Genomic DNA, 108062 nt, shown 5'->3' with positions numbered 1-108062 from the left:
CGGTGACCTCCTGCAGGTACTCCCCCAGGTGCGCCTCCCCCGGGAACGGCTCGGTCCCCGCATTGACCAGCTCCACCACCGACGCGTTCACGTCAGCACCGAACACCTCGTGCCCGGACCTGGCGAATTGCACCGCCAACGGCAGGCCGATCTTGCCCAGGCCCACAACCGTGATCTTCACAGGGGTTCCTTCACTCTCGGGGGGGTTACCGGCGTCGATCCTAGAGCCTGCGCCGCCGCCGGCCCCATTCCGGTGCGGAGGATGCACGGGGGTCGCGCACGTTAATGTCGCCGTGTGAACCTCGCGATCTCTGTCATCGGCACCGGCTACCTGGGCGCGGTGCACGCGGCGTGCATGGCCGACCTGGGGCACACCGTGGTCGGGGTCGACAGCGACCCGGCCAAGGTGGAGGCGCTCAACGCGGGTCGGGCGCCGTTGTTCGAGCCGGGCCTGGACGAGCTGCTCGGGCGGGTGCTGCCGACCGGGCGGTTGCGGTTCACCACCGACATCGCCGAGGTCGCCGACGCATCCGTTCACTTCGTGTGCGTGGGGACCCCGCAGATGGTCGGGGAGAACGCGGCGGACACCACCTTCGTGTATGCCGCGGTGGACGCGTTGGCGCCGCACGTCAAGGACGGTGCGCTGGTGGTGGGCAAGTCGACGGTGCCGGTGGGCACGGCGAAGAAGCTGCGCAAGAAGCTGGCCGCGCGGGTCCGCGAGGGGGTGGAGGCGCGGCTGGCGTGGAACCCCGAGTTCCTGCGGGAGGGCTTCGCGATCGAGGACACGGTGGCCCCGGACCGGTTCGTCTACGGGGTGCACCGCGAGAGCGCCGAGGCGGACGTGGCGCTGCTGGACCAGGTGTATGCCGCGCCGCTGGCGAACGGGACGCCGCGGCTGGTGATGGACTACGCCACCGCCGAGCTGGTCAAGGTGGCCGCGAACGCGTTCCTGGCCACCAAGATCTCGTTCATCAACGCCATGTCGGAGGTGTGCGAGGCCGCCGGCGGTGACGTGGTGGCCCTGGCCGAGGCGATCGGGCACGACGACCGGATCGGGCGCAAGTTCCTCGGCGCCGGCGTCGGGTTCGGCGGGGGCTGCCTGCCCAAGGACATCCGGGCGTTCATGGCCCGGGCCGGTGAGCTCGGGGCCGACCAGGCGCTGACGTTCCTGCGGGAGGTGGACCAGATCAACCTGCGCCGCCGGGCCCGGATGGTCGACCTCGCCCGCGCCGAGTGCGGCGGCACCCTGGTCGGCAAGCGGGTCGCGGTGCTCGGGGCGGCGTTCAAGCCCAACAGCGACGACGTGCGCGACTCCCCGGCCCTGGACATCGCCCAGGCCGCCCGCGCCGCAGGTGGGCGGGTCACCGTGCACGACCCCAAGGCCATCCCCAACGCGCAGCGCACCCGCCCCGACCTCGACTACGCGCACACCGTCGAGGAGGCCTGCAAGGGCGCCGACGTGGTGCTCCACCTCACCGAGTGGCAGGAGTACCGCGACCTCGACCCGGCCGCCCTGAAGACCGTGGTCGCGACCCCGGCCATCATCGACGGCCGCAACGCCCTCGACGCCGACGCCTGGCGCGCCGCGGGCTGGACCTACCGCGCCCTCGGCCGACCGCACGCCTGACGGCAGCGGACTTGCGTCCCTCAGCGCCGGTGTGAGGATGAGGGGATGACGCTGAAGCACCAGAACGACCCGCACCTGATCCGCCAGCTCATGGAGGATCCGGGCATCTGGGTGGTGGTCGGCCTGTCCACGAACCAGCGGCGGGCGGCATACGACGTGGCACGGTGGCTGAAGCACGAGCTCGGCAAGGGCATCATCCCCGTGCACCCCAGGGCGGAGACCGTCCACGGCGAGCAGGGCTACGCGTCGCTGGCCGAAATCCCAGACGGCACGGACATCAAGGTGGTCGACTGCTTCGTCAACTCCGAGCACGTCGGCGCCGTCGTCGACGACGCGATCGAGCACAAGGACCGGCTCCTCATCGACGCCATCTGGATGCAGCAGGGGGTCATCGACGAGGACGCCGCCGAGCGGGCCCGGCAGGCAGGGTTGGGCGTCGTGATGGACACCTGCCCCAAGACGGAGCACCCGCGGGTCCGCCACGAGGGCATGATGCGCTAGTCGCGCTCAGCGCGAGCGGCGCTCCCGCAGCGCCGCACCCTTCGCGTGCGCCTGGTCGCGCAGGGCCGCCTGGAAGGCGGTCATCGCCTCCCTCAGGCGCTCGGCCTGCGCACCGTCGCCCGCGGCGAGGATGCGGGCGGCGAGCAGCCCGGCGTTGCGGGCCCCGCCGATCGAGACCGTCGCCACGGGCACCCCCGCCGGCATCTGGACGATCGAAAGCAGGCTGTCCATGCCGTCGAGGTGCGCCAGCGGCACGGGGACGCCGATAACCGGCAGGGGCGTGACCGAGGCCAGCATGCCCGGCAGGTGGGCCGCTCCCCCGGCCCCGGCGATGAGCACCCGAAGCCCGCGGTCGGCCGCGTTCTGCCCGTAGGCGATCATCTCCTCGGGCATGCGGTGCGCCGAGACCACGTCCGCCTCGAACGGGATGTCGAACTCCGCGAGGGCGGTGGCCGCGTGCTCCATCACGGGCCAGTCGCTGTCGCTGCCCATCACGAGGCCGACGAGGGGCTGTCGCGTGGCGGCAGGCTGCACACTCATTCCGTGATCACTCCCGAGAGGTAGTCGGCGGCGTGGCCGGCCCGCTCGCGCAGGTCGTCGAGGTCGGCGCCGCTCACGTTGACGTGGCCGATCTTGCGGCCGGGTCGCACGCCCTTGCCGTAGAGGTGGACCTTGAGCCCCGGGTCGCGAGCCATGATGTGCCGGTACGCCGGGTACAGCTGGGGGTACTCCCCGCCCAGCACGTTGGCCATCACCGTGAACGGCTCCCGCGGCGCAGGCGTCCCGAGCGGCAGGTCGAGCACCGCGCGCAGGTGCTGCTCGAACTGCCCGGTCACCGCCCCGTCCATGCTCCAGTGCCCACTGTTGTGGGGGCGCATCGCCAGCTCGTTGACGACGTATGCCGGGGAGCCCGTCTCGGGGTCCCTCACCTCGAACATCTCGACGGCGAAGACACCGGTGACGCCGAGGTTCTCGGCGATGCGCAGACCCGCCTCGGTGGCCACCGCGGCCAGGTGCGGGTCGAGGTCGGGGGCCGGGGCCAGCACCTGGGTGCAGATGCCGTCGGTCTGCACGGTCTCGACCACCGGCCACGCGGCCGCCTGGTCGGAGGGGCTGCGCGCCACCAGCACGGCGAGCTCGCGGACGAAGTCGACCTTCTCCTCGAGCAGCAGCCCGTCGGCGAGCGGCCCGCTGCCGGCCTCGGCGTCGCGCACGGCGTCTGCCAGCCAGTCGCCGAGGTCGTCGACCGAGGAGACCACCCGCACACCCTTGCCGTCGTAGCCGCCGCGCGGCGTCTTGGCCACCAGCGGCCAGCCCACCTGGGCGGCGAACTCCTCGACCTCGGCGGCCGTGCGCGCCTGGGCCCACGCCGGGCAGGCGACGTCGATCTCGGTGAGGCGGTGGCGCATGGCCAGCTTGTCCTGCGCGAAGAGCAGCGCAGCAGGGCTGGGGTGCATCACGACGCCGTCCGCCTCGAGGGCGGCGAGCACCTCCGGCGGGACGTGCTCGTGGTCGAAGGTCACCACGTCGCACTCCCGCGCAAAGGCCCGCACAGCCTCGACCTCCCGGTGGTCGCCCACCGGCGAGGAGGGCACGACCTGCGCGGCGGCGGCGTCAGGGGCTTCGGCCAGCACGCTGAGCGTGATGGCGAGCTCGGCCGCCGGCGCCGCGCACATCCGCGCGAGCTGGCCGCCGCCGATGATGCCGACCACGGGGAACCCGCCGGGTGCACGCTGGGGGGAGGTCACGAGCGCGAGGATATCGGGGGCCACGACCGACGGGCGCGGCGCCTGCGCTCGTTCGCACGGCGTGGGCGGCTAGGCTCGCTGGGTGCGTGCACCCATTGCCCGGCTGGTCGACCACCTGCGCGGAACGATCCACATCCTCGTCCGCGAGGTCATCAAGTTCGGCCTGGTGGGCGCGGTGGCGTTCGTCGTCGACATCGGCCTGTTCAACCTGCTGCGCTTCGTCGGCGGCGAGGGCCCGCTCTACGACCGGCCGCTGACCGCCAAGGTCATCTCCGTCTCGGCGGCCACGCTGGTGGCCTGGCTGGGCAACCGCTACTGGACCTTCCGGCACCGGCGCCGCGCGGCGGCCGCCCACGAGCTGGCCCTCTTCGTGGTGTTCAACGTGGCGGGAATGGTCATCGCGCTGATCTGCCTCGGGTTCTCGCACTACGTGCTCGACCTGCGCTCACCGCTGGCCGACAACGTCAGCGCCAACGGCGTGGGCCTGGTGCTCGGCACACTGTTCCGCTTCTGGGCCTACCGCACCTTCGTCTTCTCCAAGGAGGAGATCCTGGAGGACACCTCGCCCCTGGCGGGGCACCCCGCCGAGCGCTGACCGCCGAGGCGGTCGAGCCGCTCAGGCGGTCGAGCAACTCAGGCGGTCGCGCCGATGAGCGCACCCTCGTCGGACTCGGAGAGGAACAGCGCGAAGATCGCCGGCTGGGCCTGGATCAGCTCGAGCCGGCCACCGTTGGACTCGGCGAGGTCGCGCGCGAGGGCGAGGCCGAGCCCGGTGCCGCCGGAGGAGACCGAGCGCTCGAAGATGTGCGGGGCGATCGTCGCGGGCACCCCGTCGCCCTGGTCGCTGACCTCGACGACCACGGAGGGGCCGCTGCGGCGGGCGTGCACGTCGACGGTGCCGCGGCCGTGGGCGAGCGAGTTCTCGAGCAGGGTCGAGAGCACCTGCGAGAGGGCGACGGGCGTGGCGTGGACGACCAGGCCGCGCTCCCCGTGCACCCGCACGCTGCGGCGGGCCTGCTCGAAGGCGGGCTGCCACTCCCGCTGCAGTGCGGCGATGACCGAGTCCAGCGACACGGTCGCCCTGCGCTCGTCGCCGCCGCGGCGGGTGCGGGCCATGAGGTCGTCGACCACGCGGGTCAGCCGCTCCACCTGGGCGATCGCGATGTTGGCCTCCTCCTGCACGACGTCGAGGTCGTCGGTGGCGGCGATCTCCTCGAGGCGCATGAGCAGGGCGGTCAGCGGCGTGCGCAGCTGGTGGGAGGCGTCGGCGGCGAAGTCGCGCTCGGCCGCCAGCGACCGGGTGAGCCGCTGCGCGCTGCGCGAGAGCACCTCGGAGACCTGGTCGAGCTCGGCGATGCCGGAGTGCAGCGGCTGGATGCGCGACTCCCCCGCCCCGAGCCGCTCGGCCCGCTCGGCGAGCAGGGTCATGGGGCGCGAGAGCCGGCGTGCCTGGCGCGTGGCCACGAGCACCCCGGCCGCGAGGGCCAGCACCGACAGGGCCAGCACGACGCCCATGAGGAGCACCGAGGTGCTGGTCGGCGTGCCCCGGTCGGCCCAGTCGCTCAGCGAGGAGGGGTCACGCGCCAGCCACCAGGTCGCCACGAAGACCGGCGCGCCGATGATGAGGATGGCCAGCGCGACGGCCAGCACCGTGGAGCGGATCAGCTGCTGGCGCATGAGGTGTGGTCAGGCCCCGTCGCCGCGCTCGAAGCGGAACCCCACGCCACGCACCGTGGCGATGTACCGCGGCTGGGCGGCGTCGTCGCCGAGCTTTCGCCTCAGCACCGAGATGTGCATGTCGAGGGTCTTCGTGGAGCCGAACCACGCCGTCTCCCAGATCTCGCGCATGAGCTGTTCGCGGGAGACCACCTTGCCCTGCTCGCGCACGAGCACCCGCAGGAGGTCGAACTCCTTGGCGGTCAGCTGCAGCTCCTCGTCCTTGAACCAGGCGCGCCGGCCCTCGGGGTCGATGCGCACGAGCTCGTTGGTCGGGGCGGCGTCGGCCGGGTTGCGCCGCAGCAGCGCCCGCACCCGGGCCAGCAGCTCGGCGAGCCGGAAGGGCTTCGTGACGTAGTCGTCGGCGCCGGCGTCGAGGCCCACCACGGTGTCGACCTCGTCGGCGCGGGCGGTGAGGATGAGCACGGGCACCGAGCGGCCCTCGGCGCGGATCCGGCGGCACACCTCGAGGCCGTCGACGTAGGGCAGCCCGAGGTCGAGCACGACGAGGTCGGGGTTCTCGGTGGCCGCGTCGAGCGCCGCGCGGCCGTCGGCTCGCACGTCGACGTCGTAGCCCTCGCGCCGCAGCGCGCGGGCCAGTGGCTCGGAGATGGCGGGGTCGTCCTCGGCCAGGAGCACTCGGGTCATGGGCTGATCGTAGGGAACCGCAGGCAAGTTCAGCGACCTGGCCACATCGGTCGGCGTTTCTCCGCGAAGGCGGCCACTCCCTCGGCCCGGTCACCGGAGAACGCGGTGGCTGCCCAGCACTCGTCCTCGATGTCGAGCCCGGCGGCCAGATCGGTGTCGAAACCGAGCCGCATGGCCTTCTTGGCGTTGCGGACGCCCACCGGCGAGTGGGAGGCGATGGTGCCCGCCAGCTCGAGGGCGCGCTCGCGCGCGGAGCCGGCGGGCACGACCTCGTCGACCACTCCGAGGTCACGGGCCTCGGCGGCGGTGAGCCGGCGGGCCGTGAAGACCATCGAGGCCGCCTTCGACCAGCCGACCCGGCGGGTGAGCAGCTGGGTGCCGCCCCCGCCGGGGATCACCCCGACGCTCACCTCGGGCAGCCCGACCGTGGCCCCCTCCCCCGCGACGACCAGGTCGCAGGAGAGCGCGATCTCGAAGCCGCCGCCGAGCGCGAAGCCGTCCACCGCGGCGACGACCGGCACCGGCAGGTCCAGCACGCCCCGGTATGCCGCCCGCGCCAGCGGGCGCTGCGCCCGCAGCTCGTCGTCGGTGAAGGAGTTGCGCTCCTTCAGGTCGGCCCCCACGCAGAAGGCGCGCTCGTGCGTGCTGCTGACGACCACCGCCCGCACCGTCTCGTCCTCGGCGAGCTCGCCGGTCGCGGCGGCCAGGGCGCGGGCCATGTCGGTGGAGACGGCGTTCATCGCCTCCGGCCGGTCGAGCACGAGCTCGGCGACGTGGCCGCCCTCGCCATGCCTCTCGAGGCGCACCAGGGGGCGGGCCCCGCTCACGCCTGCACCGCTCGTCCTGCTCGGATCACTCACGGGTGGACCTCTCTCTGGGTGGTGCGGCGTTCCCCTCGGGCACGCCGGAGCTCGCTGGGCACGACCTGGCCGATGCCCCGCAGGGTGCGGGGGCGCAGCGCCGTCATCTCGAACCCGGACAGGCTGGCCAGCGACGCGGCGAGGGCGTCGTCGACGAGGACGGTGCGCGGCGGCGCGACCGCCGTCAGGCGGCTGGCCCGGTTGACGGTGGTGCCGAAGACGTCGCCCAGGCGCGAGATCACGCTGCCGTAGGACATGCCCACGCGGACGTCGGGGAGCAGCTCGTCCTCGGTCATGGTGTCCACCAGGTCGAGCGCGATGGCGGCAGCCGAGGCGGGCCGGACCGTGACGAAGAGGATCTCGTCGCCCACGGTCTTGATGACCCGTCCGCCGTGGGCGGTCACGATGTCGGTGGCGAGCGCCTCGAACCGCTGCACCATCACCGCGAGCTGGCGTTCGGTCATCCGGCGCACGAGGGCGGTGAAGTTCACGAGGTCGGCGAACCCCACGGCGCGCGTGACGCCCTCACCGGCCTGGTCGGGATCGGCGTCGGCGAGCATGCGGGCGATCGCCGCGGCGAGGTGGCGGCGCCAGGCGTAGACCAGCAGCGGCTCGAGGTCGTCGGCCATCTCGGCCAGCTTGACCGCTGCAGACTGGGCTGCGTCGCTGTCCGGCACCGCCCGGGCGTCGGCCTCGTCGAGCGCCGCCTCGAGCTCCGGGGCGGCGAGCGCCTCGGCCATGAGCTGGGTCTGCCACACCGCGAGCCGGTCGGTGGTGCGGGCGAACGCGCGGGTCATCGCCAGTGCGGTCTGCTCGTCCAGCTGCTGCTCGCGCACGAGCCGGGCCACGGACTTCAGGGCCATGAGGTCGGCCTCGGTGAACGCGGCGTCCTCGTCCTGCACGATCGGGAAGCCCAAGGCGTGCCAGAACTTGCGGGCGCTCAGGAGCGAGACCTGCGCGCCGCGGCTGACGTCGCGGCGACCCATCGTCGCGGGGCGGCCGAGCAGGCGGGCCTCGATGTCGTCGGGGTCCGTCAGGGCCGTGGGCTCCTCGCCCGGGCGCACCAGCCGGTGGCGACCGGTCCTGCGCACCGCCGAACACCTCCTCGTGCCGAGCTCGCCAAAGCTGACCTGCGGTGCCGATCATGCCGTGTCAGCGCCTGCCGTGCCCGGTGGGGGCCCGGCGCGCCCCCACCCGATCCGCCTCAGGCGCCCCGGCCGCGCGCCTCCCGGACGTGCACCACGTCACCGGCCGCCACGGCATACTCGCCGCTCTCCCCGTGGACCACCAGCCGGCCCTCGTCGTCCACCCCGGTGGCCGGCACCCGCGAGGTGGTGCCGGTGTTGAGGTCGACCACCATGCCGATGGTGCGGCAGGCGGAGCGGTAGGCCGCACGCGCGGCCTCCAGTGCCGGCCCGCCGACCATGAGGTCGCCGTGGAGCACTGCGAGGTGGCGCAGGCACGCGACCACCAGGTCCTCCCGGCGCACGTCCGACGCGCCGCACAGCGCGAGCGAGGTCGCGTTCTCGACCGGCAGCTCGTCGCGGGACTGGCTGACGTTGACGCCGAAGCCGACGACCACCCCCGCCGGGTGCACCTCGCACAGCACCCCGCACACCTTGCGCCAGCCGTCCTCCTCGACGAGCACGTCGTTGGGCCACTTCACCCCGGCGTGCACGCCGGCGACGTCGTGGACGGCACGGGCGACGGCCAGCCCGGTGACGAGGGGCACCCAGCCGATGCCGTGCTGCGGTGCGGGGAGCAGCACCGAGACGGCGATCGAGGTGCCCGCCGGAGCCTCCCACGAGCGGCCGAGCCGGCCCCGGCCCGCGCTCTGGTGGTCGGCCACCACCACGCGCCACGGCTGGGCGAGCTCTGCAGCGGCTGCGTTGGTCGAGCCCAGCTCGGCGTGGACGTCGAGGCCGCGCCAGGGCGCCCCCGGCGTGACCAACGCCTCGTGCAATGCCTCACTGTCGAGCGGTTCGCGCATAGGGGCAAGGCTAGGCTCCCGCCATGGCCCAGAGCACCGAATCCCTCGTCACCGGGGGCACCGAGGTTCCTTCCGACATCGACGTCCACACCACGGCCGGCAAACTGGCCGACCTCAAGCGCCGGGTGGCCGAGGTCGCCCACGCCGGGTCCGAGCGAGCCGTCGAGAAGCAGCACGCCCGCGGCAAGAAGACCGCGCGCGAGCGGATCGAGCTGCTGCTCGACGAGGGCTCCTTCATCGAGATGGACAAGTACGCGCGGCACCGGTCGAACGCCTTCGGCCAGGACAAGCACCGGCCCTACGGCGACGGCGTGGTCACGGGCTACGGCACCGTCGAGGGCCGCACCGTGGCCGTGTTCGCCCAGGACTTCACGGTCTTCGGCGGGTCCCTCGGCGAGGTGTTCGGCGAGAAGATCGTCAAGGTCATGGACTTCGCCATGAAGATCGGGTGCCCGGTCATCGGCCTGAACGACTCCGGTGGCGCCCGCATCCAGGAGGGCGTCGTCTCGCTCGGCCTCTACGGCGAGATCTTCCGGCGCAACGTGCACGCCTCGGGTGTCATCCCCCAGATCTCGCTCATCATGGGCCCCTGTGCCGGCGGCGCGGTCTACTCCCCCGCCGTCACCGACTTCACCGTGATGGTCGACCAGACCTCGCACATGTTCATCACCGGCCCCGACGTCATCAAGACCGTCACCGGTGAGGTCGTCTCCTTCGAGGACCTCGGCGGCGCCCGGGCGCACAACACCAAGTCCGGTGTGGCGCACTACATGGGCAGCGACGAGGAGGACGCGATCGAGTACGTGAAGGCGCTGCTGTCCTACCTGCCGTCGAACAACCTCGAGGAGCCGCCGGCCTACGAGGTCGAGAACGACCTGGCCGTCACCGACGAGGACCGCGAGCTCGACACGCTCATCCCCGACTCGCCGAACCAGCCCTACGACATGCACACCGTCATCGAGCACGTGCTCGACGACGGTGAGTTCCTCGAGGTGCAGCCGATGTTCGCGCCCAACATCATCTGCGGTCTCGGCCGCGTCGAAGGCCGCTCGGTGGGTGTCGTCGCCAACCAGCCGATGCAGTTCGCCGGCACGCTCGACATCGACGCCTCCGAGAAGGCGGCCCGCTTCGTTCGCACCTGCGACGCGTTCAACGTCCCCGTGCTGACCTTCGTCGACGTGCCCGGCTTCCTGCCCGGCACCGACCAGGAGTGGGACGGCATCATCCGCCGCGGGGCCAAGCTCATCTACGCCTACGCCGAGGCCACCGTCCCGCTGGTCACGGTCATCACGCGCAAGGCCTACGGCGGCGCCTACGACGTCATGGGGTCCAAGCACCTCGGCGCCGACATCAACCTCGCCTGGCCGACCGCCCAGATCGCCGTCATGGGCGCCCAGGGCGCGGTCAACATCCTCTACCGCAAGCAGCTGGCCGAGGCCGCCGAACGGGGCGAGAACGTCGACGAGGCCCGCCAGCGCTTCATCACCGAGTACGAGGACACCCTCGCCAACCCGTACGTCGCTGCCGAGCGCGGCTACATCGACACCGTCATCACGCCCTCCAACACGCGGATGAACGTCACCAGGGCGCTGCGGGCGCTGCGCAACAAGCGCGAGACGCTGCCGCCGAAGAAGCATGGGAACATCCCGCTGTGAGCGGTGACGAGGACCAGGACCCGACGGCGGAGGCGTCGGCCGAGGAGCGGCGTCCGGCCCTGCGGGTCGTGCGCGGTGACGCCACGCCCGAGGAGCTCGCCGCCCTCGTCGCCGTGCTCTCCGCTGCCTCCGGTGGCGACGAGCCCGAACCGCCGAGGCCGCCCTCGCGGTGGACCTCGCGTCCACACGGTCCTCGGGGCCCGCTGCACCCGGGGCCGGGCGCCTGGCGCGCCTCCGCGTTCCCCCGCTGAACCGCCCCCCTGCCGACGGCCTGACCGCTGGCTACGACACTGATCCGGATCTGCGATCAGTGTCGTAGGGACGGCGCGGTGCCCCGCACCTCGGCCAGCGGGAGGTCGTGCTCGCGGCCCCAGGCCTCCCACTCCGCAGCGGTGCGTGTCGCGAAGACCGGGGCGAGCTCCTCGCCGGTGGGCGGCACGCCGAGCAGGTCGGTGAGCCGCGCGAGGAAGTGCGGTTCGATGCAGGCGACGGCCACGTGACCCTGCCGGGCGGCATACAGCCGGTAGGCCGGGTGACCCCCACCCAGCACCGCACCGGGAGCCGTGAGGCCGTGACGCAGTGGTGCGGCCATCGCCTCCGCGGCGTCGGAGAGGGCCACCTCGCGACGGACGCCCTCCCCACTCGTGGTTCGCGCGAGCAGCGCCGCGGCCGCCTCGGTGGCGGCGCGCTCGGCGCCGGTCAGGTCGGCGGCGAGCAGCACCGGCATCCGCGGCTCCTCCTCGGGACCCACGGTGCCCAGCAGCCCCAGGGCCGCCTGGTAGGTCAGGTCGTGACCGGGCCAGTCGTCGTCGGGCGACGGGTGCCCCACGACCGCCACCTGGCAGAGCCGGGGATGCCTGGCGTGCAGGGACTCCCAGCCGAGGTCGAGCCGCTCGAGTGCCGAGGCGCGGCTCGAGGTGAGCAGCAGGTCAGCGCCCGATAGCAGGTCCTCGAGCCGGGCGCGGTGCGCAGGGTCCTTGAGGTCGAGCCGCACCACCTGCTGCCCCGCCGAGAGCTCGGCGTACCAGCGCGGCGAGGCCGCCTCGAGCGGGTCGCCGCCGGGTGGCTCGACCTTCACGACCTCCGCCCCGAGCCCGGCGAGCCGGGCGGCGGCTGCCGGCCCGGGCACGTTCACCGCGGTCGAGACGACCCGAACGCCCTGGAGCGGGCCGCCTCCGGTCACCCTGCCTGCCTGTCGCGGGTGCGCCGGTCATAGGTGGCCTGCAGGTCGGCGTGGTCCACCGGGTTCAGCACCCTCGCCGCCAGCACGCGCTCGGCGGCGTCGAGGTCACCGGTGAAGGCGCGGAAGGCCACCCTCACGTCGATGTCGTGGTCGGGCCGCGAGAGCACCTCCACCGCGTCGCCGCAGCGCACCGTGCCGGGCTGCACGACGGACAGGTAGGCGCCGGTGTTGCCGACCTCGGTGAACCGCTTGACCCAGCCCTTCTCGCCCATGCGCGCAGCGAAGGTGCTGCACGGGATGCGGGGCCCGGCGACCTCGAGCACGACCTGGTCGCCGACGCGCCAGCGCTCCCCCACCAGTGCCGCGTCGACCTCGAGACCGACCGTGGTGAGGTTCTCGCCGAACATCCCGTCCGGCAGGTCGCGGCCCAGGCGCTCCTGCCAGGCGTCGAGCTCCTCCCGGGCGTACGCGTAGACCGCCTGGTGGTCGCCGCCGTGGTGGCGCGGGTCGCCGATGAAGTCGCCGACGACGCCGCTGCCGAGGCCGCCCTTCTTGGGACCGGGCGCCCGCACCTCCACGGCGTCGACCGGCCGTTTGCCGATGCCGGTGGGGATCGACTGCTTGACCGGGTTGGGCTCCGAGCGGCCGACGTTGAGCGAGTGGATGCGCGCCATGGGCGGCAGCGTATGCCGTGGGGGCCCGGGTATTCGGTGGGACGTGCGGGGAGCGTGGGGTACGTTCGCCCGCGTGACCACAGACGCACCCCAGACCGCACGGCCCGAGTCCGACGTCGACCGCATCGCCGACCGCTTCCTCGAGGAGTTCGTGGCGCTGAGCCCCATCACGGCCACCTACCTCGGCATCGCCGGCCACGACGAGGACCTCGACGACTTCTCACCCGAGGGCCACGAGGCCCACGCCGAGCTGCGCCGCCGGACCCTGGCCGAGCTCGACGACGTGACCCCGGTGGACGACATCGACAAGGTGACCGTCGCGGCCATGCGCGAGCGCCTCGGCCTCGCCGAGGAGACCCACCAAGCGGGCCTGGACGAGATGGCGCTCAACGTCATCGCCTCGCCGCTGCAGGAGATCCGCGGCACCTTCGACCTGATGCCGACCGCCACCGACGAGGACTGGGGCGTCATCGCCCGCCGCCTGGCCAAGGTGCCGACCGCTCTCGACCAGTGGGTGGTGAGCCTGACCTCGGCCGCGGCCAAGGGCAACATCGCACCGAAGCGCCAGGTCGAGGCCTGCGTCAAGCAGTGCGCGGACCTGACCGCCGACGACGGCTACTTCGCCAAGCTCCTCGCCGGCGCCAAGGCCGGCGACGCCGACCTCACCGACTCGGTGCGCGCCGACCTCGAGGCCTCGGTGACGGCCGCGTCCGACGCCTACCGCGCGCTCGGCGACCGGCTCCGCGACGAGCTGCTCGACCAGGCCCCGGAGTCCGACGCCTGTGGTCGCGAGCGCTACCAGCTGCTCTCGCGCGCCTTCCTCGGCGCTGTGGTCGACCTCGAGGAGACCTACCGGTGGGGCCAGGAGGAGCTCGCCCGCATCACCGCCGAGATGGAGGAGGTCGCCGAGCGGATCAAGCCCGGGGCCACCGTCAAGGAGGCCATCGCCGCGCTCGACGCGGACGCGGCCTACCAGCTGCACGGCACCGACGAGCTCAAGGCGTGGATGCAGACCAAGGCCGACGAGGCCATCGCCAACCTCGCCGGCACCCACTTCGACATCCCAGACCCGGTGCGCACCATCGAGTGCCACATCGCCCCGACCCAGACCGGCGGCATCTACTACACCGGGCCCAGCGAGGACTTCTCGCGTCCGGGCCGCATGTGGTGGTCGGTGCCGAAGGGCGTCACCGAGTTCGGCACCTGGCGCGAGCTGACGACCGTCTACCACGAGGGCGTGCCGGGCCACCACCTCCAGGTCGCCCAGACGGTGTTCCGCTCCGAGCTGCTCAACCGCTGGCGCCGCATGTTCGCCTGGACGTCGGGCCACGGCGAGGGCTGGGCGCTCTACGCCGAGCGGCTCATGGCCGACCTCGGCTACATGGACGACCCGGGCAACCGGATGGGCCTGCTCGACGGCCAGTCGCTGCGGGCGGCCCGCGTGGTGCTCGACATCGGCTTCCACTGCGGCTTCGAGGCGCCGGAGGAGGTCGGCGGCGGCGAGTGGACCTATGACAAGGCGTGGCAGTTCCTCACCGCCCACGCCAACATGGACGAGGCGTTCCTGCGCTTCGAGCTCGACCGCTACCTCGGCTGGCCCGGCCAGGCGCCGGCCTACAAGATCGGCGAACGGCTCTGGATGGAGCTGCGCGACGAGGTGCAGCGCCGCGAGGGTGACGACTTCGACATCAAGGCCTTCCACCGCCGCTCGCTCGACGTCGGCGGGGTCGGCCTCGACACCCTGCGCGAGGCCGTCCTCGGCACTCTCGACTGAGGTCCCCTCAGTCGGGAAGCTCGCTCGGCAGCACCACCGCATCCACCAGCGCGCCGTTGCGGATCACGGTGACTTCCATCCGCTGGCCGATCGCGTCGGCGAACAGGCGCTTCTGCAGCGACTGGGCATCGCCGAGCGGGGCGCCGTCCATCGCGAGGACCAGATCGCCTGCGAGCAGGCCGCTCTGGGCGGCCGGGCTCCTCTCCACGACCTCGACCACGCGCAACGCGCCGCGCTGCCCGTACCGCTCAGCCTGGGCCGGCGTCAGCCGTGCCGGGGTGCTCACCAGACCGAGGTACGCGCGCCGCACCCGCCCGTCGTGCATCAGCGCATAGATGATCCGGTGGGTCGTGGCATTGATGGGCACCGCCATGCCGAGGCCCACTCCGGCGACGGCCGTGTTGATCCCGACGACGCGCCCGCGGCTGTCGGCCAGCGCGCCGCCGGAGCTGCCGGGGTTGAGGGCAGCGTCGGTCTGGATGACGTCCTCGATCAGGCGCGCCGTCGTTCGGGTTCGCACCGGCATGCTGCGGCCCAGGGCGCTCACCACGCCCGCCGTCACCGTGCCGGAGAGGCCCATCGGGTTGCCGACGGCCACCACGAGCGAGCCGACGAGGAGCGCACCCGCGTCGCCGTACTCCGGCGGGGCCGGCACCTCACGGTCGGCGCGGATGACGGCGATGTCGGACAGCGGGTCACGGCCCACGACGTGGAAGCGGGCGACCGTGCCGTCGGCGAACTCCGCAGTGCCCGCGCTGGCATCGCCGACGACGTGGGCGTTGGTGACCAGGTGCGAATCGCCGGTCAGGACCACGGCCGACCCCGTCGACTCACCGCGGAGTGACCGGGTGCGCAGCGCAGCAACCTTCGGCGTCAGCTGCGCCGCGACGGAGGTGACGACCGCCGAGTAGGCGTCCAGCGCGGCCGACTCAGCCGCCGGGTCAGTGCTCATGGCTGTGAAACGACCGGAGGACGCGGTGGGATTCCGGGGTTCACCGAGGGCGGAACGACGGGAAGACGTCCACCGCGGCAGGGCGGACACTGGCCGTGACAGAGCACCCTGAAAGGGGGGAGAGCCCGATGCTGATCTACTCGATGAGCGTGTCGGTCGACGGCTTCATCGCCGACCGCGAGGGCGGGTCGGTCACCGAGGACATCCCGCTGACCCTGGTCGAGGCCAGGACGTTCGGCTCCCCCGTGGTCTACGAGCGGTACCGGCGCGTCCGCGACGACTCCGGCTGATACCGCCGTCAGTCGTCCATCGCCTCGATCCCGAGCTCAGCCAGCTCGGCCATGCGCTCGCGCAGGTGCTGGACCACCTCCGGCGGAGGCGGCTCCCAACCGGTGACCTCCTCGATGACCCGCAGGGGCTCGGTCGTCCGGTAGGAGCGGGTCGGGTTCCCGGGGAAGCGCTTGTCGGTGACGTTGGGGTCGTCCTCGATCGTGCCGAGGGGCTCGACCCGGAAGACCCGTCCGGGTCCCTCGCCGCGAGCGAGCTCGGCAGCCAGTGGCGCGCCCTCGCGCCTGGCCGTCAGGTAGATGTGCTTGGCCTGACGTCCCGAACCGTAGTTCGAGCGCCAGCCCGGTGTGAGCAGGTCACCCGGACGCAGGTCGGCCCTGGTCCCGTGGAAGAACGGCCCGGGGTCGTCGACCACGCGCGGCGTCGGGGGTGGGTCGCGAAGCAGGCTGTCGAGCCGTTCCATGAGGACCGCGACCCGGGTGCGCCCCTTCGGCGCCCGCGGGTAGCGGCCCAGCACGTCGAGGACGACCGGCACGGCTCGCCTGGCAGCGGCGGTGACCACGTACTCCGCGACCACCGGGTCAGCGCCGCTTGCGAGCTCGGCCGCCCGGGCGGCATGGGCGGCCGACCCCAGGATGTGGCGCACCTGCGTCGCCTTCGCCAGCGGGTGGAGGTATGCCGCCGCGGCAGCATCTCCTGCGGCTACCGCTGCGTGCCGGGCGGCTTCGGTCGCGGCGTCCCCGGCTGCACGGTGGGCGTCGGCCGCGGCAGTCCGTTGGAGGCGCGAACGGGGCGCCCCCTCGGCGAAGACGCGCGCGGCGTGGAGAGCCGCCGCCGGGCGAGGGTCCTCGGGACGATCCTTCTGGAAGAGGACCAGCGCAGGTTCGGCGCACGCCGCGGCATACCCGGCAATCGCCCGCAGCTCGTCCACCGTCAACTCGAAGTCACCCCGGCGTGTCTGCATCTCCTGGAGTTTCGCACAACACTGCTGCGTGCTTTGGGCGAAATCTGCCTTGTGCGCCTGTCCACGCCTTTACAGTTGTGCCCGCGCGGCCAGGGGGGCTGCGGCCGGCCGGCCCGTTGCCGCAGGAAGCACCGGAGACACTTTGACGGCACGGCAGCGCAACCCGCTGAGCTTCCTCGTTGCTGCAGTGATGACCATGGCCGCCATGCTCACTGGGGCAGCCGCTTCCTCGGCTGCCACCGTGGCTCCGGAGGCCCCGTGGGGCCTGCGCACGGTGGTTGGCGTCGACGGAGTGATGCTCAGCTGGACGCGCGGGTCCACGCAGACGGGCGGCACACCGACCTCGTATGTCGTTCATCGGCGGGCGAGTGGACATGACGCCGACTGGGTCGTCAGCACCTCCACGACCTCCAGCTGGGGGAGCTACGTCGACCGCGGCGCCCCCGTCGACCTCGACGTCACCTACACCGTCACTGCCCGCAACACCGCGGGGGACAGCGCCGAGTCGTCGCCCGCCACGGCGCGGGTGCCGGTCTGGGACGGGCCCTACGACCCGGACCGCGTTTCGCTCACGCTGGTCTGGGACGAGGCGGCCGGAGGTGACGAGACCGAGCGCTCCACGGTGGTCGCGAACTCCACGAGCACGCCGGCCCTGACCCAGGCGTGGGACAACGGCGTCTCCTTCTCCGCCGGCTCCTGGCGTCAGGCGCTGGTGCTGCCTCGACACGTGCAGGACGGCACGTACGCCGTCGGTGACGGAGAGGGTCAGCTGCAGCTGCGGGCGATGGCAGGAGACTTCTGCGGCAGCGGGGCCGGAGGGTCGGCACCCGGCGGCACCGCGACGGTCTCCCGGGCTGCGGCGTCCATGGACGGCTTCTACGCGTCGATCAGCGTGGATGCGACCCTCGACTGCGAGAACGGGCACCGGCTGCGCGCCGAGCTGCGCTGGCACACCCCCGATCCGACTCGGGTGCTGACCGCGCCGCGGCTGTCGGTGATGACCGCAGCTCCGGAGCAGTCGACCACCACGGACGTCGACGTGACCAACTCCGGCAGCGAGCCTGTGGTGCTGGGAACCGCCCGGCTCGTGGACGCCGCACTGTCCACGTCCGCGCCACTGACCGTGCTGGGCTCGACCTGTGAGGGCCTGACGCTGGAGCCGGGAGCCGTGTGCACCGTGACCGTCGGCTATGCGGCAGGCCCGGCCGCGTCACCCGAGGGCAACGGCGTCCTCAGCCTCTCGACCGATGTCGGCGAGTGGGAGCTGGGCGCGGTGGTCGGACAGCAGCCACCGGCCCACTCCGGGCCGCAGGCCCTGACGGGGTCCAGCTCGCCCGGGCGGGTGAACCTGTCCTGGACGGCGCCCCGGACGTTGGACTCCCGCCTCATCGCCGGCTGGCGCGTCGAGGACGTGGCCGGCGGCACTCCAGTCGTCCTGCAGACCCGCACCGAGGGCTACCTCACGGCCACCTCGCTGAGCGCGCCGAGCACCGGCACGCACGCACTGAGGCTGGTCCTGCTGACGACCGATGGGCGCGAGGTCGCCTCCGAGCCGATCCCCCTCACCATCGCCTCGCGGTGGCTGCTGGTCACCACCCCCACCGGCGTGCGTGCCCACGACGCAGACGGTGGCGTCACCAACGGTGGCACCCTGGGCACCCGTGCGACGTCGACCGATGGGATCGCCACGTCGCCGACCCGCACCTCGATCGCGGTCAGCGAGGGGCCCTACAGCGGGTACGTGAAGCTCCTCGGTCCCACCGGAACCGTGCTGCGCAGCCTGACGTACGACCCGACCTTCGCCGATGGGGAACCCGACGTCAGCCCGGACGGGTCGAAGGTGGTGTTGCTGCGCCGCGGCTACACCGGAGCGCAGACCAGGCCCTCCTCGCTGATCACGGTCCCCACCGCCGCGGGAGACCCCACGGCGGTGCCGAACTCCGTGGGGCTGTCCGACCCGATCTGGACTCCGGACGGCGCCGCGCTGGTCGCCACGGAGGACTCCGGGGCCGGGGTGGTGCGGGTCGACCCCAGGACAGGCACCCGGACAGCGGTCCCGGGAACGAAGGGCGCTGCCGCGGTCGCCGTGTCCCGCACCGGGCGGCTCGCCTACGCCCTCACCGGCTGGGGCGGCTCGGGAGAGATCCGCATCATGGGTCTCAGCGGGGGCACGTCCACCCTCGTCGGAGTCCACCCCGGTGCCACCGACCTCTCCTGGGACCCCACCGGAGCATGGCTCGCCGTCACCGGGGCGCCCTACGGCGAGACTCCGACCACGCAGCTGTTCGACCTCCGCGGGGCCCGCCCGGCACTGGTGCGGAGCCTGCCCGGGGGCTCCTCGGTGTCGTGGCTGGTCCCGCTCTCCGCCGCGCCGGCCGGCAGTGTGACCGGTGCGGCGTGGACCGCCTCGACCGCCAGTCTGTCCATAGGCGCGACCGACCCCGACGACGCCCCCGGCGGGCTCCGGCGGGAGTGCCGGCTGGACGCAGGCGCATGGTCGTCCTGCACCGCGACGTGGAAGCTCACCGGTCTCACCGCGGGACAACACACGGTCGCAGCGCGCGTCACCGACCCGAGCGGGCAGGTCTCCGCGGTCGCCCAACGGACGTGGTCTGTCGACACCCAGGCACCCACCGTCGCGCTCGGCGCGCTGCCCTCAGCCCTCACCAGCACCACGCTCAAGCTTGGGTGGACGGCCAAGGACAGCGGCGGCTCAGGCCTCAGCTCCATCGAGGTCCGCTACCGCAGCGCACCGGTCAAGGGGAAGTTCGGGGCGCTCAGCTATCCCACCTCGTGGCGTGCCCTGAAGGGCACCAGCCTGACGACCACGCTGACGGCCGGGCGGCACTACTGCTTCAGCGTCCGCGCGCGTGACACGGCAGGCAACACCGGTGCCTGGAGCGGTGAGCGCTGCACCTCCGTGACGCTCGACGACCGGGCCCTCACCGCCTCGGCAGGATGGACCAGAGGTGTGAGCAGCGCGCACGCCTACGGCACCTACTCGCGCGCCGCCGCCAGCGGGCGGTACCTCACCCGCACCTCGGTGCAGGCTCGTCGCCTCGCGATTGTGGCGACCACCTGCCCGACCTGCGGCGCCGTGGACGTCTACCACGCGGGAATCCGGCTCGGCCGCGTCAGCCTGTACTCCGCCACGACCTCCTACCGCCAGATCCGCTGGCTGCCTCTTCAGTCAGTCACCCGCACCGGCACTGTGGTGGTCCGGACGACCTCATCGAAGACGGTGGTCCTCGACGGGATCGTGGTCTGGCACTGAGGCAGCACGGTGGGGGCAAGCCCATCCACGTCGGCTCCCGTGGCTGGACGGGCTACTCGCCGGCCAGCTCGGCCACCATCGGGGCCAGCACCTCGGCGGAGTCGCAACCCCATCCGACGATGCCGCCCCACCCGGTGAGCTCCCAGGCCGTCACGCCTCTGCCCCTGCTGCCTGGGCAATGATGTCGGCCAGCTCGGCCGGCCGGCTCCACATCGGCCAGTGACCGGTCGGCAGGTCGACAAGCTCCAGCCGCCTGTGTTGGAGGACGCCGGCCAGGAACGGCATCCCCTGCTCGGCGTAGGAGCGGTACTCGGCAGCCGGGAACGCGGTGCACACGATGGTGCCCGGCACGTCGAGACGACGCTCGTCGGAGAGCCTCACGGCGTCGCGGAGGGAGGCGGCGGGTTGCGGCACGGCACGCGCACGGAAGGTGGCCAGCTGCTCCTCGCTCAGCCCCGCCATCGATCCCTGCGCGAGCTCCTCGTCGTACTGGGCTGAGAGCGGGTGCTCGCTGCCCCTCACCTCAGGGTCGATGGCATAGCCGTCCACGACCGGGGCAGTGTCGACCCAGACGACGTGGTCGACCTCGTCCACGTGCCGGTCCAGGGCGACGGTTGCGGGGACGGCTGCACCGCTGTGCGCGACCAGCACCGTGCGGGCGCCCTGCGGAGCGAGGGCGAGCGCGGCCTCGATCGCGGCGACGTGGTCCTCCAGACGCACGGAGCCGCGATCGGGATGGTCGGGCTCGAGGCCCGGCAGGGTGAGGGCGAGGGCCGTCACACCGCGCTCGCGCAGGTGGGTGACGACGTCGTCCCAGGCCCAGGCACCGAGCCAGAAGCCGGGGACGAGGACGACGTGGGCGGGTACCTCGGCGTTGGGGGTGCTGCTCATGGCGCCATTGTGCTGCCTGGCGCGAGCCCACCCGGGACAAGCCACACGCCAGTCAGAGCAGTCCGCAGGTCGACGTGGCAGGCACCCCCGCCAGGCGGGCCTCGAGGAACGCGTACTCCTCGGCGAAGTTCGGCACGACCCCACCCACGTGCGTCGGCACGGCGGTCGTCGAGAACCGCACGCTGACCCCGAGCCCGCACCAGCGCCGCGCGAGGTCGAGCCCCACGGCATACGGGATGACGTCGTCGGCCAGGGAGTGGGTGAGCAGCACCGGCACCGCTGGTCGACGCTTCCCGATCACGTTGTCGCCGAGGATCGCACGCCACGGCTCCTCGTCGAAGTAGGCGGCCAGCGGTCGACCGTCGCGGGTGAGCGACGTGGAGCGGACGAACGCGTCGTTCGGCAGCGAGTCGCCCACGCACTCCCCCCCGACCCTCCGCACGCGCTGCAGCCCCTCCTCGTTGAGGAGCGCGTCGAGGTCGACGTCGTATGCCGTGGCGAGGCCGGCGACCGCGTAGAGCGCGAAGGAGGCGTAGGGACCGCCGTCGAGCGACTCCCCCACGCCGGCGAGGTCCGCGGGAACGGCTCCCGCGACGGCGCCGACGAGGGCGAGCTCGCCGGCATACGTGGGCGCCAGCTCGGCGGCCGCTGCCGCCGCACCGCCACCCTGCGAGTAGCCGACCACGGCCGCCGGCCCCTCCGCCGGCACACCGGCGTCCGGCAGCCTGCGGGCCGCCCGCACGATGTCGAGCACGGCGGCGGCCTGCGAGCGCCGGGTCATGTAGGTGTGGACACCCGGGGTGCCGAGGCCCTCATAGTCGGTGACGGCCACGGCATACCCGCGGTTGAGCAGGCCCGAGAGGAACCCACCCTCGTACTCGCTGCCCGCGGAAAGCTGGCGCGAGGGGGCGCAGCGGTCGGCGAGGCCCTGGGTGCCCACGGCGAAGGTGACCAGGGGACGGCTGCCCGGGCCCTGCCATGGCGAGGAGGGCACGAGCACGCTGCCGGTCACCGCGATGGGCTGGCCCGTCCGGTCGGTCGAGGTGTACATCACCCGCGTCGCACGGGCCGGTGCCCTCACCGCGCGCGCCGGGTCGAGGAAGAAGTCCATCGGCTCCGCGCGCAACACGACGCCTGGCTCGGCGGGCACCGTCGCCGGGGGCTCGTAGAACGCGGGCCGGTCGTCGCTCGTCGCGGGTGGGCCATCGTCGGTCACGCCGACAGCCAGCGGGGCGGCGGTCGCAGGGCCAGCCGCTGCAGGGCCGAGGGTGCCGACCACCGCTGCTGCGGCGAGCAGCGCCGGCAGCAGGACGCGTGGGACCTGACGGGTCATGACGGGACCCCCCTCGACGGGGACGAGTACCTGCTGCGGGACGCCCCCTGCTGGACGTCCCGCAGCAGGCTGCTGATCAGCTGCCGACCGCTGCCTGCGCGTCGACGACGCCGTAGCCGTAGGCAGGCGTCCAGGTGCCTCGGCTGCCGGTGCCCGGCGTGACCGCGGTGCCGAGCAGGGCTTCCTCGACCTGGTCGACCGTGCGGCCCTGGGCGTAGAGCAGCGCGGCGACACCGGCGACGTGCGGGGTGGCCATCGAGGTGCCGGCGTAGGCGTCGTAGTCGGCCTGGCCGCACGCCGAGGAGCCGGTGCCCTTCGGGACGGTCGACCAGATGTCGTCGTCGCAGCTGGTCAGGCCGGCGCCGCCGGGTGCCGAGACGGACTTGAAGTCGGTCTTGTTCGGCAGCTCGGAGTACCACGAGTGCAGGCCGTTGCGGTCGGTGGCGCCCACGCAGATGCCCTCACTGGTGAAGGCCGGGTCGTTGCACAGGGCGGTCGAGCTGTTGCCCGCTGCAGCGACGGTGAGCACACCCTTGGAGCGGGCGTAGGCGATGGCCTCCTGCATGGCGGAGTCGAGCCCGGTGATCGCGAACGCCTGGCCGCCGGGGATCGAGCCGAGCGAGAGGTTGATGACGTCGGCGCCGTGGTCGGCGGCCCAGCGGATGCCGTCGCCGATGTCCTCGCCGGAGCCCGAGCCGTCCTCGAGCACCTTGACCGGGAGGATCTTGGTCGAGGGCGCCACGCCGACCACGCCGACACCGTTGCCACGCACGGCCGCGATGGTGCCGGCGACGTGGGTGCCGTGCTCGTCGGCGTTGTTCTGGCCGTCGGGGCCGCGGAAGTCACCGTTGCCGCAGGGGCGCTGGCCCTTGTCGCAGCCGGTGAAGGTGGCGCCCTGGAGGATCTGGCCCTGCAGGTCGGGCTGGGAGAAGTCGATGCCGGTGTCGACCACGGCCACCACGGTGCCGGTGCCCGTGCTGCTGGCCCAGGCCTGCTCGGCCTTCACCTGCTGCAGGCCCCAGAGCTTCCCGTAGAGCGGGTCGTTGGTGGCCGCCAGGGCGGTGGGTGCCGTGGACAGGACGCCGGCCAGGGCGAGCGCCCCTGCGGCGGCGGCACCGGTGAGTGCACGAGGTCGCATGGTTGAGCCTTTCGGGGGTCGTCGGTCATGCGCAGGTGAGGTCCACCCGCGCACTGCCCAACGAGGCTCCCGGCCCCAGGACACGGCATACCGGACATTTTGACCATCCCTTGACCTCCCGGGGCGCCCGCGCCGGGTGTCAGGGGCGCGCGAGGCCAGGCGCGCGGGATCAGGCGGGCGCGACCAACCGCAGGTCGCCGTACGTGCTCCGGGCCCGTTCCAGCGCGCTGACGTAGCCCGCCCGCTCATAGGCCGTGGGATCCACCCCCGCCGGCACGGCGAGCAGTCCGCGCACCTCCTCCAGCGTGGTGAAGCCCTTGCGCGACATCCACTGCGTGAGCCCGTCGAGCAGGGCCCTGACGTGCTCGACGCCGTGGCGCATCAGGGCGGAGGCGGTCATGACGGCGTCGGCGCCGGACAGCAGGTACTTCACGACGTCGTCCCACTGGTCCACCCCCGTGGTCGCGGCGAGGGAGCCGGCGACGTGGCGGCGCAGGATCGCGATCCAGGTGCGCGCCAGCCGGGCGTCGTCGGGCCGCGACAACCCCGCGAACGGCTGGACGGCCAGGGTCTCCACGTCGATGTCGGGCTGCTGGAAGCGGTTGAACAGCACCAGGCCGTCGGCACCGGCCTGGTCGAGCCGCAGCGCCACCTCTCCGGGCGAGCTGAAGTGGGGGCTCAGCTTCACGGCGACCGGGATGGACACGACGGACCGCACCCGGCGCAGGATCGCGAGGTGTGTCTCCTCGACCTCTCGCCCGGTGATGTGCGGGTCGCCGGGCACGAAGTAGACGTTGATCTCGATGGCGGCCGCGCCGGCGTCCTGCAGCGACCTGGCGAAGTCCTCCCACCCCCCGGGCGTGCTGCCGTTGAGGCTGGCGATCACCGGCACGTCCACGACGCCCGCGGACCGCTCGACGAGGTCGAGGTAGCGCTGCGGACGGCCCGGCAGGCCGCTGTAGCCGGTCGGGAAGAACGTCAGTGCCTCGCTGAACGCGTCAGCGCGTCCCTCGACGAGCTCCTCGTCGCGCTCCTGCTCCTTGCGCAGCTGCTCCTCGAACAGGGACGGCAGCACGACGGCGCCGATGCCTGCAGCAGCGAGCTTGCGAACGCCGTTGACACTGCGCGTCATCGGCGACGCCGACGCAACGATGGGGTTGGCGAGGGGCAGGCCCAGGTAGGTGGTCGAGAGGTCCATCACGAGCTCCTTCGCGCGTCGGCGGTGAACTGGCTGGCGCTGCGCGTCGCCATCTCCTCGTAGGTGGCCCAGCGCTGGTCGACCGCCTCCTGCGCCAGGGCGAGCAGCCGCTCCGCCTCCACCGGGTCGGCGTTGCGCAGCATGCGGTAGCGCAGCTCTCGGTAGATGTAGTCCTCCAGCGGGATCCGCGGCCGCGGCGAGTCGAGCATGAACGGGTTGCGACCGCCCGCGCGGGCCACGGGGTCGTAGCGCACCAGCGGCCAGTGGCCGCTCGCGACGGCCCGGTACTGCTGGTCGAGGCCGTCCTTCATCTCGATGCCGTGGGCGATGCAGTGGCTGTAGGCGATGATCAGCGACGGCCCGTCGAAGGCCTCGGCCTCCCGGAAGGCGGTGAGGGTCTGCTGCGCGTCGGCGCCCATGGCGACACGGGCGACGTAGACGTTGCCGTAGGCGATCGCCTGGAGGGCGAGGTCCTTCTTCGCCATCGTCTTCCCCGCAGCGGCGAACTTGGCGACGGCGCCGAGCGGCGTCGCCTTGGACGACTGGCCGCCGGTGTTGGAGTAGACCTCGGTGTCGAGGACGAGGACGTTCACGTCGCGCCCGCTGGCCAGCACGTGGTCGAGCCCCCCGGAGCCGATGTCGTAGGCCCACCCGTCGCCCCCCACGATCCACACGCTGCGGCGCAGCAGGTGGTCGGAGACGCTGCGCAGGTCCTCGACGGCCGGCCCCTCCAGCGAGCTCAGCCGACGGTTCAGCTCGGCGACCCGCTCGCGCTGCCCGGCCAGCTCGAACTCTCGCACCTGGGGCGCGTCGAGGATCGCGTCGGCCAGCTCGCTCCCGACCTCCCCCCGCAGCTCGGTGAGCCGCTCGCGCGCCAGCCTCGTGTGCAGGTCGGCGGCCAGGCGCAGGCCGAGGCCGAACTCGGCGTTGTCCTCGAAGAGCGAGTTCGACCAGGCCGGGCCGCGCCCCTCGGCGTTCTTCGTCCACGGCGTCGTCGGCAGGTTGCCGCCGTAGATGGAGGAGCACCCGGTGGCGTTCGCGACGGTGAGCCGCTCGCCGAACAGCTGGGTCAGCAGCTTCAGGTACGGCGTCTCCCCGCAGCCCGCGCACGCGCCGGAGAACTCGAAGAGCGGTTGGAGGAACTGGGTGCCACGCACCGTGCCGAAGTCGACGCGCGAGCGGTCGGCCGTGGGCAGCGTCTCGAAGAACGCGATGTTGGGCTGCTCGCGCTCGACCTGCTCGTCCGCCGGCGCGAGGTTGATGGCCTTGCGGCTGGCGTCGGTCACGGGGCTCACCGGGCAGGCCTCGACGCACAGCCCGCAGCCGGTGCAGTCCTCGACGTAGACCTGCAGCGCGTAACGGGTCGTCGGCAGGCCGACCGCGTCGAGCGGCATGCTCCTGAAACCCGTTGGGGCGTCGGCGAGCTCGCCCTCGTCGAAGTACTTCGAGCGGATCACGCTGTGCGGGCACACGAAGCTGCACGTGCCGCACTGGATGCAGGTGGACGGGTCCCACTCGGCGACGAGGTCCGAAATGCGGCGCTTCTCGTATGCCGTGGTGCCGCTGGGGAAGGTGCCGTCCACCGGGAGCGCGCTCACCGGCAGCTCGTCACCGCGCCCGGCCATCATGGCCGCCGTCACCTCGCGCACGAAGGCCGGGGCGGTCGGGGGCACCGGGGGCAAGGGCTCACGGACCGAGGTCGTCGCGGCGGGCACCGTCACCTCGTTCAGGGCGGCCACAGCCGCGTCCACCGCCTCCTCGTTGCGCCGGACGACCTCGCTCCCCCGCTTCCAGTACGTCCTGCGGATGGCGCCCTTGACCTGCTCGATGGCGCGCTCGCGGGGCAGCACGCCGGAGATCGCGAAGAAGCAGGTCTGGAGCACCGTGTTGGTCCGCCCCGGCAGGCCGCAGTCGCGGGCCACCTTGTCGGCGTCGATGGCGAACAGCCGCAGTCCCTTGGCGATCACCTGCTGCTGCACCGTGCGCGGAAGGGCGTCCCACACCCGCTCGGGCGGCTGGGGGGCGTTCAGGAGCAGGGTCGCGCCGTCGGCGGCCCGAGCCAGCACGTCGACCTTCTCGAGCAGGCCGAGGTGGTGGCAGCCGACGAAGCCTGCCCGGTGCACGAGGTAGGGCGCGCGCACGGGGTGGGGGCCGAACCGCAGGTGCGAGACGGTCTGGCCGCCGGACTTCTTCGAGTCGTAGACGAAGTAGCCCTGCGCGTAGATCGCCGGGTCCGCGCCGAGGATCTTGATGGTGTTCTTGTTGGCCCCGACCGTGCCGTCGGAGCCGAGGCCGAAGAAGACCGCCCGCACCGTCGCCGGGTCCTCGATGTCGAGGTCGGGGTCGTAGGTGAGGCTGCTGCCGCTGACGTCGTCGACGATGCCGACCGTGAACCGCGCGCGGGGGTCCGGCCGGCCCAGCTCCTCGAACACCCCGGCCACCATGCCCGGGGTGAACTCCTTGGACGACAGGCCGTAGCGTCCGCCGACCACCAGGGGCAGGCGTCCCCCGTCGCCGCGCTGGCTCGCCTCGGTGAGTGCGGCCACGACGTCGAGGAAGAGCGGCTCGCCCCCGGCGCCCGGCTCCTTGGTGCGGTCGAGGACGGCCACCCGCGACACGGTCGGCGGCAGTGCTGCGACGAGCTCAGCGGCCGGGAAGGGCCGGTAGAGGCGGACTTGGACGACGCCGACCCGCTCCCCTGACTCGACGAGGTGGGCCACCGTCTCGCGGGCGGTCTGGGCGCCGGAGCCCATGGCCACGACCACGCGCTCGGCCTCGGGGTGCCCGGCATACTCCACCAGCCGGTAGGCCCGGCCGCAGTGCTCGGCGAGCTCGTCCATGGCGGCCTGCACGATGGCGGGGGTGCGCGCGTAGTAGGGGTTCACCGTCTCGCGGGCCTGGAAGTAGACGTCGGGGTTCTGGGCCGTGCCGCGGATGAACGGCCGCTCGGGGGTCAGTGCCCTCGACCGGTGCCGGCGCACGAGGTCCTCCGGCACCAGGGCACGCAGCACGTCGTCACCGAGCAGCTCGATGGTGTTGAGCTCGTGCGAGGTGCGGAAGCCGTCGAAGAAGTGCACGAAGGGCACCCGCGAGCGCAGCGTCGCGGCCTGGGCCACCAGCGCGAGGTCGTGCGCCTCCTGCACCGAGGCCGACGACAGCAGGGCGAAGCCGGTCTGCCTCACGGCCATGACGTCGGAGTGGTCACCGAAGATCGAAAGTCCTTGCGCGGCAAGAGATCTCGCAGCGACATGGAAGACGGTGGAGGTGAGCTCACCCGCGATCTTGTACATGTTGGGGACCATGAGCAGCAGACCCTGCGACGCGGTGAACGTGGTGCTCAACGCTCCACCCTGCAGGGCGCCGTGCAGGGCCCCCGCCGCCCCGCCCTCGCTCTGCATCTCCATGACCATGGGCACCGAGCCCCAGACGTTGGGGCGGTCGCGGGAGGCCCACTCGTCGGCGAGCTCGGCCATCGGGGAAGACGGGGTGATCGGGTAGATCGCGCACAGCTCGTTCAACCGGTAGGCCACGCTCACGGTGGCCTCGTTGCCGTCGACCGTCACGCGCATGTCAGCTCCCCTCCGCGCTGCCCTCGGCCACCATCTCGATCGCGTGGACCGGGCACTGGCGGTAACAGGTGCCACACCCCGTGCACGCGGTGTAGTCGAACCGGTAGCGGTGTCCCTTGCCGAGCTTGATGACCGCGTCCTCGGGGCACGCACCGAGGCAGCCGTCGCACTCGAAGCAGTTGCCACAGGACAGGCAGCGGCCGGCCTCGAAGGCGACCTCGTCGGGCGAGAGTCCCTCGGTCACCTCCACGAAGGCGTGGACCCGCTCCTGCGGGTCGAGCTCATGCTGCTCCCGGCGGGTGTGGTCGCCGAAGTACCAGAGGTTGAGGGCGCCGAAGTCCGCCAACGGGTGCTTGGCCGCCGGGGTGAGCTCCTGCCCCCGCAGCCACGCGTCGATGCTGCGAGCCGCCCTCTTCCCGTGGCCGACCCCGACGGTCACCGTGCGCTCGCTCGGCACGGCGTCGCCACCGGCGAACACCCCTGCGGCACCCGTCATCAGCGTGACGGGGTCCACCCTCACGGTGTCGCCGTCGAACTCCACGTCCGGGAGCTCGTGCAGGAAGCCGGTGTCGCTCTCCTGGCCCAGCGCGAGGATCACCGTGTCGGCCGCGAGCCTCTCGAACCGGCCGGTGCCGTGCGGACGCCCGCGCTCGTCGAGCTCCTGCACCTCGACGGTCAGCGCGTGCTCGTTCATCGAGCTGATCGTGCGCAGCCAGTTGATCCGGATGCCCTCCGCCTCGGCGTCGCAGGCCTCCTCCTCGTGGGCCGGCATCTGCGCGCGCGTCCGCCGGTAGACGACCACCGTGTCCTCGGCCCCCAGCCGGCGCGCGACCCGGGCTGCGTCCATCGCCGTGTTGCCGCCGCCGTAGACCGCGACGCGTCCGGTCATCGGCCCCTGCTCGCCCGACTCGACCCCCCGGAGGAACGCGACCGCGTCGATGACCCGCCCGGCGTCCTCGTTGGGGATGTCGACCCGCTTGGACAGGTGGGCACCCACCGCCACGAAGACCGCGTCGAAGCCGCCGTCGCGCACCTCCTCGGCCAGGCTCGAGACCCGGTGCTCCTGCTCGAAGAGGACCCCCAGGGCGGCGATGCGGGCGATCTCGGCGTCGAGGACGTCCCGCGGCAGCCGGTAGGCGGGGATGCCGTACCGCATCATGCCGCCGGGGGCCGCACCGCTGTCACGCACGACGACCTCGTGCCCGAGCCGGGCGAGGTGGTAGGCCGCCGACAGCCCGCTCGGCCCGGCGCCGACCACGAGCACCCGCCGACCCGACCTCTGCTGCGGCCGCTCGAGCTGCCAGCCGCGTTCGATGGCGAGGTCGCCGAGGAAGCGCTCGACCCCGTGGATCGAGATCGCGTCGTCGAGCTCGGCCCGGTTGCAGACGCGCTCGCACGGGTGGTAGCAGACCCGGCCGTGGACCGCGGGGAACGGGTTGTCACGGGTGAGCAGCCGCCAGGCGCCCTCGTGGTCTCCTTCGCGGACACGGGCGAGCCAGCCCTGGATGTCCTCGCCGGCGGGACAGCCGGCATTGCACGGCGGAAGGAGGTCCACGTAGACGGGTCGGCGCTGACGGACGGGGCCTGCCCGCAGCCTCCCGAGGCCGAGCGGCGCCAGCGGGGTCAGGTCGCGGTCGCCCGTCGTCACAGATGCCTCCCTGCCGTGGCGGCCGGCTCGGCGACGCCACCCGTGTGAAGTCCCCCCGATCGTCGCCCGTGCCGCGCTCCCACCTCTAGGGTCCTTCGTCACCAGCGGCCGGGACCGGCCCCCCGCAGCGCGGGGTTTGCGACAATGTCGGCCGTGGACCTCGCCTTCACGCTGCTCGCGGTGGTGGCCACCGTGACGGCCGTGGCGGGGCTCTCCCGCCGGGTGGGTGTCTCCGCTCCCCTGGTCCTGATCGTCACCGGCGTCGTCGGGTCCTACCTGCCCTTCCTCCCCGAACCCCGGCTCAGCTCCGAGGTGGTGCTGGTCGGCCTGCTGCCGCCCCTGCTGTATGCCGCGGCCATCCGCACGTCGTTGGTGGACTTCCGTGACAACAAGGGGGTCATCGGGTCGCTCTCGGTGGGGCTGGTGCTCTTCACGGCCCTCGGGGTCGGCGTCGTCGTCTGGTGGCTGCTGCCGGTGCCGTTCGCTGTGGCCTTCGCCCTGGGCGCCGTCGTCGCCCCACCCGACGCCGTGGCGGCGACCGCGGTGGCGCGCCGGATCGGGCTGCCCCGGCGACTGGTCACCATCCTCGAGGGCGAGTCACTGGTCAACGACGCCACCGCCCTGGTCGCGCTGCGCACTGCCATCGCCGCGTTCACGGCGACCGCGGCCGTCAGCCTCGGCTCCGTGACCCTCGACTTCGCGTGGGCGGTGGCCGGAGGCGTCGCCCTCGGGCTCGCAGCCGCGGTCGTGGTGGGCGCGGTGCGACGTCTCGTCGACGACCCCGTCATCGACACCTCGCTGTCGTTCATGACTCCGTTCCTCGCCTACCTGCCCGCCGAGGCGCTGCACGCGTCCGGGGTGCTCGCCGTGGTGGTGGCCGGACTGCTGCTCAGCCACCGCTCGCCCATCCTGCAGAGCGCGGCCTCCCGCACCAGCGAGCGCATCAACTGGGCGACGATCCAGTTCCTGCTCGAGAACGCCGTCTTCCTCATGATCGGCCTGCAGATGCGCCGCGTCGTCTCGGGCGTCGCTGCCTCAGACCTCGGCCTCGGCCTCATCGTCGGCACCAGCGTGGCGGTCCTGCTGACCGTGATGTTGCTTCGGCCGGTCTGGGTCTTCCCGCTGTTCTGGGTGGCCCCCCGGCTCGGCGCCAGCACCGGCGACCCGGCGCCGTGGTCGCACACGGCCGTGCTGTCGTGGGCCGCCATGCGCGGGGTGGTCACGCTCGCTGCGGCGCTGGTCCTGCCCCCGCAGACGCCGCACCGCGACGTGCTCGTCTTCATCGCGATGGTCGTCACGGTCGGCACCCTGCTCGTGCAGGGCACCACGCTGCCGTGGCTGGCCAGGCGCCTCGGCGTGCGCGGGCCCGACCGCCGTGAGGACGCCCTCGCCGAGGCCACCCTGCTCCAGCAGGCGGTGGCCGCGGGGCTGCGGGCACTCGACGCCGTCCCCGAGATCGACCGTGACACGGCTGCCCGGCTGCGCCAGCGCGCGGAGGACCGCACGACGGCCGCCTGGGAGCGCCTCGGGCGCGCTCGCCCGGACGAGCAGGAAACGCCGAGCGAGGCCTACCGGCGGGCCCGTCTCCTGACCCTGGCGGCAGAGCGGGCCGAGCTGCTGCGCCTGCGGGACGCCGGCGAGGCCGACCACCAGGTGCTCAGCACGGTCATGGCCCAGCTCGACATCGAGGAGTCGGTGCTCGAGCGGCTCGAGGACCGGGCCGAGGCCGTCCGCGACATCCCCCTCCACGCGCCGGAGTCGCTGGCGGCCGCGTGCCGGCACCTCGAGCGCTACCGCCGTCCGGTCCAGCCGCTCACCCCACAGGGCTGCCCGGACTGCGAGCGCGAGGGCCTGGTGCCGGTGCACCTGCGCCTCTGCCTCGCCTGCGGCAACGTCGGATGCTGCGACTCCTCGGTGGGCCGGCACGCCGAGCGGCACTTCAAGGAGACCGGCCACCCCGTGATCCGCAGCTTCGAGCCGGGCGAGCACTGGCGCTGGTGCTACGTCGACGAGGTCCTGGGCTGATCGGAACGTGTCGGGGAGCAGCGGTCGGGCTGCCCCAGGGGCGAGCACTACAGCTGGATGCCCCGCGTCAGCGCCCCATCCACCACGAGGTTCGTGCCACTGATCCGGGACGCCCGTGGGCTGGCCAGGAACACCACGGGTGCCGCGATCTCCTCCGGAGCGCCCATGTGCCCGGTCGGGTTGAGCCCGACCGCCATCTGGAACAGCTCAGGGTTGCTGGCCTCGATGGTGGCCCAGACCCCACCCTCGAAGTACGTGTTCCCGGGCGAGACCGTGTTGGCACGGATCCCCCTCGCGGCCAGCTGCATCGCAAGTCCGTGGATGTAGCCGACGATCGCGGTCTTGGCCGTCCCGTAGGGCCCGGAGGCGAAGTCCGACTCGCGGCCGGACACGCTGGAGATGGCGATGATCGAGGCTGCGTCACTGCGTTCGAGATACGGCACGGATGCACGAACGAGCCGGACGGTGTGCATGAGATCGACGTTCAGGCTGAGCTGCCAGTTCTCCTCGGTGTCGGGGATCGCGATGGCACTGACGTTGGCGACCACCACGTCGAGCCCTCCGAACGCCTCAGCCGACTGCTCCACCCACGCCGTGAGCGCCTCACCGTCACCGACGTCGACCACTGTGCCGGAGACGCTCCCCCGGCCCCGCAGGGCGTCCTCCGTCGAGGTGACCTCCCCGGCGTCTCGCGCGCAGAACCCGACGACAGCACCCTCGTCGAGGAAGGCCTCGACGATCGCCCGACCGATGCCACGCGTCCCACCGGTGACGAGGACGCATTTGCCGCTGAGCTGCAGGTCCATGGGCTGGCCTTTCGTCGGGGGCGACCCGCCGTCGCCGGGTGGTTCAGGGAGTGCCGAGCGAGCGAGCCCGGGCGCGCAGTTCGGCGTGGATGCCGCCGAACGCGTCCGCGGCCGGAAGCAGCGCCTTGGCTGCCTTGACCACGACGCTGTAGTTGGCGTCGACGACGTTGGCGACCGGCACCTGCGCGATCTGCGAACAGAGCTGGTAGGAGTCCATCGGGTGCAGGCCGTACAGGCTGCTGACCCAGCGCACGAGCTCGGCGTTCGCGATCCGCCAGGAGTCCTCCATCGGCCGACTGGAGCCGACCGCCATCCAGTGCGTGTCGTCCTCGATCCTCGGCCACCCGGGTGCACCACCCTTGATGAGCTCGACAACCAAGGTGCTGGTCATCGCGCCCTCGACGGCCGTGCCGCAGGCCTCACCCTCTCCCTGCCGGTAGTGGCCGTCGCCGACGGAGAACATCGCGCCCTCGACGTTGACACCCAGGAACACTGTCGAGCCGGCCTTCATCTGCGGGGTGTCCATGTTGCCGCCGAAGCGGTCCGGCACCAGGGAGGAGCGCACCTCGCCACCGGCGGGGGCCACACCCACGGTTCCGAGCATCGGCTCCACCGGCAGCTCGATGCGGTGGTCGCTGTGCCGCGCCGCGAAGGCGACAGTGTTTCGGTCCCGGTCGAGCTCGTAGATCCAGGTGGTGTCCGGCAAGGGTTCCTGCAGAGTGACGACGCGGTCGGTGCTCGTCATACCTCCGAAGAACGGTATGGCGGCCGAGGCGCCCCAGTCTCGAGCCGGCTCCAAGGCGACGAGGTGGAGCACGAGGGTGTCGCCGGGCTCGGCACCCTCGACGTAGAACGGTCCGGTCTGCGGGTTGACGAACCGCAGGTCCACCCTGGCGCTGGACAGATCGTCCACGCTGCGCAGCGCACCGCCGAAGGCGTCGTCGGACCAGAGCCGCAGAGCCGTTCCCGGGACGACCCGCATCACCGGGGCGACGCCTCCGAAGGTGTAGGCGTACTCCTCACGGGTGGGCGTGTACTCCGTCACCTTCATTGTCGGAACGTACCTCAGGCCCCGCGGAGCCGTACATGGTCGCGTCTGAGGTCGGATACCCGGGTCACACCCAGCAGCGCAAGGGTGCGGGCCACGTCGTCCTGCAGGATGTCGGCAGCTCGCTGCACCCCCTGCTCTCCACCGGCCATGAGCCCGTAGAGGTAGGCCCGGCCCACGAAGGCCGCGCGAGCGCCGCATGCGACGGCGGCGACGACGTCGGCGCCGGACAGGATTCCCCCGTCGACGTAGACCTCGGCTCGGTCCCCGACTGCGTCCACCACCTCTGGCAGCACCTCCAAGGGTGTGGGTGCGCGGTCGAGCTGGCGTCCCCCGTGGTTGGAGACGATCACTGCGTCGGCGCCGGCCGCGACGACCGCGCGGGCGTCGGCGACCGTCTGGATGCCCTTGACGACGAGCGGCCCGTCCCAGGCGGACCGCAGCCATGACAGGTCGGCCATGGCCAGGGCGGGGTCGAACATCCGCCCCACGAGGTCGGCCACCGTTCCCTCGAACCGGTTGAGCGAGGCGAACTCGAGGGGGTCGGTGGTCATGAGGTCGAACCACCACCGCGGGTGTAGCGCGCCCTCCGCGAGGGTCCGCACCGACAGCGACGGCGGGAGGGTCAGGCCGTTGCGGACGTCGCGCAGCCGCGGCCCGGCCACCGGTGTGTCCACCGTGAGGATGAGGGCCTCGAAGCCCGACTCCCGGGCCCGCGCGACGAAGTCACGAGCCGGCGCACGGTCGCGCCACAGATACAGCTGGAACCATCGGCGCCCCTCCGGGGCGGCGGCCGCGAGCCGTTCGATGGAGGTCGTGCCCAGGGTCGAGAGCGCATAGGGGATGCCGGCGCGGGCCGCCACGCGCGCGACGGCCGGCTCCCCCTCGGTGTGCATCATCCGGGTGAACCCGGTGGGGGCGAACGCCAGGGGCGAGGCAGCCGGGCGCCCGAGGATCGTCGTGGACGTGTCCACGGCCGACACGTCCTGGAGCACGTGCGGTTGGAACTCCACCCGGGCATACGCCTGTCGGGAACGGCGCAGGCTGATCTCCTCGCCGGCAGCACCGTCGGTGTAGTCGAACACGGCTCGTGGCGCGCGGCGCCGGGCCAGCAGTCGCAGGTCGAGGATCGACGCTGCGCTGGCCAGCCGCCGCTCGGTGCGGTCGAGGGACACGGCGCGCGGCCGGAGCAGCGGTGCCAGCTCGGACCAGCGCGGCCAGTGTCGGGCGCTCATCCCCGAGTTGTACACGACGTCTCGCATGACCGGAACCACCCGGGCTTTGGGAAGGGCTGATCGCACCGCCAACGGCGACCCGGCGTGCCGACCCCCAGCGCCTGGCTCACCTGGCCTGGTCTCGGCACCGACGCGCCGGCGTACACGTGCGCAGAGGGGACTGAAGACCCGTGTGCCCGCCCCGCCCCGGTGACAGCCTGAGACCAGGTCTTCCCTCTGTGGGAAGGGCGATGGTCGGGAGGTGGCCAGCCATGAGTGACGTCAACAGCGAACGAGCCCGGCACGAGGCCCGCGAGTCCGTGGGCAACCGGCCGCCGCGCGAGGGCGAGAACCGGGTCGAGGCCGCCATGCGGCGCTACCTCGGCGCCGAGATGTTCGACGAGCTCCACCGCCCGGAGAAGGAGGCGGAGAAGAAGCCGCAGAAGAAGGCCGCGAAGCCGGCACCCGCGGCGGCCCCGGAGGAGCCCGAGGAGGGCACCGGCGAGAAGGCCTGACCCGGCAGCGTCGATAGGCTCGCCGCCATGAGCGAGCACCCGTACCCGGTCCACGTCGTCCTCGCCTCGGCGTCGCCTGCCCGCAAGCGGCTCCTGCACGCTGCCGGTATCGAGCCGAGCATCATGGTCAGCGGCGTGGACGAGGATGCCGCGACGGCGGCCGCCGAGCAGACCTACGGTCCCCTCGCCCCGGAGGACCTCGCCCTCGTCCTCGCGCGCGCCAAGGCCGAGGACGTTGCCTCCCAGATCGACGACGCGCTCGTCGTCGGGTGCGACTCGATCCTCGAGCTCGACGGCGACGGCCACGGCAAGCCGGCGAACGCCGAGGAGGCCGTCGCCCGCTGGCAGCGCATGCGGGGCCGCACGGGCGTGCTCCACACGGGCCACTGGGTCATCGACACCCGTGAGGACGACGGCACCGGCGCCACCTTGGGCGCCACGGCCTCCACGACGGTGCACTTCGCCGCCATCGACGACGACGAGATCCGCGCCTACGTCGAGACCGGCGAGCCGCTCCGCGTCGCCGGCTCGTTCACCCTCGACGGGCTGGGGGCGCCCTTCGTCGCCGGCATCGAGGGCGACCCCAGCAACGTCGTGGGCCTCAGCCTTCCGCTGCTGCGCGAGCTCCTCGCCGAGGTGGGCATCGCCTGGCGCACCCTGCGCGCACCGGGGATCCCCACGTGAGCCGCCGTCTCGGCGACAGGCGGCGCGCCGGCATACTCACCGCCCTGGTCGGCCTGGGCTTCGCGGCAGTGGACGCGGCGGCTCGCCCCGAGCCGGGATCGGCGCGCCCGACCACGGCGGCGCGGCTGCGCCGAGCCGGCCTCGTCGCCGCACCCTTCCTCGCCGGCGGCCACGTCATGTTCTGGCGCGGGGTGCTCCCCCGCCGCCGCTCCTGACGGGCCGCCGAGAGGAGCGGCTCAGACGGGCGGGACGTCGCGGCGCTTGGTCGCGAAGTGCCGGTCGCGGGCGCTGGCGTAGCGCAGCCGCAGCAGCAGCTCCGCACGCAGGGCGTCGGCCTCGATGATCTCGTCGAGCACCAGGTCGGAGGCGAGCCGCTCGAGGTCGACGTCCTCCTCGTACTCGCGCCGCTTCTCCTGCACGAAGGCGTCGCGGGCCTCGGCACCCTGCTCGGCCTCGACCGCCGCGATCTTGTTGGCGTAGACCGCGTTCACGGCGGCCTCGGGCCCCATGACGGCGATCCGTGCGGTCGGGAGCGCGATGGTCGCGTCGGGCGCGAACCCCGGGCCGCCCATGGCGTAGAGCCCGGCGCCGTAGGCCTTGCGGACGATGACGCAGAACTGCGGCACGGTCGCCGACGAGACGGCCGACACCATCTTGGCGCCGTGGCGGATGATGCCGCCGCGCTCGACCTCCGACCCGATCATGAAACCGGGCACGTCGGCCAGGTAGATGATCGGGATCGAGAAGGCGTCGCACAGCCAGATGAACCGGGCTGCCTTGTCGGCGCTGTCGGTGAAGAGCACCCCACCCTTGACCGACGAGTTGTTGGCGACGATGCCGACCGTCTCGCCCGCCATGCGACCGAGGCCGATGACGAGCTCGGCGGCGAACAGCGGTTTGATCTCGAAGAACGAGTCGTCGTCGAGGAGCCCGTCGATGACCTCGTGGATGTCGAAGGGCTGGCTCTCGCGCTCCGGGACGGTGTGCCGCGTCAGCGGCTGCGCCGGCTCCTCAGGGTGGTAGGACGGCAGCTCTGAGTGCCAGTTCTGCGGCAGGTACGAGAAGTAGAGCTTGGCCAGCTCGATGGCCTCGGTGTCGTCGCCCGCGAGCAGGTCACCGACGCCGGAGACGGTGCAGTGCATCCGCGCGCCGCCCATCTCCTCCAGCGAGACCTTCTCCCCCACCACCATCTCCGCCATGCGGGGGCTGCCGAGATACATCGACGCGTTGCCCTCCACCATGATGACGATGTCGGTGAACGACGGGATGTAGGCACCACCGGCGGCGCTCGGCCCGAAGAGGCAGCAGATCTGCGGCACCTTGCCCGACAGCGCCACCTGGTTGTGGAAGATGCGGCCCGCACCGCGGCGGCCCGGGAAGAGGTCCACCTGGTCGGTGATCCGCGCACCCGCGGAGTCGACGAACCAGAAGACCGGCAGCTCCTCGCGCAGCGCCATCTCGGTGGCCCGCACGATCTTCTCCACGGTGCGCGCGCCCCACGAGCCGGCCTTCACGGTCGGGTCGTTGGCGACGACGATCGCGGGCCTGCCGTCGACGGTCCCGCGCCCGGTGACGACGCCGTCGGCGGGAAGGCCGTCGGCCATCGCGTTGGCGTAGCGGCCGTCCTCGACGAAGGAGCCCTCGTCGAACAGCAGGGCGATCCGGTCGCGCACGAACAGCTTGTTCTGGGAGTCGAGCTTCGCCTTCGCCTTCTCCGGCGGCGTCGCCGACGCCCGGTATGCCGCGGCGAGCCGCTCGCGGACGTCCGTCACCTTGGCGTCCGCGCCGGAGTCCGGACCGGTGGCGAACGGGGGCTTGGAGCTCGAGGAGGTCACCGGCATACCCTCTCGCACCTCGGCGCTCACGCGGTGGGGAGGCCGAGGTTGCGGGCGATGACCATGCGCTGCACCTCGGAGGTGCCCTCGCCGATCTCGAGGATCTTGGCGTCGCGGTAGAAGCGCGCCACGGGGTACTCCTCCATGAACCCGTTGCCGCCGAAGACCTGCGTGGCGATGCGGGTCGCGGTGACCGCGGCCTCGGTGGAGTAGAGCTTGCAGATCGCGGCGGCCTGCTTGACCTCGGTCACCGAGCGGCGGCCGTGCTCGAGCTCGTCCTTGAGCCAGGCGGCCTTGTAGGTGAGCTGGCGCGAGGCCTCAACCATGACGGCGAGGTCGGCGATCTGGAACGAGACGCCCTGGTTGACGCCGATCGGCTTGCCGAACGCCTTGCGGGTCTTGGCGTACTCGGTGGTCTCCTCGAGCATCCGCTGGCTCATGCCGACCGCGAGGGCCGAGATCGCGATCCGGCCGTCGTCGAGGGTCTTGAGGAACTGCTTGAAGCCGTTGCCCTCCTGGCCGAGCAGGTTGCCCGCGGGGACGCGGCAGTTCTCGAAGGTCAGGCCGTGGGTGTCGGAGGCGTGCCAGCCGAGCTTGTCGTAGGCCGGCTCGACGGTGAACCCGGGGGTGCCGTTGGGGACCATGATCGCGCTGATCTGGGCCGAGCCGTCGTCGTTGGTGCCCGTGCGGGCGGTGACGGTGACGACCGAGGTGATGTCGGTGCCGGAGTTGGTGATGAATGCCTTGGCGCCGTTGATGACCCACTCGTCGCCGTCACGGACCGCCTTGGTGCGGGTGGCACCGGCGTCGGAGCCCGCGTCGGGCTCGGTGAGGCCGAAGCCGGCGAGCGCGCGGCCGGCCACGAGGTCGGGCAGGAAGCGCTCCTTCTGCTCCTGGCTGCCGTAGGTGAGGATCGGGTTGATGCCGAGGCCGACACCGGCCGACAGCGTGATGCCGATCGACTGGTCGACGCGACCGAGCTCCTCGATGGCGACGCAGAGCGAGGTGAAGTCGCCGTCCTCGCCCATGCCGCCGAACTCCTCCGGCACGACCAGGCCGAACAGGCCCAGCTCGCCCATCTTCGGCACCAGGTCGGAGGGGAAGTGGTGGTCGCGGTCCCACTTCGCGATGTGGGGCTCGACCTCTGCCTCGGCGAACTCCCGGACGACCTTGCGGAAGTCCTCGTGGTCCTTGCTCAGCTCGAACATCGTCGTTCCCGCTTCTGTTGATGGGGGTGGCTGTCGGTCGTGGCGGCCGGGGGTGTGGCCGGGGCCGTGCTTGACGTTGACGTAAACGTAAAGCAATATGGGCGCCATGACAACCCCGACCCGGCAGCAGGAGCGGACCTGGACGATCCGCGAGATCGCCGAGGAGTTCGGGGTCACCCACCGCACGGTGCGGCACTACGAGGACCTCGGCCTCATCTCCCCCGAGCGCCGCGGCACGACGCGGGTCTACCACCGCCGCGACCGCACGCGACTGAACCTCATCCTGCGCGGCAAGCGCCTCGGCTTCCCGCTCGAGGAGATCCGCACGATCATCGACCTCTACGACCGTCCGCGGGGCAAGACCAGCCAGCTCGAGTACGTCCTCGACCAGATCGACGAGCGCCGCGCCGACCTCGAGCAGCGGCGCCGCGACATCGAGGACGCCCTCTTCGAGCTCGGCGAGTTCGAGCGCCGCTGCCGCGATGACCTCAGCCGGCTGGGCTGACCTCCACGCCCACCAGCGCCGCGTTGCCCCGGGCGTCGACGCGCACCCGCGCGACGGCCGAGCCCGAGGCCACCGCCCTCTCGACCCCGATCGCCTTGTCCTGCGGGAGGAACCAGCTCTCGATGCCGCAGCGCAGGCGCCACTCGGCGTCGTTGCAGCGCACGTAGGGACCCGAGTCGGGCCGCGTGCGCGTCGCCTCGCCGCCGCGCCAGAGCGCACCGTCCCGCACGAGGGGCACGAACACCTCGCCCCGCTCCCCCGGCACCTCGTCGGGCCGCCAGAAGCCGCCCTCGGAGGAGCCGCTCAGGGTCGGGTAGCCGAGGTCGACATAGGCCCCGCGGAACGGGTCGACCGGGTCGACCGGCTGCACCGCCAGGAGGTACTCGTCGCCGGTCAGGCGTGCCGACAGCGGCCCCGCGACGGCTACACCGACCAGGGCCAGCTGGGCGGCGCAGGCCGCGGCCACGAGCACGACGCGGGAGGGCAGCCGGCTCATGAGACACCTCCCTCGATCGTGGCGACGAGGTGTCGACGGCCGCGGTCGACGACGAAGCCGGAGCCGACCAGCACCGCGCCGACCAGCAGGAAGAGCGTGGCCCCGGAGATGATCGGGGCGAACACCGCGAACGCCTGCACCGTCGTGAAGACGACCAGCGCACCGGTGGCGAGCACCGTGAGCCGTGTCGTGTCCCGCAGGGTGCCGAGCACGGCATACCAGCCGGCGGCGGCGAGGTAGACCGCGACGCTCACGAACGCGTGCAGGTATGCCGTGCCGGTCACCTCGCTGGCGTCCGTCACCCCGGGGTCCCACAGGACGAGCAGCAGCCCGGCCCCCAGGGCGGCCACCGGCGCGACGAGCTCCAGACGGCCCTCGCGGTCGGCCAGCAACAGGGCCGCGGCGGCCGCCACGGCTGCCACGACGAGACCCAGGGTGAGCAGGGCCGGCCAGCGGAAGTCCTCGGCGGTGACGAACGGCAGGGCTGCGGCGAACAACCCGATCAGCACGAGCAGGGCGCCGACCTCGCGCCACGGCACCGCGAACCGTGGCAGCAGGCGGCTGGAGTGCAGCACCGCCACGGACGCGGCGACCAGGCCCCCCACGAGCAGGGCCGCGACGAAGCCCATGCCGCTGTCGGTGGAGTCGGCCACGTGCCAGACGAACCACGCGGTGCTGATGGACAGGCCCACGAGCAGCGGGCTGACGGCGGCGACCGCGTAGGCGTAGAGCAGGACCCCGAGGCCCCAGATGCCGAGCAGGCGCGGCTCGTAGGCCGGCACCTGCAGGCTCTGCGCGGCCTGGAAGACGACCGCGCCGAAACTGAGAGCCGCCAGGACCCGCGCCGCGCCGACGACCGCCGAGCCACCCCATCGCGGCCGGCGCCCCGCCACGGCCTCGGCCGCGGCCGTGAGGCCCAGCCACAGCAGCACCACGAGGGTGAAGCGCAGTCCCGGGGTGAGCCGGTCGAGGTTCGCCGCGACGAGCCACAGCACACCGACGCCGAAGAAGCAGACGCCCAGGCCGAGCAGCAGGCGGACCAGCGAAAAACGCCGCACCGCAACGTATCTCGCACGGATCGCATCGGCGGTCGGCGCCTCGAGCAGACCGAGGTCCTGCCACTGACGGAGCTCGCCCTCGAGCCAGGCGAGCTGCCCCGGCTTCACGGGCGCAGGTGCCGGCGCGGGGCCGGGAACGGGGCTGCTGGTCATCGCGTGCTCCCAGGGTCGGTGGACCGTTGGGGCACAGTGTCGGGCTGCGGCAGCCTGGCGCGCCTGAGTTCTCCTACTTATCCGCCGAACGGCTGGCAGGCGCGGCTACGCGCCGATCCGCGTGCGCACGGCATACAGCTCGGGGAAGAAGGTGAGGTCGAGCGCCCGGCGCAGGAAGTCGACGCCGGAGGACCCGCCGGTGCCGACCTTGTGGCCGATGGTGCGGGTGACGACCTGCAGGTGGCGGAAGCGCCAGTTCTGGAAGTTGTCCTCGATGTCGACGAGCTCCTCGCACGTCTCGTAGACACCCCAGTGCTCGGCGGGGTCGGCGTAGACGGCGGCGAAGACGTCGACGAGGTCCTCGTCCATCCGGTAGGGCTTGGTCACGTCGCGCTCGAGCACCGCGGCCGGGATGGCGTAGCCGCGGCGGTGCAGGTAGCGCAGGAACTCGTCGTAGAGGCTCGGCTCCGCAAGCGCCCCCGCCAGCAGCTGCTGGGCCGCCGGGTCGTGGTCGAAGACGGCCACCATGTCGCGGTTCTTGTTGCCGAGCATGAACTCGACCGCCCGGTACTGGTAGCTCTGGAAGCCGGACGAGGTCGCGAGGAACGGCCGGATCAGGGCGTACTCGCTCGGCGTGAGCGTGGCCAGCACCGACCACTGCTCGGTGAGCTGGTTCTGGATGTGCTTGACCCGAGCCAGGCGCTTCAGGGCGGGTGCGAGGTCGTCGGTCGTCAGCAGCGCGCGGGCCGAGCGCAGCTCGTGGAGCATGAGCTTGAGCCACAGCTCGGCGACCTGGTGCTGCACGATGAAGAGCAGCTCGTCGTGCTGGGGCGGCGTGCTGCGGGGGTGCTGGGCCGACAGCAACCGGTCGAGGTCGAGGTAGGACCCGTAGGACATGCTCGAGGAGAAGTCCCGCTGGATCCCCTCCTCCAGCTCGCGCTGGGACCGTGCGTCGGAGGCGTCGCTCATGGCGCACACCCTAGACGGCACGCCGCGGGGCCGGCAGGTGCGTCCCTGCCGGCCCCGCGGGCCGCCGCCTCAGCGCATTCGGGCGCGACGGCTCACGCCCAGAACGCGTCCGGGTCCGGGCCGGTGCGGTGGCCGCGGTCGAGCTTCTCGATGGCGGCCAGGTCGTCCGCGTCGAGCGAGAAGCCGAAGATGTCGAAGTTCTCGGCGATGCGGCTCGGGGTCACCGACTTGGGGATCACGACGTTGCCGAGGTCGATGTGCCAGCGCAGGATCGCCTGCGCCGGGGTGACGCCGTGCTTGGCCGCGACCTTCGCGATCGTCTCGTCCTGCAGCACGTCGCCACCCGATGCCAGCGGGCTCCACGCCTCGGTGACGACCCCGTTGGCGGCGTGGAACTCGCGCAGCTCGGTCTGCTGCAGGTAGGGGTGCAGCTCGACCTGGTTGATGGCCGGCAGCTCACCGGTCTCGTCGAGCAGCCGCTGCAGGTGCGGCACGTGGAAGTTGCAGACACCGACGGCGCGCACGCGACCCTCCTCGCGCAGGCGGAGCAGTGCCTTCCAGGTGTCGACGAAGGCGTCCTGCTTCGGGGCCGGCCAGTGGATGAGGAAGAGGTCGAGGGTGTCGAGCCCGAGGCGCTTCATCGAGGCGTCGAACGCGGTGAGGGTGGAGTCGAAGCCCTGGTCGTCGTTCCACACCTTGGTGGTGACGAAGAGCTCGTCTCGGGGCACGCCGGCCTTCGCGATGGCCTCGCCGGTGCCCTCCTCGTTGCCGTAGATCCGGGCCGTGTCGATGCTGCGGTAGCCGGTCTCGATGGCGGTCGTCACGGCGGCGACCACCTCGTCCTCGGGCACCTGCCAGACCCCGAAGCCGAGCTGCGGGATCTCGATGCTGGACGTTCCGGCGGACAGGGTGAGGTTCGGGACAGTCATGTCCCCGACTGTATGCCGCGTGGCGGCGGCGCATCTCGTGGGCCGCCTGCCGGGACGGCGGGGAACAAGACGAGAACGTGCGGTGTTGAAGGCGCCATCGAGGGGGCGGTGCCGAACCGCTGCGGAGGGACCCCGAGATGACCCGCACCACTCCCGCCGAGCCGCCGCCTCCAACGGGGACCGAGCGGCCCGAGGGCCTCGCCCGGCGACGCCCCGTCGCGACGTTCCTGCTCCTGGCACTGGGCATCGGCTGGCCTGTGCTGGCCGTCCCCGCGATCGGTGGACTGCCGTTCGAGCCGTTCCTCCTCGTCCTCGTCTACGTCGCCCTGCTCGGCTCGGCGCTGCTCGTGACCCGCTGGGCGGACGGCCCCGGCGCCGTTCGCCGGCTGCTCCGCCGGACGCTGGCCTGGCGCGTCGGCGTGGGCCGGTGGGCGGTCGTCGTGCTGGCCATGCCCGTGCTCACGCTCGCGGTCGCCGCGGTGTCGGGCACGCTGCAGGACCCGGAACGGAGCTCGCTGGCCGCCACCGGCTTCTACCTGTTCGACATCCTCGTCTTCGGCACCCTGCTCCTGAACCTCTGGGAGGAGACCGCCTGGGGCGGCTTCGTGCAGTCGCGCCTCATGGCCGGTCACGGCCTGTTCCTCGGGTCACTGCTGACGGCACCGGCGTTCGCCGCGATCCACGTGCCCCTCCTCTTCGAGCCCGGGTGGACGTGGTCGGAGGTCGCGGGCGGGCTGGCGCTGCTGTTCGGCCTCGCACCGGTCTACCGCTACCTGCTGGGCATGCACCTGCTCGACACGGGAGGCAGCGTGCTCGTCATCGCGGTCCAGCACGCGTCGTGGAACACCGCCACCCGCATGGACGAGGTCGACGGTTCGTGGCAGGCCGTCGTCGCCGTCGTCGTCCTCACCGTGGCACTGGCCGTCCATCGCCGCGTGCGCCGGTCCGGCCGTCCGACGGGGGTGGAGGCCGAGGAGGCGGCCGCGCGGACGTGGCTGGCACCCGCGGCGCAGGTCCCCGGACAGCACTGATCCGGGCGCCCACGGCATACCGCGCAGTGTTGGCGACCCCACATCCCGCGGGTGGTCCTGACGCCGCGACAAGACGCTAGGCTCCGCGCCATGGCGCCCATCAGCAAGGTTCTCATTGCCAACCGCGGCGAGATCGCCGTCCGCATCGCACGTGCCTGCAAGGACAGCGGCATCGGCTCCGTGGCGGTCTACGCCGACCCCGACCGCGACGCGCTGCACGTCAAGGTTGCCGACGAGGCCTTCGCGCTGGGCGGGTCCACCCCCGGCGACAGCTACCTCGTGCAGGAGAAGCTGCTCGACGTGGCCAAGCGCGCGGGCGCCGACGCCGTGCACCCGGGCTACGGGTTCCTCGCCGAGAACGCCTCCTTCGCCCAGGCCGTCATCGACGCCGGGCTCACCTGGATCGGCCCCTCCCCCGAGGCCATCGACAGCCTCGGCGACAAGGTCAAGGCCCGGCACATCGCCGCCAGGGCCAAGGCCCCCCTCGTGCCCGGCACCCCCGACCCGGTCGAGAGCGCCATCGAGGTCATCGACTTCGCCGAGAAGCACGGCCTGCCCGTCGCCATCAAGGCGGCCTACGGCGGTGGCGGCCGCGGCCTCAAGGTCGCCCGCACCCTGGAGGAGATCCCCGAGCTGTTCGACTCGGCGACCCGCGAGGCGGTCGCCGCGTTCGGACGCGGGGAGTGCTTCGTCGAGCGCTACCTCGACAAGCCCCGGCACGTCGAGACCCAGTGCCTGGCCGACATGCACGGCAACGTCGTCGTCGTCTCGACGCGCGACTGCTCGCTGCAGCGCCGCCACCAGAAGCTCGTCGAGGAGGCGCCTGCGCCCTTCCTCTCCGACGCGCAGAACGCCGAGCTCTACCGCGCCTCCAAGGCGATCCTCAAGGAGGCCGGCTACACCGGCGCCGGCACCTGCGAGTTCCTCGTCGGGCAGGACGGCACCATCTCCTTCCTCGAGGTCAACACCCGGCTGCAGGTCGAGCACCCCGTGACCGAGGAGGTCACGGGCATCGACCTCGTCCGCGAGCAGTTCCGCATCGCGAACGGCGAGCCCCTCGGCTACAGCGACCCCACCCCGCGGGCGCACTCGATCGAGTTCCGCATCAACGGCGAGGACGCCGGCCGCAACTTCCTTCCCGCGCCGGGCACGGTGAGCGTCTTCCAGCCGCCGTCGGGCCCGGGCGTCCGGCTCGACAGCGGCATCGTCGAGGGCGACACCATCGCCGGCGCGTTCGACTCGATGCTCGCCAAGCTCATCGTCACCGGCCACGACCGCAAGCAGGCCCTGCAGCGGGCCCGCCGGGCGCTCGCGGAGTTCACCGTCGAGGGCATGCCCACCGTGCTGCCGTTCCACCGCGCGGTGCTCGACGACGAGGCCTTCGACCCGGCCGACGCCGGCGAGCCCTTCACCGTGCACACCCGGTGGATCGAGACCGAGTGGGACAACACCATCGAGCCCTACAGCGGACCGGTGGCTGAGGCCCCCGAGGAGCAGGGCGAGCGGCAGACGGTCGTCGTCGAGGTCGGCGGCAAGCGCCTCGAGGTCGTGCTGCCCGGCGGCCTGAACCTCGGTGGTGGCGGTGGCGCGGCGGCCAAGAAGAAGGCCCCGAAGCGCTCCGGTGGCGGCAAGGCCGGCGCCGCCGTCTCGGGTGACTCCCTGACCGCCCCCATGCAGGGCACCATCGTCAAGATCGCCGTCGAGGAGGGCCAGGAGGTCGCCGAGGGCGAGCTGATCGTGGTGCTCGAGGCGATGAAGATGGAGCAGCCGATCAACGCCCACAAGTCCGGCACCATCACCGGCCTGTCGGCCGAGGTGGGCCAGACGGTGACCAACGGCGCGGTCATCGCCGACATCAAGGACTGAGCCACGCGGCACACCCGCGCAGCGCTGCGGCCCGTCACCCACCGGGGTGACGGGCCGCTCTGCGTCAGTGGTCGGGGCCGGGTTAGCGCTCCTGCAGCCCCCCGGTGTCGGGCTGGTCGCCACCGGGGGTCCCGGGAGCCGCCTGCTCCTCGCCCTGCTGGGTGGGGCCGCCCTGGGGCAGCGGCTCGCCCCCACCGCCCTGGGGAGCGCTGTTGCCGGCGTCGCTGCCGCTCTCGGGGCGCAGGTCCTCGTCCAGCGGCCCGCCGGGCTGGCCGGGCTGCTGGCCGTCACCCGGCGTCAGGGGCTCGTCGAGCGACCCCGGCCGCTGGGCGTCGTCACCGGGCAGCGGCTGCGGGTTGGGCGCGGGGACCTCGTCGGAGGACGCTTCCTGCTGCGGGAACGGACCCGGCTCGGGCACGGGGGTGGGTCCCGGCTCGGGCATGGGCGTGGGACCGGGCTCCGGCACCGGCGTGGGACCGGGCTCCGGCATCGGGGTCGGCCCGGGCTCAGGGACCGGCTTGGGACCGGGCTCGGGAAGCGGCTCCGGGATGGGCTCGCCCGGCACGGGCTGGCTGCCCTCTGGCGGCAGGCCGAGCTTGTCGCGAAGGGCGTCGCCGCCGCGGTCGACGTGCTCGGAGTACTTCCCGCCGGTTCGCTGGTCGACGACGTCCTCGACCTTCTCGATCGCGCTCGCAGCCTGCTCCGGGTTGCCCTTGACGAAGTCCTTGACCTTGTCCATGAATCCGCCGGCCATGTGTGCCTCGTTTCTGTGGGGTTCAGCCTTCGTATCGACCCTAGCGACGGGTCCCGGAGACGGCTCGCCGAGCGACCGCCGGCAGGTATGCCGTGTGCCCACCTCTGCTTGCCCACACCCCCGCGTCCCGCGTCCCACTGTCCACAGGCGGACACAACAAGGTTGACGACGGGCGCGCCAAATGCATTGGCGTGCAACGCTGTTCGACACCGCATGGGGCTCGACTCTTCACGTCCGGTTGTCGGTGCTCGCGTCTAGTGTTCTTCGCATGACAGGGGGCATGTCGTTCGCGAAGCGCCGAAAGGCACTCGAGCTGGCGAGCCGTGCCCTGGATGGCCTCGACGGCGAGCTCTGGCAGGTCCAGGGCGCTGAGCTGGGCCCGTTCCTCGCCCTGGTCGACCGGCTCGGCGCCCAGGCTGACTCTGCCCGGGTGGCGGTGGTCTGCGAGGCGGTCGAGCGCGGTGAGACCGGCGACAAGCCGGGCGCGGTGCACGCCTGGCTGCTGGAGTGGGCGCCGTCGCTGCGCACCGGGGGTTCCGCGCAGGTGGTCAAGGTGGCCGACGCCTCCCGGCAGCAGCGGTACGACCAGCTGCGGCAGGCCCTGCTCAAGGCGCGGGTGCCGGTCGGCAACGCCGCCTGCGTGGTGGACGAGTTCGAGCGGCTGCGGCACCGGTTGCACCCCGAGGCGCACGAGGACGCGATGGGGGTGCTGGTTGCCCTGGCCGAGACGGGGCGGCGGCGCGACATCCGGCGGCTGCGCCAGGACCTCGTAGCCAGGTTCGGCCACCATGGCGAGCTGCAGGCCGAGCAGGACCGGCTGCGCGAGCGCACGTCCTTGTCGCAGCCGGTCGGTGACGGCGGCGGTCTGTTCGACTACCACCTGGTCGTCGACGCCGAGGCCAAGGCGGTCATCGAGGGCGCCGTCGGGGCGCTGTCCGCACCGCGGCCGGTCGAGGGCGAGCCGGACCGGCGCCCGTCCGGGCAGCGGCGGCTGGAGGCGCTGCTCGACGTGGTGCGCCGCGGGGTGGCCTCCGCCGACGGCGTCGCGACGACACCGAAGTCGCAGCTCTTCGTCACCATGGCACTCGAGGACCTCGTGGCGCGAGCCAACGCCGGCGCCGTGGTCGGCTCGGCCGACGCCGGGTCGCTGCTCGGGCCCGAGACGGTCCGGCGCCTGGCCTGCGACGCCGGCCTGATCCCTGTGGTGCTCGGCGGCCGGGGCGAGGTCCTCGAGATGGGCCGCAGCGCCCGCTACTTCACCGAGGCCCAGGTGCGCGCGCTGTGGCTGCGCGACGGAGGCTGCTCGTTCCCCGGCTGCACCGTGCCGGCCGCCTGGTGCGACGCCCACCACCTGTGGCACTGGTGCGACGGCGGGCCGAGCGACCTCGACCACGGCGCCCTGCTCTGCGGGCGACACCACACCGTCGTGCACGCCAAGGGCTACCACGGTGAGGTCAGGGACGGGCAGGTGCACTGGGACCTCACGCCCGGCGCCTACGACCACTGGCTGGCCCAGCGCCGCGCCCGAGCCGGCGACCTGGCGGCGGGAGTCGACGCGGCGGGTGTGGATGTCGACGCGGAAGCCGCGGGTGTCGGCGCCGCGGTCGTCGGCGACGAACCTGACGAGGCCCCGGTCCGCGCGTACGACATCTGGGGCGAGCTCACCACTGACGCGGGCGACCCCGAGCTGCCGCTGTGGCGACCATGACCGCGCCCCACACCCCGCCCGACACCGGCGGGGTCACCGCCATGTCCGGACTCGGCTGAGAGCGAGGACTGACCCGACCGCGCTACTGGGGGGCGTGCAGCTGGCGGGCCGCCTCGGCCACCGACCCCGACAGCGACGGGTAGACCGTGAACGTCCCCGCCAGCTGGTCGACCGTGAGCCCGTGCTGCACGGCCAGCGTGACGGGGTAGATCAGCTCGGAGGCGCGGGGCGCGACGATCACACCACCGACCACCGTGCCGATCCCCTTGCGGGCGAACAGCTTCACGAAGCCGTCGGTGATGCCCTGCATCTTCGCCCGCGGGTTCGTGGCGAGCGGCAGCATGAGCGAGTCGGCGTCGACGAGGCCCTCGTCGACGTCCTTCTGCGAGAAGCCGACCGTGGCGATCTCCGGGTCGGTGAAGATGTTGGCCGAGACCGCCCGCAGGTTGATCGGGTGCACCGCGTCGCCGAGGGCGTGCGCCATTGCGATGCGGCCCTGCATGGCCGCGACGGAGGCCAGCGGCAGCACCCCGGTGCAGTCGCCCGCCGCGTAGATCCCGCGCACCGAGGTCCGCGAGACGCGGTCGACGGCCACGTGGCCCGAGGGCTTGAGCTGCACGCCGACCTCCTCGAGGCCGATGCCGTCGGTCTGCGGGATCGAGCCGACGGCGAGCAGGGCGTGGCTGCCCTCGACCTCGCGCCCGTCCTCGAGCCGCACCAGCACGCCGGTCTCGGTGCGCTCGACGGCAGCCATGCGCGAGCGGTCGAGCACCTCCATGCCCCGCTTGCGGAAGACCTCCTCGATCACCGTCGCGGCGTCGGCGTCCTCCCCCGGCAGCACGCGGTCGCGCGACGACACGAGCGTCACCTGCGACCCGAGCCCGAGGTAGGCCTGCGCGAGCTCGGCGCCGGTGACACCGGACCCGACCACGACGAGCTTCTCGGGGAGCTCCTTGAGGTTGTAGATCTGCTGCCACGTGAGGATCCGCTCGCCATCGGGCTGCGCCGTGGGCATCACGCGCGGCGTCGCACCGGTCGCGAGGAGGACCACGTCCGCCGCGACCTCCTCGACGCCGCCGTCCGCGAGCTCGGCCCGCACCAGCGACGGCGACACCAGGCGCCCCGTGCCCGGCAGCACCCGCACCCCGTCGGCCTCGAGGCGGCGACCGATGTCGCGACTCTGGGCTGCGGCGAGGCTCATGACGCGCCGGTTCACGGCCACGAGCTCGGCCACCGAGTCGGCGACCTCGTCGCCCTCGGTGTCCTCGAGGTGCACGCCGAGGTCGGCGGCGGTCTCGAACTGCGACATGAAGTCCGCTGTGGAGATGAGGGCCTTCGACGGCACACAGTCGGTGAGCACCGCCGCACCCCCGAGGCCGTCGCGGTCGACCACGGTGACCTTCGCGCCGAGGTGCGCTGCCACGAGGGCCGCCTCGTAGCCGCCGGGGCCACCGCCGAGGATCACGACTGAGGTCTCAGGTGCATTCACGGCCCCATCCAACCATCCGGCGGTCGTCGCGACCGTGGGTAGGCTTCCCCCCGTGATCGAGCAGAGCGGCCCCGCGTCGGGCACCCCGGACCTCAACGACCCAGCGACCGACCCGTTCGAGGTGGCCAGGGCCGCCGCGTCGGTCATCGCCGAGCGGACCGGTGCCGAGCGCCACGATGTCGCCCTCGTCCTCGGCTCCGGGTGGGGCCAGGCCGGCGACCTCATCGGCGAGACGCTCGCGACGATCGACAACGCCGACGTCCCCGGCTTCGCCAAGGCCGCCGTCGAGGGCCACACCGGCACCATGCGCTCGGTCGCCATCGGCGACACCGGGCGGCGTGCCCTCGTCTACGGCACCCGCACCCACTTCTACGAGGGCCGCGGCGTGCGGGCCGTCGTGCACGCGGTGCGCACCGCTGCGGCTGCCGGCTGCAAGGCCATCGTGCTCACCAACGGCTGTGGTGGCCTCAACCCCGCGTGGGGTCCGGGCACGACCGTGCTCATCCGCGACCACATCAACCTGACCGCCCACTCCCCCATTGAGGGCGCCAACTTCGTCGACCTCACCGACCTCTACGCGCCGCGCCTGCGCGAGGTCGCCCGCTCGATCGACCCGACTCTCGACGAGGGCGTCTACGTGCAGTTCCGTGGCCCCCACTACGAGACTCCGGCCGAGGTCCAGATGGCCAAGGTCATCGGCGGCGACCTGGTCGGCATGTCCACCACGCTCGAGGCCATCGCCGCCCGCCAGGCCGGGATGGACGTGCTCGGCATCTCGCTCGTCACGAACCTCGCCGCCGGCATCAGCGAGCAGCCGCTGTCGCACGCCGAGGTGATGGAGGCCGGCCAGGCCGCAGCCGGGCGCTGCGGCCGGCTGCTCGCCGACATCGTCGCCGCCATCTGAGAGGACGAGACCGAGATGACGTATGCCGGCAGGCACGGACGCGCCGACAACGGCGACGAGGGTGCGCAGCACCACGACGAGCTCATCGAGGCCGCGCAGGCCTGGATCGACGACGACCCCGACCACGAGACGAGGGTGGAGCTCGGGGAGGTGGTCGCCCGCGCCAAGGAGGCCGACGCCGCTGCCCTCGCCGACCTCGCCGACCGGTTCGGCGGGATGCTCGAGTTCGGCACCGCAGGGCTGCGCGGTGCCCTCGGGGCCGGGCCCAACCGGATGAACCGCGCGGTGGTGATCCGCGCGGCGGCAGGCCTCACGGCATACCTGAAGGAGCAGGACGCCGAGCCCTTCGTCGTCATCGGCTACGACGCCCGCCGCAACTCCGACGTCTTCGCCCGCGACACCGCGGCGGTGGTGGTTGGCGCCGGGGGCCGTGCGTCCGTGCTGCCGCACACCCTGCCGACTCCCGTGCTGGCCTTCGCGATCCGCCACCTCGGCGCCGACGCGGGCGTCATGGTGACCGCCAGCCACAACCCCCCGCAGGACAACGGCTACAAGGTCTACCTCGGCGACGGCAGCCAGATCGTGCCGCCCGCCGACTCCGGCATCGCCTCCCAGATCGCCCGGGTCAGGGCCGTCGCCGAGGTGCCGCTCGCCGACGACGGCTGGGAGACGCTGGACAACGAGGTGCTCGAGGCCTACGTCGACGCCACCGCGGCGATCGTCGCGCCGGACTCCTCCCGCGACGTCAGCATCGTGCACACCGCCCTGCACGGGGTCGGCAGCGAGACCGTGCTGAAGGTCTTCGAGAAGGCCGGCTTCCCCGCCCCAGCGCCCGTGGCCAGCCAGCAGCAGCCCGACGCCGCCTTCCCGACGGTGTCGTTCCCCAACCCGGAGGAGCCCGGCGCGATCGACGCGGCGCTCGAGCTGGCCCGCGAGGTGCAGCCCGACCTCGTGCTGGCCAACGACCCCGACGCCGACCGCTGCGCCGTCGCCGTGGTCGACGACGGCGCCTGGCGCATGCTGCGCGGCGACGAGGTGGGTGCGCTGCTCGGCGCCCATGTCCTGCAGCGCGGCGTCGCGAAGGATGCGGTGTTCGCGAACTCGATCGTCTCCTCGCGCCTGCTCGCCGCCATGGCGGCCAAGGCAGGCATCCGCCACGAGGAGACCCTCACCGGCTTCAAGTGGATCGCCCGCGTGCCCGGGCTGCGTTACGGCTACGAGGAGGCGCTCGGCTACTGCGTCGACCCGGCCACCGTGCGCGACAAGGACGGCGTGAGCGCGAGCCTGCTCATGGCCGAGATGGCGGCGGGGCTGAAGGCCGAGGGCCGCACCCTCCTCGACGTGCTGGACGACCTCGCCGTCGAGCACGGCGTGCACGCCACCGACGCCTTCTCCGTGCGGGTCGCCGACCTCGCCCTCATCGGCTCGGCGATGGACAGGCTGCGGGACAACCCGCCCACCGAGGTCGCCGGCACGGCGGTCGAGCGCGCCGACGACCTGTCGGCGGGCAGCGACGCCCTGCCGCCCACCGACGGCCTGCGCTACTACCTCGCCGACGGATCTCGCGTCATCGTGCGACCCTCCGGCACCGAGCCCAAGCTCAAGGTCTACCTCGAGGTCGTCGAGCCGGTGGACGGCCGCGAGTCCCTGGCGGGCGCCCGTGAGCGGGCGACGGCGCGGTTGGCCGCAATCCGCCAGGCGATGCAGGGGCTCACGGGGGTCTGACCGCACTCTGAGACACCGCTAGACTCGTTCGGTGAGTACCTCCACCGCACCGCGTGACGCGGTCGACGCGACATCCCGTGCCCGTGACCTCCTCGGCGTCTCCCGCCTGACCAACGAGTCACTGACCTCGTGGCTGCACGGCCTGCCGGGTGTCGACCAGGTCGGGTGTGAGGCCCGCGCCGCCATGCTCGGCACCCGCTCGATCAAGACGACGTCGAAGGCGTGGGCGATCGACCTGGCGATCAGCATGATCGACCTGACCACGCTGGAGGGCGCCGACACCGCCGGCAAGGTGCGGGGCCTGTGCGCGAAGGCGCTGACGCCCGACGCGACCGACATGTCCACCCCCCGCCCCGCCGCCGTGTGCGTCTACGGCGACATGGTGCCGGTCGCCCGTGAGGTGCTCGGCTCCAGCAGCGGCGTCAACATCGCGGCCGTGGCGACCGCCTTCCCGTCCGGGCGCGCGAGCATGGCCGTCAAGCTGGCCGACACCCGTGACGCCGTGGCCGCCGGGGCAGACGAGATCGACATGGTCATCGACCGCGGTGCCTTCCTCTCGGGCCGCTACCTCGACGTCTTCAACGAGATCGCCCAGGTGAAGGAGGTCTGTGGCGACGCTCGGCTGAAGGTCATCATGGAGACCGGCGAGCTGGTCACCTACGACAACGTCCGCCGCGCCTCGTGGCTCTCGATGCTCGCCGGTGGCGACTTCATCAAGACCTCCACCGGCAAGGTCTCCCCCGCCGCCACCCTGCCCGTCACCGTCATCATGCTCGAGGCCGTGCGCGACTGGCTCTCGCTGACCGGCGAGATGGTCGGCGTGAAGCCGGCCGGCGGCATCCGCACCAGCAAGGACGCCATCAAGTTCCTGGTGGCGGTGAGCGAGGTCGCCGGCGACGACTGGCTCGACCCGCACTGGTTCCGCTTCGGCGCCTCGAGCCTGCTCAACGACCTGCTGCTGCAGCGCCAGCGCATGCGCATCGGCGCCTACTCCGGTCCCGACTACGTGACCGACGACTCCCCCAGCCTGTACTGACCCCTCGCGGACCAAGGAACCCCCACCTCATGGCCAAGTTCGAATACGCACCGGCCCCGGAGTCCCGGGCCGTCGTCAACCTCAAGCCCTCCTACGGGCTCTTCATCGGTGGCGAGTTCACCGAGACCGAGGGCGGGTCGGCGTTCAAGTCGATCAGCCCGTCCAGCGAGGAGGTGCTCGCCGAGGTCACCGAGGCCTCGTCGGCCGACGTCGACCGCGCCGTCGACGCCGCTCGCCGCGCGTTCAAGGGCAGCTGGGGCCGCATGTCCGGCGCCGACCGCGGCAAGTACCTCTTCCGCATCGCCCGCATCCTGCAGGAGCGTGCCCGCGAGTTCGCCGTGCTCGAGAGCCTCGACAACGGCAAGCCGATCCGTGAGAGCCGCGACGTCGACGTGCCCCTGGCCGCGGCGCACTTCTTCTACCACGCAGGCTGGGCCGACAAGCTCGAGTACGCCTCGCTCGGCACGAACCCGCGCCCCCACGGCGTCGTCGGCCAGGTCATCCCGTGGAACTTCCCGCTGCTCATGCTGGCGTGGAAGATCGCCCCGGCCCTCGCCGCGGGCAACACCGTGGTGCTCAAGCCCGCCGAGACGACCCCGCTGACGGCGCTGCTGTTCGCCGAGGTGTGCCAGCAGGCCGACCTGCCGGCCGGCGTGGTCAACATCGTCACCGGCGCCGGCCCCACCGGCCAGGCCATCGTCGACCACCCCGGCATCGACAAGCTCGCCTTCACCGGCTCGACCGGCGTCGGCAAGATGATCGCCCGCGCCATCGCCGGCACCCGCAAGAAGGCGACGCTCGAGCTCGGCGGCAAGGCGGCGAACATCATCTTCGACGACGCCCCCATCGACCAGGCGGTCGAGGGCATCGTCAACGGCATCTTCTTCAACCAGGGCCACGTCTGCTGCGCTGGCTCGCGCCTGCTCGTGCAGGAGTCCATCGCCGAGGAGGTCGAGGCGCGCCTCAAGCGTCGCCTCTCGACCCTGCGCGTGGGCGACCCGCTCGACAAGAACACCGATGTCGGCGCCATCAACTCCAAGGCGCAGCTGCAGCGCATCACCGAGCTGACCGCCGCCGGCGAGGCCGAGGGCGCCACCCGCTGGTCACCCGAGTGCGAGCTGCCGAGCAAGGGCTTCTGGTTCCGCCCGACCGTCTTCACCGGCGTCAGCCAGACGCACCGCATCGCGCAGGAGGAGATCTTCGGCCCGGTGCTGTCGGTGCTGACCTTCCGCACCCCGCACGAGGCGGTCGCCAAGGCCAACAACACCCCCTACGGCCTCTCCGCGGGCGTGTGGACCGAGAAGGGCTCGCGCATCCTCTGGATGGCCGACCAGCTGCGCGCCGGCGTGGTGTGGGCCAACACCTTCAACAAGTTCGACCCGACCAGCCCCTTCGGCGGCTACAAGGAGTCGGGCTACGGCCGCGAGGGCGGTCGCCACGGCCTCGAGGCCTACGTCACGACGGGAGACACCAAGTGAGCCCGACCACCGGCGCCCCGAGCCGAGTCGAGATCAAGAAGACCTACAAGCTCTACATCGGGGGCAAGTTCCCCCGGTCCGAGTCGGGCCGCTCCTACGAGGTGTATGCCGGCGGCGGCACCTCCGGCGCCTTCCTCGCCAACGCGGCGCAGGGCTCCCGCAAGGACGCCCGTGACGCCGTGGTCGCCGCCCGCAAGGCGGTCGACGGCTGGGCCGGCGCCACGGCCTACAACCGCGGCCAGGTGCTGTACCGCGTCGCCGAGGTGATGGAGGGCCGCCGCGCCCAGTTCGTCGCCGAGGTCCGGGCCAGCGAGGGTGTGGGCGAGCGCCAGGCCGAGGCGCTCGTGGGCCAGGCCATCGACCGCTGGGTCTGGTACGCCGGCTGGAGCGACAAGTACGCCCAGGTGCTCGGCGGGCTCAACCCGGTGGCCGGGCCGTACTTCGACATCTCGGCCCCGGAGCCGACCGGCGTGGTGGCCGTGCTCGCCCCGCAGGCGTCGTCGCTGCTCGGGCTGGTGTCGGTGCTCGCGCCCGTGGTCGTCTCGGGCAACAGCGCGGTCGTGCTCACCAGCGAGCACCGCCCGCTGCCGGCGATCACGCTCTCCGAGGCGCTGGCCACCTCCGACGTCCCCGGTGGGGTCGTCAACATCATCACGGGCCGCACCGCCGAGGTGGCCCCCTGGCTGGCCTCGCACCGCGACGTCAACGCCATCGACCTCGCCGGCGCGGCCGGCGCCGAGGGCGTCGCGTGGGGTGACCTCGAGCTGGCCGCCGCCGAGAACCTCAAGCGCGTGGTGCGCCCCGCCGGCACCGGACCCGACGCGGTCGAGCCCGACTGGACGGCGACGCCCGACCTGTCACGGCTGAGCGCGTTCCTCGAGACCAAGACGGTCTGGCACCCCAAGGGCCGGTGACCGCCCACCTCGCCCGCGTCGTCGTGCTTGCCGGCCCCAGCGGGGCCGGCAAGTCACGGCTGGCGGGCCGCCTGAAGGACTCCCACGGCTGGCCCATCGTCCGGCTCGACGACTTCTACCGCGACGAGGACGACCCGCAGATGCCCCGCAGCGAGGAGCTCGGGATCATCGACTGGGACCACCCGGACTCCTGGAACCGCCCCGCCGCCCTCACCGCGCTCGACACCCTCGTGCGGCACGGCAGCGTCGAGACGCCCGTCTACGACATCTCGGCCAACCGGGCGGTCGACACCACGGTGGTGACCGCCCGGCCCAGCGACATCGTGCTCGCCGAGGGCATCTTCGCCGCCGAGATCATCCCCGACCTGCACCAGCTCGGCCTGCTCGCGGGAGCGTTCTGCGTGCACCACCACCGCTGGGTGACCTTCGCCCGCCGGCTCACCCGTGACCTGGCCGAGCGCCGCAAGCCACCCCTCACCCTCGTGCGCCGGGGGCTGGCCCTGGCGCGCGAGGAGCCGGCGCTCATCCGGCGCCAGGAGGCCCTGGGCGCCGAGCCCGCCCGGGCCGCCCACCTCGAGAGCCGGCTCAGCGCGCTCGCAGCCGGCGTCTCGGCCTGATCACGACATGCGCACGACGTGCTCGGGCCACCGGTCTCCGGCCCGTGTGCGCTGGTAGGTTTCGGGTGACCGCGAGGGCGGCTGGCTGAGGGGGTCAGATGACTGAGGGCATGGTGCCCGGCGGGGCCCAGGGTTCCGCGCCGGGCTGGAGTGCCCCCGGCGCCCAGCCGACGGGCACGACCGGTGACGCCGGCCACGGGCCGGTGGGCACGGCATACCCCTCCCCCGCGCCACCGGGACAGTGGGGCGTCGCCCTGCCGACCCACAAGCCGGGCATCATCGCGCTGCGCCCGCTGAGCCTCGGCGACATCGTCGAGGCGAGCTTCGCGTGCCTGCGCCGCAACCCCCGCACCTTCCTGGGCCTGGCCCTGGTGACCTCGCTGGCCGTGCTGCTCGTCATCGGCGTGCTGGGCGGGATGGGCTACCTGGTCGCCACCTCCCTCGAGAGCGGTGACGCCCTCGACCTGTTCCTGGCCCTCGGGCTGACGTCGTCGTTGGCGGCGCTGCTGTTCCTCAGCTCGGCCACGTCCATCGCGCTCTCGGGGATCCTGGCCTACCCGGTCGGCGAGGCCGTGCTGGGACGCAACGTCTCCATGGGCGAGACCTGGCGCCGTACCCGGCGCTTCCTGCCCCGCCTCGTCGGCCTCTGCGCGATCCTGGTCGTCCCGCCGACGGTGGTGTTCGGCCTGCTGCTGGCGCTCATCATCTGGGGGTTCGCCGACGGGGCCGCGGCCGCCGGCGCGCTCGGCATCGTCGCGGTGCTCTGCCTGGCGGTGACCACCACCTGGCTGGGCATCCGGCTGGCGCTGGCGACCCCCGCCCTCGTGCTCGAGGACCTAGGCGTCATCGCGTCGCTGCGCCGTTCGTGGCGCCTGACGCCGGGGCTGTTCTGGCGCACCTTCGGCATCCTCCTCGCGTCCAGCATGCTCATCGGGATCGTGCAGTACGTGCTGTCGTTCGCACTCCAGCTCGGCGGCATGGTGCTCGGTGTCGCCCTCGACTCGATGGTCAACGGGGCTGGCGCCGAGACCGTCGCCGGCCTCGTGGTGGCCGGCGCCAGCGTGCTCGGGAGCCTGCTCAGCGGCGTGCTGACGCAGCCGTTCCTGGCGGCCGTGCTGGCCCTGCTCTACACCGATGCCCGGATCCGCAAGGAGGGCTTCGACCTCGCGCTCGCCCGGGCTGCCGCCGACGCCGCCCACGTGCCCTCCCGCTGATGCCGTCCGCCGCCCTGCCCCTCCTCTCCCACCTCGCGGCGGGCCTCGACCCCGACAACGCCGAGGCGCGCCAGTGGCTCGAGGAGGAGCTGTCCCGGCCGGCCTACCGCGAGCACAACGACCCCATCGCCCGCGCCCTCGACGCCATCGAGCGGTTCATCGACGCCCTGCTCAACGCCGACCCCAGCGCAGGGGGTGCGCTGCCCGCCGGTGTGGCCGGCCTGGTCACCGCGGCGCTCGTGGCCCTGGTGCTGTTCACCCTGCGGTACGTGCGGCGGGAGGCCCGGCGGGCACCGGCCGGAGGTCCGGTGCTGCTGGGAGACGAGCGCCTCACCGCGATCGAGCTGCGTGAGCGCAGCGCTCGGGCGCTGGCCGCGGGCCGGCACTCCGACGCGGTGCTGGACGCCATGCGCGCTCTGGCCCAGGGTGGCGCCGAGCGCACCCTGCTCGACGACGCACCCTCGCTGACCGCCCACGAGGTCGGCGAGCGCCTGGCCGACCCGTTCCCCGCGCACCGGGACGAGCTGCGGTGGGCCGCCGACCTCTTCGACGCGGTCGCCTACGGGCACCACGAGGCGACCCGCCAGCAGGCTGAGCGGATCATCGCCCTCGACCGCGCGGTGGCGCGTGCCCGACCCCTCTCCCGGTCGGCTGCCGTGGCCGCCACCAGCGCCGGGGGCACGCCATGAGCCTGACCGTCTGGGACCGGCCGGAGGCCGAGCGTGCGGCCGCCGGCCAGCCGGACCCCGTCGGCACGGGCCCGCAGGCCCGGCACCGCCGCCGGGTGGTGCGGGCCGTTGTCGTCCTGGTGCTGCTCCTCGTCGTCGCGGTGCTGCTGGCCATCCGCGGCCGGGGCGGCAACGACGACCCCCTCGACCCCCGCAACGCGGGCTCGGACGGCGCCCAGGCGGTGGCCCGGGTCCTCGACGAGCGCGGCGTGCGCGTCGACGTCGCCCGCGACCGCGACGCGCTCGAGTCGCTCGACACCATCGACGCTGACACCACCGTCGTCGTGACCGAGCCCTCGGCCCTGTCCGAGGAGACCGCCACCGCCCTGTGGACGCAGGTCCGCTCGGCGCGGCGGCTCGTGCTCGTCGAGCCGAGCCGCTTCGTCCTGCAGGCGCTCAGCGTGGAGGTGTCCCCCGCGAGCGGGGGCTCCCCCACCCGGTCGCTGCGGGCCGGCTGCACGCTCGCCGGCCTCTCCGCCGCCGACACGATCACGGCCGGTGGCCCCGCCTACACGACCTCCGTCCCCGACGCCGCGCGCTGCTTCTCGTTCGAGGGTGCCTCGGCGCTGATGTCCCTGCCGGCCGGGCCCGACGCCCCCGAGGTCGTCGTGCTCGGTGCCGGAGGGGTGCTGACCAACGGCGAGGTCACCCGCTACGACAACGCAGGCGTCAGCCTCCGCCTGCTCGGGCAGGGCGACCGGCTGGTCTGGTACATCCCCTCGGTCCTCGACGTCTCGGCCGACGACACCACCCCGGAGTCGGAGCTCCCCGCCGCCCTCGGGCCGCTGACCTTCCTCGCCCTGGTCGCCGTCCTGGCCCTGATGCTCTGGCGGGGGCGACGCTTCGGCCCCCTGGTCGCCGAGCCGCTGCCGGCCGTCGTGAAGGCCATCGAGACGACCCAGAGCCGCGGCCGGCTCTACCGCAAGGCCCGCGACACCGCCCGCGCTGGCACGGTGCTGCGCGCGGCCACCACCCGGCGCCTGGCGACCTACCTCGGCCTGCCGGCCGGCACCTCGCCTGAGGTGGTGGCGCAGGCCGCAGCCTCGGCGACCGGCCGGCCGCTCGCCGAGGTGCACGCGCTGCTCGCCGGCCCACCGCCTGCGGACGAGGATGCGATGGTCACCCTCGCCGACGACCTGTCCACCTTGGAGAAGGAAGTGCACCGACCATGACGGACCACCCCCACAGCGCCGTGACCGACGCCCCGGCCGGACATGGGCAGCCCGGGCACGAGCAGAACAGCCGCGGGCAGGACGTCCGCGGCCGGTCCGAGCAGGCCCGGCGCGCGCTGCTCGCGGTGCGGGCCGAGGTCGGCAAGGCCGTCGTCGGCCAGGACGCCGCCGTCACCGGCATCCTCATCGGCCTGCTGTGCCGCGGCCACGTCCTGCTCGAGGGCGTCCCCGGCGTGGCCAAGACCCTGCTCGTGCGCAGCATCGCCGCCGCCCTGGACGTGCAGACCAAGCGCGTGCAGTTCACGCCCGACCTCATGCCGGGCGACGTGACGGGTTCTCTGGTCTACGACAACGCCACGTCGGAGTTCTCCTTCCGCGAGGGCCCGGTGTTCACGAACCTGCTGCTCGCCGACGAGATCAACCGGACGCCCCCGAAGACCCAGGCCTCGCTGCTCGAGGCGATGGAGGAGCGCCAGGTGTCCGTGGACGGCCGGCCCCGGAGGCTGCCGGTGCCCTTCATGGTCGCCGCCACCCAGAACCCGGTGGAGTACGAGGGCACCTACCCGCTGCCGGAGGCCCAGCTCGACCGCTTCCTGCTCAAGGCCGTGCTGCCACTCCCGCCGCGGGAGGACGAGGTGGCGGTCATCGCCCGGCACGCCGCCGGGTTCGACCCGCGCGACCTCGCCGGGGCGGGACTGCGCGCGGTCGCGTCGGCCGACGACCTCACCGCGGGCAGCGAGGCGGTCGCGCACGTGGAGGCCTCGCCCGAGGTGATCGGCTACATCGTCGACATCGCCCGCGCCACCCGCCACTCCCCCTCCCTCTCCCTCGGGGTCAGCCCTCGCGGCGCCACCGCCCTGCTCGCGACCAGCCGGGCCTGGGCCTGGCTCAACGGACGCGAGTTCGTGACCCCCGACGACGTGAAGGCCCTCGCCCAGGCGACGCTGGCCCACCGCCTGTCGCTGCGGCCCGAGGCCGAGCTGGAGGGCGTGGGCGTCGCCGCCGTGCTCGACAGCGCCATCGGCTCTGTGCCGGTCCCCCGCTGAGCTGCCGCCCATGATGGTGACCGGCCGCCTCGTGGTGCTCGTGCTGTGCGGCATTGTGCCGGTGCTGCTGCGCCCCGCAGCGACGACGGTCTGGCTCTGGGTGCTGGTCTGCCTGGTGGCCGTGGCCCTCGACGTCGTGCTGGCCGGCAGCACAAGAGCCCTGCACCTCGAGCGCGTGCCCTCTGCCCAGGTGCGGCTCGGCGAGGCGGGGAGCACCACGCTGCTCGCGACCAACACCGGCCGCCGCACCTTCCGCGGCTCGCTGCGTGACGCCTGGCAGCCGTCGGCCGGTGCCACCGGCAACCGCCACCGAGTGGCGATCCCGGCGGGCGAGCGCCGCGCGCTGCGCACGAGCCTCACCCCCACCCGCCGGGGTGACCGGCGGGCCGACCGGGTCACCGTGCGCCGGCTGGGTCCGCTCGGGGTCGCGGGACGGCAGCGCTGGTATGCCGTGCTCGGCCACCTGCGTGCGCTGCCCCCGTTCCACTCGCGGCGCCACCTGCCCTCCCGGCTGGCGCGCCTGCGGCAACTCGACGGCCGCTCGGCAGTGCGCGTCCGGGGCCAGGGCACCGAGTTCGACTCGCTGCGCGACTACGTCGAGGGCGACGACGTGCGCAGCATCGACTGGCGCGCCACCGCCCGGCGCCGCTCCACCGTGGTCCGCACGTGGCAGCCGGAGAAGGACCGGCACATCGTGCTCGTCCTCGACACCTCACGCACCTCGGCCGGACGCGTCGGTGACACCCCGCGCCTCGACGCCGCCATGGACGCCGCCCTCCTGCTCGGGGCCCTGGCCTCCCGCGCGGGCGACCGGGTGGACCTCATCGCCGGCGACCGCCGGGTCCACCGCAAGGTCGTCGGCTCCAGCCGCACCGCCCTGCTCTCCGACCTGGTGACCGCGATGGCCCCGCTCGAGCCGGCGCTGCTGGAGGCCGACTGGCGCCTGCTGACCTCCGAGGTGACCCGGCTCAGCCGACACCGAGGGCTGGTCGTGCTGCTCACGCCGCTCGAGCCGGCGGCGATCGAGGAGTCGCTGCTGCCGCCTCTCGGGGTGCTGGCCCAGCGGCACCGTGTGGTCGTGGCTTCGGTCTCCGACCCCGCGCTGGGCCAGATGCGCTCGGGTCGGGGCGACGCGCGCGCGGTCTACGACGCCGCTGCGGCCGAGCGCACCACGGCTTTGCGCCAGCGCACCGCTGCCGGCCTCGGTAGGCTCGGGGTCGAGGTGCTCGACGCAGATCCCGACCACCTTCCAGTGGTGCTGGCCGACCACTACCTGTCGCTGAAGAGCCGCGGCCTGCTCTGAATGGGTGTACCCCGTGTTGACCAACCGCGCACGGCAGCCGTGTTTGGACGGATGAGCCGGACGATGGCGCGTGTCATTCCGCCGCATTCGAGGCACGCGGACGGAACACTGTTGGTGCGTGCAGCCAGGCCACCTAGACGAGGCTACAAGGCCTGCTGCACTCCCACGCGGCGCCCGACGCTTCCGGCTTCCGAGAAGACGGCTACCCTCCACCAACAGAAACTTCGATCGGGGACACCATGGGATTGCTGGACAAGTTGCTCACTGCCGGGGGTGTCGCGGCGGTCGGCGCAGTAGCCACAGGGGCATACAAAACTGCCCAAGAAACGAAGCGTCGAAAGAACTCGCCACTCTGTTTCGATGAGGGAATTACTCAAAGTGAGTTCATAACAATAGTGCGGGACGCGGCAGAACGCACGCCACGGGTTCAAAATGCTGTCACTAACGGCATGAGCGTCACTCTCTATGTGAAATCCAACAGTGGCCTGTCGACATGGAAGGCGGAGATCGACTTCAACGATTACGGGCACCTCACCGGCGAGTACTGGCTGCAATCCGACAACCCCAACTCACTGATCCCCAAGTACTTCGTGAACGCAGTACGAGCGCAAATCGTGGGACGCGTCGCCAAAGGACGCTAGATCAACCAACTGAGGTTCTCGCCTGCTGCGGCGACTCAGTCGTGCGGCAAGACTGGGCCCGTCATTCCGTGGTGGGCGTTGCGAGCCGCCGGCGCGGATCGAGGACAGGGTTCGACGCTGAGTTCCAGTGCCTCATCCCGTCGGACGGGCCAAGGCCGCGGTATCCACGATGCTGCGCCCCATCACCGGACCGAGCGGATCGCGGCCAGCGACGTCAGCAGGCAGATGGGGAAGCGTGAAGTCGATGTAGCGCCGGCGGAAACTGGTCGCCCACCATGCCAACTCCGGTGCGAGCTGCTCGGTGACTTCGAGGATGTCCTCCAGAGTGACGTAGTGCAGACGGTCGGCGTGACTCTCGCTGAGGGTGGGCGACACGATGTCTCGAGCCTTCCTGACGCCCGGATCACCTGCTAGCGCGACGACCGCAAGTGATCCACGCCCGTGGCTTTGGTGCTGGTCTAGACGAGCGGCAAGCATTGTGTTCCGCCATAGCTGGTTGGCGGAGGGGCTCTGAAGCACCTCGATGTCAGCGGTCGGTGCTGCGAACCACCCTGATTCGTGGGTGACCTCGCGGTAGTGGTTGTACCGGCTTGGCTCGTAGATTTTCTGGCTGAACGGCTCGGTGTATTTGGTCTCTATTCCGCAGAACGCCGGCCCGCCCGCGGTCTCGTACAGCACCACGGCGTCGAAGGCGGTGCGATCGCCCAGTTGGCCGTTGCGGTCGGGCGGGGTCCACTCACACACGATGTCGACGATGGCGGTCGCTCTCGCGTCAAAGAGTCGCTGGAAGAGGAGCAGGAACTCATCCTCCCCGCGCATGGCGCCGAAGAGGTTGAAGCACATCGGCATGCTGGACAGCATGTTGTGAAACAAGCGCTTTGGCTCCAAGGACCCGCCCTCATCTTGGACCTGTCTACTGCGTTGTTCAGCGTGCTCATGGGCGTTCGGGTGAAGGAAGTTCAAGTCGCGCTGTTCGGAAACGGCGTCCGGATGCAGCCAACTGCCCAACTGGTCGTAGGTCATGAACCTTCCTGCGGGCGCACCGAGCTGGACCGCGCGATACCAAGACTGCAATCGCCGGTACCTGGCGGTGCGTCGTGAATCGGAGCTAGGCAACATGCCCGGCTCGTTCCAGGCGGAGTTGCTCGACGCGTCGTCGGGAACAGTCACAACCGCAGTGTGAGCGAGAAGCCATCCTCAAGGCGCCGAAACCAGGTCTTTCCGCCGCGAATCGCTTCGAGCCAACGGTCCGGAGCGGCGTCATACCGCGTGGTCGACTAACTCGTCTCGAAGCTGTTCCGCTGGCTTGGATGTGCGCTTGTAAAGTGGCGATTGGCCACAGGATTCGGCCGGCGCGACAGGATCTGAGGTGCGTGCGCATGGCAGAAGTAGTGCTGCGGGTCCGCCTCGTGAGTGGCGACCAACTCGATGTCAGGTTTGAGGATGACGGTGACGAGGACGGGGTCATCGAGCGAGTCGTCGAAACCCTTGCGGAACCCTCCGGCGTGCTTCGCACCAGCCATGGTGATCGGCTCATGGTGCTTTACGGCCGGGGTGTGGCCGCGGTCGAGGTGGCGCCGCGCGGCGCAGTCCTGTGAGCGCAGCCGAACGGTCTCGTCCGGGCCCGAGGCACCCCGCAGGCACACGTTAGGCGGTGTGCGTGGTGAAGACGCGTCATTGCGCCGCAAGCGCGCCGGCGTCGCGTGACGCGTTCGCGTCGGGTGCTTCGCGCGATCTGCGCGAGGCTTCGGGTGGGAAGTTCGGGCTTCTTACAGGAGGATCCTCTGGCACCAGCCCATTTAGACCAGGCCTCTGAGGAGCGTGACGATGGCTGAACTGACATGCCCTACGTGTGGCGGTTTGGACGTAGCGCAACTCGGCCTTGGTCGAAAGCGTCGATGTCGGACGTGTGGACGAGTTTGGATTGCGACCAACTTGCCCGAGGTGCCGACCGTTCAACGCCAACATCCCGACGGAGCTTCGTCGCGGGCAGCGTCCGGTGTTGCCGGATTGAAGAACCTCAAAGAGCTGTCTTTGGCTTCCCAAGTGCGCCGGGCATTGCAGCAGTACTTGGAGGTGGCGCTCGTGAACCATCGCGCTGATGAGGGAGACGCGTGGACGCTTCGAGCCCTTCCCTCAACGAGGGCCACGAAGCATCGCCGTCGTTTGTTCACCGTGAATGTCTCGAACATGGAGGTCCTGGTAGCGCACTTTGACCCGGTCTCCGGCCAAGACTCAGGCGGGTTCCTCGTCCTGCAGAAGTCTGGTTCGGGTCGTGCCTTCGGAGGTGCGCTCAGTGGGCGGGAACTGTATCCGGCGCCCTACGTCACAGCGGGTAGTAGCGCCGTGATTACGACGTTCGAGGACCTGGAGGACCTCCAGACCGTGCTCGCGGTGCCGGTCCTCCGGGACGCCGCACGCGGGCTTTGCGACCGTCTTCGCTCGTCGGCGCAGGTTCCCTCGCTCCAACGGCAATGGCATGTGCCGGAGTTTGTCGATTGGGTTGAGGGTCGGGAGTCGGCGCTAGAGCCCTAGCGTGGGTCATACCGCCGCGTGGCGGATCTGTGGAAACCGCTGCGGCGCTGGCCGGTTCTAGCGTCGTTAGATCAAACCCCTTGCCGCGATGGCGGCGGGCGCGGTCAGGCGAGCCCAAACCCGCCGCAGAGGTGACCCATGTCCACTACGACCCTCTTTCCGTTCGAGCCTGCGTCGATGTCGACTGCGCAACTGGCAGCCGTGTCCTACCTAGCCCGCTACAGCGGGCACACTCACGTCCTGTACACCTACCAGCTTCGCGAGTGGTTCTCCTGGTGCGAGGTTCACGGCCTCGACCCCTTGATCGGCGTGCAGCGCGCCCACATCGAGCTGTACATCCGCCAGCTCGGTGGCCGAGGGTTGATGGACTCCTCAGTGGTCACCATGATGCACGGCGTTCGCGGGTTCTTCCGCTTCGCGCACGTCGACGGTCTCATCCCCTCCGACCCAGCGGTATACGCGCGGCTGCCCAAGGTGCACCATGACGAGTCCCGCACGCAAGGACTGGATCGGCTCGAGTTGATCCGGTTCCTCCAGGTGTCCCAGACCATCACGGTTCACCACGGGGCACTGGCGTTCCTGTTGGGCATCAACGCGCTGCGCGCCTCCGAAGCGGCCGCTGTCCGCATCGAGGACTATGCCGAAACCTTGCGCGGGCATCGGGTGCTTCACCTGGTCGGCAAGGGCAACAAGCCGGCCACGATGCCCCTAACGGTCCCTGTACTCAGGGTGCTCGAGGCCTGCCGCGGCGAGCGCACCGCCGGTCCCCTCATTCTGCGACCGCTGACCGGCAACTCGATTGATCGGCGCGACGCCTACCGGATGGTCACCCGGATCGCGAAGGCTGCCGGCATACCGCGGCACATCAGTCCCCACTCGCTGCGCCATGCCGCCATCACCAACGCCTTAGACGCCGGTGTGCCGCTACGCGACGCGCAGATCCTCGCCCGGCATGCCGACCCCAGAACCACCGAGCACTACGACCGCGCCCGCGGCAACCTCGACAGGCACGGGGTGCACTTCCTCACCGCCTACGTCGCCGGGGTTTGAAGCCTTCACTCGCGCGCGGGCTTAGCGTCGGTCGCGTCTGTCGTACCTCGAAGCTTGGTACGTCGCTTCTCCCACGGTGGCTTCCGCATCCCGGCTTGCGAGGTCAGATGCCAGGACCGACACGACCCGCACAAATACGCTCCCTCGGGCCGGTCCGGCCACGTGCCCTGCTGGCCAAGGCGATGCCGCGCATCGCGAGCAGGGCTGCGGCGTGACTGGGGTACGGGATCTTCGAGCATTCCAACATGTCGACGTCCTCGACTTGTCGCACTCAGCCAGCTCGCATCCTGCCCGGTACGCGGTTCACGCCTTATAGCGATCGGCCACCGGAGGAACCTGACAGTCCCGCTTGTCGAATGGGTACCGAAATTTAGGGCGGCGGAGAGAGGGCCGGTCTCACCCTCGACGGATTTCTCTGGGCGTCAGCCGCAACTCTCAGGTGGGGAACACGCCGCCGGAGAGGTACCGGTCCCCGCGGTCACAGACCACGAAGACGATCGTCGCCCCCTCGACCTCCCGGGCCACCTGCAGGGCGGTCCAACAAGCGCCGGCCGCGGAGACACCGCCGAAGATGCCCTCCTGGCGGGCCAGCTGGCGGGCCGTCTCCTCGGCGTCGGTCTGGGTGACCTCCATGGTCCGGTCCACCGCCGACGGGTCGAAGATCTTCGGCACGTACTCCGGTGGCCAGGCGCGGATGCCGGGGATCTTCGATCCCTCCGCGGGCTGTGCCCCGACGATCTGGACGCCGGGGTTGCGCGACTTCAGGAACCGCGAGACCCCGGTGATCGTGCCGGTGGTGCCCATCGCTGACACGAAGTGCGTGATCCGCCCGCCGGTCTGGCGCCACAGCTCCGGGCCCGTCCCCTCCTCGTGGGCACGGGGATTGTCCGGGTTGCCGAACTGGTCCAGGACCCGGCCGCGGCCCTCGCGCTCCATCTGAGTCACGACGTCGCGGGCCTCTTCCATGCCGCCCTCCGCCGGGGTGAGGACCAGGTTGGCTCCGTACGCCTTCATCGTCTGGATCCGCTCGGTGGAGGCGTCCTCGGGCATCACGATGACCAGTGGGTAACCGCTGATCGCCGCCGCCATCGCCAATCCGATTCCCGTGTTGCCGGACGTGGCTTCCAGCAGGGTGTCGCCCGGGGATATCTCTCCTCGCTCCTCGGCGCCCCGGATCATGCTGATCGCCGGCCGGTCCTTCACCGAGCCGGCCGGGTTGTTCCCCTCAAGCTTGGCGAGCAGCACGTTGCCGCGGCGTTCGTTCTCCAGCCCCGGCAGACGCTGCAGACGCACGACCGGAGTGCCGCCGATGACGTCTTCCATCGTGGGGTACGGCGAAGGGTTGCTCACCGCCGGAGTCTACGGCGGTGGCCGCCGAAAACCGCAGCCGGCTGCTCGACCTCCACCCATCCACCGAGCAGGAAGAGGTCCGCGAGGACGTCGTCGGTTGAATGGGGTCCGTACACACCTGCTCGGAGGTGTCGAGTGTCGGCGGCGTGCACGCTGACGCCTCGGCCTCCGGGGCGGACACCTCGGCGCCGCCGCCGGTAAACCTACGAACGGTCGCGGGGCCGATGGTGACACCGTGAGCGACTCCCATCGTCGGGAGCGCCGCACCAAATCTGCGTCACACCGCCGCGAGCCCGGCGTGCGTTTAGAACCTGCCGAGGTGACCGCGAGCTTGCTTCACAGTCGCATCCAAGTCCAAGCCGTAGGCCCCCCGTCCGGTGGCAGCAAACGCTGTCAACCGGTCTGCGGCGCGTTCGAAGAGTCGGTCGGCTCCCGCCTGATTCCCGCGGGCCGCGTGTGTCATGGCAACACAGAGCTGAGCGAGCCCCTGCCACAAGTCTCGTTCCTCGATGGGCCCGGCCTTCCATCGCGCTTCCAGTACCTCGTGAGCCGAGAACGGGCGGCCGGCCCTCACCAGCTCCCGAGCTGTGTCGAGTGCTTCTCCGGGCGGGAGTGCCTCCTCTGACACCGGCTCGACCCCCTCAGCGCCATAGGGCAGTGGTCTGCCCAAAGCGTCGCGAGGCCTTGCCTGACGAGCGCGGCCTTCGGCGTCCCGGTCACGATCAGATCCCGTCACACGACCCAGTCTTCCAGCCGCGCGCAGCCACGCGCCGGATTCACCTGGCAGGTCTTTCCGCCGCCAGTCGACCCCGATGTCGGCGGCAGGAGCGGCCGGTGCCCGGATGCAGCGAGCCGGACCTTCAGGGGCACGTCGGGAGTGTCCGTTGGAGTCCTCGTTTGAACGGGACCGCGAAGTCGGCTGTGCTACACCACTGCCGCATCGAACTTGATCGGGCCGGCGCTCCCGGTGATGTCCTCGACGACGGCGTTGACCGCTCGACGGCGTTCGCGGTCAGCCAGTCTCGAGGCTCTGGCTGCTCCAACGTGACCGACCACTTCAGGGCAAGAACCTCTGTGGGCGCGGCCCCGGGATCAGGTAGGGGCCGCGGTCGTCACGATCCGCACCGGGCGACCCTGGGGGCGGGCGGATCCAACGGTTGCCCGCGCGACCTGATCGACGGCCCCGGAGCGCGGGTCAGCGGAGGCTGAAGGGTGGGTAGGAGTCGGTGAGGAGGAGGAATGCGTACGCTTGCACGCGCAGCGCCCACCGGCCGACCCCGACGACGTAGTCGAACAGTCCACGCGGGTAGCGACCGGTGAAGAGGATCGCGAACCACGCGATCACCACTGCCACGACGGCACCCAACCCGAGGAACAGCAGCACGACGTAGTGGGGCAGAGCCAGGAGCCACTTGACCAGAGGGAGCCATCGGTTGAGGCCCTCGCGCGCGTCGGGGTAGTCCAGGTCGAGGTGGACGGTCTGCTCGTCCTCGGTCGAGGGGTAGCGGTCGGTGAGCAACGCCAGATAGGCGCCGACGCGCGTCCCGAAGCGGTTGAACTGCAGAACGAAGTCGAACCACCAGCGCGGGTAGCGCTGCCGGAAGACGATCATCAGCGCTGTGGCGGCGAACAGCCCACCGGCGATGCCGCCACCGGTGCTCGTCGTCTTCTCGACCACCTCGCCGGACTTGTAGATGACCGTGGTCGAGGTCGCGTTGGCGCTCACCAGCGAGAGCACGATGGCTATGGGGATGATGAGGACGACGCGGAAGAGCGTGGTGACCCGGTCCAGTCGGTCGGGGTAGTCGATCTCGAGGCGTGCGGCATTTGTCTGCTGTGGCGCAACCATGACGTCCCCCTTTGGTCTACCCCCTGTGTACTCCCTGATCCGCGGCCGCGCCAGAGCCCACCCTCTGTGGCGGCGTGGGTGCGGTCATCCTCGCGGCACCAGGCCGAGTTTCAGAGGCGCGCCGGGAGCTACTACGGGGAGGCTGTCGGCGCGAGAGGGCGCCGCTCCAGTTCTACTCTTCGCTCCTTCACACCAAGGCCACGTGGCCGCTCAAAGTGCGTCACATCGCCGCGTGGAGGCACCACGTCAGCATCTATCCGGTGCCCGAGGTGGACGGGACCCTCGAGCAGGAGCGCGCGCCCTGCCGCGCCTCCAAGCGCACCCTGAAGTTCCCGCTCCGCGCGCCGGTCCCCTAGGACCTTGTCGGAGCCGTGGCGCGGGCCTTCGACGAGGAACGGACGGCTTGCACCTCCTAGTCGCCCGATCGCCGCTGGCCGGGCACCTCGACGGTGGCGGTGGACCTCACCCCGCCGACCACGAGGGTGAGGGTGGCGGTGCCGGGACGGACCGCTGTGAGGGTGTGGGTGCCCGGGTCGAACCGCACGACGCCCGCACCTCGCTCGTCGACCTGCACGCCCGTGCCCGACCATTGGGCGCTCACGGGCCAGGCGACGGGGACGATGGCGTCGCCCTGCCGGAAGGTCGGGGACAGGGAGACGCTGGACCCCACGGCCAGGGTGGCGGGCGCGGTCAGCTCGACCGCGTCGACGCCCGGGTGGGTCTCAGCCCGCAGCCAGTCAAGCCGCGCGGTGGGTGAGTCCGGCGCCGATCCGACGACGCCCTTCGCAGGATCGATCCCCAACATGGTCCAACCACGGAAGCCGCCGTCGGCGACGCTGCCGGCCGGGGTCTTGCCGGAGTTGCCGTTGACGACCGTGGAGATGCCCCGGCGCGAGGAGCCGTGGAAGACCCCGACGTGCCCGTTGACCACCGCGACGGACTTGCCGCTCTCGGTGCGGAAGCGGCCGAGGCGGTCCTCGAGTTGACGGGCCTCCTTGCGGTCGCTGAGCTGGCTGGCCTTGTCAGCAAGCGGGTCGTCGACCGGCACGTGCATCGCGACCAGGACACCGGTCACCGCCGGGTCGGTGGCGGCCTGCTGCAGCTGCTGCTCGAGGTCGGCGAGCTGGGCGATGCCGTCGTCGTTGCCGTGCAGCGTCAGCGACGAGGTGTTGAGCGTGACCAGCTGGGTCGGGCCCAGCCGAGTCGAGGTGTGCGCCGGGCCGAACACCGAGGTGTAGTTGGTGATCGGGCCGCCCATGACCTCGTGGTTGCCGGGGACGTAGGTCCACGGGACCGCGTCACCGACCTCCTCGTCGAGCACCCGCTTGGCCAGGGCGAAGTCGGCGGGGCTCGCCTCGTCGACGAAGTCGCCGTTGATGACGAGGTGGTCGGGGCGTGCCGCGACGATCTCGCGCAGGGTGCGCCGGACGTTCGCGAGCAGCTCGCTGTTGGGGTTGCGCGCGACGAACTGTCCGTCGGAGATGACCGCGATCCGCTGCGGGCGGTCCTCCACCGTGCCGTTGGTGACGATGACCGGGTCGTGCACCACGGGGTTGTCGGCTGGGCCAGCCGGGGGCGGGACGTTCGCGACGAGCCCGGAGATCGTCAGGTCCCCGCGGTACTGCGCTTCGGGGCGGATCTCGAGGAACCGGATCTTGTCGACGCGGATCGGCATGGCGGTGCCGGTCGGCACGGGGAAGGTGACCTGCTGCCACCCCTCCCACGTCACGTGGGGTCCGTCGAGGTTGCTCACGGTGCCGTCGCCGCTACGGATCTGGATGCGCGGCCACACCCCGCTGCCGTCACCCTCGATCCACAGCGTCAAGCTCAGCGGCTGTCCCGGCACGGGCAGCCCGGCCGGCGGTACGGCATACATGCCCCGGGTGGCGGTGCTCCGCGTGAAGTCGTGCTGCAGCCGCAGGCCCGGCTCTCCGCCGTGACCCTCGGCGCGGGTCAGCGTCCCGGTGGCGCGTGCGGTCTCGGCCTTCCACGCAGAGCCGTCCGCGAAGTCGGCGACGACGCGCTGGTCGAGGCCCACGAGCACCGTCGTCTCGTAGTGGTGGTCGCCGACGGCGAAGTGGACGACGCCGGAGCCCTTGGCCATGGTCGGGCGGACGACGAAGCCGTTGGCGCCGTCGGGGGCGACGTCGATCCCCGGGTCGGCGGTGACCACGGCCTCGGAGGGCTCGATGGGCGACGGGCGACCGTCGGGGTCGTAGCCGGTGAGCATGACGGTGGCGCTGGTCGAGGGGTCGGGGAAGGGCAGCACGGCCCGGTCGGCCTCGAGGTGGGCCAGCGGTCCGAGCACCGTGAGCGGCATCGCTGCCCGGCGCCCGGACGACAGGTGGAACCCGACCTGCGCGTCGCCGGCGCGAAGCCCGGTGACCGGCACCCGGTCGCCCCGCTTCTCGCCGAGGCGCACCACCGGGCCCGGGGCCGAGAAGCGACCCGGCTGCTCGACCGCGGCGTAGGTCGCGTCGAGACCGGACCCGAACAGCGTGCGGGTCTGGCCCTCGAGGACGGTGTAGGCGCCGGACCGGTTGGTGACGGGGCGCACCTGCGCTGCGGTGGCCACGCCCTGGGGGGCTGCGGAGGAGAAGAACAGCAGCGCGTTGGAGACCTCGCGCTCGTGCCCGTCCGAGGGGGTGTCGACGACGCGGGGCTCGACGGAGCCCGCGACGCGGGCGGCCATGGTCGTCGACCCACCGCCGTCGAGGTTGAGCGCCTGGTAGGCGCCTAGGCTCTTCATGAACGCCGCCAGCTCGGTGCGGCGCAGGCCGTGGCTGGCCGCCGTCTGCCCGTCGAGGGCCAGCGCTATGACGCGGCTGCCGTCGCGCGTCACGCCAATGGCCGTGCGCGAGTGGACGCCGTCGTCGGGCAGCGCCGGGTTGACCTCGCCGTCGATGACGAGCTGGTCGGAGCCGCTGAGCGCGACCTCGACCTCGTCAGGCAGACCGACCGCCACGTCGACCCGCTCGCCCACCTCGAGGGCGCCGACCACGTCGGCCCCGGCCTCCCGGCCGAGCAGCACCTGACCGCCCGCCGGGATCGCCGGTTCGCCGGCCCCGGCTCGGACGTCGGTGACGACCCCGCCCACGACGGTGGCCCGGGCGACCTTCGGGGCCAGCGCGTCGGGGCCGCCCATCGGCCGGTCGAGGGTGTGGGTGCCCCACTGCGGGGTGTAGACGCCGATGCCGTTCTTGGCGATGGCAGGGGTGTTGAAGCCGGAGAGCGGGTGCGTCGCGCCGTCGGCGGTCAGGGTGCCGCCGGCCCGGAGGGCTCCGACCATCGCCCGGCCCCCCGCGAGAGAGAACGCCGGTCGGGTGGCGGCCGGGGCGTTGACCAGCCCGGACCTGCTCTTGGCGATGCCGATGGGCGCGTTGCTGTAGTTCATGTCGAAGAAGTCACCGTTGATCCCCGCGACGGCCGAGGTCCCGGCCATCTGGCTGGTCAGGGTCCCTGCGCCCGCCACCGCGCCGGTGTTCCGCACGTCCAGGCTCAGGGTCGGCTCGGTGAGGTCGGCCGTGAGGATGTTGCCGGCGTTCCAGCCGCCGGTCTCGAGGCGCTGGAAGTTCGTCAGGCTCAGCCCCGGGGCGACCGCCTGCGTGGCGGCGGTCGCGAGCGCCTCACCCCCGGCGGTGAGGTCATAGCCGCCGGACTCCTGCGCCGAGGCCGGTATGCCGCCGGGGGCCAGTGTCACGTCGGTCGCCGGCGGCGGCGGGACGTCCGCCTGCGCGACGGGCGCCGTAGTGACGGAGGCGAAGGCGGCTGCGGCGGCGAGCGCCACGGCATACGCAAGGGCACGGCGAGATCCGGGCAGCGAGGTCACGGCACCGGTTTACCGTGCTTTAGTTACACGTTTGATGTCAAGTGAGTAAACAATTCACAAAGCCCGGATGCCGCGATGCTCCTTCGTCACCATGCCGAGGCACACCCTTGACAATATTTGTTGTCAAGAGGATGGTGGCGATATGCAGGACGTCGAGGTCATCGAGAGCGCGGAGGCGGCCGCCGCCGCGCTGGATCCGGTCCGGGCTCGGCTGCTCGGCGAGCTCGCCGTCCCGGCCTCCGCCGCCGGGCTCGCCGCCCGGGTCGGCATCGCGCGCCAGAAGGTCAACTACCACCTCAAGGCGCTCGAGGCGCACGGCCTGGTGGAGCTGTCCGGCGAGCGCAGGCACGGGGGCATCACCGAGCGGGTACTGCAGGCGTCGGCGGCGTCCTACGTCGTGTCGCCGGCGGCCCTCAGCGCGTCCGCGGCCGACCCGGACGCCAATGCCGACCACTTGTCGGCAAGCTATCTCGTCGCGCTGGCCGGTCGGCTGGTGCGCGAGGTCGGCGCCCTGGCGCGCCGGGCCGGCGCATCCGGCAAGCGCCTGCCGACGCTGACCATCGACACGCAGATCGGCTTCCGGTCGGCCGCCGACCGGGCGGCCTTCGCGGATGACCTGACCGCCGCGGTGCTCGACCTTGCCGCTCGCTACCACCACGACGACGGGCGCCCGCACCGGCTCCTCGTCGCCGCCCACCCACTTCCTGAGGAGAACCCATGAGCACCACCCCGAACGTCCCGTACCGCCTGGAGTTCAGCGTCGAGGTCCCGGGCACCCCGGAGCAGGTCTGGCAAGCCATCGCCACCGCGAAGGGCATGAGCGCCTGGTTCGCGCCGACCGAGATGGAGGAGCGCGAAGGCGGCTCCGTGCATTTCACCATGGGCCCGGAGATGGGCTCGGACGGCCAGGTCACCGCATGGGAGCCGCCGCGCCGGCTCGTCTACGAGGAGGACTGGGCCGCCCTCATGGGCAAGGACCCCGATGCGCTCAGCCCGCTGACGTCGGAGTTCCTCGTCGAGGCACAGTCCGGTGGAACCTGCATCGTGCGAGTCACCAGCAGCGGCTTCGGGACCGGCGCCGCCTGGGAGTCGGAGTTCTGGGACACCATGGGCCCCGGCTGGATGCCGTTCTTCGACAACCTGCGCCTCTATCTGTCGCACTTTCCCGGCCAGGAGGCCACATACCTGGAGGCCTCCGCCTCCCACCCCGGCGACGCGGAGGCGCTCTGGTCGACCCTGCGCGACGCGCTCGGGCTGGGCGACGAGGGCGCGACGGTCGAGGTGCGCGGCGCCACCGGCACGGTCGAGCGCGTCGGTGAACGGCAGACGCTGGTCCGGCTCACCGCGCCGGTGCCCGGAATGCTCAGCGTCTTCGCGTGGGACGAGGGCGGCGGCAAGGCGACGGCGGGCGTACGGGCGTACCTGTTCTCCGCAGACGCGGTGGACTACGTGCGGCGCGAAGAGCCGGCCTGGCAGGCCTGGCTGCAGGGAATCTCCGTCCCTGCCTGAACTTCAACCGTTACCGAGTGCGCACCCTGTCGATGCAGGTGGGTCACTCCGCCGCGTAGGGGCGCACTCGGTGACACGGCGCTCCTCCGACTCCGATGCTGCTCCCACCGGGACGTGCCGCGACGGCATACGCGCGCGGCGCCGGCAGGACACACGACGTCAACCGGCGACCGGCACCTCGGCGCCCCGGTCGGCCTCGGCGAGGTCGCCGGTCTCGCCGCGCCGGTGGGCCCACTGGCCGGCGGTGAAGACGTAGGCGAAGAACGCGGCCTCGGCCACCACCCCGATGCCCACCCGTGCCCAGGTCGGCAGGCCTGACGGCGTCACGAACGCCTCGATCAGTCCGCAGAGCAGCAGGAGCACGACCAGCCCGAGCGATGTGCCGAGCGCCGCCCGACCCTCTGCCCCCAGAGCTTGGGCGCGTGAGCGCGGCCCCGGCTCGACCCACGCCCAGAACAGCCGCAGCCCCACCCCCGCGGCGACGAACAGGCAGGTGAGCTCGAGCAGCCCGTGCGGCGAGATCAGGCCGAAGAACAGCGCGCCCCGGTCGTGCCGGATCATCATCGAGCCCACGACGGCGAGGTTGGCCATGTTGGTGACGAGCATGTAGACGACGGGTAGACCGAAGACGCCCGACGCGATGCAGAGCGCCGAGAGCCAGAAGTTGTTGGTCCACACCCGCAGGGCGAACGACGTCGCGGCGTACTCGCTGTAGTAGTTCTCGAAGTCGTTCTCCACGAGCTGGCGCACCTGCTCGGGCGAGGCGAGCGAGCTCTCGACCGACGGGTGGGCGAGCAGCCACCACCCCATCGCCACCACGAGCAGCACGTCGAGGACGAGCACGGTGATCCACCACCAGCGCATGCGGTACAGCGCGGCGGGGAAGGTCTGCCCGAAGAAGCGGCCGACGTCGGACCACGACATCGTCCTGGTGCCGGCGGACTTCGAACGGGCCTTGGCCAGCAGCATCGACAGGTACGCCACGAGGGACGGGTCCGGCGCGGTCGACCGCACGAGGGACAGGTGCGTGGCGACGCGCTGGTAGCGGTCGAGGATCTCGTCGGCCTCGGCGCCGGTCAGCCGGCGCTGCTTGGTGAGCTGCTCGAGCCGCTCCCAGTCCCCCCGGTGGGCTGCCACGTAGGCGTCCAGGTCCACGGGCTCACCCTAGTGCCCGCGAGCGGCGGGGCGTGGCGCTGTTGCCGCTGTAGGGTGTGCCGGTGAGCAGCAGCACCGTGGGGGTGGGTGCCGACGACCTGGTGACGGGCGAGGCGGTGGCGCTCGACCTGCCGCACGCCGGCCTGGGCCTGCGGATCTGCTCGGGCATCATCGACCTGGTCGTGGGCTTCGCTGCCCTGTGGGGCCTGCAGTGGGTCGCCTACGCGCTGGCCGGCTCCGGTGACGACGCCCTCGTGGCCGCCGCGATCACCGTCGCCACTATCGGCGCGATGGTCGCCATCCCCGCCACGTCCGAGACCCTCACCCGCGGCAAGACGCTGGGCCACCTCGCCCTCGGGCTGCGCACCGTGCGCGACGACGCCGGCCCGATCCAGTTCCGCCACGCGGTCACCCGGGCCATGGTCGGGGTGCTCGAGATCTACAGCTGCCTGGGCATGCCCGCCCTGATCTGCGCGGTCTTCAACCGCAGGGGCAAGCGGTTCGGCGACCTGCTCGCGGGCACCTACGTCGTCCGCGACCGGCAGCGGGTCTCGCTGCCGCCGCCACCGCACATGCCGCCCCATCTCGCCGCCTGGGCCGCCGGCGCCGACATCGCCCCGCTGCCGGACGCCCTCGCCGTGACGGTCCGCCAGTTCCTCGCCCGCACAGGGACGTTCGCGCCGGGCGTGCGCGAGGAGCTGGCCCACCGGCTGCTCGCCGAGGCCAGGCCCTACATGGCCCCCGCGCCCCCGGCCGGCAACCACCCGGAGTGGGTGCTCATGGCCCTGCTCGCCGAGCGCCGCAGCCGCGACGCCGCCCGCCTCGAGCGCGAGCACGCCCTGCGCGCGGCCGTGGTCCCCCCGGACCAACTCGCGTCGGACCACCTCGCGTCGGGGAGCCGGTAGGCGCCCCGTCAGCCGAGCAGCCTCGCGTAGCCCGGCTTGACGACCTGCTCGATGATGGCCAGCCGCTCGTCGAAGGGGATGAACGCCGACTTCATCGCGTTGATGGTCACCCAGCGCAGGTCCTCGAGCGTCCAGCCCGCCTCCCCCACCAGCAGGCCCATCTCGCGCGACATGCTGGTGCCGCTCATGAGCCGGTTGTCGGTGTTGACCGTCACCCGGAAGCGCAGCCGCTTCAGCAACGAGATCGGGTGCAGCGCAATGGAGTCCGCGGCGCCCGTCTGCACGTTGCTGCTCGGGCACATCTCCAGCGGGATGCGCATGTCACGCACGTATGCCGCGAGGCGGCCAAGGTGCACCTCGGCGGGTTCGGCGGCGATCGCCGCCGCGACGTCGTCGCCGAACGCGCGGTCGCGCACCATGATGTCGTCGACGATCCGCACGCCGTGGCCGAGCCGGTCGGCGCCGCACCACTGGATCGCCTCCCAGATGCTCGGCAGGCCGAACGCCTCGCCGGCGTGGATGGTGAAGTGGGCGTTCTCGCGGCGAAGGTACTCGAAGGCGTCGAGGTGCCGCGTGGGCGGGAACCCGGCCTCCGCCCCGGCGATGTCGAAGCCGGAGACGCCCTCGTCGCGGTAGCGGACCGCGAGCTCGGCGATCTCGGTGCTCTTGGCGGCGTGCCGCATCGCGGTCAGCAGGGCGGTGACCCGGATGGGGGTGCCCGCCTCCGCGGCGAGCCCCTCGCCCTCGCGGAAGCCCGCGTTGACGGCCTCGACGACGTCCTCGAGCTGCAGGCCGGCCTCGAGGTGCTGCTCCGGGGCGTAGCGGCTCTCGGCGTAGACGACGCCGTCCTGGGCGAGGTCGAGCACGCACTCGCGGGCCACCCGTCGCAGGCCCTCGGTGGTCTGCATGACGGCCAGCGTGTGGTCGAAGGTCTCGAGGTAGCGCACGAGCGAGCCCGAGTCGGCGCTCTCGCGGAACCACGCGCCCAGGGACTCGGCATCGGAGGCCGGCAGCGCGGCATACCCGACCTCGTCGGCGATCTCGAGGATGGTCTGGGGGCGCAGGCCGCCGTCGAGGTGGTCGTGCAGCAGCGCCTTGGGCGCGCGGTGGATCTTCTCGGCGAGGCTCAGCTCGGCCTCGGCTCCCGCCTGGTCCACGGCACCGGCGGCCACGCCCGCGTCGCCGTCCTCGCGTCGCTTGAAGATCACGCCTCGTCCTCACGGTTGACGGTCTCGGGCGAGAAGGCCGGAAGGCAGACGGCGACGTACTCCGCACCCTCGGGGCCGCAGGAGTAGCGCACCTTCTCCCCCGCCGAGGTGATGATCGACTGGCCCGCGGCGACCGTCGTCGGCCCACCCTCGTGGTCGACGACGACCTCGCCCTTGAGCACCAGGGTGATCTCGTCGAACTCCGGCGTCTGCGCGGGCTCCTCCCACCCGGGCGGCGCGACCATGTGGGCGACGGAGACAGCCTCCGTGCCGCTGTTCACCCGGCCGACGTGCTCGTTGATGATCTTCCCGCCGGGCACAGGGATGGAGGTGGGTGAGCTGATCAGACGTGGCATGGGCAAACCCTAGCCGTGAGGCACTGGCCGCACGCGGCCTGCTGCGCAGGGGCGCCTCGAAGGCAGCCCGTCTGGGTGGGGGGCCAGACTCCCCCCTGCACGACCCCTTGCAACGACCCCTTGCACGAATCGAACGGTCGTGCTTTTATGAGCGGGTGACCCAGCTCAGCAAGGGCGACAGCACCCGCGAGGCCGTGCTGCGCGAGGCGCTGGCGCAGGCCAGCCGTGTCGGGCTGCGCGGCATCACCATCGGCGGCCTCGCCGAGGCGATGGAGATGTCCAAGAGCGGCCTGTTCGCGCACTTCAGGTCCAAGGAGGGCCTGCAGGCCGCGGTCCTCGACTACGCGACCGACGCGTTCGTGCGGCTGGTCATCCACCCCGCCCTGAAGGCCCCCCGCGGCGAGCCCCGGCTCCGCATGCTCTTCGAGCGCTGGCTGGGCTGGGACGGCTTCGGGGAGTTCGCCCTCCCCGGCGGGTGCATCTTCATCGCTGTGACAACGGAGTTCGACGATGAGCCCGACGGACCGCTCCGCGACCGGATCGTGCGGATCCAGCGCGACTTCCTCGACACCATCGAGACGATCATCCGCTCCGGTGTCGGCGAGGGCCACTTCCGCGACGACGCCGACACGGACCAGGCCGCCCAGGCGGCCCAGGAGCTCTACGGCATCCTGCTCGGCCACCACTTCGCGGCCCGGCTGATGCGCGACCCCGCCGCAGCGGCCCGCGCCCACACCGCCTTCGAGCACCTGCTCGACACCCTGCGGGCCTGACCACCCTCCGCCTCCACCAGGAGCAGACATGCCGACACAGAAAAGCACGATCGATCGTTCCAATCGTTCCGAGGCGCCTGTCATCCCGGTGCCCGCCCGCGTGCGCCACACCCTGGCGTTGCTCGACCGCCTCTCCCCCGCCGCAGCGGGCGCGGTGGCCGAGCGCCTCTGGTTCCGTCGGCCGCCGGTGCCGTCCCCCGACCGCCGCAGCAGGCGTTCCCCGCGGGGCGGCGAGCCGTTCTCGGCTGCGTGGAGCGCAGGCACGGTCACCGGACGGGTCTACGGCAGCCCCGGTGCGCCCACGGCATACCTCGTGCACGGCTGGGGAGGCTGGTGGCAGCAGCTGGGCGCCCACGTCGAGCCGCTGGTCGAGGCCGGTCTGTGCGTGGTGGCCTTCGACGCCCCGAGCCACGGCGACTCCAGCCCCGGCCGCCTCGGCCCGCACTTCACCACCCTGGTCGAGTTCGCCGAGGCGCTGGCCGCGGTCGTGGCGCGGTTCGGGCGCCCGACGGCCGTCATCGCCCACTCGGCCGGCGCCGTCGGCGTCCTGCACGCCCGCGACCTCGGCGTCCTGCCCGACGCCTATGTCCTGGTCGCCCCGCCCGACTCGATGGAGCCGATGATGCGCCGGTTCAGCAGCCTGCTCGGCATGGGGCCGCGCGCCGCCCAGCGCATGGCCGAGCGGGCCGAGCGCCGGATCGGCCTGCCCCTGGGCACTTTCGACATGGTGCGAATCGCCGAGGCCCTGCCGGCCCACCCGTCACTGCTCGTGGTCCACGACCGGCACGACGTCGAGACCCCGGCGGCCGGTTCCGAGGCGCTGGCAGCGGCCTGGCCGGGCGCAGAGCTCCTCCTGACCGAGGGCCTCGGGCACCGCCGCGTCCTGTGGGAGGACGCCGTGGTCGAGAGGGTGTCCGGGTTCGTGGCCGAGGCCGCGCAGGGGCGGGTGCGAAGGCTCAGTCGACCCGCTCGATGACCAGCGGCAGCAGGTCGGGCCGGGAGCCCTCGGGGGCGATCGTGAAGGCGCCGTCGAGCACCTCGAGGGCGCGCTCGAACTTCTCGGGGGTGTCGGTGTGCAGGGTCATGAGCCGCTCCCCGGACCGGACGCTGGCCCCCGGCTTGTAGTGCATCTCGACGCCGGCCCCGGCCTGCACCGGGTCCTCCTTGCGGGCCCGCCCGGCGCCGAGCCGCCACGCGGCCACGCCCACCTTGTAGGCGTCGAGCTGGGTGAGCACACCGTCGGCCGGCACGAGCACCTCGTGCGTCTGCTTCGCCGTCGGCAGGGCGGCGTCCGGGTCACCGCCCTGGGCGCGGACCATCGCCTTCCAGACGTCCATCGCCCGGCCGTCCTTCAGCGCGTCAGCGGGGTCGACGTCGCCCCTTCCGGCGGCGGCGAGCATCTCGCGGGCGAGGGTCAGGGTCAGCTCGACGACGTCCTCGGGCCCGCCGCCGGCCAGCACCTCCACGGACTCGCGGACCTCCAGGGCGTTGCCGGCGGTGAGGCCCAGCGGCGTCTGCATGTTCGTCAGCATCGCCACGGTCTTCACGCCCGCGTCGGTGCCGAGCGCCACCATGGTCTGGGCGAGCTCGCGGGCGCTGTCGACGTCCTTCATGAAGGCGCCGCTGCCCACCTTGACGTCGAGCACCAGCGCGCCGGTGCCCTCGGCGATCTTCTTGCTCATGATCGAGGAGGCGATCAGCGGGATCGCCTCCACCGTGCCGGTCACGTCCCGCAGGGCGTAGAGCTTCTTGTCGGCGGGGGCCAGGCCGGCGCCGGCAGCGCAGATGACCGCGCCCACCTCCTCGAGCTGGCGCATCATCGCCTCGTTCGTCAGCGAGGCCTGCCAGCCGGGGATGGACTCCAGCTTGTCGAGCGTGCCGCCCGTGTGGCCGAGGCCGCGCCCCGACAGCTGCGGCACCGCCACCCCGCAGGCGGCGACGAGCGGCGCGAGCGGCAGAGTGATCTTGTCGCCGACGCCGCCGGTGGAGTGCTTGTCGGCGGTCGGCCGCGAGAGCGAGGAGAAGTCCATCCGCTCGCCGGTGTTGATCATGGCCTGCGTCCAGCGCGCGATCTCGCGGCGGTTCATCCCGTTGAGCAGGATCGCCATCGCGAGCGAGGCCATCTGCTCGTCCGCAACGACCCCGCGGGTGTAGGCGTCGATCACCCAGTCGATCTGCCCGTCGGACAGCTCGCCCCGGCCGCGCTTGGTGATGATGACGTCGACTGCATCGTATGACTCGCTCACCGGCACAGCATCCCAGATGGCCGCGCGCACCCGCGGAGGGTGGCGCAGACTTGACGGCATGCCTTCCACGCCACGGCTCGTGCTCGTCACCGGCGTCACCGGCTACATCGGTGGCCGCCTCGTCCCCGAGCTGCTCAAGGCCGGGTATGCCGTGCGCGCCCTCGCGCGCCACCCTGAGCGGCTGCGCGACCAGCCCTGGCGCGGGGCCGACGGCGTCGAGGTGGTCAAGGGCGACGCGTCCGACGCGGAGTCCCTGGCGGCCGCGATGGAGGGGGTCGACGTCGCCTACTACCTCATCCACTCGCTCGGCACGGGGCGCGACTTCGCGGCGCGCGACCGGCACACCGCACGCGTCTTCGGTGAGGCCGCCCGCAAGGCGTCCGTCTCCCGGATCGTCTACCTCGGGGGCCTGTACCCCGAGGGCGAGCGGCTCTCGGACCACCTCGCCTCCCGCAAGGAGGTCGGTGACATCCTCCTCGCCAGCGGGGTTCCCACAACCGTGCTCCAGGCCGCGGTGATCCTGGGCTCGGGATCGGCCTCGTTCGAGATGCTGCGCTACCTCACCGAGCGGCTGCCGGTGATGGTCACGCCGAAGTGGCTGGGCAGCCGGATCCAGCCGATCGCGGTGCGTGACGTCCTGCACTACCTCGTCGGCTCGGCGTCGATGCCACCGGAGGTGAACCGCGCCTTCGACATCGGCGGCCCGGACGTGCTGACCTACCGCGACATGATGCAGCGGTATGCCGCGGTGGCCGGCCTCGCGCCGCGCCGCATCATCCCGACGCCCCTGCTCAGCCCCTCGCTGTCGAGCCACTGGGTCGGGCTGGTGACCCCGGTGCCGAACAGCATCGCCCGGCCCCTGGTCGACTCCCTGGTCCACGACGTCGTCTGCGAGGAGCACGACATCGAGGCCTACGTGCCGGACCCGCCAGCAGGCCTGGCCGGTTTCGAGCGCGCCGTCGAGCTGGCCCTGGCCAAGATCCGCGACTCCGACGTGGCGACCCGGTGGTCGTCCGCGGCGACCATCGGGGCGCCGAGCGACCCGCTGCCCAGCGACCCCGACTGGTCGGGCGGTTCGCTCTACACCGACGACCGGTCCTCGGTCGTGCAGGCGAGCCCCCGGTCCCTCTGGGCGGTCATCGAGGGCATCGGCGGCGACAACGGCTGGTACTCCTGGCGGCTCGGGTGGGTCGCCCGCGGGGTCATGGACCGCCTCTTCGGCGGCCCGGGCCTGCGGCGGGGGCGGCGCCACCCCCAGGACCTCGCGGTCGGCGACGCCCTCGACTGGTGGCGGGTCGAGGAGATCGAGGACCTGCACCTGCTCCGGCTGCGGGCCGAGATGCGCCTGCCCGGCCTGGCGTGGCTCGAGCTCATCGTCGAGGAGGACGACCGGGGTCGCACCGTCTTCCGCCAGCGCGCGCTGTTCCACCCGCGCGGCCTGGCCGGCCACCTCTACTGGGCGGCCGTCTACCCCTTCCACGGCATCGTGTTCGGAGGCATGCAGCGCAACATCGCCAAGGCCGCCGAGGCGGCCGAGCGCTCAGGCGACCCCGCCCGCTGGCGCCCCTCCCGCAAGGCCTCCTGACCCGCGACTCCCCCTGCAGCAACCTCTGCTAGCAGCAGTTGCTGCCGTCAGGGCGGGTTGCTGCATACCCAGCGGGCAGCAATCTCTGCTGAGTGGGGCGGAGGTCAGTGCTGGCCGCGTGCCGCCGCGGCGTCGAGGTCGGCCGGCCCGAATGCTTGCGGCAGCACCTCGCTCATGGGCAGCACCCCCTGCGGGGTCAGCAGCAGGCACTGCGGCCCGCCGTTCTCCCACAGCAGCTGACGGCAGCGACCGCACGGCATGAGGGCCTCCCCGTCACCGCCGACGCAGGCGACGGCGACCAGCCGGCCGCCGCCGCTCGCGTGCAGGTGCGAGACCATGCCGCACTCGGCGCACAGCCCCACGCCGTAGGCCGCGTTCTCGACGTTGCAGCCTTTGACGACACGGCCGTCGTCGACGAGACCGGCCACGCCCACGGGGAACTTCGAGTAGGGCGCGTAGGCCTTGCGCATGACGGCCACCGCCTCTGCCTGGAGCGCTGCCCAGTCCACCTCGGGCTGCGCCACTAGTGGCCCTCGCCCTTGCGGTAGATCTGGCCGTCCGCGGCCGGCATACGAAGCCTCTGCGACGCGAACGCGAGCACCAGCAACGTGGTCAGGTACGGCGTCATGCCCACCAGCTCGCCGGGCACCGTCTCGGTCGTGGCGTACCACACCCCCGTCAGCACAGCGGTGACGATGGCGAGTGTGCCCTGGATCATCCGCTTGTTGCGGACGATCTGCCAGACACCGATGGCCAGCAGCACCACGGCCAGGAGCAGCAGCAGGGCATGGACGGTGGTGCCGCCGCCGCGCAGCTGGATGGCGTCGGTGTAGCCGAACAGCCCGGCACCGGCCAGCAGTCCGCCCGGACGCCAGTTGCCGAAGATCATCGCCGCGAGGCCGATGTACCCGCGGCCACCGGTCTGGCCGTCCCGGTAGACGTTGGCCGCCACGAGCGAGAGGAACCCGCCACCGAGGCCGGCGAGGCCACCGGAGATGAGCACGGCGAGGAACTTGTACCGGTAGACGTTGATGCCGAGGCTCTCGGCCGCCACGGGCGACTCGCCACAGGAGCGCAGCCGCAGGCCGAACGCCGAGCGCCACAGGATCCACGCCGTGGCGACGAACAGCAGCACGGCGATGATCGTCAGCACCGAGACGTTGGTGACGAAGCCACGGATGATGCCGGCCAGGTCGGAGATGAAGAAGATGTGCTGCTGCTCGATCTCCCCCAGCGCGTCGGAGATGCCGGGCAGCGAGACCGTGGGAAGGTTCGGCAGCGGCGGGGACTGCGTGGGGCCGCCGCCCTCCATCCCGGTGAAGAACCGCGCCGCGAGGTACTTCGCCAAGCCGGCACCGATGATGTTGAGCGCCACACCGGAGACGATGTGGTCGACGCCGAACACGACCGTGGCCACCGCGTGGATGACACCGCCGAGGATGCCACCGATGATGCCGCCGACGATGCCGGCCCAGGCGCCCCACTCGACGGCGCAGAAGGCCGCGCCCCAGGTGCCGAGGATCATCATGCCCTCGAGACCGATGTTGACCACGCCGGCCCGCTCAGACCAGAGGCCACCGAGACCGGCGAGGCCGATCGGTACGGCGAGACCGATGGCCGCCGCGATCGCACCCGAGGAGGCGATGTCGTTGGCGCCGGTGACGACGCGCAGGATCGAGACGACCAGCACCACGGCCGCCGCGTAGAGCGCGATCCGGGCCGGGCTCAGGTGCCGCCGCTTGGTGGGCGGCGCCGCCGGGGCGGTCTGGGTGCCGACAGAGAGTCCGGCGGCGCTCATGCCTTCGCTCCTTCCTCGACGGGCGCGTGGCCTCGCTGGGCTGCCAGCTCCCTGGCGACCCGAGCCTGCTCGAGTCGGATGTCAGCCCGGCGGATCAGCTCGTAGGCGATGACGACGGCGAACAGGATGACTCCCTGGATGATGTTGACGAGCTCCGGCGAGACGTCGGCCTTGATCTGCAGGCCGTTCGACTGCTGCTCGAGGTAGGCCCACAGCAGCGCGGCGAACGCGATGCCGATGGGGTTGTTGCGCCCGAGCAGCGCGATCGCGATGCCCGAGAAGCCCAGCCCCGCCTGGAAGGTCGTGCCGTAGGAGAAGTCCTGGCCGAACAGCAGCGGCATGCCGACCAGGCCGGCCACGCCACCCGAGAGCAGCATGGCGCTGATGACCATGCGCGGCACCTTCACGCCGCTGGCGACGGCGGCGGTCTCGGACATGCCGGTCGCGCGCAGGTCGTAGCCGAAGCGGGTCTTGCCGAGAACGAACCAGTAGAGGAAGCCGACGAGCGCCGCCAGCAGGATCAGCGTGTAGACCTTGTTGGTCGCGCCCGGGATGAGAGCCAGGCCCTCGAGCTTGGAGGAGTCGGGGATCTCCCTGGTGTTGGTGACGTTGCTGCCCGACCCGCTGGTGTCGCGGACCTTGCCGAGCAGCCAGCTCACCAGACCGGTCGCGATCGCGTTGAGCATGATCGTCGAGATGACCTCGGAGACGCCGCGCTTGACCTTCAGCCAGGCTGCGATGCCGGCCCACAGGCCGCCGCACAGGATGGCGATGAGGATGGCCACGATGACGTTGAGGATTCCGGGCAGCCACGCCTGGCCGGCGAAGACGGCGGCGGCGAACACCGCCACGCGGTACTGGCCGTCCACACCGATGTTGAACAGGTTCATCCGGAAGCCGATGGCGACCGCGATGGCCGAGAGGTAGAAGACGCTCGCCGCGTTGACGATGTTGACCATCTGGCGCGGCAGCGGCTTCGCGAGCAGCGTGCTCCACACGTCGCCCACCGGGTCACCGACCGCGACGAGCACGAGCGAGGTGACCACGAAGGCCACGAGGAGCGCCAGGACCGGCCCGGCGAGGGTGAGCACGATCCGCCGTGGGTTCAGCGCGGTCATCGGGTCACTCCCCCGTCGTCACTGCCGGTATGCCGGGTGGCCGGGTCACCGGTCGACGGCGTCGTGCCCTCGCCCGCCGCCCGTTCGCCGGCGCCGGTCATGGCCGCGCCGAGGTCCTCGGACGTGACCTGGTCGGGGTCGAACTCGCCCGACAGGCGGCCGCGCAGGATCACCCGGATGCTGTCGGAGAGGCCGATGAGCTCCTCGAGGTCGGCCGAGATGAGGAGCACGGCAAGGCCCTCGCGGCGAGCCTCGCGCATGAGGTCCCAGATGACGGCCTGGGCGCCCACGTCGACGCCGCGGGTGGGGTGGGCGGCGACGAGCACCTTCGGCTTGTGGCTCATCTCGCGGCCGACGATGAGCTTCTGCTGGTTTCCGCCCGAGAGCGAGCCGGCGGTCACGGTGATCGACGGCGTGCGCACGTCGTACTCCTTGACGATGCGCTCGGTGTCGGCCTTGGCCCCGGCCGCGTTGATCAGCTGGCCGCGGACGTTGGGGTCCTCGGTCTGGTGGCCGAGCATGCGGTTCTCCCAGAGGGGCGCCTGGAGGAGGAGCGCGTGGCGCTGGCGGTCCTCGGGGATGTACCCGACGCCCGCCTCGCGGATCTCGCGGGTGTTCCACGAGGAGATGTCGGTGTCGCCGAGGAAGACCAGGCCCGAGGTGGGCTCGCGCATCCCCATGATGACCTCGACGAGCTCGGCCTGGCCGTTGCCCTCGACGCCCGCGATGCCGAGCACCTCGCCCGCGTGGATGGTGAAGGAGATGCCGTCGAGCACGGGGCGACCCGTGAGGCCCTGCAGCACGAGATCCTCGACCCGCAGGACGACGCGGTCGGTGACCGTCGACTCCTCCGTGCTGGGCGAGGGGAGCTCGGAGCCGACCATGAGCTCGGCCAGCTGGCGGGCGTCGACGCTCTTGGGGTCGACGGTGTCGATGGTGGTGCCGCGACGGATCACGGTGATGCGGTCGGCGACGCTGAGCACCTCGTCGAGCTTGTGCGAGATGAAGAGGACCGTCAGGCCCTCCTTCTTGAGCTCGCGCAGGTTGTCGAAGAGCTCGTCGACCTCCTGGGGCACCAGCACGGCCGTGGGCTCGTCGAGGATGAGGGTCTTGGCACCGCGGTAGAGCACCTTGAGGATCTCGACCCGCTGGCGGTGGCCGACACCGAGGTTCTCGACCAGCTCGTCGGGGTCGATGTCGAGGCCGTAGTCGTCGGAGATCCGCCGGATCTCCGCCCGCGCCTCGTCGCCGATGCCGTGCAGCTTCTCAGCGCCGAGCACGACGTTCTCGAGCACCGTGAGGTTGTCGGCGAGCATGAAGTGCTGGAACACCATGCCGATGCCGGCCTTGATGGCATCCGAGGGCGAGTGCAGGTTCACGACCTGCCCGCCCACCTTGATGGTCCCCTCGTCCGGTCGCTGGACGCCGTAGAGGATCTTCATCAGGGTCGACTTGCCGGCGCCGTTCTCCCCCACGATCGCGTGGACCGTGCCGCGGCGCACGGAGAAGGTGATGTCCTTGTTGGCGACGACGCCGGGGAACCGCTTGGTGATTCCCTCGAGCTCGACGGCAAGGTCTGTTCCGGCCGCCGGGGGGGCTTGCGGTGCGGAGGCAGTGATGGCGCACACTCCTGGTCTGGGCCCGCTGCGGTGCGGGCGGTCGTTCTGCGGGGCACGACACGGCCCGGGTGGCACGCTACCGCGCCGCCCGGGCCGTGTCTCTCACCCTGTGTCAGGGCTTGGTGGGAACGGTGATCTTCCCGTCGATGATCTGCTGCTTGTAGTCGTCGAGCTTGGACTTGATGTCGTCGATCTTGCCACCGGTGGTGGAGTAGTCGACACCGCCGGACTTGAGGTCGAAGACCTGCACGCCCGCCTTGAACTGGCCGTCGACCTCGCTCTTGATGAAGTCGTAGACCGCGACGTCGACCTTCTTGATCATCGAGGTGATGATCACGTCCTTGACGTCGGCCGAAGCGGTGAGCGCCTGGTCGGAGTCGACACCGATGGCCATCGCGTTCGCAGCCTTGGCGGCGGTGAAGACGCCACCACCGGAGCCACCGGCGGCGTGGTAGACGACGTCGGCGCCGCTCTGGTACATGCCCTCGGAAGCGGTCTTGCCCTTCGCCGGGTCGGCGAAGCCGGAGAAGTCCGGCGGCTGGGTCAGGTAGGTCACGTCGACCTTGATGTCCTTGTTGACCGCCTTGGCGCCGGTGATGAAGCCCGCCTCGAACTTCTTGATGAGGTCGGTGTTGACACCGCCGACGAAGCCGACGTGGTTGGCCTTGGACTTCAGGGCGGCAGCCGCACCGACGAGGAAGGAGCCCTCCTGCTCGGCGAAGGTCAGGTTGCTGATGTTGTCGCCCTTGGCGTCGGTGGAGTCGACGAGCGCGAACTTCACGTCCGGGTTGGCCTTGGCGACCTTGGTCACGGCCGGCGCGTAGGCGAAGCCAACGGCCACCACGTGGGTGTAGCCGGCGTCGATGAGCTGCTGCAGGCGCTCCTCGCGAGCGGACTCCGGCTCCTTGTCGACGGCCGTGGCCTCCTTGGCCTCGATGCCGAACTCGGCCTTGGCCTTGTCGAGGCCCGCCGCGGCGGCATCGTTGAACGACTGGTCACCACGACCGCCCACGTCGTAGGCCATGCCGACCTTGATGTCGCTCTTACCTGCCGCAGACGTGGTGGCGCCGCCGCCACCGCTGGTCTCGCCAGAGTCACCACAGGCGGCAAGTGCCAGCGCCGCCGCCGACATCACCGCCGCAACCTTCATCGTGTGACGCAAGGCTGTCTCCTGTTCTAGTACTTGGGGAGGGGGCGCAGAGTGCACTCCCGCGTCAGGACAATAGCCGTCCGCACCGTGAGACCCGGGACGCCTTCGGGAAACCGTCCCGAACTGTTACGAATCCGCGACTGTCGGGCTTCCGGAGGCGGTCGCCTTGATGACGTCCGCGACCACCGCGCCCGCCAGCAGCTTGGCGCCGGCGGCCACCGAACCCTCGTCGACGACGAGGTCGCCCTGGTGCAGGTCGTAGGTCCGTCCCCCGGGCGTCCTGGTGCCGAGCCGGGCCATGGCACCCGGCACGGAGGCGAGGTACCAGGCGAAGTCCTCCCCGCCCAGCGACTGCGGCGTGGGCACGGGCTCGAGCCCCCCGCCGAGGCACGCCTGGCGCAGCACGTCGATCGCGTCGGGGTGGTTGACCACCGGCGGCACGCCGGGCACGTGCTCGAGGCGGGCCGTCACGGCATACGGGCTGACCACCGCGTGGACCACCTGCTCCAACAGCGGCCCCACGCTCTTCCACGCCTCGGCGTCGAGCATCCGCAGGGTGCCCGCGACGATGCCCGAGGACGGGATGACGTTGCTGGCGAGACCGGCGCGCACCTCGCCCCACACCAGGGCCAGGCCGGAGCGCGGGTCGAGGCGCCGTGACAGCACCGCCGGCACCTCGGTGATCACCTTGGCGAGGGCGAAGGTCAGGTCCTCGGTGAGGTGCGGGCGCGAGGTGTGGCCGCCCCGGCCGCTGAGGTGCACTGTCACCCGGTCCGAGGCCGCCGTGATCGGCCCCTCGCGCAGGCCGACCCTCCCGACGTCGAGGCTGGGGTCGCAGTGCACGGCGAACGCGGCGTCGACGCCGTCCATGCCGCCCTGCTCGAGCACGTCGATGGCCCCACCCGGGATGACCTCCTCGGCGGGCTGGAAGATCAGGCGCGCGGCGACGCCGCGCTCGCGCAGCAGCTCCTCCTGCTCGCGCAGCGCCAGCCCGGCGCCGAGCACGGCGGCGACGTGCACGTCGTGGCCGCAGGCATGGCAGACGCCGTAGTTGGTGGACGCCCAGTCCAGGTCCGTGCGCTCGCGCACGGGCAGCGCGTCGAGGTCGGCGCGCAGCGCGACCCGGTATGCCGGCTGCTCGGCACCGATGTCGGCGAGCAGGCCCGTACCGGCCAGCGGTCGGACGCGGACCCCCGCCGCGGCGAGCCGCTGGCTCACCACCATCGTGGTGCGGGTCTCCTCGCGGGAGAGCTCGGGGTGCGCGTGCAGGTCGCGTCGCAGCTCGACCAGGTCGGGCGCGAGCGCGTCGATGCTGTCGCCGACCGCGGACAGCAGGGAGTTGTCAGTCATCTCAGGGCGAACTGTACCCGCGCACGACGCACTGCCCGGCCGCCTGTTTATCGGGCGACCCGATGAACAGGCCCTTCACCCCGGGTGCCACCTCGGGTGAGGCGCACCTCTATCGGGTGACCCGATAAAGGTGCGTCCGGTCAGAAGCTGTCGCGCGGCACGTACAGGCCCCAGACGTCGCGCAGCGCGTGGCTGATCTCGCCGCCGGTCGCGCGCAGCCGCAGGGCCTCCTTCATCGGGTAGAGCACGTTGTCGGTGCCGCGCGCCGCCTCGCGCACGGCATCAAGGGCCCGCTCGACCGCCTCGTTGTCGCGGTCGGCACGCAGCGCGGCGAGCCGCTCGCACTGGTCGACCTCGATCTGGGGGTCGACGCGCAGCGGCTCGTAGGGCTCCTCCTCCTCGAGGGTGAAGCGGTTGACCCCGACGACGGTGCGTTCCTTGTGGTCGATCTCGAGGGCGATGCGGTAGGCCGAGCGCTCGATCTCCGACTTCTGGAAGCCCTGCTCGATCGCGGCGACCGCTCCCCCGCGGTCCTCGACCGCCTCGATCAGCCCGAGCGCCGCGGCCTCGAGGTCGTCGGTCATCGACTCGACGACGTAGGAGCCGGCGAACGGGTCGACCGTCTTGGTCACGTCGGTCTCGTAGGCGATCACCTGCTGGGTGCGCAGCGCCAGGCGGGCCGCCTTGGTCGTGGGCAGCGCGATGGCCTCGTCGTAGGAGTTCGTGTGCAGCGACTGCGTGCCGCCGAGCACCGCGCCGAGGCCCTGCAGCGCGACCCGGACGAGGTTCACCTCGGGCTGCTGGGCCGTCAGCTGCACCCCGGCCGTCTGGGTGTGGAACCGCAGCATCTGCGACTTGGGGTTCTTCGCGCCGAACTCCTCCTTCATGATCCGCGCCCAGATGCGGCGGGCGGCGCGGAACTTCGCCACCTCCTCCAGCAACGTGGTGCGGGCGACGAAGAAGAAGGACAGGCGCGGGGCGAAGTCGTCGACGTCGAGGCCGGCCGCGATGGCCGCGCGCACGTACTCCTTGGCGTTGGCGAGGGTGAACGCGATCTCCTGCGCGGGCGTGGCTCCGGCCTCGGCCATGTGGTAGCCGCTGATGGAGATGGTGTTCCAGCGCGGCATCTCCTTGGCGCAGTAGGCGAAGATGTCGCTGATCAGGCGCAGCGACTCCTTCGGCGGGTAGATGTAGGTGCCGCGCGCGATGTACTCCTTGAGCACGTCGTTCTGGATGGTGCCGGTCAGCTTCGTGCCGTCGATCCCCTGCTCCTCCGCGACGAGCTGGTACATCAGCAGCAGCGTCGACGCGGGCGCGTTGATGGTCATCGAGGTCGACACCTGGTCGAGCGGGAGGTCGTTGAACAGCGTGCGCATGTCGTCGATGGAGTCGACCGCGACGCCGACCTTGCCGACCTCGCCGTGGGCGATGGCCTCGTCGGAGTCGTAGCCCATCTGGGTGGGCAGGTCGAAGGCCACCGAGAGCCCACCGGTGCCGTTGTTGACGAGCTCGTGGTAGCGCTCGTTCGACTCCTTGGCCGTGCCGAATCCGGCGTACTGCCGCATCGTCCAGGGCCGGCCGGTGTACATGGACGGGTACACCCCGCGGGTGAACGGGTACGCCCCCGGGGCGCCGAGCTTCTCGTCCGGGTCGAAGCCCGCGAGCGACGCGGCGTCGTAGACGGGCTGGATGGGGAGGTTCGACTCGCTCTGCGCGGACTGTGCTTCGGCCATGGGGCGGAGCCTAGTGCCGCCGCTCGGCCGGGTCGTCGGCCCGTGGCTCATCTCACGACGGCGCCGGGACCCCCGCCGCCGCCCTGCCCAAAAGACCCCTCCGGCGCGCCACCGCCGCCGTACCGTGGACGCATGAGCGCAGTCATCGAGACGCGGGGCCTGCGCAAGACCTTCGGGGCGACCGTGGCCCTGGACTCCCTCGACCTCACCGTCGAGGAGGGCGAGGTGCACGGCTTCCTGGGGCCGAACGGCGCCGGCAAGTCGACGACCATCCGCATCCTGCTCGGTCTGCTGCGCGCCGACGGCGGCTCCGCCGCTGTGCTTGGGGCCGACCCGTGGGCCGACGCCGCGCAGCTGCACCGACGCATCGCCTACGTCCCGGGCGACGTCGCGCTGTGGCCGAACCTCACCGGCGGCGAGGTCATCGACCTGATCAGCCGGCTCCGCGGCGGGCTCAACGAACGTCGGCGCGCCGACCTGCTCGAGCGCCTCGACCTCGACCCGACGATGAAGTGCCGCGCCTACAGCAAGGGCAACCGGCAGAAGGTCGCCCTGGTGGCCGCCCTGTCGAGCGACACACCGCTCCTCCTGCTGGACGAGCCCACGGCGGGACTGGACCCGCTGATGGACCAGGTGTTCCGCACCACGCTGCGCGAGCTGAGGGCCGAGGGACGCACCGTCCTGCTCTCGAGCCACATCCTCTCCGAGGTCGAGAACCTGAGTGACCACGTCACGATCATCCGCGCCGGCAAGGCTGTCCAGACCGGCGCCCTGTCGGACATGCGCCACCTGTCGCGCACGGTCCTCGACGCCCAGGTCTCCTCCCCCGCGGGCATCAGCGACGACCTGTCGGCGATACCGGACGTCGAGGACCTGCTTGTCGAGGGCGGCCGGGTGCGCTGTTCGGTGGAACCTGCGGGACTGAGCGAGACCCTTGCGGTGCTCGGCCGGCACGGCCTGACCTCCCTCGTGAGCAGGCCTCCCTCGCTCGAGGACCTGTTCCTGCGGCACTACCAGGGCGGGCAGGAACGCACACCCCTCGCGCAGGCACAGCCATGAGCCCGTATGCCGGGCTGGGCACCATGGTGCGCCTGGCCCTGCGCCGCGACCGCGTCCTCATCCCCCTGTGGGCGGTGATCCTGCCCCTCGTGGTCGCGAGCTCCGTGGCGGCGACCGTCGACCTGTACCCCGACCTCGCAGGTCGGCGCACCGCCGCCCTGGCCGCCGACGCCTCCCCGGCGGCACGCTTCATGTACGGCCCCATCCACGACCCGTCCAGCCTCGGCGGCCTCGCCACCTGGAAGATGGGCACGATGGGAGCGGTCTTCGTGGCCTTCCTGGCCATGACGCTGGTGCGCCGGCACACCCGCACCGACGAGGAGGCCGGCCGCCTCGAGCTCGTCACCGCCGGGCTCCTCGGGAAACGGGCCACGCTGACCTCGGCCGTCACGGTGTCGGTGGCGGCGGTTCTCGTGACCGCCACCCTGACGGCGATCGGCAACACCGCGGTCGGCCTGCCGCTGGACGGCTCCGTCGCCTTCGCTGCGACCTGGGCGGTCGTCGGGATCTTCTTCACCGCCGTCACCGCCCTGGTCGCCCAGCTCACCCAGAGCTCGCGGGCGTGTGCCGGCGCGGTCTCGGCCGTCATCGGCGTGTCCTACGCGATGCGCGGGGTGGGGGACGTGTCCGGTGAGGGGTGGGGGCGGTCGCTGAGCTGGCTGTCGCCGATCGGCTGGCCGGTGGAGGTTCGGCCGTATGCCGGCGACCGGTGGTGGGTGCTGCTCATCCCGCTGCTGCTCGCCCCGCTCGTGCTGGCCGCGGCGTTCGCGTTCCAGGACCGCCGCGACCTCGGAGAGGGCATCATCCCGACGCGACCGGGGCGGGCCCGCTCCACCGGCCTGCTGTCGTCGCCGTGGGGCCTGGCCTGGCGGCTGCAGCGCTCCATGCTGGCGGGGTGGGCCGCCGGTGTGGTCTTCCTCGGCCTGGTCCTCGGCTCGATCGTCCGCAACGTCGAGGACATGGTCACACCCGAGACCCGCGAGCTCCTCGAGAAGCTGGGCGGCTCGGGGTCCCTGGTCGACATCTTCCTCAGCGTGGAGTTCTCCTTCGCCTCGCTGGCCGTCTCCTGCTACGCCATCGCTGCCATCCTGCGGCTCTCGTCCGAGGAGGCGTCCGGCCACGGCGAGGTGGTGCTGGCGACCGCGACCGCGCGCCGCACCTGGTACGCCAGCCACGTGGTGATCGCCCTCGTCGGCTCGGCCCTGCTGCTGGCGCTCATGGGTCTGGCAGCGGGGGTCGCCCTGGGCGTGCAGACCGGCGACGTCCCGGGCACCGTGAGGTCGCTCGTCGCCGCGGGCCTGGTGCAGGCACCCGCCGCGTGGGTGTCCGCGGGTCTGGCAGGCGCGCTGTTCGGCACGGCGCGACGGCTCGGGACACTGGCCTGGGCCGCCTTGGTGGTGTTCCTCCTGCTCGGCGAGTTCGGCGAGCTCTTCTCGCTGCCGCAGGCCGTCATGCGCCTGTCTCCGTTCGCGCACAGCCCGCGCGCGCCCGCCGAGGCGATCACCACGACCCCCGTGCTGGTCCTGCTGGCGCTGGCGCTGGCGCTGGTGGCGTCAGGGGCCGAGCTCTTCCGCAGACGCGGCGTGAGCTGAGCCCGCTCCGGGGAGCCCGCTCCGGGGAGCCCGCTCCGGGGAGCCCGCTCCGGGGCAGCGTCTCAGACGAGCTCGTCGAGGCCCTCCGCCTTGAGCACGTCGACGATCGCCTTGACGTCCTGGGCGCGCTGCCGGGTGGTCACCAGCACCGCGTCCGGGGTGTCGACGACCACGATGTCCTCGAGCCCGACCACGGCCACGTGCCGGCCGCCAGCGGGCACCACGATGCCGGTGGCGTCGAGGGCGCGGACGAGCCCCTCGTCACCCAGCACGCGGACCTCTCCCGTCTCGGCCGCCCGCGGCAGCAGCGTCGCCAGCGAGTGGAAGTCGCCGACGTCGTCCCAGCCGAACGAGCCCGGCACCACGGCGACCCTGCCCTCGTCGGCGGCGGGTTCGGCCACCGCGTGGTCGATGGCGATCTTCTCCAGGCCGGCCCAGCGCTCCTCGAGGAGGCTGGGGTCGGCCGCGATCTCGCGCAACCCGGAGGCAAGGGCGGGGTGCCACTTCGCCAGCAGGTCCAGCAGCACGGCCGCGCGGACGACGAACATCCCGGCGTTCCAGCGGAAGCGGCCGCTGGCGACGTACTCGGCGGCGCGCCGGGTGTTCGGCTTCTCCACGAACTGCTCGACCAGGCAGGCAGGACCGTCGCCCAGCGCCTCGCCCATCCTGATGTAGCCGAAACCGGTCGCCGGGTGGGTCGGCTCGATGCCGATCGTCACCAGGTAGCCCTCGTCGGCGACGTCGATGGCGTCCTGGACGCAGCCGCGGAAGGCCTCGGGGTCGGCGATGACGTGGTCGGCGGCGAAGGAGCCGAGGATCGCATCGGGGTCGCGGCGCTCGAGCACCGCCGCCGCCAGTCCGATCGCGGCCATCGAGTCGCGGGGCGACGGCTCGGTCATCAGCTGGTCCCCGGGCAGCGCGGGCAGCTGCTCGCGCACGGCGTCGGCGTGGGCCGCGCCCGTCACGACCACGACCCGGTCACCCACCAGCGGCTCGAGCCGGTCCCAGGTGCCCTGCAGCAGCGACCGGCCGGCGCCGGTGAGGTCGTGCAGGAACTTCGGGGACGCCGCGCGCGAGAGCGGCCACAGGCGGGTACCCGCCCCTCCTGCGGGGATCACCGCCCAGAAGCGGTCGAGGGACGCGGGGACGTGGGCTGCGCCGGACATGCGCCGAACGGTAGGGCACGCCGGCCGGGGACCCAAGCTCCCCTCGCACGGCATACCGGCGGGTAACCCGATCTGTCTCCTTTCTCACAGGACCCGCCGAGCGCTCGCACCTTTCCGACAGATAATCTGGCCGACGAACTACGGCCGCCGTCGTCCAGCTACGGACGCTGGCCGCCGCCATCACTCTTCGGCTTGAAAGGGACGCGCAGTGGCCCAGTCAGCTACCGGGACGCTCTACCGCGGACGCGAGGGCATGTGGTCGTGGGTGGCCCACCGGATCAGCGGTGTGCTCATCTTCCTCTTCCTCTTCGCGCACGTGCTCGACACCGCGCTCGTGCGGGTCTCCCCCGAGGCCTACAACGACATCATGGAGACCTACAAGAACCCGATCGTGGGTCTCGGCGAGGCCGGCCTCGTCGCAGCGGTGGTCTTCCACGCGCTCAACGGTCTGCGGATCGTGGCGGTGGACTTCTGGTCCAGGGGCCCGCGCCTCCAGCGCCAGATGTTCTGGGCCGTGGTCATCGGTTTCGTCGTGCTCTTCGCGCCCTTCGCGATCCGGCACCTGAGCATCGTCTTCTCGCACTGAAAGGGCAGCTGATGACTGCAACCACGAGCGAGCCCACCGCCCTCCCCGCGCAGAAGTCGCGCTACGCCCGACGGTCCAAGGGCCGCGGCAACTTCGAGCTCTGGTCCTGGGTGTTCATGCGCGGGTCCGGCGTCCTCCTGCTGTTCCTCGTCTTCGGCCACCTGTTCGTCAACCTGATGCTGGGCGAGGGCATCAACCAGATCGACTTCGCCTTCGTCGCCGGCAAGTGGTCCAACCCGTTCTGGCAGACCTGGGACATGCTGATGCTCTGGCTCGCCGAGCTGCACGGCTTCAACGGCGTCCGGACGATCATCAACGACTACGCGGAGAAGAACAGCACCCGCATGGTGCTCAAGACGCTGCTCGTGCTGAGCGCCCTGGTCGTGCTCGTGCTCGGCACCCTGGTGATCTTCACCTTCGACCCGTGCATCGACCCCGCCTCCACCCTCGAGCAGTGCAAGTAAGGAACGGACACTGATGCAGACGCACAAGTACGACGTCGTCATCGTGGGCGCCGGCGGCGCCGGCATGCGCGCCGCGCTGGAGTCCTCCAAGCGCACCCGCACCGCGGTGCTCACCAAGCTCTACCCCACCCGGTCCCACACCGGCGCGGCCCAGGGCGGCATGTGCGCCGCCCTCGCCAACGTCGAGGAGGACAACTGGGAGTGGCACACCTTCGACACCGTCAAGGGCGGCGACTACCTCGTCGACCAGGACGCTGCCGAGATCATGTGCCGCGAGGCGATCGACGCTGTCATCGACCTCGAGAAGATGGGCCTGCCGTTCAACCGCACCCCCGAGGGCAGGATCGACCAGCGCCGCTTCGGCGGGCACACCCGCAACCACGGCGAGGCCGCGGTGCGCCGCTCCTGCTTCGCCGCGGACCGCACCGGCCACATGATCCTGCAGACGCTCTACCAGAACTGCATCAAGCAGGGCGTGGAGTTCTACAACGAGTTCTACGTGCTCGACCTGCTCATGAGCGAGGGCCCGGACGGCGTGCAGCGCACCGCGGGCGTCGTCGCCTACGAGCTGGCGACCGGCGAGATCCACGTCTTCCAGGCCAAGTCCGTCGTGTTCGCCACCGGCGGCACGGGCAAGGTCTTCAAGACCACCTCCAACGCGCACACCCTCACCGGTGACGGCATGGGCGTGGTCTTCCGCCGCGGCATCCCGCTCGAGGACATGGAGTTCTTCCAGTTCCACCCGACCGGCCTGGCCGGCCTGGGCATCCTCCTGTCGGAGGCCGCCCGCGGCGAGGGCGGCATCCTGCGCAACGCCGACGGCGAGCGCTTCATGGAACGCTACGCCCCCACCATCAAGGACCTCGCGCCGCGCGACATCGTCGCCCGCTCGATGGCCAACGAGGTGCGCGAGGGCCGCGGCGCCGGGCCGAACAAGGACTACGTCCTGCTCGACCTGACCCACCTCGAGCCGGCCCACATCGACGCCAAGCTGCCGGACATCACCGAGTTCGCCCGCACCTACCTCGGTGTCGAGCCCTACACCGAGCCGGTGCCGGTCTACCCGACGGCGCACTACGCGATGGGCGGCGTGCCGACCAACGTCGAGACCGAGGTGCTGCGCAACAACACCGACGTCGTTCCCGGCCTGTATGCCGCCGGCGAGGTCGCCTGCGTGTCCGTGCACGGCTCGAACCGCCTGGGCACCAACAGCCTGCTCGACATCAACGTCTTCGGCCGCCGTGCCGGCATCGCCGCCGCGGACTACGCGGTGGGCGCGGACTGGGTCGACCTGCCTGAGCAGCCCGACGCCCTCGTCGTGGGCATGGTGGAGTCGATCCGCGGTCGGGCCACCGGCGAGCGCGTCGCCGACCTGCGTCGCGAGCTGCAGGAGACCATGGACCGCAACGTCCAGGTGTTCCGCACCGAGGCCTCGATGAAGGAGGCGCTCGGCGTCATCGACGAGCTCAAGGAGCGGTACGCCAACGTCGTCGTCCAGGACAAGGGCCGGCGCTACAACACCGACCTCCTCGAGGCCATCGAGCTCGGCTTCCTGATCGAGCTGGCCGAGGTCATAACGCTCGGCGCCCTGGCCCGCAAGGAGTCCCGTGGCGGCCACTTCCGCGAGGACTACGAGGCGCGCGACGACGTGAACTTCATGCGCCACACGATGGCCTACCGAGCCCCTGTCACCGACGTCGAGTCCGGTCCGCGGTTCGCAGACGAGGTCCGCCTCGACTACAAGCCGGTGACCGTGACCCGCTATCAGCCGATGGAGCGCAAGTACTGATGACCGCCACTGTGGAAGAGAAGACCGAGGCGAAGGCGGGAGCCGTCCCGAGCTTCACCGTGACGCTCCGCATCGAGCGCTACGACCCCGAGGTCGACAGCGCCCCGCACTTCGAGGACTACACGGTCACCGCACACGCCACCGACCGCGTGCTCGACGCGCTGCACCAGATCAAGTGGGACCAGGACGGCTCGCTCAGCTTCCGCCGCTCCTGCGCGCACGGCATCTGCGGCAGCGACGCCATGCGCATCAACGGCAGGAACCGGCTCGCCTGCAAGACGCTCATCAAGGACGTCAACCCGGACAAGCCGATCACCGTCGAGCCGATCAAGGGCCTTCCGGTCGAGAAGGACCTCATCGTCGACATGGAGCCGTTCTTCCAGGCCTACCGCGACGTGATGCCGTTCCTCATCACCACCGGCAACGAGCCCACCCGCGAGCGGATCCAGAGCCAGGAGGACCGCGAGCGCTTCGACGACACGACCAAGTGCATCCTGTGCGCCGCGTGCACCACCAGCTGCCCGGTCTTCTGGAACGACGGCCAGTACTTCGGCCCGCAGGCCATCGTCGGCGCGCACCGCTTCATCTTCGACAGCCGCGACGAGGGCGCCGCCCAGCGCCTCGAGATCCTCAACGACAAGGAGGGCGTGTGGCGCTGCCGCACCACCTTCAACTGCACCGAGGCCTGTCCCCGCGGCATCGAGGTCACGAAGGCGATCCAAGAGGTCAAGCGCGCCCTGCTGACCAACAAGTTCTAGCGGGCGTGCGACGCACCCTCTGCGCCGCCGCTGCCGGTCTCGTGCTGGCAGTCGGCGGCGGCGTCGTCTCCCCGGCGACCTCGACCGCCGTCGCGGCACCGACGCCGAAGCCGAGCACGCCGACGCTGCCGGTCCCCAAGGCCACGGTCGACCCACGGCTGTCCGTCGGTGGCGAGCGGCTGTCCTCCATGGGCACCGTCGTCGACCTCCCGCCGGGCGTGCCCGCTCCCCCGAAGCTGAAGAACGTCTCCTGGGTGCTCGCCGACATGGACTCGGGTGAGGTCATCGCCGCGAAGGCCGCCCATGCGCGCCTGCTGCCGGCGAGCACGCTGAAGGCGCTCACGGCGCTGACGCTGATCCCCCGGGTCGAGCCCGACCGCGCGTACCGGGCCACGCCGGAGGACGCGAACGCCGACGGCACCCGGGTGGGGATCCTGCCCGGCCAGACCTACACGGGACGGCAGCTCTTCAGCGCCCTGCTGATGTCGTCGGGCAACGACGCGGCCTACGCGCTCGCCCGTGCCGGAGGCGGCATGGACGCCACCCTGGCGGCCATGAACGAGCAGGCCCGCCACCTCGGGGCACACGACACCGTGGCCGGCGACCCCTCGGGCCTCGACGCCCCCGGTCAGAGCTCGAGCGCCTACGACCTCGCGCTCATCGGACGCGCGGCCATGCAGCTGCCCGACTTCCGCGCCTACGTCACGACGAAGCAGATGAAGTTTCCCGGCGGCAAGGGCGCGAACGGCAAGCGCGCCACCTTCGTCATCGCCAACCACAACCGGCTGCTCTACAACTACGACGGCACCATCGGCATCAAGAACGGCTACACCAACGCGGCGAAGCGCACCTTCATCTCCGCGGTCACCCGGGGCGGGAAGACGTACATCCTCACCGAGATGTACGGACTCGAGCACAGCTGGCGACCGCAGGCGGCGATGTACGACTGGGCCTTCCGCTACGGCGACCTCGCGAGGCCCGTCGGCCGGCTCGTCGAGCCCGGCACCGTGACGACGCCACCCACGCTGCCTGCCGCCACGGCATCCGCAGCGGCGACCCCGACGGCCCCGCCCGCCCCCACGGAGGCCGATCCCGACCGCGACGTGGCGGCGGCCTTCCCCGCGAGCCTGGAGAACGGCAGCCTGCCCCCGTGGGTCGGGGTCGCCACTCTGGCTGCCGCCGTGCTCCTCGTGGGCCTGTTCGCCCTGCGCGGCATCACGCGCAGCAGCGGGACCAGGGGCCGCACCCACTGAGCGCGCACCCCGCTGGGGCGCCCGCCCGGGGCAGCCGCGGGCTCACCGCCCCCTGAGGGGGAAGGACTGGACGGGGCGCCAGACCTGGTCGGCACCGTGCTCGTAGAGGTGGAATGCCTCGACCTCGAAGGTCGCCTCGAAGTCGGCGAGCTCGGTGAACGCGCGGTCGAGGTTCTCCTCGCTGACGTGGTGCGCCACCGTGACGTGGGGGTGGTAGTAGAACTCGAGGTGCCGCTCCAGCGGGCCCTGCCGCACCGCACGCTCGAGCACCTCGCACTCGGCGAGCCCGCCGGAGACCTGGACGAACACGACCGGCGAGATGGGCCGGAAGGTTCCCGTGCCCCTCAGCACCATGGGAAAGGGCCTGCTGATGGCGCTGACCGCCTCGAGGTGCTCCACGGCCGCGGGCATGTCCCTGTTGGCCACGACGGTGGGCCCGAGGAGCGTCACGTGGGTCGGGATCGAGTCCGCCAGCGGGTCGCCGAACGAGGCACGCTTGGCCTGGAGCAGGTCCCCGTGCGGCGGGGGGATCGCGATGCTGACGCCGATCGTGGGCACGGGCGCGACCCTATCGCGCCGCCGGCAGCAGCCCGACGCGGTCGCGCACGCGGTCCATGGTGGCCCGGGCGACCTCGCGGGCCCGGTCCGCGCCGTCGGCGACCGCGCGCTCGAGCTCGGCCGGGTCGTCGAGCAGCTCGGTCATCCTGGTGCGGAAGGGCGTGATCGCCTCGACGGCGACCTCGGCGACCTCCTTCTTGAGGTCCCCGTAGCCGTGCCCCTCGAACCGCCGCTCGAGGTCGGGGATCGATGTCCCCGACAGCACGCTGTGGATCACGAGGAGGTTGGACACACCGGGCTTGGCCTCGACGTCGTAGCGCACCTCCGCCTCGGTGTCGGTGACCGCCGAGCGGATCTTCTTGGCCGTCTTGGAGGGCTCGTCCATCATCCAGATGACCCCGCGGTCGGTGGACCCGGTCTTGCTCATCTTCGACGTCGGGTCCTGCAGGTCCATGATCTTCGCCGACTCCTTGAGGATGTGCGGCTCGGGCACGACCAGGGTCTCGCCGAAGCGGGTGTTGAACCGCTCGGCGAGGTCGCGGGTGATCTCGAGGTGCTGGCGCTGGTCCTCGCCGACCGGCACCCGGTCGGCGTCGTACATGAGGATGTCGGCGGCCATGAGCATGGGGTAGGCGAACAGGCCGACGTTGGCGTTCTGCCCCTTGGCGATCTTGTCCTTGAACTGCGTCATGCGGCTGGCCTCGCCGAACCCGGTGAGGCAGTTCATGACCCAGCCGAGCTCGGCGTGCTCGGTGATGTGGCTCTGGCAGAAGACGGCGGACCGCTTCGGGTCGACGCCGCCGGCGATGAACTGCGCCGCGGTCACGCGGGTGCGGTGGCGCAGCACCTCCGGCTCGGTCGGCACGGTGAGGGCGTGCAGGTCGGCCACGAAGTAGTAGGCGTCGAAGCCCTCCTGCAGCCCTACCCAGTTGACCAGCGCCCCGATGTAGTTGCCGAGGTGGAGCGAGTCACTGGTCGGCTGCATCCCGGAGAGGATTCGGGGCAGCCGGGCGGGCGAGGTGGGGGCAGACATGCCCGCCATTGTGTCAGGTGGGGCGGAGCAGCAGTCTCCGGGTCCCCGGCGGGGAACCCTCCTCCGTGTTGGATTTTGTTGACACATGGTCGAAAATGTCGCACGCTTCGGTTCATGCCCGCACCTCCCCCGGACCACACCACCACGCCCGGCGTCGTCGCCGTGGTGAGGGAGGGCTGACCCCGTGCTCGCCGGCCAGCGCCGCGCCACCATCGTCGCCCTCGTCGCCGAGTCCGGCGCCGTCCGGGTCGCCGACCTCGTGCAGCAACTCGGGGTCTCCGACATGACGGTCCGCCGCGACATCGAGCAGCTGGCCCGCGAGGGCCTGGTCGAGCGCGTGCACGGCGGGGCCCTCGCCGTCGGCGGGCGCAGCAGCGAGGAGCCGGGGTTCACCGCGAAGTCGGCACTGATGACCCGCGAGAAGCAGGCCATCGCCGCGGCAGCCGCCGCGCTGGTCGAGCCGGGCGCGTCGATCGGCATCTCGGCCGGCACCACGACATTCGCATTCGCACGCGCGGTCCGCTCCGTCCCGGACGTCACGGTCGTCACCAACTCGATCCCGGTCGCACAGCTGCTGCACGAGTCGGGCGCTCCCGGACAGACGGTCGTGCTCACCGGCGGTGTGCGCACGCCGTCCGACGCCCTGGTGGGTCCGATCGCCGTCGCGGCCCTGCGGATGCTGCACGTCGACCGCCTCTTCCTGGGCGTGCACGGCATGGACGCCCGGGCCGGCCTGACCACCCCCAACCTCGTGGAGGCCGAGACCAACCGCGCCATGATCGAGATGGCGCGCCGGCTGTGCGTGCTGGCCGACCACACCAAGTGGGGCACCGTCGGGCTGGGCACCATCACCGAGCTGACCGAGGTCGACCAGCTCGTCACGGACAGCGGGGTCTCCGAGCAGGCCCGCGCCACCCTGACGAACCTCGTGGGCGAGCTCGTCCTCGCCCCGGCGCTGCCGGAGGCGGCCGGGGCGCAGGAGCGCACGGCATGACGCAGACAGCGCCCACGATCCGAAGGACCAGCCGACGCCTTGCGGACGGGCGCGAGATCCTCTACTTCGACGACCGTGCCTCGGCACCGCGGACGGCGGAGGACACCCGCGACCTCGGCGAGCGCGCCCGGTCGGGCCAGCTGCGCCGTGACCCGCTCACCGGCGACTGGGTCGCCATCGCCGGGCACCGGCTCCACCGCACGTTCCTGCCGCCGAAGGACGAGTGCCCGCTGTGCCCGACGGGGCGCGGCACCGTGCTGTCGGAGATCCCCGAGGCCGACTACGACGTTGCCGTCTTCGAGAACCGCTTCCCCTCCTTCTCCCCCCACGCCGAGGAGGGTGCCGCCACGTCACACGGGCTCCTCGAGCACGTGCCGGCGCACGGGCGGTGTGAGGTGGTCTGCTTCACCAGCGACCACGACGCGAGCTTCTCGTCGCTGCCGGTCTACCGAGCCCGCACGGTGGTCGAGGCCTGGGCCGACCGGACGGCGGAGCTCGGTCGGCAGCCGGGGGTCGAGCACGTCTTCTGCTTCGAGAACCGCGGGCAGGAGATCGGCGTGACCCTGCACCACCCGCACGGCCAGATCTACGCCTACCCGTTCGTCCCGGCCCGTGCCCAGTCCCTGCTCACCGAGGCGCGCCGTCACCACGACCGCACCGGCAGGCTCCTCGGCGCCGACATCCTCGCCGCGGAGCGCACCGCCGGCTCGCGGATGGTGCTCCAGGGCGAGCACTGGAGCGCCTACGTGCCGTATGCCGCGCGGTGGCCGGTCGAGGTGCACCTAGCGCCCCACCGCGACGTCCCCGACCTCGTCGCCCTGAACGGGGAGGAGCGCGACGAGCTCGCGGAGGTCTACCTCGACCTGCTGCGACGGCTCGATCGCTACTACCCCGGCCCCAACGGCCAGCCTCGCCGCCTGCCGTACATCGCGGGGTGGCACCAGGCGCCCGTGCACGTCGGGCGTGACGTCTCGCGGCTCCACCTGCAGGTCATGTCGGTCCTGCGCGCGCCCGGCAAGCTCAAGTACCTCGCGGGGTCCGAGTCCGGCGTCGGCGGCTGGGTCAACGACGTGCCGCCCGAGCGGATCGCCGCCCGGCTGCGTGAGGTCGCCGCGTGAGCGCTCCCGGCCGGGCGCGGTGGCTGCCGCCACCGGACTCCCACGAGGTGGCGCGCACCCTCAGCCGGCAGTTCGAGCAGCGGTTCGGTGAGCCGCCGGCCGGCGTGTGGGCGGCCCCCGGACGCGTCAACCTCATCGGCGAGCACACCGACTACAACCAAGGGCTGTGCCTGCCGATGGCGCTCCCCCACCGCACGTATGCCGCGGCGCGGGTCCGCGCGGACCGCGCCAACCGGGTGGCCTCTCTGCAGCAGGACGACGGGTGGGAGGGCACCCTCGACGACGTCGGCCCCGGTTGCCCCCAGGGCTGGGCGGCCTACGCGGCCGGGGTGCTCTGGGCGCTGGGACAGCGAGGCCTGGACCTGCCCGGGCTCGACGTGCTCGTCGATGGCCACGTGCCCCTGGGCAGCGGGTTGTCGTCCTCAGCGGCCCTGGAGTGCTCTGTCGCGGCGGCCGTGGCAGGTCTCGTCGAGGAGGTGGGGTCACTGGCGCCGGAGGAGCTCGCCGAGGTCTGCGTCGCCGCGGAGAACGTCGTCGCGGGCGCGAGCACCGGAGGCCTCGACCAGACCACCGCGCTGCGTGCCCGCGCCGGTCACGTCATGCTGCTCGACTGCCGCGACTTCTCCGTCGAGCAGGTCCCGTGGTCGATCGGCGCCGACGGCTGGACCGTCCTGGTGGTCGACACCCGGGCGCCGCACGCCCTCGTCGACGGCCAGTACGCGCAGCGGCGAGGCAGCTGCGAGGAGGCCGCCGCCAGGCTGGGAGTCACCTCCCTGCGCGACGTGGAGGCCGCCGAGCTCGAGAGCGCGCTGGCACGGCTGGCCGGTGACGAGGTGCTCGTGCGCCGCACTCGCCACGTCGTCACCGAGATCGAGCGTGTGCGCCGGGCGGCCCACTCGCTCAGGGGCGGCGACGTTGCCGCCCTCGGCCAGCTGATGACCGCCTCTCACGTCTCGCTGCGCGACGACTACGAGGTGTCGTGCCCCGAGCTCGACACCGTCGTCGACACCGCCCTGCACGCGGGAGCCGCCGGCGCCCGGATGACCGGCGGCGGGTTCGGCGGGTCGGCGATCGCGCTCGTGCGCCAGGACGAGTCGGCCGCGGTGGCGGACGCGGTCGCCGCCGCCTTCGCCGACCGCCGTTGGGGCGCACCGCAGGTGCTCGAGGCCGTGCCCTCCGGACCCGCGACCCGCGTTCAGCCCAGGTCGTAGTCGACCGTCACCGCCGCGTGGTCGCTCCAGCGCTGGTCGTAGGCGGCGGCGCGGCCCACGCTCGCGCTCACCGCCGTCTTGGCGAGGGCACGGCTGGCGACCTGGTAGTCGATCCGCCAACCCGCGTCGTTGTCGAAGGCCTTCCCCCGCCACGACCACCACGTGTAGGGACCAGGGCCGGGGCCGTGCAGCTCCCGGTGCGTGTCGACCCACTCACCGAACTCGAACCACCGGTCGAAGTAGGCCCGCTCCTGCGGGAGGAAGCCTGACTTCTTGAGGTTGCCCTTCCAGTTCTTCAGGTCGTCCTCGCGGTGCGCGACGTTGAGGTCACCGGTCACCACGGCCAGCGAGCCGGCCGCGGCCCAGGCCTCGAGCCGGTCGGTGATGGCGTCGAGGAAGCGGTACTTCTCGAGCTGGCGCGGGGTGTCCGCCTCGCCGGTGTGCACGTACGTCGAGACCACGGTGACCACACCGGCCGGGCTGGCGAGGTCGACCTCCACCCAGCGGCCGCTGCTGGCGAACTCCAGCGGCCCCACCCCCACCTGCACGCGCAGAGGCACTGCCCGGCTGACGACCGCGACGCCGGCCCGTCCCTTGTCGGCGGCCTCGGTGTGAGCGACGTGCCAGCCCCCGAGCCCGGCTTCCTCGAGGGCCTGCGACAGCTGGGCGTCGGTGGCCCGGACCTCCTGCAGGCACAGGACGTCGGCGCCCTGCTCCGCGAGCCACTGCACCCCGCCCCGGCGGGCGCAGGCTCGGATCCCGTTGACGTTGGCCGTGATCACACGCATGCCCCCATTGTCCGCACTGGGCGCCGAGGCCCCGCACTAGGGTGGCCGCCATGGCTGACGAGACCGCTGACACCCGACCCGCGCCGGCCCCGTCCACCGGGCAGGCCGCCGAGCAGAACGGCCACACCGTGACCACCACTCCGGCGCCGCCCGAGGACGACGTGGTCAGCACCCGGCACACCCTCCGGGTGGGCCGGCGCACCCTGCGCTACACCGCCACCACGGGACGAGTGGTGCTGCGCGACGAGGTCTTCGAGGACGGGAAGTTCACCGGCTTCAAGCCCAAGGCCGAGATGTCGCTGACCGCCTACGTCGTCGACGCGCCGGCGGGGCAGAACCGTCCGGTGACCTTCGCCTTCAACGGCGGCCCCGGCTCGTCCTCGGTGTGGCTGCACCTCGGCCTGCTCGGGCCACGTCGGGTCGTGATGGGTGACGTCGGTGAGCTGGTGGCACCCCCCTACGCGCTCGAGGACAACGCGCAGTCGCTGCTGGCCGTGAGCGACCTCGTCTTCATCGACCCGGTGTCCACCGGCTACTCACGCGCCGTCGAGGGCGGCACCGCCAAGGAGTACCACGGCTACAGCGGCGACATCGAGAGCGTCGGCGAGCTGATCCGCCTGTGGACCACGCGGCACAACCGCTGGATGTCGCCGAAGTTCCTGGCCGGCGAGTCCTACGGCACGCTGCGGGCGGCGGCCCTGGCCGAGCACCTGCAGTCCCGTCACGGCATGTACCTCAACGGGGTCATGCTCATCTCCAGCGTTCTCGACCTCGGGTCCATCGGGCTGCACGAGCCGGAGGACCGCGGGTACGCCAACTTCCTGCCCACCTACGCCGCCGTCGCGCACTACCACGGCAAGCACGGCCGCCGAAGCCTGCGCAGCGTGCTCGCCGAGGCCGAGGCCTATGCCGCCCGCGACTACCCGTGGGTGCTCTCACGCGGCAACCGGCTCACCCGCGCCGAGCGCACGGAGGCCGTCAGCACGCTCGCCCGCCTCACCGGGCTCACCGAGGACTACGTCGACCGCGCCGACCTGCGCATCGAGCACGTGCGGTTCTTCACCGAGCTGCTGCGCGAGCAGCGCCTCGCCGTCGGCCGCCTCGACAGCCGGTTCACCGGCCCCTTGGGCAGTGCCCTGGCCGAGGCGTACGACGCCGACCCCAGCCACGACGCCATCGCCGGCCCGTATGCCGCAGCCTGGAACCACTACGTGCGCAGCGAGCTCGAGTACAAGAACGACCTGCCCTACGTGCAGATCTCCGCCAAGGCGCACGAGGAGTGGTCCTACAAGGAGTTCGAGGGTCGTGCCGTCAACGCCGCCCCGAAGCTGGCCCGGGCGATGCGCGCCAACCCGCACCTGCGCGTGCACGTCGCCTACGGCTACCACGACGGCGCCACCCCGTACTTCGCGGCCCAGGACGTCATCGCGCACCTGCAGGTCCCGCAGGCGCTGACGCTGAACATCGAGCACGCCTACTACGAGGCGGGCCACATGATGTACGTCCACGAACCCAGCCGGCTGCAGCAGAGCAAGGACCTTGCGGACTTCGTCACCAGGGCCAGCCAGCCCTGAACGACCCCTCATCCACTACACAACGATGGCCCGGCTCTGGTGAGCCGGGCCATCGTTGTGCGGGGTGCCGATGGCATCCCAGGAGGGAAAGCAGAGGCGGCGATGAACACACACTGCAGAAAGGACACAGAATGCAGAAAGGCCCCGCACTCATGTGCGGGGCCTTTCCGTCAAAGTATGTTCGGCTGCGTCCTACTCTCCCACACCGTCACCAGTGCAGTACCATCGGCGCTGAAGGGCTTAGCTTCCGGGTTCGGAATGGGACCGGGCGTTTCCCCTTCGCTATGACAGCCGAAACT

96 protein-coding genes and 1 rRNA gene are annotated in these 108062 nt (G+C 71.9%); 47 read left to right on the top strand and 50 right to left on the bottom strand.

Annotated features, from left to right (window positions below; translation table 11 throughout):
• The coding region (locus P0Y31_RS18525; protein WP_275870515.1) for an NAD(P)-binding domain-containing protein at window positions 1-181 on the bottom strand (181 nt) is incomplete at its 3' end.
• A 114-nt stretch (window positions 182-295) separates the two neighbouring features.
• Here P0Y31_RS18525 and P0Y31_RS18520 point away from each other — a divergent pair.
• Window positions 296-1627: a UDP-glucose/GDP-mannose dehydrogenase family protein gene (locus tag P0Y31_RS18520; RefSeq protein WP_275872144.1), complete on the top strand. Its 1332-nt coding sequence runs from the start codon at window positions 296-298 to the stop codon at window positions 1625-1627.
• 45 nt (window positions 1628-1672) lie between these two features.
• Window positions 1673-2128: a CoA-binding protein gene (locus P0Y31_RS18515; RefSeq protein ID WP_275872142.1), complete on the top strand. Its 456-nt coding sequence runs from the start codon at window positions 1673-1675 to the stop codon at window positions 2126-2128.
• Between the two features lie 6 nt (window positions 2129-2134).
• Here P0Y31_RS18515 and purE read toward each other — a convergent pair whose 3' ends face one another.
• Window positions 2135-2668, bottom strand: a complete 534-nt coding sequence (purE, locus tag P0Y31_RS18510; RefSeq protein WP_275872140.1) for a 5-(carboxyamino)imidazole ribonucleotide mutase — start codon at window positions 2666-2668, stop codon at window positions 2135-2137.
• The gene (locus P0Y31_RS18505) at window positions 2665-3876 is read right to left on the bottom strand and encodes a 5-(carboxyamino)imidazole ribonucleotide synthase (RefSeq protein ID WP_275872139.1); all 1212 of its coding nucleotides are present in this window, start codon (window positions 3874-3876) and stop codon (window positions 2665-2667) included. The genes purE and P0Y31_RS18505 overlap by 4 nt, the downstream gene beginning before the upstream one ends.
• Window positions 3877-3958: 82 nt before the next feature.
• On the opposite strand from P0Y31_RS18505, the gene P0Y31_RS18500 reads away from it, so the two are divergent.
• Window positions 3959-4471 (top strand): GtrA family protein, encoded by a 513-nt coding sequence (locus P0Y31_RS18500; protein ID WP_275872137.1) that lies wholly within the window; start codon window positions 3959-3961, stop codon window positions 4469-4471.
• A 38-nt stretch (window positions 4472-4509) separates the two neighbouring features.
• On the opposite strand, the gene P0Y31_RS18495 is transcribed toward P0Y31_RS18500, so the two are convergent.
• The 5 genes from P0Y31_RS18495 to P0Y31_RS18475 form a co-directional block, all read right to left on the bottom strand.
• Window positions 4510-5553 carry a HAMP domain-containing sensor histidine kinase gene (locus tag P0Y31_RS18495; RefSeq protein ID WP_275872135.1) on the bottom strand — a complete coding sequence of 348 codons (1044 nt, stop codon included), beginning with the start codon at window positions 5551-5553 and terminating at the stop codon, window positions 4510-4512.
• A gap of 9 nt (window positions 5554-5562) precedes the next feature.
• The gene (locus P0Y31_RS18490; protein ID WP_275809960.1) at window positions 5563-6240 is read right to left on the bottom strand and encodes a response regulator transcription factor; all 678 of its coding nucleotides are present in this window, start codon (window positions 6238-6240) and stop codon (window positions 5563-5565) included.
• Window positions 6241-6269: 29 nt separating this feature from the next.
• A complete protein-coding gene (locus P0Y31_RS18485; protein WP_275872133.1) occupies window positions 6270-7067 on the bottom strand; it encodes an enoyl-CoA hydratase-related protein in 798 nt (265 codons plus the stop codon).
• A 29-nt stretch (window positions 7068-7096) separates the two neighbouring features.
• Window positions 7097-8191 (bottom strand): adenylate/guanylate cyclase domain-containing protein, encoded by a 1095-nt coding sequence (locus tag P0Y31_RS18480; protein WP_275872131.1) that lies wholly within the window; start codon window positions 8189-8191, stop codon window positions 7097-7099.
• Window positions 8192-8304: 113 nt separating this feature from the next.
• Complete coding sequence (locus P0Y31_RS18475) at window positions 8305-9090, bottom strand: biotin--[acetyl-CoA-carboxylase] ligase (RefSeq protein ID WP_275872129.1); 786 nt, start codon at window positions 9088-9090, stop codon at window positions 8305-8307.
• Between the two features lie 23 nt (window positions 9091-9113).
• Here P0Y31_RS18475 and P0Y31_RS18470 point away from each other — a divergent pair, with 23 nt between their 5' ends.
• Window positions 9114-10745 (top strand): acyl-CoA carboxylase subunit beta, encoded by a 1632-nt coding sequence (locus P0Y31_RS18470; RefSeq protein ID WP_275872127.1) that lies wholly within the window; start codon window positions 9114-9116, stop codon window positions 10743-10745.
• Window positions 10742-10996 (top strand): acyl-CoA carboxylase epsilon subunit, encoded by a 255-nt coding sequence (locus P0Y31_RS18465; protein WP_275872125.1) that lies wholly within the window; start codon window positions 10742-10744, stop codon window positions 10994-10996. The genes P0Y31_RS18470 and P0Y31_RS18465 overlap by 4 nt, the downstream gene beginning before the upstream one ends.
• Before the next feature lie 56 nt (window positions 10997-11052).
• Here the strand turns inward: P0Y31_RS18465 and P0Y31_RS18460 are convergent, their stop codons facing one another.
• Window positions 11053-11928, bottom strand: a complete 876-nt coding sequence (locus tag P0Y31_RS18460) for a CoA transferase (protein ID WP_275872123.1) — start codon at window positions 11926-11928, stop codon at window positions 11053-11055.
• Entirely contained in the window at window positions 11925-12602 is a 678-nt protein-coding gene (locus P0Y31_RS18455; protein ID WP_275872121.1) for an MOSC domain-containing protein, read from the bottom strand. The genes P0Y31_RS18460 and P0Y31_RS18455 overlap by 4 nt, the downstream gene beginning before the upstream one ends.
• A gap of 73 nt (window positions 12603-12675) precedes the next feature.
• Between P0Y31_RS18455 and P0Y31_RS18450 the strand changes: the two genes are divergently transcribed.
• Complete coding sequence (locus P0Y31_RS18450; RefSeq protein WP_275872119.1) at window positions 12676-14376, top strand: DUF885 domain-containing protein; 1701 nt, start codon at window positions 12676-12678, stop codon at window positions 14374-14376.
• A gap of 7 nt (window positions 14377-14383) precedes the next feature.
• Here P0Y31_RS18450 and P0Y31_RS18445 read toward each other — a convergent pair whose 3' ends face one another.
• Window positions 14384-15328 (bottom strand): trypsin-like peptidase domain-containing protein, encoded by a 945-nt coding sequence (locus P0Y31_RS18445; RefSeq protein ID WP_275872118.1) that lies wholly within the window; start codon window positions 15326-15328, stop codon window positions 14384-14386.
• A gap of 128 nt (window positions 15329-15456) precedes the next feature.
• On the opposite strand from P0Y31_RS18445, the gene P0Y31_RS18440 reads away from it, so the two are divergent.
• Window positions 15457-15618 carry a hypothetical protein gene (locus P0Y31_RS18440; RefSeq protein ID WP_275872116.1) on the top strand — a complete coding sequence of 54 codons (162 nt, stop codon included), beginning with the start codon at window positions 15457-15459 and terminating at the stop codon, window positions 15616-15618.
• An 8-nt stretch (window positions 15619-15626) separates the two neighbouring features.
• Here P0Y31_RS18440 and arr read toward each other — a convergent pair whose 3' ends face one another.
• Window positions 15627-16580: an NAD(+)--rifampin ADP-ribosyltransferase gene (arr, locus tag P0Y31_RS18600; protein WP_345803652.1), complete on the bottom strand. Its 954-nt coding sequence runs from the start codon at window positions 16578-16580 to the stop codon at window positions 15627-15629.
• A 205-nt stretch (window positions 16581-16785) separates the two neighbouring features.
• On the opposite strand from arr, the gene P0Y31_RS18430 reads away from it, so the two are divergent.
• Window positions 16786-19854: a hypothetical protein gene (locus tag P0Y31_RS18430; protein ID WP_275872114.1), complete on the top strand. Its 3069-nt coding sequence runs from the start codon at window positions 16786-16788 to the stop codon at window positions 19852-19854.
• Between the two features lie 150 nt (window positions 19855-20004).
• On the opposite strand, the gene P0Y31_RS18425 is transcribed toward P0Y31_RS18430, so the two are convergent.
• From P0Y31_RS18425 to P0Y31_RS18400, 6 genes are all read right to left on the bottom strand, one after another.
• Window positions 20005-20745: an alpha/beta hydrolase gene (locus tag P0Y31_RS18425; RefSeq protein ID WP_275872112.1), complete on the bottom strand. Its 741-nt coding sequence runs from the start codon at window positions 20743-20745 to the stop codon at window positions 20005-20007.
• 52 nt (window positions 20746-20797) lie between these two features.
• Complete coding sequence (locus tag P0Y31_RS18420; protein WP_275872110.1) at window positions 20798-22078, bottom strand: lipase family protein; 1281 nt, start codon at window positions 22076-22078, stop codon at window positions 20798-20800.
• Window positions 22079-22154: 76 nt separating this feature from the next.
• Complete coding sequence (locus P0Y31_RS18415; RefSeq protein ID WP_275872108.1) at window positions 22155-23216, bottom strand: S8 family serine peptidase; 1062 nt, start codon at window positions 23214-23216, stop codon at window positions 22155-22157.
• Window positions 23217-23385: 169 nt separating this feature from the next.
• Window positions 23386-24414 carry a dihydroorotate dehydrogenase-like protein gene (locus P0Y31_RS18410; RefSeq protein ID WP_275872106.1) on the bottom strand — a complete coding sequence of 343 codons (1029 nt, stop codon included), beginning with the start codon at window positions 24412-24414 and terminating at the stop codon, window positions 23386-23388.
• Window positions 24414-27983 carry a pyruvate:ferredoxin (flavodoxin) oxidoreductase gene (nifJ, locus tag P0Y31_RS18405; protein ID WP_275872104.1) on the bottom strand — a complete coding sequence of 1190 codons (3570 nt, stop codon included), beginning with the start codon at window positions 27981-27983 and terminating at the stop codon, window positions 24414-24416. The genes P0Y31_RS18410 and nifJ overlap by 1 nt, the downstream gene beginning before the upstream one ends.
• Window position 27984: 1 nt before the next feature.
• Complete coding sequence (locus P0Y31_RS18400) at window positions 27985-29631, bottom strand: NAD(P)-binding protein (protein ID WP_275872102.1); 1647 nt, start codon at window positions 29629-29631, stop codon at window positions 27985-27987.
• A 153-nt stretch (window positions 29632-29784) separates the two neighbouring features.
• On the opposite strand from P0Y31_RS18400, the gene P0Y31_RS18395 reads away from it, so the two are divergent.
• Window positions 29785-31656: a Na+/H+ antiporter gene (locus P0Y31_RS18395; RefSeq protein ID WP_275872100.1), complete on the top strand. Its 1872-nt coding sequence runs from the start codon at window positions 29785-29787 to the stop codon at window positions 31654-31656.
• A 47-nt stretch (window positions 31657-31703) separates the two neighbouring features.
• Here the strand turns inward: P0Y31_RS18395 and P0Y31_RS18390 are convergent, their stop codons facing one another.
• The 3 genes from P0Y31_RS18390 to P0Y31_RS18380 are packed head-to-tail and all read right to left on the bottom strand — an operon-like array spanning window position 31704 to window position 34772.
• Window positions 31704-32462, bottom strand: coding sequence for an SDR family NAD(P)-dependent oxidoreductase (locus P0Y31_RS18390; protein ID WP_275872099.1), 759 nt, complete (start codon window positions 32460-32462; stop codon window positions 31704-31706).
• A 43-nt stretch (window positions 32463-32505) separates the two neighbouring features.
• Window positions 32506-33513 carry an acetamidase/formamidase family protein gene (locus tag P0Y31_RS18385; protein WP_275872097.1) on the bottom strand — a complete coding sequence of 336 codons (1008 nt, stop codon included), beginning with the start codon at window positions 33511-33513 and terminating at the stop codon, window positions 32506-32508.
• A 14-nt stretch (window positions 33514-33527) separates the two neighbouring features.
• Window positions 33528-34772 (bottom strand): alpha-hydroxy acid oxidase, encoded by a 1245-nt coding sequence (locus tag P0Y31_RS18380; protein ID WP_275872095.1) that lies wholly within the window; start codon window positions 34770-34772, stop codon window positions 33528-33530.
• Window positions 34773-34996: 224 nt separating this feature from the next.
• Between P0Y31_RS18380 and P0Y31_RS18375 the strand changes: the two genes are divergently transcribed.
• Genes P0Y31_RS18375 through P0Y31_RS18365 form a run of 3 tightly spaced genes read left to right on the top strand, consistent with a single transcriptional unit; the run spans window position 34997 to window position 36138 of the window.
• Window positions 34997-35239, top strand: coding sequence for a hypothetical protein (locus P0Y31_RS18375; protein ID WP_275872092.1), 243 nt, complete (start codon window positions 34997-34999; stop codon window positions 35237-35239).
• 27 nt (window positions 35240-35266) lie between these two features.
• A complete protein-coding gene (locus P0Y31_RS18370) occupies window positions 35267-35923 on the top strand; it encodes a nucleoside triphosphate pyrophosphatase (RefSeq protein WP_275872089.1) in 657 nt (218 codons plus the stop codon).
• A complete protein-coding gene (locus P0Y31_RS18365; RefSeq protein WP_275872087.1) occupies window positions 35920-36138 on the top strand; it encodes a hypothetical protein in 219 nt (72 codons plus the stop codon). The genes P0Y31_RS18370 and P0Y31_RS18365 overlap by 4 nt, the downstream gene beginning before the upstream one ends.
• 21 nt (window positions 36139-36159) lie before the next feature.
• On the opposite strand, the gene P0Y31_RS18360 is transcribed toward P0Y31_RS18365, so the two are convergent.
• Both P0Y31_RS18360 and P0Y31_RS18355 read right to left on the bottom strand, forming a co-directional pair.
• Window positions 36160-37764, bottom strand: coding sequence for an acyl-CoA carboxylase subunit beta (locus P0Y31_RS18360; protein ID WP_275872084.1), 1605 nt, complete (start codon window positions 37762-37764; stop codon window positions 36160-36162).
• Window positions 37765-37784: 20 nt separating this feature from the next.
• Complete coding sequence (locus tag P0Y31_RS18355; RefSeq protein ID WP_275872082.1) at window positions 37785-38966, bottom strand: acyl-CoA dehydrogenase family protein; 1182 nt, start codon at window positions 38964-38966, stop codon at window positions 37785-37787.
• Window positions 38967-39072: 106 nt separating this feature from the next.
• On the opposite strand from P0Y31_RS18355, the gene P0Y31_RS18350 reads away from it, so the two are divergent.
• Window positions 39073-39471, top strand: coding sequence for a MerR family DNA-binding transcriptional regulator (locus tag P0Y31_RS18350; RefSeq protein ID WP_275872079.1), 399 nt, complete (start codon window positions 39073-39075; stop codon window positions 39469-39471).
• Here the strand turns inward: P0Y31_RS18350 and P0Y31_RS18345 are convergent.
• The 4 genes from P0Y31_RS18345 to P0Y31_RS18330 form a co-directional block, all read right to left on the bottom strand.
• Complete coding sequence (locus P0Y31_RS18345; RefSeq protein WP_275872077.1) at window positions 39455-39967, bottom strand: GDYXXLXY domain-containing protein; 513 nt, start codon at window positions 39965-39967, stop codon at window positions 39455-39457. The two genes, P0Y31_RS18350 and P0Y31_RS18345, sit on opposite strands and share 17 nt — an antisense overlap.
• Window positions 39964-41178: a DUF2157 domain-containing protein gene (locus P0Y31_RS18340; protein WP_275872075.1), complete on the bottom strand. Its 1215-nt coding sequence runs from the start codon at window positions 41176-41178 to the stop codon at window positions 39964-39966. Before P0Y31_RS18340 ends, P0Y31_RS18345 begins: the two co-directional genes overlap by 4 nt.
• A 105-nt stretch (window positions 41179-41283) precedes the next feature.
• Window positions 41284-42147: a tryptophan 2,3-dioxygenase gene (gene kynA, locus P0Y31_RS18335; RefSeq protein ID WP_275872073.1), complete on the bottom strand. Its 864-nt coding sequence runs from the start codon at window positions 42145-42147 to the stop codon at window positions 41284-41286.
• A 92-nt stretch (window positions 42148-42239) separates the two neighbouring features.
• Entirely contained in the window at window positions 42240-43076 is an 837-nt protein-coding gene (locus P0Y31_RS18330; protein WP_275872071.1) for an aldo/keto reductase, read from the bottom strand.
• Window positions 43077-43213: 137 nt separating this feature from the next.
• On the opposite strand from P0Y31_RS18330, the gene P0Y31_RS18325 reads away from it, so the two are divergent.
• Both P0Y31_RS18325 and P0Y31_RS18320 read left to right on the top strand, forming a co-directional pair.
• The gene (locus tag P0Y31_RS18325) at window positions 43214-44107 is read left to right on the top strand and encodes a CPBP family intramembrane glutamic endopeptidase (protein WP_275872068.1); all 894 of its coding nucleotides are present in this window, start codon (window positions 43214-43216) and stop codon (window positions 44105-44107) included.
• Between the two features lie 90 nt (window positions 44108-44197).
• Window positions 44198-45973, top strand: a complete 1776-nt coding sequence (locus P0Y31_RS18320) for a biotin carboxylase N-terminal domain-containing protein (protein WP_275872065.1) — start codon at window positions 44198-44200, stop codon at window positions 45971-45973.
• A gap of 82 nt (window positions 45974-46055) precedes the next feature.
• On the opposite strand, the gene P0Y31_RS18315 is transcribed toward P0Y31_RS18320, so the two are convergent.
• Window positions 46056-46727 carry an Rv0909 family putative TA system antitoxin gene (locus tag P0Y31_RS18315; RefSeq protein ID WP_275872063.1) on the bottom strand — a complete coding sequence of 224 codons (672 nt, stop codon included), beginning with the start codon at window positions 46725-46727 and terminating at the stop codon, window positions 46056-46058.
• Between the two features lie 268 nt (window positions 46728-46995).
• Here P0Y31_RS18315 and P0Y31_RS18310 point away from each other — a divergent pair, with 268 nt between their 5' ends.
• Window positions 46996-48435, top strand: coding sequence for an HNH endonuclease signature motif containing protein (locus P0Y31_RS18310; RefSeq protein WP_275872060.1), 1440 nt, complete (start codon window positions 46996-46998; stop codon window positions 48433-48435).
• Window positions 48436-48517: 82 nt separating this feature from the next.
• Here the strand turns inward: P0Y31_RS18310 and P0Y31_RS18305 are convergent, their stop codons facing one another.
• The gene (locus tag P0Y31_RS18305) at window positions 48518-49924 is read right to left on the bottom strand and encodes an NAD(P)H-quinone dehydrogenase (protein ID WP_275872058.1); all 1407 of its coding nucleotides are present in this window, start codon (window positions 49922-49924) and stop codon (window positions 48518-48520) included.
• Window positions 49925-49976: 52 nt separating this feature from the next.
• Here P0Y31_RS18305 and P0Y31_RS18300 point away from each other — a divergent pair, with 52 nt between their 5' ends.
• From P0Y31_RS18300 to P0Y31_RS18245, 12 genes are all read left to right on the top strand, one after another.
• Window positions 49977-50828, top strand: coding sequence for a purine-nucleoside phosphorylase (locus P0Y31_RS18300; protein ID WP_275872055.1), 852 nt, complete (start codon window positions 49977-49979; stop codon window positions 50826-50828).
• A gap of 15 nt (window positions 50829-50843) precedes the next feature.
• Window positions 50844-52553 carry a phospho-sugar mutase gene (locus P0Y31_RS18295; protein WP_275872052.1) on the top strand — a complete coding sequence of 570 codons (1710 nt, stop codon included), beginning with the start codon at window positions 50844-50846 and terminating at the stop codon, window positions 52551-52553.
• 106 nt (window positions 52554-52659) lie between these two features.
• Window positions 52660-53589 (top strand): deoxyribose-phosphate aldolase, encoded by a 930-nt coding sequence (gene deoC, locus P0Y31_RS18290; protein ID WP_345803655.1) that lies wholly within the window; start codon window positions 52660-52662, stop codon window positions 53587-53589.
• A 29-nt stretch (window positions 53590-53618) separates the two neighbouring features.
• The gene (locus tag P0Y31_RS18285; protein WP_275872046.1) at window positions 53619-55067 is read left to right on the top strand and encodes an aldehyde dehydrogenase family protein; all 1449 of its coding nucleotides are present in this window, start codon (window positions 53619-53621) and stop codon (window positions 55065-55067) included.
• Window positions 55064-55981: an aldehyde dehydrogenase family protein gene (locus P0Y31_RS18280; protein ID WP_275872044.1), complete on the top strand. Its 918-nt coding sequence runs from the start codon at window positions 55064-55066 to the stop codon at window positions 55979-55981. The genes P0Y31_RS18285 and P0Y31_RS18280 overlap by 4 nt, the downstream gene beginning before the upstream one ends.
• Window positions 55978-56598 carry an ATP-binding protein gene (locus P0Y31_RS18275; protein WP_275872041.1) on the top strand — a complete coding sequence of 207 codons (621 nt, stop codon included), beginning with the start codon at window positions 55978-55980 and terminating at the stop codon, window positions 56596-56598. Before P0Y31_RS18280 ends, P0Y31_RS18275 begins: the two co-directional genes overlap by 4 nt.
• 98 nt (window positions 56599-56696) lie before the next feature.
• The gene (locus tag P0Y31_RS18270) at window positions 56697-57812 is read left to right on the top strand and encodes a glycerophosphoryl diester phosphodiesterase membrane domain-containing protein (protein ID WP_275872038.1); all 1116 of its coding nucleotides are present in this window, start codon (window positions 56697-56699) and stop codon (window positions 57810-57812) included.
• The gene (locus P0Y31_RS18265) at window positions 57812-58501 is read left to right on the top strand and encodes a DUF4129 domain-containing protein (RefSeq protein WP_275872036.1); all 690 of its coding nucleotides are present in this window, start codon (window positions 57812-57814) and stop codon (window positions 58499-58501) included. Before P0Y31_RS18270 ends, P0Y31_RS18265 begins: the two co-directional genes overlap by 1 nt.
• Window positions 58498-59712: a DUF4350 domain-containing protein gene (locus P0Y31_RS18260; protein WP_275872032.1), complete on the top strand. Its 1215-nt coding sequence runs from the start codon at window positions 58498-58500 to the stop codon at window positions 59710-59712. Before P0Y31_RS18265 ends, P0Y31_RS18260 begins: the two co-directional genes overlap by 4 nt.
• The gene (locus P0Y31_RS18255) at window positions 59709-60758 is read left to right on the top strand and encodes a MoxR family ATPase (protein WP_275872029.1); all 1050 of its coding nucleotides are present in this window, start codon (window positions 59709-59711) and stop codon (window positions 60756-60758) included. Before P0Y31_RS18260 ends, P0Y31_RS18255 begins: the two co-directional genes overlap by 4 nt.
• A gap of 10 nt (window positions 60759-60768) precedes the next feature.
• A complete protein-coding gene (locus tag P0Y31_RS18250) occupies window positions 60769-62061 on the top strand; it encodes a DUF58 domain-containing protein (RefSeq protein ID WP_275872025.1) in 1293 nt (430 codons plus the stop codon).
• 239 nt (window positions 62062-62300) lie between these two features.
• Window positions 62301-62702 (top strand): hypothetical protein, encoded by a 402-nt coding sequence (locus P0Y31_RS18245; RefSeq protein WP_275872023.1) that lies wholly within the window; start codon window positions 62301-62303, stop codon window positions 62700-62702.
• Window positions 62703-62834: 132 nt separating this feature from the next.
• Here the strand turns inward: P0Y31_RS18245 and P0Y31_RS18240 are convergent, their stop codons facing one another.
• Window positions 62835-63821 carry a hypothetical protein gene (locus P0Y31_RS18240; RefSeq protein ID WP_345803654.1) on the bottom strand — a complete coding sequence of 329 codons (987 nt, stop codon included), beginning with the start codon at window positions 63819-63821 and terminating at the stop codon, window positions 62835-62837.
• Window positions 63822-64075: 254 nt separating this feature from the next.
• Here P0Y31_RS18240 and P0Y31_RS18235 point away from each other — a divergent pair, with 254 nt between their 5' ends.
• Together P0Y31_RS18235 and P0Y31_RS18230 are read left to right on the top strand one after the other, a co-directional pair.
• A complete protein-coding gene (locus P0Y31_RS18235) occupies window positions 64076-64300 on the top strand; it encodes a hypothetical protein (RefSeq protein WP_275872018.1) in 225 nt (74 codons plus the stop codon).
• 1075 nt (window positions 64301-65375) lie between these two features.
• Window positions 65376-66287: a tyrosine-type recombinase/integrase gene (locus tag P0Y31_RS18230; protein ID WP_275872015.1), complete on the top strand. Its 912-nt coding sequence runs from the start codon at window positions 65376-65378 to the stop codon at window positions 66285-66287.
• Window positions 66288-66722: 435 nt separating this feature from the next.
• Here the strand turns inward: P0Y31_RS18230 and cysM are convergent, their stop codons facing one another.
• The 4 genes from cysM to P0Y31_RS18210 all read right to left on the bottom strand — a co-directional run bounded on the left by cysM (window position 66723) and on the right by P0Y31_RS18210 (window position 73315).
• Window positions 66723-67610 (bottom strand): cysteine synthase CysM, encoded by an 888-nt coding sequence (gene cysM, locus P0Y31_RS18225; RefSeq protein WP_345803653.1) that lies wholly within the window; start codon window positions 67608-67610, stop codon window positions 66723-66725.
• A 331-nt stretch (window positions 67611-67941) separates the two neighbouring features.
• Entirely contained in the window at window positions 67942-68265 is a 324-nt protein-coding gene (locus tag P0Y31_RS18220; protein ID WP_275872010.1) for a DUF309 domain-containing protein, read from the bottom strand.
• Window positions 68266-68832: 567 nt separating this feature from the next.
• Entirely contained in the window at window positions 68833-69486 is a 654-nt protein-coding gene (locus P0Y31_RS18215) for a DUF4389 domain-containing protein (protein ID WP_275872007.1), read from the bottom strand.
• 412 nt (window positions 69487-69898) lie between these two features.
• Window positions 69899-73315: a phosphodiester glycosidase family protein gene (locus P0Y31_RS18210; RefSeq protein WP_275872005.1), complete on the bottom strand. Its 3417-nt coding sequence runs from the start codon at window positions 73313-73315 to the stop codon at window positions 69899-69901.
• A gap of 142 nt (window positions 73316-73457) precedes the next feature.
• On the opposite strand from P0Y31_RS18210, the gene P0Y31_RS18205 reads away from it, so the two are divergent.
• Together P0Y31_RS18205 and P0Y31_RS18200 are read left to right on the top strand one after the other, a co-directional pair.
• A complete protein-coding gene (locus P0Y31_RS18205; protein ID WP_275872002.1) occupies window positions 73458-74036 on the top strand; it encodes a helix-turn-helix domain-containing protein in 579 nt (192 codons plus the stop codon).
• Window positions 74033-74824 (top strand): SRPBCC domain-containing protein, encoded by a 792-nt coding sequence (locus tag P0Y31_RS18200; RefSeq protein ID WP_275872000.1) that lies wholly within the window; start codon window positions 74033-74035, stop codon window positions 74822-74824. The genes P0Y31_RS18205 and P0Y31_RS18200 overlap by 4 nt, the downstream gene beginning before the upstream one ends.
• A 159-nt stretch (window positions 74825-74983) precedes the next feature.
• Here P0Y31_RS18200 and P0Y31_RS18195 read toward each other — a convergent pair whose 3' ends face one another.
• On the bottom strand, window positions 74984-75979 hold the full coding sequence (locus P0Y31_RS18195; RefSeq protein WP_275871997.1) for a stage II sporulation protein M: 996 nt from the start codon (window positions 75977-75979) through the stop codon (window positions 74984-74986).
• Window positions 75980-76041: 62 nt separating this feature from the next.
• On the opposite strand from P0Y31_RS18195, the gene P0Y31_RS18190 reads away from it, so the two are divergent.
• Window positions 76042-76884: an RDD family protein gene (locus tag P0Y31_RS18190; RefSeq protein ID WP_275871995.1), complete on the top strand. Its 843-nt coding sequence runs from the start codon at window positions 76042-76044 to the stop codon at window positions 76882-76884.
• A gap of 8 nt (window positions 76885-76892) precedes the next feature.
• Here P0Y31_RS18190 and P0Y31_RS18185 read toward each other — a convergent pair whose 3' ends face one another.
• Window positions 76893-78014, bottom strand: coding sequence for an adenosine deaminase (locus P0Y31_RS18185; protein ID WP_275872147.1), 1122 nt, complete (start codon window positions 78012-78014; stop codon window positions 76893-76895).
• 74 nt (window positions 78015-78088) lie between these two features.
• On the bottom strand, window positions 78089-78448 hold the full coding sequence (locus tag P0Y31_RS18180; RefSeq protein ID WP_275810117.1) for a cupin domain-containing protein: 360 nt from the start codon (window positions 78446-78448) through the stop codon (window positions 78089-78091).
• A 155-nt stretch (window positions 78449-78603) separates the two neighbouring features.
• On the opposite strand from P0Y31_RS18180, the gene P0Y31_RS18175 reads away from it, so the two are divergent.
• Window positions 78604-79221 (top strand): TetR/AcrR family transcriptional regulator, encoded by a 618-nt coding sequence (locus P0Y31_RS18175; protein WP_275871993.1) that lies wholly within the window; start codon window positions 78604-78606, stop codon window positions 79219-79221.
• A gap of 28 nt (window positions 79222-79249) precedes the next feature.
• On the top strand, window positions 79250-80197 hold the full coding sequence (locus P0Y31_RS18170) for an alpha/beta fold hydrolase (protein WP_275871991.1): 948 nt from the start codon (window positions 79250-79252) through the stop codon (window positions 80195-80197).
• On the opposite strand, the gene P0Y31_RS18165 is transcribed toward P0Y31_RS18170, so the two are convergent.
• Entirely contained in the window at window positions 80178-81467 is a 1290-nt protein-coding gene (locus tag P0Y31_RS18165) for a thymidine phosphorylase (RefSeq protein WP_275871989.1), read from the bottom strand. The two genes, P0Y31_RS18170 and P0Y31_RS18165, sit on opposite strands and share 20 nt — an antisense overlap.
• A 58-nt stretch (window positions 81468-81525) precedes the next feature.
• Here P0Y31_RS18165 and P0Y31_RS18160 point away from each other — a divergent pair, with 58 nt between their 5' ends.
• Window positions 81526-83052, top strand: coding sequence for an SDR family oxidoreductase (locus P0Y31_RS18160; protein WP_275871987.1), 1527 nt, complete (start codon window positions 81526-81528; stop codon window positions 83050-83052).
• A gap of 104 nt (window positions 83053-83156) precedes the next feature.
• Here the strand turns inward: P0Y31_RS18160 and P0Y31_RS18155 are convergent, their stop codons facing one another.
• The 7 genes from P0Y31_RS18155 to P0Y31_RS18125 form a co-directional block, all read right to left on the bottom strand.
• Window positions 83157-83576, bottom strand: coding sequence for a cytidine deaminase (locus P0Y31_RS18155; protein ID WP_275871986.1), 420 nt, complete (start codon window positions 83574-83576; stop codon window positions 83157-83159).
• Complete coding sequence (locus tag P0Y31_RS18150) at window positions 83576-84850, bottom strand: ABC transporter permease (protein ID WP_275871985.1); 1275 nt, start codon at window positions 84848-84850, stop codon at window positions 83576-83578. The genes P0Y31_RS18155 and P0Y31_RS18150 overlap by 1 nt, the downstream gene beginning before the upstream one ends.
• Window positions 84847-85968: an ABC transporter permease gene (locus tag P0Y31_RS18145; RefSeq protein ID WP_275810138.1), complete on the bottom strand. Its 1122-nt coding sequence runs from the start codon at window positions 85966-85968 to the stop codon at window positions 84847-84849. Before P0Y31_RS18145 ends, P0Y31_RS18150 begins: the two co-directional genes overlap by 4 nt.
• Window positions 85965-87596, bottom strand: coding sequence for an ABC transporter ATP-binding protein (locus tag P0Y31_RS18140; RefSeq protein ID WP_275871984.1), 1632 nt, complete (start codon window positions 87594-87596; stop codon window positions 85965-85967). Before P0Y31_RS18140 ends, P0Y31_RS18145 begins: the two co-directional genes overlap by 4 nt.
• 103 nt (window positions 87597-87699) lie before the next feature.
• Window positions 87700-88737: a BMP family ABC transporter substrate-binding protein gene (locus tag P0Y31_RS18135; protein ID WP_275871983.1), complete on the bottom strand. Its 1038-nt coding sequence runs from the start codon at window positions 88735-88737 to the stop codon at window positions 87700-87702.
• Window positions 88738-88863: 126 nt separating this feature from the next.
• On the bottom strand, window positions 88864-90087 hold the full coding sequence (locus P0Y31_RS18130; RefSeq protein WP_275871981.1) for an amidohydrolase: 1224 nt from the start codon (window positions 90085-90087) through the stop codon (window positions 88864-88866).
• A gap of 140 nt (window positions 90088-90227) precedes the next feature.
• Complete coding sequence (locus tag P0Y31_RS18125) at window positions 90228-91820, bottom strand: methylmalonyl-CoA mutase family protein (RefSeq protein ID WP_275871979.1); 1593 nt, start codon at window positions 91818-91820, stop codon at window positions 90228-90230.
• 132 nt (window positions 91821-91952) lie between these two features.
• Here P0Y31_RS18125 and P0Y31_RS18120 point away from each other — a divergent pair, with 132 nt between their 5' ends.
• Window positions 91953-92879, top strand: a complete 927-nt coding sequence (locus P0Y31_RS18120) for an ABC transporter ATP-binding protein (protein WP_275871977.1) — start codon at window positions 91953-91955, stop codon at window positions 92877-92879.
• Entirely contained in the window at window positions 92876-94471 is a 1596-nt protein-coding gene (locus P0Y31_RS18115; protein WP_275871975.1) for a polyketide antibiotic transporter, read from the top strand. Before P0Y31_RS18120 ends, P0Y31_RS18115 begins: the two co-directional genes overlap by 4 nt.
• A gap of 62 nt (window positions 94472-94533) precedes the next feature.
• Here the strand turns inward: P0Y31_RS18115 and P0Y31_RS18110 are convergent, their stop codons facing one another.
• Window positions 94534-95637 (bottom strand): mannose-1-phosphate guanylyltransferase, encoded by a 1104-nt coding sequence (locus P0Y31_RS18110; RefSeq protein ID WP_275871974.1) that lies wholly within the window; start codon window positions 95635-95637, stop codon window positions 94534-94536.
• A gap of 208 nt (window positions 95638-95845) precedes the next feature.
• Between P0Y31_RS18110 and sdhC the strand changes: the two genes are divergently transcribed.
• The 5 genes from sdhC to P0Y31_RS18085 are packed head-to-tail and all read left to right on the top strand — an operon-like array spanning window position 95846 to window position 100487.
• A complete protein-coding gene (sdhC, locus tag P0Y31_RS18105; RefSeq protein ID WP_275871972.1) occupies window positions 95846-96223 on the top strand; it encodes a succinate dehydrogenase, cytochrome b556 subunit in 378 nt (125 codons plus the stop codon).
• A gap of 11 nt (window positions 96224-96234) precedes the next feature.
• Entirely contained in the window at window positions 96235-96687 is a 453-nt protein-coding gene (locus tag P0Y31_RS18100) for a succinate dehydrogenase hydrophobic membrane anchor subunit (RefSeq protein ID WP_275810166.1), read from the top strand.
• A gap of 13 nt (window positions 96688-96700) precedes the next feature.
• On the top strand, window positions 96701-98476 hold the full coding sequence (gene sdhA / locus P0Y31_RS18095) for a succinate dehydrogenase flavoprotein subunit (protein ID WP_275871970.1): 1776 nt from the start codon (window positions 96701-96703) through the stop codon (window positions 98474-98476).
• Window positions 98476-99234, top strand: coding sequence for a succinate dehydrogenase iron-sulfur subunit (locus tag P0Y31_RS18090; protein ID WP_275871967.1), 759 nt, complete (start codon window positions 98476-98478; stop codon window positions 99232-99234). The genes sdhA and P0Y31_RS18090 overlap by 1 nt, the downstream gene beginning before the upstream one ends.
• Window positions 99235-99239: 5 nt before the next feature.
• Window positions 99240-100487 (top strand): hypothetical protein, encoded by a 1248-nt coding sequence (locus tag P0Y31_RS18085; protein WP_275871965.1) that lies wholly within the window; start codon window positions 99240-99242, stop codon window positions 100485-100487.
• A gap of 42 nt (window positions 100488-100529) precedes the next feature.
• Here the strand turns inward: P0Y31_RS18085 and P0Y31_RS18080 are convergent, their stop codons facing one another.
• The gene (locus P0Y31_RS18080; protein ID WP_275810175.1) at window positions 100530-101045 is read right to left on the bottom strand and encodes a 2'-5' RNA ligase family protein; all 516 of its coding nucleotides are present in this window, start codon (window positions 101043-101045) and stop codon (window positions 100530-100532) included.
• A 10-nt stretch (window positions 101046-101055) separates the two neighbouring features.
• Window positions 101056-102087, bottom strand: a complete 1032-nt coding sequence (gene trpS, locus P0Y31_RS18075; RefSeq protein WP_275871963.1) for a tryptophan--tRNA ligase — start codon at window positions 102085-102087, stop codon at window positions 101056-101058.
• 175 nt (window positions 102088-102262) lie between these two features.
• Here trpS and P0Y31_RS18070 point away from each other — a divergent pair, with 175 nt between their 5' ends.
• The 3 genes from P0Y31_RS18070 to galK are packed head-to-tail and all read left to right on the top strand — an operon-like array spanning window position 102263 to window position 105401.
• Entirely contained in the window at window positions 102263-103072 is an 810-nt protein-coding gene (locus P0Y31_RS18070; protein ID WP_275871961.1) for a DeoR/GlpR family DNA-binding transcription regulator, read from the top strand.
• The gene (gene galT, locus P0Y31_RS18065) at window positions 103069-104190 is read left to right on the top strand and encodes a galactose-1-phosphate uridylyltransferase (RefSeq protein ID WP_275871958.1); all 1122 of its coding nucleotides are present in this window, start codon (window positions 103069-103071) and stop codon (window positions 104188-104190) included. The genes P0Y31_RS18070 and galT overlap by 4 nt, the downstream gene beginning before the upstream one ends.
• The gene (gene galK, locus P0Y31_RS18060; protein WP_345803651.1) at window positions 104187-105401 is read left to right on the top strand and encodes a galactokinase; all 1215 of its coding nucleotides are present in this window, start codon (window positions 104187-104189) and stop codon (window positions 105399-105401) included. Before galT ends, galK begins: the two co-directional genes overlap by 4 nt.
• Here the strand turns inward: galK and P0Y31_RS18055 are convergent.
• Window positions 105386-106189: an exodeoxyribonuclease III gene (locus P0Y31_RS18055; RefSeq protein ID WP_275871956.1), complete on the bottom strand. Its 804-nt coding sequence runs from the start codon at window positions 106187-106189 to the stop codon at window positions 105386-105388. The genes galK and P0Y31_RS18055 overlap by 16 nt on opposite strands.
• Before the next feature lie 50 nt (window positions 106190-106239).
• Between P0Y31_RS18055 and P0Y31_RS18050 the strand changes: the two genes are divergently transcribed.
• Window positions 106240-107763, top strand: a complete 1524-nt coding sequence (locus P0Y31_RS18050; RefSeq protein WP_275871955.1) for a peptidase S10 — start codon at window positions 106240-106242, stop codon at window positions 107761-107763.
• A gap of 179 nt (window positions 107764-107942) precedes the next feature.
• Here P0Y31_RS18050 and rrf read toward each other — a convergent pair.
• A 5S ribosomal RNA gene (gene rrf / locus P0Y31_RS18045) occupies window positions 107943-108059 on the bottom strand.
• Window positions 108060-108062 lie beyond the last annotated feature (3 nt).

Origin of the sequence: Knoellia sp. 3-2P3, from assembly GCF_029223115.1 — a bacterium.
Taxonomy (GTDB): domain Bacteria; phylum Actinomycetota; class Actinomycetes; order Actinomycetales; family Dermatophilaceae; genus Pedococcus_A.
The sequence above is the reverse complement of the archived record's forward strand: the minus strand, read 5'-3'. Positions and strand labels throughout refer to the sequence as shown.

What these genes read in the sequence shown, in the direction of transcription:
- P0Y31_RS18515 (WP_275872142.1), top strand. Translation starts at nt 1,673, where the DNA reads ATGACGCTGAAGCACCAGAACGACCCGCACCTGATCCGCCAGCTCATG.
- purE (WP_275872140.1), bottom strand. Translation starts at nt 2,668, where the DNA reads ATGAGTGTGCAGCCTGCCGCCACGCGACAGCCCCTCGTCGGCCTCGTG.
- P0Y31_RS18495 (WP_275872135.1), bottom strand. Translation starts at nt 5,553, where the DNA reads ATGCGCCAGCAGCTGATCCGCTCCACGGTGCTGGCCGTCGCGCTGGCC.
- P0Y31_RS18490 (WP_275809960.1), bottom strand. Translation starts at nt 6,240, where the DNA reads ATGACCCGAGTGCTCCTGGCCGAGGACGACCCCGCCATCTCCGAGCCA.
- P0Y31_RS18475 (WP_275872129.1), bottom strand. Translation starts at nt 9,090, where the DNA reads ATGCGCGAACCGCTCGACAGTGAGGCATTGCACGAGGCGTTGGTCACG.
- P0Y31_RS18470 (WP_275872127.1), top strand. Translation starts at nt 9,114, where the DNA reads ATGGCCCAGAGCACCGAATCCCTCGTCACCGGGGGCACCGAGGTTCCT.
- P0Y31_RS18455 (WP_275872121.1), bottom strand. Translation starts at nt 12,602, where the DNA reads ATGGCGCGCATCCACTCGCTCAACGTCGGCCGCTCGGAGCCCAACCCG.
- P0Y31_RS18445 (WP_275872118.1), bottom strand. Translation starts at nt 15,328, where the DNA reads ATGAGCACTGACCCGGCGGCTGAGTCGGCCGCGCTGGACGCCTACTCG.
- P0Y31_RS18440 (WP_275872116.1), top strand. Translation starts at nt 15,457, where the DNA reads ATGCTGATCTACTCGATGAGCGTGTCGGTCGACGGCTTCATCGCCGAC.
- arr (WP_345803652.1), bottom strand. Translation starts at nt 16,580, where the DNA reads ATGCAGACACGCCGGGGTGACTTCGAGTTGACGGTGGACGAGCTGCGG.
- P0Y31_RS18430 (WP_275872114.1), top strand. Translation starts at nt 16,786, where the DNA reads ATGCTCACTGGGGCAGCCGCTTCCTCGGCTGCCACCGTGGCTCCGGAG.
- P0Y31_RS18425 (WP_275872112.1), bottom strand. Translation starts at nt 20,745, where the DNA reads ATGAGCAGCACCCCCAACGCCGAGGTACCCGCCCACGTCGTCCTCGTC.
- P0Y31_RS18420 (WP_275872110.1), bottom strand. Translation starts at nt 22,078, where the DNA reads ATGACCCGTCAGGTCCCACGCGTCCTGCTGCCGGCGCTGCTCGCCGCA.
- P0Y31_RS18415 (WP_275872108.1), bottom strand. Translation starts at nt 23,216, where the DNA reads ATGCGACCTCGTGCACTCACCGGTGCCGCCGCCGCAGGGGCGCTCGCC.
- P0Y31_RS18410 (WP_275872106.1), bottom strand. Translation starts at nt 24,414, where the DNA reads ATGGACCTCTCGACCACCTACCTGGGCCTGCCCCTCGCCAACCCCATC.
- nifJ (WP_275872104.1), bottom strand. Translation starts at nt 27,983, where the DNA reads ATGCGCGTGACGGTCGACGGCAACGAGGCCACCGTGAGCGTGGCCTAC.
- P0Y31_RS18390 (WP_275872099.1), bottom strand. Translation starts at nt 32,462, where the DNA reads ATGGACCTGCAGCTCAGCGGCAAATGCGTCCTCGTCACCGGTGGGACG.
- P0Y31_RS18385 (WP_275872097.1), bottom strand. Translation starts at nt 33,513, where the DNA reads ATGAAGGTGACGGAGTACACGCCCACCCGTGAGGAGTACGCCTACACC.
- P0Y31_RS18380 (WP_275872095.1), bottom strand. Translation starts at nt 34,772, where the DNA reads ATGCGAGACGTCGTGTACAACTCGGGGATGAGCGCCCGACACTGGCCG.
- P0Y31_RS18375 (WP_275872092.1), top strand. Translation starts at nt 34,997, where the DNA reads ATGAGTGACGTCAACAGCGAACGAGCCCGGCACGAGGCCCGCGAGTCC.
- P0Y31_RS18370 (WP_275872089.1), top strand. Translation starts at nt 35,267, where the DNA reads ATGAGCGAGCACCCGTACCCGGTCCACGTCGTCCTCGCCTCGGCGTCG.
- P0Y31_RS18360 (WP_275872084.1), bottom strand. Translation starts at nt 37,764, where the DNA reads ATGCCGGTGACCTCCTCGAGCTCCAAGCCCCCGTTCGCCACCGGTCCG.
- P0Y31_RS18355 (WP_275872082.1), bottom strand. Translation starts at nt 38,966, where the DNA reads ATGTTCGAGCTGAGCAAGGACCACGAGGACTTCCGCAAGGTCGTCCGG.
- P0Y31_RS18350 (WP_275872079.1), top strand. Translation starts at nt 39,073, where the DNA reads ATGACAACCCCGACCCGGCAGCAGGAGCGGACCTGGACGATCCGCGAG.
- P0Y31_RS18345 (WP_275872077.1), bottom strand. Translation starts at nt 39,967, where the DNA reads ATGAGCCGGCTGCCCTCCCGCGTCGTGCTCGTGGCCGCGGCCTGCGCC.
- P0Y31_RS18340 (WP_275872075.1), bottom strand. Translation starts at nt 41,178, where the DNA reads ATGACCAGCAGCCCCGTTCCCGGCCCCGCGCCGGCACCTGCGCCCGTG.
- kynA (WP_275872073.1), bottom strand. Translation starts at nt 42,147, where the DNA reads ATGAGCGACGCCTCCGACGCACGGTCCCAGCGCGAGCTGGAGGAGGGG.
- P0Y31_RS18330 (WP_275872071.1), bottom strand. Translation starts at nt 43,076, where the DNA reads ATGACTGTCCCGAACCTCACCCTGTCCGCCGGAACGTCCAGCATCGAG.
- P0Y31_RS18325 (WP_275872068.1), top strand. Translation starts at nt 43,214, where the DNA reads ATGACCCGCACCACTCCCGCCGAGCCGCCGCCTCCAACGGGGACCGAG.
- P0Y31_RS18320 (WP_275872065.1), top strand. Translation starts at nt 44,198, where the DNA reads ATGGCGCCCATCAGCAAGGTTCTCATTGCCAACCGCGGCGAGATCGCC.
- P0Y31_RS18315 (WP_275872063.1), bottom strand. Translation starts at nt 46,727, where the DNA reads ATGGCCGGCGGATTCATGGACAAGGTCAAGGACTTCGTCAAGGGCAAC.
- P0Y31_RS18310 (WP_275872060.1), top strand. Translation starts at nt 46,996, where the DNA reads ATGACAGGGGGCATGTCGTTCGCGAAGCGCCGAAAGGCACTCGAGCTG.
- P0Y31_RS18295 (WP_275872052.1), top strand. Translation starts at nt 50,844, where the DNA reads ATGACGTATGCCGGCAGGCACGGACGCGCCGACAACGGCGACGAGGGT.
- P0Y31_RS18285 (WP_275872046.1), top strand. Translation starts at nt 53,619, where the DNA reads ATGGCCAAGTTCGAATACGCACCGGCCCCGGAGTCCCGGGCCGTCGTC.
- P0Y31_RS18270 (WP_275872038.1), top strand. Translation starts at nt 56,697, where the DNA reads ATGACTGAGGGCATGGTGCCCGGCGGGGCCCAGGGTTCCGCGCCGGGC.
- P0Y31_RS18265 (WP_275872036.1), top strand. Translation starts at nt 57,812, where the DNA reads ATGCCGTCCGCCGCCCTGCCCCTCCTCTCCCACCTCGCGGCGGGCCTC.
- P0Y31_RS18260 (WP_275872032.1), top strand. Translation starts at nt 58,498, where the DNA reads ATGAGCCTGACCGTCTGGGACCGGCCGGAGGCCGAGCGTGCGGCCGCC.
- P0Y31_RS18255 (WP_275872029.1), top strand. Translation starts at nt 59,709, where the DNA reads ATGACGGACCACCCCCACAGCGCCGTGACCGACGCCCCGGCCGGACAT.
- P0Y31_RS18250 (WP_275872025.1), top strand. Translation starts at nt 60,769, where the DNA reads ATGATGGTGACCGGCCGCCTCGTGGTGCTCGTGCTGTGCGGCATTGTG.
- P0Y31_RS18245 (WP_275872023.1), top strand. Translation starts at nt 62,301, where the DNA reads ATGGGATTGCTGGACAAGTTGCTCACTGCCGGGGGTGTCGCGGCGGTC.
- P0Y31_RS18240 (WP_345803654.1), bottom strand. Translation starts at nt 63,821, where the DNA reads ATGTTGCCTAGCTCCGATTCACGACGCACCGCCAGGTACCGGCGATTG.
- P0Y31_RS18230 (WP_275872015.1), top strand. Translation starts at nt 65,376, where the DNA reads ATGTCCACTACGACCCTCTTTCCGTTCGAGCCTGCGTCGATGTCGACT.
- cysM (WP_345803653.1), bottom strand. Translation starts at nt 67,610, where the DNA reads ATGGAAGACGTCATCGGCGGCACTCCGGTCGTGCGTCTGCAGCGTCTG.
- P0Y31_RS18215 (WP_275872007.1), bottom strand. Translation starts at nt 69,486, where the DNA reads ATGGTTGCGCCACAGCAGACAAATGCCGCACGCCTCGAGATCGACTAC.
- P0Y31_RS18205 (WP_275872002.1), top strand. Translation starts at nt 73,458, where the DNA reads ATGCAGGACGTCGAGGTCATCGAGAGCGCGGAGGCGGCCGCCGCCGCG.
- P0Y31_RS18200 (WP_275872000.1), top strand. Translation starts at nt 74,033, where the DNA reads ATGAGCACCACCCCGAACGTCCCGTACCGCCTGGAGTTCAGCGTCGAG.
- P0Y31_RS18180 (WP_275810117.1), bottom strand. Translation starts at nt 78,448, where the DNA reads ATGCCACGTCTGATCAGCTCACCCACCTCCATCCCTGTGCCCGGCGGG.
- P0Y31_RS18170 (WP_275871991.1), top strand. Translation starts at nt 79,250, where the DNA reads ATGCCGACACAGAAAAGCACGATCGATCGTTCCAATCGTTCCGAGGCG.
- P0Y31_RS18160 (WP_275871987.1), top strand. Translation starts at nt 81,526, where the DNA reads ATGCCTTCCACGCCACGGCTCGTGCTCGTCACCGGCGTCACCGGCTAC.
- P0Y31_RS18150 (WP_275871985.1), bottom strand. Translation starts at nt 84,850, where the DNA reads ATGAGCGCCGCCGGACTCTCTGTCGGCACCCAGACCGCCCCGGCGGCG.
- P0Y31_RS18145 (WP_275810138.1), bottom strand. Translation starts at nt 85,968, where the DNA reads ATGACCGCGCTGAACCCACGGCGGATCGTGCTCACCCTCGCCGGGCCG.
- P0Y31_RS18135 (WP_275871983.1), bottom strand. Translation starts at nt 88,737, where the DNA reads ATGAAGGTTGCGGCGGTGATGTCGGCGGCGGCGCTGGCACTTGCCGCC.
- P0Y31_RS18130 (WP_275871981.1), bottom strand. Translation starts at nt 90,087, where the DNA reads ATGACTGACAACTCCCTGCTGTCCGCGGTCGGCGACAGCATCGACGCG.
- P0Y31_RS18125 (WP_275871979.1), bottom strand. Translation starts at nt 91,820, where the DNA reads ATGGCCGAAGCACAGTCCGCGCAGAGCGAGTCGAACCTCCCCATCCAG.
- P0Y31_RS18120 (WP_275871977.1), top strand. Translation starts at nt 91,953, where the DNA reads ATGAGCGCAGTCATCGAGACGCGGGGCCTGCGCAAGACCTTCGGGGCG.
- P0Y31_RS18115 (WP_275871975.1), top strand. Translation starts at nt 92,876, where the DNA reads ATGAGCCCGTATGCCGGGCTGGGCACCATGGTGCGCCTGGCCCTGCGC.
- P0Y31_RS18110 (WP_275871974.1), bottom strand. Translation starts at nt 95,637, where the DNA reads ATGTCCGGCGCAGCCCACGTCCCCGCGTCCCTCGACCGCTTCTGGGCG.
- P0Y31_RS18100 (WP_275810166.1), top strand. Translation starts at nt 96,235, where the DNA reads ATGACTGCAACCACGAGCGAGCCCACCGCCCTCCCCGCGCAGAAGTCG.
- sdhA (WP_275871970.1), top strand. Translation starts at nt 96,701, where the DNA reads ATGCAGACGCACAAGTACGACGTCGTCATCGTGGGCGCCGGCGGCGCC.
- P0Y31_RS18090 (WP_275871967.1), top strand. Translation starts at nt 98,476, where the DNA reads ATGACCGCCACTGTGGAAGAGAAGACCGAGGCGAAGGCGGGAGCCGTC.
- trpS (WP_275871963.1), bottom strand. Translation starts at nt 102,087, where the DNA reads ATGGCGGGCATGTCTGCCCCCACCTCGCCCGCCCGGCTGCCCCGAATC.
- galT (WP_275871958.1), top strand. Translation starts at nt 103,069, where the DNA reads ATGACGCAGACAGCGCCCACGATCCGAAGGACCAGCCGACGCCTTGCG.
- P0Y31_RS18055 (WP_275871956.1), bottom strand. Translation starts at nt 106,189, where the DNA reads ATGCGTGTGATCACGGCCAACGTCAACGGGATCCGAGCCTGCGCCCGC.
- P0Y31_RS18050 (WP_275871955.1), top strand. Translation starts at nt 106,240, where the DNA reads ATGGCTGACGAGACCGCTGACACCCGACCCGCGCCGGCCCCGTCCACC.